Annotated in this window: 104 protein-coding genes (1 of these 104 only partly in view); 56 read left to right on the top strand and 48 right to left on the bottom strand. The window is 72.4% G+C overall.

Annotated features, from left to right (window positions below; genetic code table 11):
- The first annotated feature begins 328 nt into the window (after positions 1-328).
- Positions 329-754 carry a carboxymuconolactone decarboxylase family protein gene (locus ACIBST_RS43060; RefSeq protein WP_397179274.1) on the top strand — a complete coding sequence of 142 codons (426 nt, stop codon included), beginning with the start codon at positions 329-331 and terminating at the stop codon, positions 752-754.
- A 162-nt stretch (positions 755-916) separates the two neighbouring features.
- Positions 917-2,722, top strand: coding sequence for a serine/threonine-protein kinase (locus tag ACIBST_RS43065; protein ID WP_397179275.1), 1,806 nt, complete (start codon positions 917-919; stop codon positions 2,720-2,722).
- Between the two features lie 22 nt (positions 2,723-2,744).
- On the opposite strand, the gene ACIBST_RS43070 is transcribed toward ACIBST_RS43065, so the two are convergent.
- The 4 genes from ACIBST_RS43070 to ACIBST_RS43085 form a co-directional block, all read right to left on the bottom strand.
- Entirely contained in the window at positions 2,745-3,623 is an 879-nt protein-coding gene (locus ACIBST_RS43070) for a hypothetical protein (protein ID WP_397179276.1), read from the bottom strand.
- A 16-nt stretch (positions 3,624-3,639) separates the two neighbouring features.
- Entirely contained in the window at positions 3,640-6,312 is a 2,673-nt protein-coding gene (locus ACIBST_RS43075) for a hypothetical protein (protein WP_397179277.1), read from the bottom strand.
- Between the two features lie 145 nt (positions 6,313-6,457).
- The gene (locus ACIBST_RS43080; protein ID WP_397179278.1) at positions 6,458-7,174 is read right to left on the bottom strand and encodes a hypothetical protein; all 717 of its coding nucleotides are present in this window, start codon (positions 7,172-7,174) and stop codon (positions 6,458-6,460) included.
- 14 nt (positions 7,175-7,188) lie between these two features.
- Positions 7,189-7,743 (bottom strand): papain-like cysteine protease family protein, encoded by a 555-nt coding sequence (locus ACIBST_RS43085; RefSeq protein ID WP_397179279.1) that lies wholly within the window; start codon positions 7,741-7,743, stop codon positions 7,189-7,191.
- Positions 7,744-7,904: 161 nt separating this feature from the next.
- Between ACIBST_RS43085 and ACIBST_RS43090 the strand changes: the two genes are divergently transcribed.
- From ACIBST_RS43090 to ACIBST_RS43110, 5 genes are all read left to right on the top strand, one after another.
- A complete protein-coding gene (locus ACIBST_RS43090) occupies positions 7,905-8,813 on the top strand; it encodes a hypothetical protein (protein ID WP_397179280.1) in 909 nt (302 codons plus the stop codon).
- A gap of 78 nt (positions 8,814-8,891) precedes the next feature.
- Positions 8,892-9,800, top strand: a complete 909-nt coding sequence (locus tag ACIBST_RS43095; protein WP_397179281.1) for an NADP-dependent oxidoreductase — start codon at positions 8,892-8,894, stop codon at positions 9,798-9,800.
- A 154-nt stretch (positions 9,801-9,954) separates the two neighbouring features.
- Positions 9,955-10,107, top strand: coding sequence for a hypothetical protein (locus ACIBST_RS43100; RefSeq protein WP_397179282.1), 153 nt, complete (start codon positions 9,955-9,957; stop codon positions 10,105-10,107).
- Between the two features lie 230 nt (positions 10,108-10,337).
- Positions 10,338-14,291 carry a metallophosphoesterase gene (locus ACIBST_RS43105; protein ID WP_397179283.1) on the top strand — a complete coding sequence of 1,318 codons (3,954 nt, stop codon included), beginning with the start codon at positions 10,338-10,340 and terminating at the stop codon, positions 14,289-14,291.
- A 71-nt stretch (positions 14,292-14,362) separates the two neighbouring features.
- The gene (locus ACIBST_RS43110; RefSeq protein WP_397179284.1) at positions 14,363-15,490 is read left to right on the top strand and encodes a HupE/UreJ family protein; all 1,128 of its coding nucleotides are present in this window, start codon (positions 14,363-14,365) and stop codon (positions 15,488-15,490) included.
- Here the strand turns inward: ACIBST_RS43110 and ACIBST_RS43115 are convergent.
- Positions 15,447-16,421: a hypothetical protein gene (locus ACIBST_RS43115; protein ID WP_397179285.1), complete on the bottom strand. Its 975-nt coding sequence runs from the start codon at positions 16,419-16,421 to the stop codon at positions 15,447-15,449. The two genes, ACIBST_RS43110 and ACIBST_RS43115, sit on opposite strands and share 44 nt — an antisense overlap.
- A 90-nt stretch (positions 16,422-16,511) precedes the next feature.
- Here ACIBST_RS43115 and ACIBST_RS43120 point away from each other — a divergent pair, with 90 nt between their 5' ends.
- Entirely contained in the window at positions 16,512-16,964 is a 453-nt protein-coding gene (locus ACIBST_RS43120; protein ID WP_397179286.1) for a MarR family winged helix-turn-helix transcriptional regulator, read from the top strand.
- A complete protein-coding gene (locus tag ACIBST_RS43125; protein WP_397179287.1) occupies positions 16,961-17,710 on the top strand; it encodes an SDR family oxidoreductase in 750 nt (249 codons plus the stop codon). Before ACIBST_RS43120 ends, ACIBST_RS43125 begins: the two co-directional genes overlap by 4 nt.
- A 12-nt stretch (positions 17,711-17,722) precedes the next feature.
- Here the strand turns inward: ACIBST_RS43125 and ACIBST_RS43130 are convergent, their stop codons facing one another.
- Positions 17,723-18,187 carry an AAA family ATPase gene (locus tag ACIBST_RS43130; RefSeq protein WP_364336419.1) on the bottom strand — a complete coding sequence of 155 codons (465 nt, stop codon included), beginning with the start codon at positions 18,185-18,187 and terminating at the stop codon, positions 17,723-17,725.
- 84 nt (positions 18,188-18,271) lie between these two features.
- Here ACIBST_RS43130 and ACIBST_RS43135 point away from each other — a divergent pair, with 84 nt between their 5' ends.
- Positions 18,272-18,610: a hypothetical protein gene (locus tag ACIBST_RS43135; RefSeq protein WP_397179288.1), complete on the top strand. Its 339-nt coding sequence runs from the start codon at positions 18,272-18,274 to the stop codon at positions 18,608-18,610.
- Positions 18,603-19,127, top strand: a complete 525-nt coding sequence (locus tag ACIBST_RS43140) for a TetR/AcrR family transcriptional regulator (protein WP_397179289.1) — start codon at positions 18,603-18,605, stop codon at positions 19,125-19,127. The genes ACIBST_RS43135 and ACIBST_RS43140 overlap by 8 nt, the downstream gene beginning before the upstream one ends.
- 14 nt (positions 19,128-19,141) lie before the next feature.
- On the opposite strand, the gene ACIBST_RS43145 is transcribed toward ACIBST_RS43140, so the two are convergent.
- Entirely contained in the window at positions 19,142-19,687 is a 546-nt protein-coding gene (locus tag ACIBST_RS43145) for a TetR/AcrR family transcriptional regulator (protein WP_397179290.1), read from the bottom strand.
- Positions 19,688-19,780: 93 nt separating this feature from the next.
- On the opposite strand from ACIBST_RS43145, the gene ACIBST_RS43150 reads away from it, so the two are divergent.
- Positions 19,781-20,689, top strand: a complete 909-nt coding sequence (locus ACIBST_RS43150) for a TIGR03620 family F420-dependent LLM class oxidoreductase (RefSeq protein ID WP_397179291.1) — start codon at positions 19,781-19,783, stop codon at positions 20,687-20,689.
- 123 nt (positions 20,690-20,812) lie between these two features.
- Here ACIBST_RS43150 and ACIBST_RS43155 read toward each other — a convergent pair whose 3' ends face one another.
- Positions 20,813-21,373, bottom strand: a complete 561-nt coding sequence (locus tag ACIBST_RS43155; protein WP_397179292.1) for a DUF1707 domain-containing protein — start codon at positions 21,371-21,373, stop codon at positions 20,813-20,815.
- Positions 21,374-21,420: 47 nt separating this feature from the next.
- Positions 21,421-22,302 (bottom strand): DNA-3-methyladenine glycosylase family protein, encoded by an 882-nt coding sequence (locus ACIBST_RS43160; RefSeq protein ID WP_397179293.1) that lies wholly within the window; start codon positions 22,300-22,302, stop codon positions 21,421-21,423.
- A 99-nt stretch (positions 22,303-22,401) separates the two neighbouring features.
- On the opposite strand from ACIBST_RS43160, the gene ACIBST_RS43165 reads away from it, so the two are divergent.
- Positions 22,402-22,566: a DUF6203 family protein gene (locus tag ACIBST_RS43165; RefSeq protein WP_397179294.1), complete on the top strand. Its 165-nt coding sequence runs from the start codon at positions 22,402-22,404 to the stop codon at positions 22,564-22,566.
- Here ACIBST_RS43165 and ACIBST_RS43170 read toward each other — a convergent pair.
- Genes ACIBST_RS43170 through ACIBST_RS43180 form a run of 3 tightly spaced genes read right to left on the bottom strand, consistent with a single transcriptional unit; the run spans position 22,563 to position 25,532 of the window.
- Positions 22,563-23,261 (bottom strand): phosphatase PAP2 family protein, encoded by a 699-nt coding sequence (locus tag ACIBST_RS43170; RefSeq protein ID WP_397179295.1) that lies wholly within the window; start codon positions 23,259-23,261, stop codon positions 22,563-22,565. The two genes, ACIBST_RS43165 and ACIBST_RS43170, sit on opposite strands and share 4 nt — an antisense overlap.
- Positions 23,248-23,973, bottom strand: coding sequence for a phosphatase PAP2 family protein (locus tag ACIBST_RS43175; protein ID WP_397179296.1), 726 nt, complete (start codon positions 23,971-23,973; stop codon positions 23,248-23,250). Before ACIBST_RS43175 ends, ACIBST_RS43170 begins: the two co-directional genes overlap by 14 nt.
- Positions 23,973-25,532, bottom strand: a complete 1,560-nt coding sequence (locus ACIBST_RS43180; RefSeq protein ID WP_397179297.1) for a phospholipase D family protein — start codon at positions 25,530-25,532, stop codon at positions 23,973-23,975. Before ACIBST_RS43180 ends, ACIBST_RS43175 begins: the two co-directional genes overlap by 1 nt.
- 64 nt (positions 25,533-25,596) lie before the next feature.
- Here ACIBST_RS43180 and ACIBST_RS43185 point away from each other — a divergent pair, with 64 nt between their 5' ends.
- A complete protein-coding gene (locus tag ACIBST_RS43185) occupies positions 25,597-26,475 on the top strand; it encodes a diacylglycerol/lipid kinase family protein (protein WP_397179298.1) in 879 nt (292 codons plus the stop codon).
- On the opposite strand, the gene ACIBST_RS43190 is transcribed toward ACIBST_RS43185, so the two are convergent.
- Positions 26,472-27,800, bottom strand: coding sequence for an MFS transporter (locus ACIBST_RS43190; protein ID WP_397179299.1), 1,329 nt, complete (start codon positions 27,798-27,800; stop codon positions 26,472-26,474). The genes ACIBST_RS43185 and ACIBST_RS43190 overlap by 4 nt on opposite strands.
- Positions 27,801-27,935: 135 nt before the next feature.
- Between ACIBST_RS43190 and ACIBST_RS43195 the strand changes: the two genes are divergently transcribed.
- Positions 27,936-29,435, top strand: coding sequence for a cobyric acid synthase (locus ACIBST_RS43195; RefSeq protein ID WP_397179300.1), 1,500 nt, complete (start codon positions 27,936-27,938; stop codon positions 29,433-29,435).
- On the opposite strand, the gene ACIBST_RS43200 is transcribed toward ACIBST_RS43195, so the two are convergent.
- Positions 29,405-30,454: a 1-acyl-sn-glycerol-3-phosphate acyltransferase gene (locus tag ACIBST_RS43200; RefSeq protein WP_397179301.1), complete on the bottom strand. Its 1,050-nt coding sequence runs from the start codon at positions 30,452-30,454 to the stop codon at positions 29,405-29,407. The genes ACIBST_RS43195 and ACIBST_RS43200 overlap by 31 nt on opposite strands.
- Before the next feature lie 40 nt (positions 30,455-30,494).
- Entirely contained in the window at positions 30,495-31,307 is an 813-nt protein-coding gene (locus ACIBST_RS43205; RefSeq protein ID WP_397179302.1) for a patatin-like phospholipase family protein, read from the bottom strand.
- 136 nt (positions 31,308-31,443) lie between these two features.
- On the opposite strand from ACIBST_RS43205, the gene ACIBST_RS43210 reads away from it, so the two are divergent.
- The 3 genes from ACIBST_RS43210 to ACIBST_RS43220 are packed head-to-tail and all read left to right on the top strand — an operon-like array spanning position 31,444 to position 34,137.
- Positions 31,444-32,355: an ATP-binding cassette domain-containing protein gene (locus ACIBST_RS43210; RefSeq protein WP_397179303.1), complete on the top strand. Its 912-nt coding sequence runs from the start codon at positions 31,444-31,446 to the stop codon at positions 32,353-32,355.
- Positions 32,333-33,124: an ABC transporter permease subunit gene (locus tag ACIBST_RS43215; protein WP_397179304.1), complete on the top strand. Its 792-nt coding sequence runs from the start codon at positions 32,333-32,335 to the stop codon at positions 33,122-33,124. Before ACIBST_RS43210 ends, ACIBST_RS43215 begins: the two co-directional genes overlap by 23 nt.
- On the top strand, positions 33,124-34,137 hold the full coding sequence (locus ACIBST_RS43220; RefSeq protein ID WP_397179305.1) for a PucR family transcriptional regulator: 1,014 nt from the start codon (positions 33,124-33,126) through the stop codon (positions 34,135-34,137). The genes ACIBST_RS43215 and ACIBST_RS43220 overlap by 1 nt, the downstream gene beginning before the upstream one ends.
- Here ACIBST_RS43220 and ACIBST_RS43225 read toward each other — a convergent pair.
- The 4 genes from ACIBST_RS43225 to abc-f all read right to left on the bottom strand — a co-directional run bounded on the left by ACIBST_RS43225 (position 34,128) and on the right by abc-f (position 38,711).
- Positions 34,128-34,748 (bottom strand): LysE family translocator, encoded by a 621-nt coding sequence (locus ACIBST_RS43225; RefSeq protein WP_397179306.1) that lies wholly within the window; start codon positions 34,746-34,748, stop codon positions 34,128-34,130. The two genes, ACIBST_RS43220 and ACIBST_RS43225, sit on opposite strands and share 10 nt — an antisense overlap.
- Positions 34,749-34,765: 17 nt before the next feature.
- Positions 34,766-35,713 (bottom strand): quinone oxidoreductase family protein, encoded by a 948-nt coding sequence (locus ACIBST_RS43230; RefSeq protein WP_397179307.1) that lies wholly within the window; start codon positions 35,711-35,713, stop codon positions 34,766-34,768.
- Between the two features lie 467 nt (positions 35,714-36,180).
- Positions 36,181-37,110, bottom strand: a complete 930-nt coding sequence (locus ACIBST_RS43235; RefSeq protein ID WP_397179308.1) for a virginiamycin B lyase — start codon at positions 37,108-37,110, stop codon at positions 36,181-36,183.
- Positions 37,104-38,711 carry a ribosomal protection-like ABC-F family protein gene (gene abc-f / locus ACIBST_RS43240; protein WP_397179417.1) on the bottom strand — a complete coding sequence of 536 codons (1,608 nt, stop codon included), beginning with the start codon at positions 38,709-38,711 and terminating at the stop codon, positions 37,104-37,106. The genes ACIBST_RS43235 and abc-f overlap by 7 nt, the downstream gene beginning before the upstream one ends.
- Before the next feature lie 121 nt (positions 38,712-38,832).
- Between abc-f and ACIBST_RS43245 the strand changes: the two genes are divergently transcribed.
- The gene (locus ACIBST_RS43245; RefSeq protein WP_397179309.1) at positions 38,833-39,369 is read left to right on the top strand and encodes a TetR/AcrR family transcriptional regulator; all 537 of its coding nucleotides are present in this window, start codon (positions 38,833-38,835) and stop codon (positions 39,367-39,369) included.
- Between the two features lie 227 nt (positions 39,370-39,596).
- On the opposite strand, the gene ACIBST_RS43250 is transcribed toward ACIBST_RS43245, so the two are convergent.
- Genes ACIBST_RS43250 through ACIBST_RS43285 form a run of 8 tightly spaced genes read right to left on the bottom strand, consistent with a single transcriptional unit; the run spans position 39,597 to position 47,029 of the window.
- Complete coding sequence (locus ACIBST_RS43250; RefSeq protein ID WP_358294834.1) at positions 39,597-39,746, bottom strand: hypothetical protein; 150 nt, start codon at positions 39,744-39,746, stop codon at positions 39,597-39,599.
- Positions 39,747-39,792: 46 nt separating this feature from the next.
- Positions 39,793-41,460, bottom strand: coding sequence for a serine/threonine-protein kinase (locus ACIBST_RS43255; RefSeq protein ID WP_397179310.1), 1,668 nt, complete (start codon positions 41,458-41,460; stop codon positions 39,793-39,795).
- A gap of 24 nt (positions 41,461-41,484) precedes the next feature.
- Positions 41,485-42,435 carry a hypothetical protein gene (locus ACIBST_RS43260; RefSeq protein WP_397179311.1) on the bottom strand — a complete coding sequence of 317 codons (951 nt, stop codon included), beginning with the start codon at positions 42,433-42,435 and terminating at the stop codon, positions 41,485-41,487.
- 54 nt (positions 42,436-42,489) lie between these two features.
- Positions 42,490-43,152 (bottom strand): HAD family hydrolase, encoded by a 663-nt coding sequence (locus tag ACIBST_RS43265; RefSeq protein WP_397179312.1) that lies wholly within the window; start codon positions 43,150-43,152, stop codon positions 42,490-42,492.
- Positions 43,145-44,215 carry an ABC transporter ATP-binding protein gene (locus ACIBST_RS43270; protein ID WP_397179313.1) on the bottom strand — a complete coding sequence of 357 codons (1,071 nt, stop codon included), beginning with the start codon at positions 44,213-44,215 and terminating at the stop codon, positions 43,145-43,147. Before ACIBST_RS43270 ends, ACIBST_RS43265 begins: the two co-directional genes overlap by 8 nt.
- The gene (locus ACIBST_RS43275; RefSeq protein WP_397179314.1) at positions 44,212-45,066 is read right to left on the bottom strand and encodes an ABC transporter permease; all 855 of its coding nucleotides are present in this window, start codon (positions 45,064-45,066) and stop codon (positions 44,212-44,214) included. Before ACIBST_RS43275 ends, ACIBST_RS43270 begins: the two co-directional genes overlap by 4 nt.
- A complete protein-coding gene (locus ACIBST_RS43280; protein ID WP_397179315.1) occupies positions 45,054-45,878 on the bottom strand; it encodes an ABC transporter permease in 825 nt (274 codons plus the stop codon). The genes ACIBST_RS43275 and ACIBST_RS43280 overlap by 13 nt, the downstream gene beginning before the upstream one ends.
- Positions 45,875-47,029 carry an ABC transporter substrate-binding protein gene (locus ACIBST_RS43285; protein ID WP_397179316.1) on the bottom strand — a complete coding sequence of 385 codons (1,155 nt, stop codon included), beginning with the start codon at positions 47,027-47,029 and terminating at the stop codon, positions 45,875-45,877. Before ACIBST_RS43285 ends, ACIBST_RS43280 begins: the two co-directional genes overlap by 4 nt.
- Before the next feature lie 113 nt (positions 47,030-47,142).
- Between ACIBST_RS43285 and ACIBST_RS43290 the strand changes: the two genes are divergently transcribed.
- The 3 genes from ACIBST_RS43290 to ACIBST_RS43300 all read left to right on the top strand — a co-directional run bounded on the left by ACIBST_RS43290 (position 47,143) and on the right by ACIBST_RS43300 (position 51,876).
- Positions 47,143-47,889, top strand: a complete 747-nt coding sequence (locus ACIBST_RS43290) for a GntR family transcriptional regulator (RefSeq protein WP_397179317.1) — start codon at positions 47,143-47,145, stop codon at positions 47,887-47,889.
- Positions 47,890-47,968: 79 nt separating this feature from the next.
- Positions 47,969-48,235 carry a DUF6504 family protein gene (locus ACIBST_RS43295; protein WP_352323492.1) on the top strand — a complete coding sequence of 89 codons (267 nt, stop codon included), beginning with the start codon at positions 47,969-47,971 and terminating at the stop codon, positions 48,233-48,235.
- On the top strand, positions 48,235-51,876 hold the full coding sequence (locus ACIBST_RS43300) for a DNA polymerase III subunit alpha (protein WP_397179318.1): 3,642 nt from the start codon (positions 48,235-48,237) through the stop codon (positions 51,874-51,876). Before ACIBST_RS43295 ends, ACIBST_RS43300 begins: the two co-directional genes overlap by 1 nt.
- Positions 51,877-51,931: 55 nt before the next feature.
- Here the strand turns inward: ACIBST_RS43300 and ACIBST_RS43305 are convergent, their stop codons facing one another.
- Positions 51,932-52,603, bottom strand: coding sequence for a DUF4328 domain-containing protein (locus ACIBST_RS43305; protein ID WP_397179319.1), 672 nt, complete (start codon positions 52,601-52,603; stop codon positions 51,932-51,934).
- Between the two features lie 115 nt (positions 52,604-52,718).
- Positions 52,719-53,366: a response regulator transcription factor gene (locus tag ACIBST_RS43310; RefSeq protein WP_352323489.1), complete on the bottom strand. Its 648-nt coding sequence runs from the start codon at positions 53,364-53,366 to the stop codon at positions 52,719-52,721.
- A gap of 91 nt (positions 53,367-53,457) precedes the next feature.
- Between ACIBST_RS43310 and ACIBST_RS43315 the strand changes: the two genes are divergently transcribed.
- The gene (locus tag ACIBST_RS43315; protein WP_352323488.1) at positions 53,458-54,135 is read left to right on the top strand and encodes an ABC transporter ATP-binding protein; all 678 of its coding nucleotides are present in this window, start codon (positions 53,458-53,460) and stop codon (positions 54,133-54,135) included.
- A complete protein-coding gene (locus ACIBST_RS43320; protein ID WP_397179320.1) occupies positions 54,132-56,069 on the top strand; it encodes an FtsX-like permease family protein in 1,938 nt (645 codons plus the stop codon). The genes ACIBST_RS43315 and ACIBST_RS43320 overlap by 4 nt, the downstream gene beginning before the upstream one ends.
- Before the next feature lie 33 nt (positions 56,070-56,102).
- On the opposite strand, the gene ACIBST_RS43325 is transcribed toward ACIBST_RS43320, so the two are convergent.
- A complete protein-coding gene (locus ACIBST_RS43325) occupies positions 56,103-57,104 on the bottom strand; it encodes an LLM class F420-dependent oxidoreductase (RefSeq protein WP_397179321.1) in 1,002 nt (333 codons plus the stop codon).
- Positions 57,105-57,178: 74 nt separating this feature from the next.
- On the opposite strand from ACIBST_RS43325, the gene ACIBST_RS43330 reads away from it, so the two are divergent.
- The gene (locus ACIBST_RS43330; protein ID WP_397179322.1) at positions 57,179-58,609 is read left to right on the top strand and encodes a sulfatase; all 1,431 of its coding nucleotides are present in this window, start codon (positions 57,179-57,181) and stop codon (positions 58,607-58,609) included.
- On the opposite strand, the gene ACIBST_RS43335 is transcribed toward ACIBST_RS43330, so the two are convergent.
- Positions 58,603-59,283 carry a FadR/GntR family transcriptional regulator gene (locus tag ACIBST_RS43335; protein ID WP_397179323.1) on the bottom strand — a complete coding sequence of 227 codons (681 nt, stop codon included), beginning with the start codon at positions 59,281-59,283 and terminating at the stop codon, positions 58,603-58,605. The genes ACIBST_RS43330 and ACIBST_RS43335 overlap by 7 nt on opposite strands.
- Positions 59,284-59,367: 84 nt before the next feature.
- Between ACIBST_RS43335 and ACIBST_RS43340 the strand changes: the two genes are divergently transcribed.
- From ACIBST_RS43340 to ACIBST_RS43350, 3 genes are read left to right on the top strand one after another with little or no spacing between them, the layout of a single operon-like run.
- Entirely contained in the window at positions 59,368-60,099 is a 732-nt protein-coding gene (locus ACIBST_RS43340) for a (Fe-S)-binding protein (RefSeq protein WP_352322455.1), read from the top strand.
- Positions 60,096-61,493: a lactate utilization protein B gene (locus ACIBST_RS43345; protein WP_397179324.1), complete on the top strand. Its 1,398-nt coding sequence runs from the start codon at positions 60,096-60,098 to the stop codon at positions 61,491-61,493. The genes ACIBST_RS43340 and ACIBST_RS43345 overlap by 4 nt, the downstream gene beginning before the upstream one ends.
- Positions 61,480-62,067, top strand: a complete 588-nt coding sequence (locus tag ACIBST_RS43350; RefSeq protein WP_397179325.1) for a lactate utilization protein C — start codon at positions 61,480-61,482, stop codon at positions 62,065-62,067. Before ACIBST_RS43345 ends, ACIBST_RS43350 begins: the two co-directional genes overlap by 14 nt.
- A 24-nt stretch (positions 62,068-62,091) precedes the next feature.
- Here the strand turns inward: ACIBST_RS43350 and ACIBST_RS43355 are convergent, their stop codons facing one another.
- Complete coding sequence (locus tag ACIBST_RS43355) at positions 62,092-63,102, bottom strand: Vms1/Ankzf1 family peptidyl-tRNA hydrolase (protein ID WP_397179326.1); 1,011 nt, start codon at positions 63,100-63,102, stop codon at positions 62,092-62,094.
- Positions 63,103-63,105: 3 nt separating this feature from the next.
- Entirely contained in the window at positions 63,106-63,513 is a 408-nt protein-coding gene (locus ACIBST_RS43360) for a DUF2795 domain-containing protein (protein ID WP_397179327.1), read from the bottom strand.
- 76 nt (positions 63,514-63,589) lie between these two features.
- On the opposite strand from ACIBST_RS43360, the gene ACIBST_RS43365 reads away from it, so the two are divergent.
- The 10 genes from ACIBST_RS43365 to ACIBST_RS43410 all read left to right on the top strand — a co-directional run bounded on the left by ACIBST_RS43365 (position 63,590) and on the right by ACIBST_RS43410 (position 78,192).
- Entirely contained in the window at positions 63,590-64,678 is a 1,089-nt protein-coding gene (locus ACIBST_RS43365; RefSeq protein WP_397179328.1) for a GNAT family N-acetyltransferase, read from the top strand.
- An 81-nt stretch (positions 64,679-64,759) separates the two neighbouring features.
- Positions 64,760-65,935: a precorrin-6Y C5,15-methyltransferase (decarboxylating) subunit CbiT gene (locus ACIBST_RS43370; protein WP_397179329.1), complete on the top strand. Its 1,176-nt coding sequence runs from the start codon at positions 64,760-64,762 to the stop codon at positions 65,933-65,935.
- 67 nt (positions 65,936-66,002) lie between these two features.
- Entirely contained in the window at positions 66,003-66,848 is an 846-nt protein-coding gene (locus ACIBST_RS43375) for a sirohydrochlorin chelatase (RefSeq protein ID WP_397179330.1), read from the top strand.
- A 72-nt stretch (positions 66,849-66,920) separates the two neighbouring features.
- Positions 66,921-67,988, top strand: a complete 1,068-nt coding sequence (gene cobT, locus ACIBST_RS43380) for a nicotinate-nucleotide--dimethylbenzimidazole phosphoribosyltransferase (protein ID WP_397179331.1) — start codon at positions 66,921-66,923, stop codon at positions 67,986-67,988.
- A gap of 69 nt (positions 67,989-68,057) precedes the next feature.
- Positions 68,058-69,053: an agmatinase gene (gene speB / locus ACIBST_RS43385; RefSeq protein ID WP_397179332.1), complete on the top strand. Its 996-nt coding sequence runs from the start codon at positions 68,058-68,060 to the stop codon at positions 69,051-69,053.
- A gap of 79 nt (positions 69,054-69,132) precedes the next feature.
- The gene (gene cobA, locus ACIBST_RS43390) at positions 69,133-70,365 is read left to right on the top strand and encodes a uroporphyrinogen-III C-methyltransferase (RefSeq protein ID WP_397179333.1); all 1,233 of its coding nucleotides are present in this window, start codon (positions 69,133-69,135) and stop codon (positions 70,363-70,365) included.
- 842 nt (positions 70,366-71,207) lie between these two features.
- A complete protein-coding gene (locus tag ACIBST_RS43395) occupies positions 71,208-73,505 on the top strand; it encodes a dynamin family protein (protein WP_397179334.1) in 2,298 nt (765 codons plus the stop codon).
- The gene (locus tag ACIBST_RS43400) at positions 73,502-75,127 is read left to right on the top strand and encodes a YfjP family GTPase (protein ID WP_397179335.1); all 1,626 of its coding nucleotides are present in this window, start codon (positions 73,502-73,504) and stop codon (positions 75,125-75,127) included. Before ACIBST_RS43395 ends, ACIBST_RS43400 begins: the two co-directional genes overlap by 4 nt.
- A gap of 157 nt (positions 75,128-75,284) precedes the next feature.
- Positions 75,285-76,073, top strand: coding sequence for a single-stranded DNA-binding protein (locus tag ACIBST_RS43405; protein WP_397179336.1), 789 nt, complete (start codon positions 75,285-75,287; stop codon positions 76,071-76,073).
- A gap of 1,024 nt (positions 76,074-77,097) precedes the next feature.
- Positions 77,098-78,192 (top strand): GGDEF domain-containing protein, encoded by a 1,095-nt coding sequence (locus tag ACIBST_RS43410; protein ID WP_397179337.1) that lies wholly within the window; start codon positions 77,098-77,100, stop codon positions 78,190-78,192.
- Positions 78,193-78,281: 89 nt separating this feature from the next.
- On the opposite strand, the gene ACIBST_RS43415 is transcribed toward ACIBST_RS43410, so the two are convergent.
- Together ACIBST_RS43415 and ACIBST_RS43420 are read right to left on the bottom strand one after the other, a co-directional pair.
- A complete protein-coding gene (locus ACIBST_RS43415; RefSeq protein WP_397179338.1) occupies positions 78,282-78,494 on the bottom strand; it encodes a hypothetical protein in 213 nt (70 codons plus the stop codon).
- Positions 78,491-79,009, bottom strand: coding sequence for a carboxymuconolactone decarboxylase family protein (locus tag ACIBST_RS43420; protein WP_397179339.1), 519 nt, complete (start codon positions 79,007-79,009; stop codon positions 78,491-78,493). Before ACIBST_RS43420 ends, ACIBST_RS43415 begins: the two co-directional genes overlap by 4 nt.
- 90 nt (positions 79,010-79,099) lie before the next feature.
- Between ACIBST_RS43420 and ACIBST_RS43425 the strand changes: the two genes are divergently transcribed.
- Positions 79,100-79,681, top strand: coding sequence for a TetR/AcrR family transcriptional regulator (locus ACIBST_RS43425; protein WP_397179340.1), 582 nt, complete (start codon positions 79,100-79,102; stop codon positions 79,679-79,681).
- 805 nt (positions 79,682-80,486) lie between these two features.
- On the top strand, positions 80,487-82,151 hold the full coding sequence (ettA, locus tag ACIBST_RS43430; protein ID WP_397179341.1) for an energy-dependent translational throttle protein EttA: 1,665 nt from the start codon (positions 80,487-80,489) through the stop codon (positions 82,149-82,151).
- 477 nt (positions 82,152-82,628) lie between these two features.
- Here the strand turns inward: ettA and ACIBST_RS43435 are convergent, their stop codons facing one another.
- Positions 82,629-83,945, bottom strand: a complete 1,317-nt coding sequence (locus ACIBST_RS43435) for an MFS transporter (protein ID WP_397179342.1) — start codon at positions 83,943-83,945, stop codon at positions 82,629-82,631.
- A 167-nt stretch (positions 83,946-84,112) separates the two neighbouring features.
- Here ACIBST_RS43435 and ACIBST_RS43440 point away from each other — a divergent pair, with 167 nt between their 5' ends.
- The 5 genes from ACIBST_RS43440 (at position 84,113) to ACIBST_RS43460 (ending at position 87,270) form a co-directional block, all read left to right on the top strand.
- Positions 84,113-84,625 (top strand): VOC family protein, encoded by a 513-nt coding sequence (locus tag ACIBST_RS43440; RefSeq protein WP_397179343.1) that lies wholly within the window; start codon positions 84,113-84,115, stop codon positions 84,623-84,625.
- A 69-nt stretch (positions 84,626-84,694) separates the two neighbouring features.
- Complete coding sequence (locus tag ACIBST_RS43445) at positions 84,695-85,102, top strand: Zn-ribbon domain-containing OB-fold protein (RefSeq protein WP_397179344.1); 408 nt, start codon at positions 84,695-84,697, stop codon at positions 85,100-85,102.
- Positions 85,099-86,226 (top strand): thiolase C-terminal domain-containing protein, encoded by a 1,128-nt coding sequence (locus ACIBST_RS43450; protein WP_397179345.1) that lies wholly within the window; start codon positions 85,099-85,101, stop codon positions 86,224-86,226. Before ACIBST_RS43445 ends, ACIBST_RS43450 begins: the two co-directional genes overlap by 4 nt.
- A gap of 114 nt (positions 86,227-86,340) precedes the next feature.
- Positions 86,341-86,592 (top strand): SCO4226 family nickel-binding protein, encoded by a 252-nt coding sequence (locus ACIBST_RS43455; protein ID WP_358294765.1) that lies wholly within the window; start codon positions 86,341-86,343, stop codon positions 86,590-86,592.
- Between the two features lie 198 nt (positions 86,593-86,790).
- Positions 86,791-87,270: a hypothetical protein gene (locus ACIBST_RS43460; RefSeq protein ID WP_397179346.1), complete on the top strand. Its 480-nt coding sequence runs from the start codon at positions 86,791-86,793 to the stop codon at positions 87,268-87,270.
- A gap of 27 nt (positions 87,271-87,297) precedes the next feature.
- On the opposite strand, the gene ACIBST_RS43465 is transcribed toward ACIBST_RS43460, so the two are convergent.
- Both ACIBST_RS43465 and ACIBST_RS43470 read right to left on the bottom strand, forming a co-directional pair.
- A complete protein-coding gene (locus tag ACIBST_RS43465; protein WP_397179347.1) occupies positions 87,298-89,415 on the bottom strand; it encodes an acetate--CoA ligase family protein in 2,118 nt (705 codons plus the stop codon).
- 3 nt (positions 89,416-89,418) lie between these two features.
- Complete coding sequence (locus tag ACIBST_RS43470) at positions 89,419-90,600, bottom strand: acyl-CoA dehydrogenase family protein (RefSeq protein ID WP_397179348.1); 1,182 nt, start codon at positions 90,598-90,600, stop codon at positions 89,419-89,421.
- Between the two features lie 80 nt (positions 90,601-90,680).
- On the opposite strand from ACIBST_RS43470, the gene ACIBST_RS43475 reads away from it, so the two are divergent.
- Positions 90,681-91,292: a TetR/AcrR family transcriptional regulator gene (locus tag ACIBST_RS43475; protein ID WP_358294757.1), complete on the top strand. Its 612-nt coding sequence runs from the start codon at positions 90,681-90,683 to the stop codon at positions 91,290-91,292.
- Here the strand turns inward: ACIBST_RS43475 and ACIBST_RS43480 are convergent.
- Together ACIBST_RS43480 and ACIBST_RS43485 are read right to left on the bottom strand one after the other, a co-directional pair.
- On the bottom strand, positions 91,279-92,103 hold the full coding sequence (locus tag ACIBST_RS43480; protein WP_397179349.1) for a MaoC/PaaZ C-terminal domain-containing protein: 825 nt from the start codon (positions 92,101-92,103) through the stop codon (positions 91,279-91,281). The genes ACIBST_RS43475 and ACIBST_RS43480 overlap by 14 nt on opposite strands.
- A 1-nt stretch (position 92,104) precedes the next feature.
- Positions 92,105-93,004, bottom strand: a complete 900-nt coding sequence (locus ACIBST_RS43485) for an SDR family oxidoreductase (RefSeq protein WP_397179350.1) — start codon at positions 93,002-93,004, stop codon at positions 92,105-92,107.
- Positions 93,005-93,080: 76 nt separating this feature from the next.
- Here ACIBST_RS43485 and ACIBST_RS43490 point away from each other — a divergent pair, with 76 nt between their 5' ends.
- The 3 genes from ACIBST_RS43490 (at position 93,081) to ACIBST_RS43500 (ending at position 96,177) form a co-directional block, all read left to right on the top strand.
- Positions 93,081-94,511 carry an MFS transporter gene (locus ACIBST_RS43490; RefSeq protein ID WP_397179351.1) on the top strand — a complete coding sequence of 477 codons (1,431 nt, stop codon included), beginning with the start codon at positions 93,081-93,083 and terminating at the stop codon, positions 94,509-94,511.
- A 77-nt stretch (positions 94,512-94,588) separates the two neighbouring features.
- Entirely contained in the window at positions 94,589-94,972 is a 384-nt protein-coding gene (locus ACIBST_RS43495; protein ID WP_397179418.1) for an acyl-CoA thioesterase, read from the top strand.
- A 50-nt stretch (positions 94,973-95,022) separates the two neighbouring features.
- On the top strand, positions 95,023-96,177 hold the full coding sequence (locus ACIBST_RS43500; protein ID WP_397179352.1) for an MFS transporter: 1,155 nt from the start codon (positions 95,023-95,025) through the stop codon (positions 96,175-96,177).
- On the opposite strand, the gene ACIBST_RS43505 is transcribed toward ACIBST_RS43500, so the two are convergent.
- The 4 genes from ACIBST_RS43505 to ACIBST_RS43520 form a co-directional block, all read right to left on the bottom strand.
- Positions 96,172-97,680 carry a glycoside hydrolase family 13 protein gene (locus ACIBST_RS43505; RefSeq protein ID WP_397179353.1) on the bottom strand — a complete coding sequence of 503 codons (1,509 nt, stop codon included), beginning with the start codon at positions 97,678-97,680 and terminating at the stop codon, positions 96,172-96,174. The genes ACIBST_RS43500 and ACIBST_RS43505 overlap by 6 nt on opposite strands.
- 16 nt (positions 97,681-97,696) lie before the next feature.
- A complete protein-coding gene (locus ACIBST_RS43510) occupies positions 97,697-98,077 on the bottom strand; it encodes a globin (protein ID WP_397179354.1) in 381 nt (126 codons plus the stop codon).
- A 9-nt stretch (positions 98,078-98,086) separates the two neighbouring features.
- Positions 98,087-98,974, bottom strand: a complete 888-nt coding sequence (locus ACIBST_RS43515; RefSeq protein ID WP_397179355.1) for a mechanosensitive ion channel family protein — start codon at positions 98,972-98,974, stop codon at positions 98,087-98,089.
- Between the two features lie 544 nt (positions 98,975-99,518).
- Positions 99,519-99,803 (bottom strand): hypothetical protein, encoded by a 285-nt coding sequence (locus ACIBST_RS43520; protein WP_352360547.1) that lies wholly within the window; start codon positions 99,801-99,803, stop codon positions 99,519-99,521.
- Positions 99,804-100,075: 272 nt separating this feature from the next.
- On the opposite strand from ACIBST_RS43520, the gene ACIBST_RS43525 reads away from it, so the two are divergent.
- The 5 genes from ACIBST_RS43525 to ACIBST_RS43545 all read left to right on the top strand — a co-directional run bounded on the left by ACIBST_RS43525 (position 100,076) and on the right by ACIBST_RS43545 (position 106,213).
- Positions 100,076-101,632 (top strand): XRE family transcriptional regulator, encoded by a 1,557-nt coding sequence (locus ACIBST_RS43525; RefSeq protein WP_397179356.1) that lies wholly within the window; start codon positions 100,076-100,078, stop codon positions 101,630-101,632.
- Positions 101,629-102,117 (top strand): GNAT family N-acetyltransferase, encoded by a 489-nt coding sequence (locus ACIBST_RS43530; protein WP_397179357.1) that lies wholly within the window; start codon positions 101,629-101,631, stop codon positions 102,115-102,117. The genes ACIBST_RS43525 and ACIBST_RS43530 overlap by 4 nt, the downstream gene beginning before the upstream one ends.
- A gap of 400 nt (positions 102,118-102,517) precedes the next feature.
- On the top strand, positions 102,518-103,777 hold the full coding sequence (locus tag ACIBST_RS43535; protein WP_397179358.1) for a DMT family transporter: 1,260 nt from the start codon (positions 102,518-102,520) through the stop codon (positions 103,775-103,777).
- 196 nt (positions 103,778-103,973) lie between these two features.
- Positions 103,974-105,674 (top strand): tetratricopeptide repeat protein, encoded by a 1,701-nt coding sequence (locus ACIBST_RS43540; protein ID WP_397179359.1) that lies wholly within the window; start codon positions 103,974-103,976, stop codon positions 105,672-105,674.
- 86 nt (positions 105,675-105,760) lie between these two features.
- Positions 105,761-106,213 (top strand): hypothetical protein, encoded by a 453-nt coding sequence (locus ACIBST_RS43545; protein ID WP_397179360.1) that lies wholly within the window; start codon positions 105,761-105,763, stop codon positions 106,211-106,213.
- 14 nt (positions 106,214-106,227) lie between these two features.
- Here the strand turns inward: ACIBST_RS43545 and ACIBST_RS43550 are convergent, their stop codons facing one another.
- The 4 genes from ACIBST_RS43550 to ACIBST_RS43565 are packed head-to-tail and all read right to left on the bottom strand — an operon-like array spanning position 106,228 to position 110,049.
- The gene (locus ACIBST_RS43550; RefSeq protein WP_397179361.1) at positions 106,228-107,247 is read right to left on the bottom strand and encodes an ABC transporter ATP-binding protein; all 1,020 of its coding nucleotides are present in this window, start codon (positions 107,245-107,247) and stop codon (positions 106,228-106,230) included.
- Positions 107,244-108,068 (bottom strand): ABC transporter permease, encoded by an 825-nt coding sequence (locus ACIBST_RS43555; RefSeq protein ID WP_397179362.1) that lies wholly within the window; start codon positions 108,066-108,068, stop codon positions 107,244-107,246. Before ACIBST_RS43555 ends, ACIBST_RS43550 begins: the two co-directional genes overlap by 4 nt.
- Positions 108,065-108,967, bottom strand: coding sequence for an ABC transporter permease (locus ACIBST_RS43560; RefSeq protein WP_397179363.1), 903 nt, complete (start codon positions 108,965-108,967; stop codon positions 108,065-108,067). The genes ACIBST_RS43555 and ACIBST_RS43560 overlap by 4 nt, the downstream gene beginning before the upstream one ends.
- Positions 108,964-110,049 (bottom strand): extracellular solute-binding protein, encoded by a 1,086-nt coding sequence (locus ACIBST_RS43565; RefSeq protein WP_397179364.1) that lies wholly within the window; start codon positions 110,047-110,049, stop codon positions 108,964-108,966. Before ACIBST_RS43565 ends, ACIBST_RS43560 begins: the two co-directional genes overlap by 4 nt.
- Positions 110,050-110,279: 230 nt before the next feature.
- On the opposite strand from ACIBST_RS43565, the gene ACIBST_RS43570 reads away from it, so the two are divergent.
- On the top strand, positions 110,280-111,737 hold the full coding sequence (locus ACIBST_RS43570) for an aldehyde dehydrogenase family protein (RefSeq protein WP_397179365.1): 1,458 nt from the start codon (positions 110,280-110,282) through the stop codon (positions 111,735-111,737).
- Positions 111,722-112,074 carry the 5' portion of a CoA transferase subunit A gene (locus tag ACIBST_RS43575; protein ID WP_397179366.1) on the top strand. It continues 544 nt past the right edge of the window, so only the first 353 of its 897 coding nucleotides appear in the window; the start codon lies at positions 111,722-111,724; its stop codon lies beyond the right edge, outside the window. Before ACIBST_RS43570 ends, ACIBST_RS43575 begins: the two co-directional genes overlap by 16 nt.

Below are 112,074 nucleotides of genomic sequence, written 5' to 3' on the forward strand. Positions count from 1 at the left end.
GGCGGTTTCACACAGAGACTCACGCGATGGCCCCCTGTCGTTGAAGGCGACGCGCCGTACAAGGCCGGATCTACACCACCCGACGGGACGCAACCCTGCGCCCCACCGGGCTGCGCCAACGGGTAGCGCTCCCGTGCTGGGTATCTCGCGCTGCGCCCCCGTGCGCGCGCTCCTATGTCGCGTCTCCGCGCTGCGCCCTAGCGGGCCGCGTCCCTTGTGCTGCGCCCCCTCGCTGCCCCCGTCGTCGTGTCGGCCGCGGTGATCCCTCGGCCGTTGCCGCGTGGGGCGGTTTGCGTTTGAGCGCGCTCGAAGTTCTACGGTTTCGGACATGACGAACATTGCTGAAGGATTCGACCGTGAACAGCGCTACGAGCACGGCCTGGAGGTGCTGCGGAAGATCGACGGCGAGGCCGGGCAGCGGGTCGTGGACGCCCTTGCCGACGTCTCGCCCGAGCTGGCCCACCAGGTGGTCGCCTGGGCCTTCGGTGAGATGTACGACCGTCCCGGCCTTGCCCCCCGCGACCGCCAGTTGGTGACCCTGGGCGCGCTCACCGCGCTCGGCGGCTGCGAACCCCAGCTCGACGTGCACGTCAACGCCGCCCTGAACGTCGGCCTGACGCCCGATGAGATCACGGAGGCCCTGTTGCACTCGGCCGTCTACTGCGGCATGCCTCGCGCGCTCAACGCGACGTTCGCCGCCAAGAAGGTCTTCGCCGATCGCGGCCTGCTCCCCGCGCCGGACGGCACGGCCTGACCCAGACTGCCGCCCGCCCGATCCGGCCGACCATGACACCGGGTTGCTTCCTCGATCCGGCTCGGTCGGGACGAGACCTACGGGTCGCTCGCCTGGTCCGGCTCGATCCGGGTGTGGCTGGGGGCTGCCTGGGGGCCGGATGGTCTGTAATGATCGACTGGGATGAGCGTGCAGGCGTTACAGGCGACGGATCCACCCGAGATCGGCGGCCACCGGCTGCTCGGGCGTCTCGGCGCGGGCGGCATGGGCGTGGTGTACCTGGCCAGGAGCCGCCGCCTGGGGCTGGTGGCCGTCAAGGTCATCAAGCACGACCCGGCCGACCCCGAGGCCATGGAACGCTTCCGCCGCGAGGCGGCCACCCTGCGCGGCCTGCGCAGCCCTTACGTGGCGCCGCTGGTGGACGCCCGGGTGACGGCGCCGCCGTACTGGCTGGCGACGGCGTACGTGCGGGGGCCGACGCTGTTGCGGGCGGTGGCGGAACGGGGGCCGCTGCCGACGGGGCTGTGCCGTCGGCTGCTCGCCGGGCTGGCCGCCGCCCTGGCCGACGTGCACCGGCACGGCGTGCAGCACCGCGACCTCAAGCCGCACAACGTCATCCTGTCGCCGCAGGGCCCGCGGCTGATCGACTTCGGCATCGCGCGGGCCCCCGGCCAGAGCACGATCACGACGTCGGGGGAGATCGTCGGCACCCCCGGCTACATCGCTCCCGAGGCCGTACGTCAGGAGCCCGTCACGGCGGCGGCGGACGTCTTCGCGCTGGCCGGCACGATCGCCTACGCCGCCACCGGCCGTCCGCCGTTCGGGCGCGGCGAGCCGATGGCGGTGCTCTACAGCAGCCTGAACGCCGACATCGACGTGGACGGCGTCGAGCCCGCGCTCGCCGAGCTGATCCGCTCGTGCGCCGCGCGCGATGCGGCGGAGCGGATCACGTCCGACCGGGCGGCGGCGCTCGCCGGGAGCGCCGCGGGCCCGTTGTCGTGGGCCTCGGACGCGGAGTACCAGGCACTCGTCGCCGAGACCGGCCCCACCGAGGACAACCTCACCGAGGGCGACCCCGCCAAGGGCGGCCCCGGCGAGAGCAACCCCGCAGAGACCGACCCCGTCAAGGGCAAACCGGTCAAGGGCGGCCTCGGTAAGGGCGGCCTCGGCGAGGACAACCCCGCAGAGGGCGACCCTGCTGAGGACAAATCGGTCAGGGGTAATCCCGGCACGGGCAGTCCCGGCACGGGCAAACCAGCCAAGGACGACCTGGCCGGGGACGGTCCCACCGGGGCGGCGCGGCCCGGGCGGGCGTTCTGGTCCGGCCGGGCGTTGGCGGTTGGAGCCGTCCTGCTGGCTCTGGGGGCGACGGCCGCCGTCCTGTTCCCCCGGCTCACCACACCCACCACCGGCCCCACGACCACCCCCACGAAGGGCGGCCCGGCCGCCGTTCAGGCGACCATGGCGGACGATCCCGGAACCGCGGTGGTCACCCAGCCCCCACCCGACCCCACCCCCGCGGGCCCCGTCCGGTGGCAGGCCGTGCACGGCCCCCGGTGCACGGCCGAGTGGTTCTACGCCGACCCCGCCTGGCGTCCCGTCACCGGCGGGTGGAAGGGCGACGGCTGCGCGGGCGCGGCGCTGGCGCTGCGCGTCGGGGGCGTGCCGGCCCACTTCAACCAGGTGGTCAACTGGTACTTCGACACCCGCGGCGGCGCCCGCTGCACGATCGACGTGCACATCCCCGACGACCCCCGCTCGACCGGCCTGGCCTTCTACTACCTGGACGGCGACAGAACCGACCCGCCGCACCTCGGCCCGCCGGTGACCGTGGACCAGCGCGCCTTCCGGGGACGCTGGGCCCCGCTCGGCACCTGGCGGGTGCCCGCCCCGGGCCGGCTCACCGTCCTGGTCGGCAACCAGCCCGTCACAGCCGACGACACCCACGAGGTGACGGTCTCCGCCGCCCGCGCCCGTTGCCGCTGGTGACCCGGCGGCGCGGGCCGGCGGGTCAGCGCAGGGTTCTGCCCAGGGTGCCCTGCTCGGGGTAGGAGTACCGGACGCGCAGCACGAGCTTGGGCTTGCGCGGCTGGCTGCCGGCGTAGGCCAGCAGGCCGGAGAAGAAGTCGAGGCCGTCGGCGTTCACCCCGACCTCGACGCAGCCGTGGCTGTACCCCTTGTGCGAGTTGTGCAGGTAGAAGCCGCCACGTCCGTACATGTTCCCCTGGATCGGGGTGAGCCGGACGCGGAAGGTGCCCCAGTCGGGGAAGACCGGGCCGTTGCCGCCCACGGGCAGGAACTGGATGCCCTCCCCGGGGTTGGAGACGGCCTTGTCGCCCCGCTGATTCGCCGCCTCGACGGAGCTCTGCCGGGGGTCGACGTGGGTGAAGAACGTGTACAGGCCCTCCGGCAGCGGGCCGTGGTCCTTGCTGTTCTGCATGCTGCCGATCTGGTGTCCCACCAGGCCGGACGTGGCCGCGTACAGCAGCGTGCCGGAGCTCTGGAGGGAGGCGGGCATGGACCTGCGCCAGTACAGGAACCTGCCGGTGTAGACCAGGTCGGCCTGGTCGTCGGCGGCGTCGCGGACGTCGAGGTCGAACCGGCCGAGCGTGCGCAGGGCGCCGGTCCGGGGCACTTCGACGGCCTCGAACCGGCCCGATCCGGGCGTCCGGCCGGTCAGGGCGAACACCCGGTAGGAGCCCTGCGGGCCGTAGGAGGCCCGGGTCTCCTCCAGGAACACCAGCCCGGAGGTGTGGTGGAAGAGCACGGAGTGCACGCTGTCGCCGGGCTTCTCGCCCTTCCACATCAGCGGCCGGGTCTCCTCGCCGACGGTGAGGGAGATCCGGGAGACCCGGTCGTCCTGGCTCGCCTGGAAGCAGAAGTACGTCATCGGGCCGTCCGCCGCCCTACGAGATCGTCGCGAGGTTGGACGTGAGCGCGATGTCGGTGCCGGACGACGGCGTGTACTCGTGCCACTCGGCGATGAGCGCCCCCTTCTCACCCGGTTGCAGGATCGGCACGGGAGCCTGCGTGCCGCGGTGGGCGAAGCTCAGGCGCTCGACCGTGAGGTGGGTGGCGTCCGGGATGGCGACGACGAGCTGGGCCTCCTGGACGCGGCGGTCGTCCTCGGCGTCCAGCACGACCGGCAGCCCGACGACGAACGCCGAGCTGTTGCCGACCTTGATGTTCACCGGGTTCGGGCTCGGCGCCAGGTCCGACGAGGACGTGGTGAAGGCGGCGTCCTGGAGCCGGGCGGCCGCCCGTTCGGGGTTGGCGGGCGGGATGCCGGGATAGTTGCGGTCGTCGTAGGCCGCGATCTCCTGCGCGATCGTCAGGTACGGCGCCGGGACCGGCGCGCCGACCGCGCCCCCCTCGGCGAAGCGCATCCACTCCTCCTCCCAGCCCTTGCGCACGGTCAGCACGATCCGCGCGCTGCCGGCCCGCAGGAACGCCTGCCTGGTCGGGTCGGGGTGCCGCAACTGCCGGATGAACGGCCAGCTCGGCGGGACGTCCCAGAAGTAGGAGTAGAGGAACGTCACCACGTTCTCCCACTCGATCGCCTGGTTGATGAACCGCACCAGGTCCTCGTGCCGCCGCAGCAGCGTCCACTGCTCGGCGCTGAGCCCGAGGCCCGGCCCGTCGAAGCCGATGCCGTGCTGGAGGTCGACGTGCGCGGCCAGGAAGGCGGCCAGGACGTCGGCGGGCATGAAGTCGAAGTCGCTGCCGAGGACGAACCGCAGGACGCACTTCATGATCTCGTCGCTCTCCTCGCGCCGCAGCGTCAGGGTGTCGACGTTCGCCAGCTTGCCCTCGATGGCCGCGATGCGCGCGGCGATGTCCTCCTGCTCGGCGAAGTACCTGGTCTGGGCGGCGTTGTAGAGCGCGTTCCAGACGTCGGTGCGCCACTGCTCGACGGCCTCGTCGGTGAGGTCGAGCCGCACGCCGAGCCCGACGAACACCCGCTCGGAGTGGTGGAAGAAGAACGTGATCTTGTGGCGGCCGGTGAAGCCGCGCATGTAGGGCGTGGCGCCGTCGAAGGACATGATCCGGTGGTCGCGGATGACGAGCGCGTCCGACAGGTTGCGCCACGTCGGCTCCGAACGGGCGCCGATGACGTCGAAGTTCATCTTGTCGTCGGAGTCGTCCTTGCCGACCTGGGCGTCCAGCACGAGCTCCCGGATGTGCGTGCCGCCGGGCACGTCGAACTCCAGGTCCAGGAACCACCAGTTCCCGTCGGTGTTGACGTGCGAGCTGACGGTCAGCGGCGTCGGCTCCTCGGGGTGCGGCCGGACGGTCACGCCGTGCCGGTCGGCCAGCCACTGGTACTTCGGGACGCCGGTCGGTGACGGGTGGCCGTCCTGGTCGACCGGCTCCGTGGTGATGTCGGCGTGCTTGACCGGGAACTCGAAGGGGCCCTGCTGCGAGCGCAGCAGTTCCAGCTCCGCGTACGCCCGCCGCATCGACGCCCCCGGCTCGGGGACCGCGATGTCGTACGTCAGGCGCAGCCCGTACCGGTAGAGCCTGACCCGCCACTTGCGCATCAGGCTGAAGTAGTCGATCCGGACGGGGTCGTTGCCGGCGTTCTTCAGCACCCGGGTCGAGGTCTCCTCCGACCCCGTCACGGTGGTGGTGGAGATGGTCACCTTGTGCTCGCGGCGGGAGCGCGAGGACGCCTTCTGCGTGGTGGCGCGGGCGTGCTTGATGCTCTCGGCGGCCGAGGCCGACTCCGAGCCCTGCGCGGTGAACCCGGTGGTGCTGGAACCGGAGATGATCGGGATGCCGCCCTGGACCGTGCCGGTGATGTTGAACTGGTTCGAGTGCTGGCTCTGCGACGCCGTCGACTGCGACAGGTCGGTGTTGTCGGTCACGCCCGTCTCGCTGACCTCCTCCAGCGAGTCGGTGACGATGGTGGTGAACTCCTTCGAGGTGACCGACCACTCCTTGTGCGTGACCGCGGTCTCCTCGCCGGGCGCGAGCGGGATGGTCGAGACGAGCTCGCCGCGCTGGATCCCGACCGGCACCATCTCGATGCGTTCCAGGTTGAGCATGCCGATGGGCGGCGCGGCGGTGTTGACCGCCAGGCCGCGCAGGGCCACCGCGGCGGTGTTGAGCGCCTGCGCGGCCCGGCCGGCCGCCACCCGGGCGCCCGCGCCCTCCGCCTCGCGCAGGCGCTCGGCGCGCAGTTCGACGAGCGTCCCGGCGAACAGCGCCAGCTCGGCGGCCGGCACCCGCGCCAGCGCGGCGGGGTCGGGGCGCAGCGCCGCGACGGGCTGCTCCTCGAAGCGCCTGAGCAGGTCGAACGCCTCGCCGGAGACGCCTTCGGCGTCGTCCGCGGCCCGGAGGCGGTCACGGACCGCGTCGGTGTCGCCGGGGGCCAGCGCGAGCTGCCGGACCGCCCCCAGCTTGACGATGCCGCCGCCCGCGCCGCCGCCCGCGCCGCCGGGGGCGTCGTCGTGCGCACCGGGCACCCGCAGCGGAACGAGCGTGCCCTTCAGCACCTCCCGCGCCGAGTTGTCCAGCACCGGCGCGGCCGGCGGGGACGGCGGCCCGGCGGCCGCCGCGCTGTGGATGTCTGCCATGGTCGTCCCCCCTCGTGGATGAGCTGTGCCGCCATGGTGCGGGCGGGCGGCGGGGGAGGGCATGAGTAGCGGCTACTCAGAAAAAGGCGGCCCGCGCCTCCGCCGAGATGGCCGCCGGAGGCGCGGGCCGTGCAACCGGATCTCGTCAGGTGCGGCGCCCGCGCAGCAGGCGAATGGTGATCACCGCGCCGAGCAGGACCACGGCGCCCACGACCCAGGGCAAGGGGGTGCTCCCCGGGCCGGGGACGCCGTAGCCGCCCGCGTAGCCGTCCCTGGCGTAGGAGCTGCCGGGGAGCTTGGCGGCGTAGCGCTGTCGCACCAGCCGCCGGTAGTCGGCCACGGGGACGCCCGCCCGGCCCACCGACTGCGCGGCCTCGTCGTTGAGCGGCACGACCGTGCCGTCGCGCAGGGCGTACCAGGCGTTGAGCTGCGGCTCGCGGAACACGGTGCCGGTCTGGCCCGCGTACCGCTGTTCGTCGCCGCCGCTGGCGATGTTGCTGACCACCCACGACCCCCGGCGGTCGCGGGTGGTCCAGACGGAGGCGGTCTGCCCGTCCGGCGCGGTGGCCCCGGTGGCGAGGAAGGCGAAGCGGGCGATCTCCGCCGACCGTCCGGCCACGAAGTCCGGGTTGAGGTCGTTGACGGCGACCGTGGGGCCGTCCACCCGCGCGGCCACCGGCGCCAGGCTGGTCTGCCTGCCCTGGCCGGCGAAGAAGCGGCCGACCGTGTCGCCGGCGCCCGCGGCGGCGGCCCTGGCGGCCTCCACGTCGGCCTGGCTGGGCGCGCCGGGGTCGGCCAGCGCCGGGCTCGGGACCCACAGGAACAGCGCGGTCAGGGCCGCGACCGCTGCGAAGAGCTTCATGTCGATGGCCTCCTTCACGCGCCGATGTAGTCGAGCGAGTGGGTCCAGAAGAACGAGGAGTTGGAGACGTAGTAGTTGTAGGTGGACCAGTTGTAGCGGGTGCTGGACGGCCACGGGTTGCTCCAGTACACGTACGACGAGCTCTGGTCGTAGCCGTAGATGACCTCCATGTGGCCGCCGCCGCTGGTCCACTGGATGCGGGCCATGATCGGGCGGTCGGCGTCGATCTCCCGGACGATGGCGGCGTAGGTCAGGTAGTCGTAGACGTACACGCCGGGGTTGATGCCGATCTGGCGGAAGGCGGTCTGGTCGTTGCCGAGGGTGGCCTGGTTGTTCGGGCAGCTGGTGTTGACGCCGCGGTTGAAGGCCAGGTTGCAGAACTGGTTCTGGCTGTAGGAGTACCCGTAGTAGGCGGCGACGGAGTTGCCCGTCGCGGCCCAGCACCAGTTGGAGTACTGCTGCGACTGCTGGGTGAAGTTCAGCTTGTACCAGGACGCGGCCTCGGCCGGGGGGCTGCTCGCGATCCAGGTGGCCGCCGCTAGGGCGAGGGCCACGGCCAGGCGGAACATAGGCGCTCCTTCTGCTGGGGGGTGCTGCGAAGGATGTTCGACCTGCGGAGATGGCCGGACAAGAGGGAGCGGATTTCCCTGACATATCACTGTGGAAGGTGACATTTCATGACGTTCGTGAAGTGATGACGAATCTGTGGAAATCTGTGAACATTCACAACGTGGCGGATGAGCTCCAGGCCGCGCTGCGCGCCGGCCCCTTTCACGTCGCCCTGCGGGCCGCGGTCGGAGCGCGGGGGCTGACCCTCGAACGGCTGCGCCACCGGCTGGCCCAGCGCGGCCTCCACGTCGGGGTGAGCACGCTGAGCTACTGGCAGCAGGGCCTGCGCCGGCCGGAGCGCGAGGAGTCGTTGCGGGCCGTGGGGGCCCTGGAGGAGATCCTCGACCTGCCGCCGCGCTCGCTGATCGGGCTGCTCGGGCCGCCGAAGCCGCGCGGCCGCGCGCCCGGGGTGGCGTACTCGACCCTGTTCCGGCCCGCCCAGGTGGTCTCCGCCATGCTGGACGAGCTGGACGCGGTGGCCGACGACCGCCGCCTGCACATCGCCGTGATGTACGAGTCGCTGCGCATCGGCCCCGACCGCAGCCTCACCACCCGCGAGACCACGCAGGTGGTGCAGGCCCACGAGGAGGGCGCCGACCGCTACATCATGATCTACCGCGGCGACGCCGGCTGCGACGTGGACCGGGTCACCGTCGCCGCCCTGGAGGACTGCCGCGTCGGCCGCGTCACCAGGGACGGCGAGACCGCCACGGTGGTCGCCGAGCTGCTGTTCGACCGGTCGCTGCGGGTCGGCGACACCCACGTCCTGCGGTACGAGATCGCCGACCTCAGCGGCGCCGAGTCCTGCTTCTACGAGCGCGGCTTCCGCTTCCCGGCCGGCCAGTACGTGCTGCGCGTCGCCTTCGACCCGGTCGAGCTGCCGGTGCGCATCCACCGCTTCGCCCGCCGCGGACCCGGCGGCGGCGAGCTGACCGCCTCCGAGCTGACGCTGAACGCCCAGCACGCCGTCCACCTGATGGCCGCCGCCCTCCAGCCGGGCCTGGTCGGGATCCGGTGGGCCTGGCCCTGACCGGCGCGTCGCTGTCACACTTCGGGCCGCCGTCCCGTCCTGTCGCCGACAATGACGATGAACGGAGAGGCGATGACCATGAGAGCGATACGCGTGCACCGGCCCGGCGGCGACCTGGTCCTGGAGGACGTGCCCGTGCCGCGCCCGGCCACCGGCGACGTGGTGGTGCGCGTGCACGCGGCCGGTTTCGTCCCTGACGAGCTGGACTGGCCGGGCACCTGGACCGACCGGGCAGGGCGGGACCGCGCGCCGTCCGTGCCCGCCCACGAGGTGGCCGGCGTGGTGTCCGAGGTCGCCTACGGCACCACCGGCCTGTCCGTGGGCGACCGCGTCTTCGGCCTGACCGACTGGCACCGCGACGGCGGCGCGGCGGAGTACGTCGCGGTCGAGGCGCGTGATTTGGCCCCGATCCCCCCGAACGTCACCTTCACCGAGGCGGCCGCGCTGCCCCTCGCCGGGCTGACCGCCTGGCAGGGCCTGTTCACGCACGGCGGCCTGGAGGCGGGCCGGACGGTCGTCGTCCACGGCGCGGGCGGCGGCACGGGCACGCTGGCCGTCCAGCTCGCCCGCCGGGCCGGCGCGCACGTCATCGCCACCGGACGGGGGCGCGTCGCGGGCCTGGCGGTGGAGCTGGGGGCGCACGAGTTCGTCGACCTGGAGCGGCAGCCGTTCGAGGAGGCGGTCGAGCCGGTGGACCTGATCTTCGACACGATCGGCGGCGACCTGCTCGCCCGCTCGGCGGCCAAGGTCAAGCCGGGGGGAGCGCTGGTCTCGATCACCGCGCCGCCGCCGGTCGTGCCCGAGGGCGGGCGGGCGGTGTTCTTCATCGTCGAGCCCGACCGCGCCCAGCTCGCCGAGCTGGCCGCGCGGGCCGGGGCCGGGCTGCTGCGCGCCCACGTCGGCGCGGTGTACCCGCTGGCCGAGACCGGGCGGGCGTTCCGCGACAAGCGCGGCGGCGTGCCGGGGAAGGCCGTGATCGAGATCTGACGACGACGCCGGGCGATCGGCGTCACATGTATGGATATTTCGGGCTATTGAGGAAACCTTGACCGGCCTGCCGTATGACCGTCCGGGCCACGGGCACGCGCAGTTACGGAGCCAAGCGACCCGCTGACTCCGCGTACCGAAGGAAGGAACCGTCATGCCGCAGAGCAAGGCCCGCAAGACGAAGACGGGCGACAAGGACAAGGACAAGAGCCGGAGCTCCTCGACCCAGAGCCGCACCGGCACCGACAAGAAGTCCTCCGGCAACAAGTCCCAGGAAGGCAAGAACCTCCCGGGGCACCAGAGCTGAGCCTGAGCGGCACGACGGCGTGACACCCGGCCCGCGGGCCGCGGGTCACGCCGTCTCTCTTGTCGGGGTTGTTCCTGTCTGTGGACAGATGACCAGAATGAGGAGACAGTTCCCCGCCCCTTCAGTCTCTCCATGCACAACGTTCACCCGTGCGCTCCAACGTGTCCGCTCGAAGGGCACGCCGCCTCATCGGCTGCCCGTGAACGTCATGGAAGGACCCGATGCAGCCGATGGCAGCACGACAGTTATCAGGCGGTTCGAGGAGCGGGGGACGGCTCGTCGTCACCACCGCGCTCGCGGCGGTGCTGGTGGGCGGCCTCGTCACGGCGGCGTACGCCGACCCGGGGGAGCAGGGCCGCGGCCGGCCGACCCCCACCCCGACGAGCACCCCCGCCCCGCCCGCGCTCACCCCCGCCACCGGCTCCTACCTGGAGGGCACCGCGAAGGTCGCCGCCGTCCCGGTCACGGCCGGCGACAGCGTCACGAAGCTCGACCTCGACGGCGCCCCCGTCACCGCCACCGCGACGGTGGGCGTCTCCAAGCTGGCCTTCGACGTCGGCTCGAACTCCACCGAGGCGCAGTACCACAGCTACGTGCAGGTCAACGGCGGATACAAGGCCGAGATCGGCAACTTCGCCAATCAGCGGGCCACCATCGAGATCCCGAACGAGCACCTGGTCAAGGGCGAGAACACGGTCGAGATCGTGGTCGGCACGATCCAGTCGTCCTGCGGCCAGAACCACGACGACTTCGTGCTCTCGGACGTGGGCCTCGAACTGCTCGGGGAGGTGGCCGACGGCGAGGACAACCCGTACACGCTCAACTTCGGCGACGGCAACTGCGGCAGCAACACCACGCTGCTCAAGCGCGCCACCCTCAAGTTCTTCACCCAGTCCGACCCGCGGGGCACGACCGGCCTCGCCGCCGAGCTGGACACCACCGGGCTGGCCAACGGCGAGCACGTCCTCAGCGCCGCCACCGCGGCGGGCGCGACCGTCCGCAACACCGTGACGGTGAACAACGCCCCGGCCGGCGCGCCGCGGCTGATGCCCACCGACGGCACCCTCGTGGCCGGCGTCAGGACGGTGAACGCGACCGTCCCGGCGGCCGGCGCGGGCGGCGTCGAGTCGCTGACCGTGGACGGCGGCAAGCCGGTCACCAGGGCCACGCTCGGCAACGGCGCCGCCATGCTCGCCTTCGACGTCGGCGCGGACTCGATCGACGACAAGTACGACGACTTCCTGCTGGTCAACGGCAAGCGCATCGACCTGGGCGGCACCTGGGCGAGCCGGCGGGTGACCGTCGCGGTCCCGGCCAGGTTCCTGACGCCGGGCGAGAACACGGTCAAGGTCGTCACCGGCGACTACAAGGACGCCTGCGGCGTCAACCGCGACGACTTCACGATCGCGAACCTCGCCCTGACCCTCGACGGCGCCACGGTGACCGGGAAGGACGTCAAGCCCTCGTACGCGCTGGGCGACGGCGACTGCGGCAGCGACCAGGCCCTGCCGCGCGAGGCCGAGCTGCGCTACACGATCGACGCCCCGGCCGTGCACGTCACCGAGACGCTCGGCGCGGGCCAGGCGACGCTCGGCTTCACGGTGGGCAGCAACTCGATCGAGGCCCGCTACCAGAACTTCGTGCTGGTCAACGGCCAGAAGGTGGTGCTCGACGGCGACTTCGTGAGCCGCCGGGTGGACCTGCCGATCCCGAACGAGTACCTCGTGCCCGGCTGGAACACGATCGACTTCGTGGCCGGCACGTACCCGACGTCCTGCGGCGCCAACCGGGACGACTTCGCGATCTCCAACATCGTCCTCACCCCGGCGCAGGGTACCGCGGCCGGCCAGATGATCAAGCCGTCGTACGCCATGGGCGACGGCAACTGCGGCGACACGGCGAACCCGCTGACCGAGATCGACCTGGAGTTCCTGGTGGACGCCCCGGCTCGCGGCCTGCGCGCCGACCTCGACACCACCGCGATCAAGGACGGCCGGCACACCCTGGCGGCCAGGTCCACCTCCGGCCAGACCGCCGAACGCGTCCTGATCACCGACAACTCCGCGCCGAAGGTCGCGCGCAGCGTCCCCGCCGCGGACGAGAAGATCACCGCGACGGTCGTCCTGGACGTCAAGCTCGAAGACGCCTCCGGCGTCGTGTCCGGGCCGGACGTCAAGCTCGACGGCCAGGCCGTGGAGCTGGGCGCCCGGATCGGCCCCGGGCTGAAGGCGGGCCGGCACACGCTGTCGGTCACCGGCGCCGACGGGCTCGGCAACACCGCGGCCCGGGAGATCGTCTTCGAGTCGGCCGGCATCCCGGACGCCCCCGCCGAGCTCACCCCGGCCTCCGGGACGGCCGACGTGACCGGCCCCGTCACGCTGTCGGCCAAGGTCGGCGAGCCCGGCGGCGGCCCGGTGACGGCCACCTTCTCCGAGGCCAGGATCCTCACCCCGGACGAGGCGTACCAGGGCACGGCCACGACGCTGCCCACGACGCTCAAGGTGCCGGGCGAGCAGCGGATCACGGCCGACGGGCTGGAGCCCGGCGACGGCCGCACGCTCGACGCCCCCACCGGCCGCGACCTCGTCTACCAGCGCTTCGACGTCAAGGTGCAGGGCCACGTGGACGCGCCCGTGCTGCGCTGGGAGGGCGTCGTCGACCCCGAGCGCCTGGCCTCGCTGCGGGCCTGGAACACCGAGGCCAAGGCGTGGGACCTGCTGACCAGCGCCCGCGGCGGGGCCGACGGCAGGACCGTCCTGACCGCCGTCGTCGGCCCCGAGTACGTGGACCGGCAGCGGGTGCACGTCATGGTGACCGGCGAGGACCCGTTCGCCGACGACATCGACCCCGGCGACCCGAACGGCTTCGCCGACCCCGCCACCTACGACTTCTCGATCGTGCACTTCACCGACACCCAGTACATCTCCGAGGGCGCGGTGGAGCAGGAGACCCCGCAGGAGCGCGCGGTGTGGGAGTCGGCCTACGCCGGCATCGTCAACTGGATCACCGCCAACAAGGACCAGCGCAAGATCTCCTACGTCGCCCACACCGGCGACATCATCGAGAACAACATCCGCAAGCCCGCCGACGAGGCCACCCAGCGCGAGGTCGTCGGCGAGTTCGAGGTGTCGTCGAAGCAGCAGCGCGTGCTCGACCAGGCGAACATCCCGAACGGCGTCATCGCCGGCAACCACGACAACCAGTCGGGCACCGAGGACGGCCCCGGCGCGATCTACAACAGGTACTACGGCCCGTCCCGCTACCAGGACGCCTCCCAGGGCTGGCGGCACGCCAAGTACGGCGGCCCGTGGAAGGAGGGCGACAACCAGAACCACTACGACCTGTTCTCCGCGGGCGGCCTGGACTTCGTGGTCGTCGGCCTGTCGTACGGCGTGACCAGGGAGGAGGCCGAGTGGGCCGACTCGGTCTTCAAGAAGTTCCCCGACCGCAACGGCATCCTGCTCTCGCACGACTACCTCGTGCCGAGCACCAGCCCCGACGGCCGCGGCGCCGCCTTCTCCGCCCCCGACGGCTCGATGCTCTACAAGACGGTGGTGGAGAAGAACCCGAACGTCTTCCTCATCCTGGCCGGTCACGAGCACGGCGTGGGCACCAACGTGAAGCCGAGGGTCGGCCAGGTCGGCAACGGCGTGGTCGAGCTGCTGGCCGACTACCAGTTCTACACGGTCTCGGCCGACCGGCTCGGGCTCACCGAGGTCGGCGGCTACAAGCCGGAGGACCAGCTCCAGTTCGGGGCCAGCTACTTCCGGCTGCTGCAGTTCGACGTCAAGCGGGCCGAGCTGAGCGTGGACACCTACTCGCCGCTGCTCGGCGACTTCGGCGCCGGCGAGTTCGACCCGCTGCGCCGCTACGACGGGCGCGAGGACAACATGGTCCTGCCCGTCGACCTCACCACCCGGACGACGAGCTTCAGGACCGACTCCCTGGCGCTCTACAAGCCGACGAAGATCATCGGCAGGAGCACCGCGGCCTCGGGCCAGGTCGCCTCGGTGACCTGGCAGCACCTCAAGGACGACACGGCCTACGCCTGGTTCGTCACGGCCCGTTCCGCGGGCGGCGGCGTCACCGCGTCCGAGCCGAGCGTCTTCGTCACCAAGGACGAGCACGGACGTCCCGGCAAGTGGGACAACGACTCGCCCATGTACCGCTGGTTCACCCGCTGATCCGCCCCCCTCGCCGCCCCGGGCCCGCGCCCGGGGCGGCGCCCTTCCCCCTGATCCTGGAGACACGAGACATGCCTCGCAGGCGCTGGCCGTACGCCGTCGTCCTGGCCGTCATCCTGTGCGCGGCGCTGGCCGACCTGCTGCATCCCGCCCCCGCGGCGGCGCACGACGCGACCACGAAGGCCCACGCCGAGGTGACCGGCACGGCCACCGACGTCAGGGTCGTGCTGGACCTGGAGTACGACCTGCTGATGAAGTCCGCCTGGCTCTACGCCGAGGCGTACGAGGCCGAGGAGCGCGCCGAGCAGCTCCGGCAGCTCGCGGTCAACCGCGACGCCGTGTTCGGCTACGTCACCCGGCGCTTCGCCGTCGCCCGCGCCGACCGGCCGTGCGTCCCCCGGCAGGTGGGCGGGGCGGACGTGCACCCGCGCGGCAAGGCCGCCTTCGCGACGCTGACCCTCGCCTACGCCTGCCCGGCGGTGGACGGGGGCGAGCACACGATCTCCAGCGCCCTGTTCCCCGACGCCGAGACGTTCGTCCACAGCACCCAGACGCTCCTGCGCTACGACCTGGCCGGCGAGCGGGGCTCGGCCGTCCTGACCGCCGCGAGCCCGACCCTGCGCCTGGCCGAACGGGCGGCGGCCGGGCAGATCGGGGAGTTCTTCCTGCTCGGCGTCGAGCACCTCGCCCTCGGGCTGGACCACGTCTTCTTCCTGCTCACCCTGATCATCGGCGCCCGCGGCGCGCGTGACGTCGTGGTCACCGCCTCCGCCTTCACGGTCGCCCACAGCATCACGTTCCTGCTGGCCGCGATGGGCGTGGTGGCCGTGCCGGCGGCGGTGGTCGAGCCGGTGATCGCCGCCTCGATCGTCGTCGTCGCGGTCGCGAACCTGCTGGGCCGCGACCGGCCGGGCGCCTGGCGGCTGCCCGTCGTCTTCGCCTTCGGCCTGATGCACGGGCTGGGCTTCGCGGGCGCGCTCGACATCCGCGAGAGCGGGTCGTGGGAGCTGCTGCTGTCGCTGCTGAGCTTCAACGTCGGGATCGAGGTGACCCAGCTCGCGATCATCGCCGTGCTCTTCCCGCTGCTGGTGCTGCTGCGGCGGACGGCCGCGGCCCGCTGGACGGTGGCCGCGGTGTCGCTGTCCATCGTGGCGGTCAGCCTGTACTGGTTCCTCGACCGGGTCCCGCTCCCGCTCTGAGCGCCCACAGGCGGCCGGCTCCCCAGGCGAGCAGGGCCAGCACGCCGACCAGCAGGTATTCGATGGCCGGGATCCTGATCGCCTCGTTCGTGCCGGCGAGGTCGCCGCGCAGGGCGTACACGGCGATCAGGGCCGCCCCGTAGCAGCCGGTCAGCGCCCAGCGGGCGGCGCGGGACAGGCCCAGGCCGTGCATCTGGGTGATCACGAAGACGCCGAGGAAGCCGAACAGGAACATCGGCCACAATCCGTCCGGGCCCGAGGTCATGACGGCCACCAGGGTGCCGTGGACCACGACGGCCAGCTCCAGCGTCACCGTCCAGTAGCGGTTGGTGTGCGCCCTGGTGAGGAAGAGGCTGCCCTGGAGCAGCAGCAGGAACATGTAGAAGAAGCCGATCAGGTGGCCGGGCGTGGACTCGGCCGGGTGGTACCAGAAGGTGTAGACCGCCGCCCAGCTGAACAGGTAGCCGTGGTACCGGCGGGCGAAGTCGACGATCTCCCGCCTGATGGGCGCGGGCCGGCCGAGGAACAGGCCGCGCCGCCGGTTCTCCATGATCAGGACGACGACCAGCAGGAGGACGACCGAGCCCTGGGAGCTGTAGATCGACACGTCCTGGGCCAGGCCGTCATAGAACAGGTGGGTCTGCACGGTGTGCAGGGCGACGAACCCGGCGTTCACCGCCAGCGCGACCGCGTTGACCGGGTGGAGACCGGCGGAGTAGCGGCGGACCCGGGTCTGGGCGTGGTGGATGAGCCACCAGAACACGAGCTGGTGGGCGGCGTAACCGGCCCAGGCCGACAGCCTGGTCCACACGGTGGGCTCGGGCAGCTTCCAGTAGTACCAGGACGCGCCCTGGTCGGGCAGCAGCACGACGTCGTCCAGCCACCGGCCCAGGAACCAGATCAGGCCGGTCAGGACGGCGCTCGCGACCACCCCCGCGACGAGTACCGTCTCAGGGCGGATCGCGGCTAACGTTTTCTTTCTACGATGGAATACTTCCACGATAGAAATATAAGGGGTGACATGACGGCCTACGACCTGATGGTCCTCATCCGCCGGCTCAACGTGGAGAGCGACCGGTTCGTGGAGGGCTTCGCGGTCGGGCACCGGCTGCACAGGACCGACATGAACGCCCTGGTGGTCATCCTCGACGCCCACCTCGCCGGCCGGCCGCTCTCGCCCGGCGGGCTGGGGGCCGCGCTGAACCTCTCGGCCCCCGCCACCACCGCCCTCCTCGGCCGGCTGGAGCAGGCCGGGCACGTCGTGCGGCGGCGCGACGAGGGCGACCGCCGCAAGGTCGAGGTCGTCATGAACGAGCAGGCCGTCGAGCTGGCGGGCGCCTTCTTCGCGCCGCTCGTCCGGCGGCTGACCGCGGCGATCGACGCGTTCACCCCGGCCGAGCGCGAGGTCGTCGGCCGGTTTCTCGCGGACGCGATCGAGGCGACCGTGGCGGCCAGGAAGGAGCACGAGGCGTGAGCGCGTCCCGTTCGATCGTGATCACCGGCGGCACCCGCGGCCTCGGCTTCGGCCTCGCCCGCTCGCTGACCGCCCTCGGCCACCGGGTCACCGTGTGCGGCGCCGACCCGGACCGCGTGGCCGCGGCGGGGGCCGAGCTCGGCGTGCCGGCCGTGGTGGCCGACGTCGCCGACCGCGCCCGCCTCCAGGACCTCTGGGACGAGGCCGTACGGCGGCACGGCCGGGTGGACATCTGGGTCAACAACGCCGGGATCTCCCACGACCGCCTCCCGCTGTGGCGGCTGCCCGCCGACGAGGCCCGCGCGGTGACCGAGGTCAACCTGCTGGGCACGGTCAACGGCTGCGCGGTGGCGGTGGCCGGCATGGCGGCGCAGGACGGCGGCGGCCACGTCTGGAACATGGAGGGGCTGGGCGGCGACGGCCGGACGGTGCCCGGACTCGCCGTCTACGGCGCCACCAAGCGGGCCGTGACGTACCTGACCAGGGCGCTGGCCAAGGAGGCCCCCGACGGGGTGACGGCGGGCCTGCTCAGCCCCGGCATGGTGATGACCGACCTGCTGACGCACGGCTACTCGGCGGCCGAGCGGGAACGGTCGGCCCGCATCTTCGCCATCCTCGCCGACCCGGTGGAGACGGTGGCGCCGTGGCTGGCCGAACGGGTGGTCAGCCGGGCGCGGAACGGCGCCCACGTCCGCTGGCTGACCCCCGCCAAGATCGCCTACCGCTTCGCCACCCGCCGCCCCTGACCGGGCGCCGGTTCAGCCGTCCTGCCTGCGGACGAGGAAGCCGCCGCGGCCGTCGAACTCCACCGCGTACACCGCGTCGAAGCCGTCGGAGGCGCGCGGCCGGCGCAGCCGTCTGAGCGTGGCGAAGACGCCCACCTCGGGGACCCGGGCCCGGCCCGTCCGCTCGGCGTTGCGCTGGAGCGAGCCCTTGACGTTGGGCGGGAACCAGTAGGCCACCACCCGCGCGCCGTGCTCGCGGCCGGCCACGATGAGCGGCTGCCACTCCTCGGGCGAGGCGTTGGTGTTGTCCACGGCCACGTTCCGGTCCTCCTCCAGCGCCTCGCGGATCAGCCGGAGCTGGCGGTGCTGACGGCGGCGCGCGTTGGGGAAGTCGTCCTTGCTCACGTGCGCGTGCGTGGTGGCCAGGCAGCGCCGGTAGAAGGTGGACTTGCCGGAGGCCTGCAGGCCGATGAGCACGGCCACCTCCCGATCGATCATGGTTCCACCCTATTTGGTCCTGGACAGGCTAACGTCGTTAGCCTAGAGTTCCGGCTAACAGCGTTAGCTCCTAAGGAGGGCGTCATGACCGCGGTGACCGTCAGGCGGGTGGCCGGCCGTTCCGGGTGGGCGGCGCTCGCCGCCTTCTGCCTGGCGTTCCTCGTCTTCGAGGTGGTCAAGCACGGAGGCGCCACGCCGGTCAGCTCGGCGTTGTTCGTGCTGGCGCCGTACGCGACCAGGTTCGGCGGGCCGGCGGTGGCGCACGACCTCGCCCACCGTCCGTGGATCCCGCTGGCCGTGCTGGTCGGCTACTCGGTCTCGCCGCTGGGCTGGGTGCCGGTCTTCACGGCGGGGCTGGCCTGGATGACGTACGTCGCCGTCGCCCGTCTCCTCGGCCACGGCCCGCGGAGCGCGCGTGGCTGAGCTGTCGCCGCGGGCGGGGCAGATCGTCGCGGCGGCGCGGGAGCTGGTCGAGGCGGGCGGGTCGGACGCGCTGACCATGCGCGCGCTGGCCGCCCGGCTGGGGATCCGCGCGCCCTCGCTCTACAAGCACTTTCCCGACAAGTCGGCGGTGGAGGCCGGACTCATCGCCGTCGCCCTCGCCGAACTGGCCGCCGCCCTGGAAGGCGCCGAGCGGGACGGCCGTGGCGGGCTGGCGGTGCTCGGGCGGGCCTACCGGGCGTACGCGCTGGCCCATCCGCATCTGTACCGGCTGATGAGCGCGGGGCCGCTGCCGCGCGACCTGCTGCCCGCCGGGGTGGAGGAGCGGGCGGCGCTGCCGCTGGTCCGGATCGTGCGGGGCGAGGCCGCCGCCCGCGCGGTCTGGGGGCTGGCCCACGGCCTGGTCATGCTCGAACTCGACGGCCGCTTCCCGCCCGGCGCCGACATCGAGGCCGCCTGGGCCGCCGGGATGTCCGCGTTCGCGACGGCGGCCCGCTGAGGGGTCGTACGGGGTCAGGGGCGGGGGTGGAGGCCGTCCAGGGTGAGGGTGAGGAGGCGGTCGGCGCGGGCCGGGTCGGAGGTGGCCTGGGCGATGCCCGCCGCCAGCTCGACCAGGTCGGCGACCTCGACGTCCGCGCGCACGGCCCCCGCCTCCCGGGCGGGCAGCAGCAGCCGGGTGGCGGCGGCGCGCAACATCGCCCAGCAGTCGACGCCCGCGCCGTCCTGGGTGAGCATCATCCGGGCACCGAGCCCCCGGTCGGTCATGGCGTGCGCGACCAGCGACCGCAGCCAGGCCACCAGCGCCTCGCCGGGCGGCAGCGCCCGGCCCGCCTCCTCCGCCCGCGCGCACAACCGGGTCAGCCGCCCCTCGAACACGGCCGCGAGCAGCGCCTCGCGGGTGGGGAAGTGCCGGTAGAGCGTGCCCGCCCCGACGCCGGCGCGTCTGGCGATCTCGTTGAGCGAGGCGTCCGGCCCCTCCTCGGCGACCACGGCGATGGCCGCCGCCACCAGTTGCTCGTAGTTGCGGCGCGCGTCGGCGCGCATGGCCCGTGCCGGCACTGGACACTCCCGCGGGTTGAAATCGGAGAACGCCTCCGATTATAGTCCCGGACGTAACCGGAGAAGTACTCCGCATAGACGGGACGGTGACCCATGACCGACGACGGACCCCGCCTGGGCAAGGTGGGCCTGTGGACGTTCGCCCTCGACGCCCGCCCCGCCGGAGAGGCGCAGGAGGCCGCGGCCGAGATCGAGGAGCTGGGGTACGGCGCCCTGTGGTTCGGCGAGGGGTTCGGCCGCGACTCGGTGAGCCAGTCGTGGCTGCTGCTCTCGGCGACCAGGCGGATCACGGTGGCCGCCGGCATCGCCAACATCGCCCTGCGCGACCCGATCTCCATGGCCGCCGCCGAACGGGCGCTCAACGAGGCCCACCCCGGCCGGTACGTCCTCGGCCTCGGCGGCCACCGCATCAGCGACGAGCCGATCCAGATGGACGGCTACAAGATCCCCAGCCTGGGCCGGGCGGTGACCACGATGGGCGGCTACCTCGACGCCATGGACGCCGTCCCGCTGGAATCGGCGGCCCCGGCGCACGCGCCGCGCCGCATGCTGGCCGCGCTCGGCCCGAAGATGCTGGGCCTGGCGGCCCGGCGTACGCTCGGCGCCCACACGTACTTCGTGCCCGTCGAGCACACCGCGCGGGCCAGGGAGGCGATGGGCCCCGGGGCGTTGCTGGCCGTCGAGCAGGCCGTCGTGCTGCACCACGACCCGGCCAGGGCCCGCGAGGTGGCCGCGGAGCACGTCTCCTTCTACCGGACGGGGGCGCCCCACCAGGCCGCCAGCCTGCGCAGGCTCGGCTTCGGCGAGGACGAGATCGAGCACGGCAGCGACAGGCTGGTGGACGCGATCGTGGCCCACGGCGACGCGGCGGCGATCGAGAAGCGCGTACGGGCCCACCTCGACGCGGGCGCCGACCACGTGTGCCTCCAGGTCCTCACCGACCGCCCCGGCGACGTGCCCCTCCCCGAATGGCGCGAACTCGCCGCTTTGACGGCCCTGTGACGACCATGCCCCCGGCCCGGACGGCGGGAGAGCCTGTTCGGACGGGGGCGGACCGTGAGGTGATCAACGCGAGATGATCAGATGATCGAGAGCGAAGTGGTCAGGTGCCTGTATGAGAAGACGTCAGGCCATGGAGGATCGGTAGCGGATCCAGATGTCGCCTCGGCTGTGGCCGGAGAGGCGGAGGACCACCGCGTCGGCGGCGGGCGGTTCGACCGGTTTGTTGTGGACCCGGCCGAGCCCGGGGGAGACCACCTCGTCGGCGCGCACCCGCCAGCCGTGCGGCACCTTCAGGTGCAGGTCGCCGAACCATGAGGTGATCGTCACCTGCACCAGCACCTCGGGATGGGGGCACTCGGCGGCGAGGAAGTCGAGCGTCGCGGTGCCCCAGACGCCCAGCCGGACGTCGATGCGCGGCGGCACCACCCACCGCCCGGCCCGGCTCACCCGCCAGTGCTCGGTGTGCATCCGCAGCACGTCGGAGGAGGCGGGAGCCGGGGAGAGGGCCGGCAGGTCGGCGACGAGGGCGCCGAGCTCGCCGACCGTCCTGGCGGCGTAGGCGCGGTCGATGCGTTCGCGTAACTCGTCGAGGCTGATGCGGCCTTCGGCGACCGCCTGCCGCAGCCTGTCGGCCACCTGGTCGCGGTCGTGGTCGCCGGCCCGGATGTCGGCGTCGTCGGTCATGGCGACCACTCTAAGGATCATCGGGCTCGCGGGCCATGCGCGCGGGTTCAGTCGCTCGCGGTCCGGTAGCCGGCGGCGCGGAACAGGAACGACGCCCACGACCGGTAGGGCCGCCACGCCTCGGCGAGCCTGCGGTAGGCGCCCGCGGGGGCGTCCTCGGGCAGCCCGTACGCCTCGCGCAGGATGCCGAACAGCCGGGGTTCGTCGCCGGGGAACGCGTCGGGCGCGCCGGCTCCGCGGATCAGGATCAGCCCGGCCGAGAACGGCCCCACGCCGGGCAGCGCGCGCAGTTCGGCCAGGGCGTCTTCAGGGGTGAGCGAGCGCAGGTGCTCGGTGGTGAGCACGCCGTCGAGCGCCGCCCGGGCCAGGCCGCGCAGCCACTCCTCCTTCTGCGCGGGCAGGCCGAGACCGCCCGCGTCCACCAGGCTCACGGGCGGCGGGAACGCCTGGTACGCCTGCCCGTCGACGGTGACGGCGGCGCCGTAGCGGTCGGCGATGCGCTGCTTGACGCGCGCGGCGACGAGCATCGACGAGCGCTGCACGATCACCGCCCAGCAGGCCGCCTCCCACGGGCTCCAGAAGCACACCGGCCGCAGCCCCGGGCGGTCCCGCTGCACGTCGCCGAGCACCGGGTCGGCCGCGCCGAGTTCGGCGAAGCCGGTGGCGTCCACGTCGAGGGAGAGGATGCGCGCGATCTCGCCGCGGATCGCGGGGCCGGGTGCCCGGGTGGTGGTGACGGCGACGCCGCCGGGGGCGGCGGTGACGCTCACCCCGATCGGCAGCCAGTCGGACTCGGCGCAGTAGGCGAAGCGCAGCGTCCGGCCGTCGGAGGGGAGCGCGCTGGTGGCCGGCCAGTCCTCGACGAAGCGCAGCGCGGCGCCGAAGTCGAACGGGCCCTTCGCGGTGAGCGTGAATCCGTGCGTGGTCATGGGCCGTATGGTAGGCGCCGCGGCGGCATGGTCCCTGGTGGGGCCGGGCCTTCGCATCACGGGGCCCGATGGGGGCAGCGGGCGGGGATGAAGAAGTTCATGAAGATCTTCGTGGCGCGCTGGCTGGCCCGTACCCCCTGGGGGCTGGCGATCCTGGCCGCCGCCTACCTGCTCGGACGGCGGAGGAGGCAGGCCGGGCGGCCCGCCGGACGGCCGACCGGCCGCCGGCGGGCGCGCCGCGAGCCCGTCCACCACCGCCGCTAGTCCCGGACGGGGGCGGGACGCCGGCGGTCGCCCACCGCGGCCGCCGGCCGTCTGTCCCAGGTGCGGTAGAGGACGGACCGGGCGGCCACCACCACGCAGAACACGCCGAGCAGCAGCCCCCACGTCACGTCCGAGAAGAAGTGCATGCCGCGGTAGAGCCGGGAGAAGGCGACGATCAGCGGGGCGGCGATCCCGATCGTCCAGATCACCACCTGCAGGGCCCGGTTGCGCACGTGCGTCGTCAGCACCAGCGCCAGCCCGCAGTAGAACGCGACGGCGGCGCTGACGTGCCCCGAGGGGAAGCTGGAGGTGGGCGGCGCGGGGTCGAGGTGGGGCACCGGCGGACGGCTGCGGCCGACGGGCTCGGTGGTGGCCAGGAAGACCAGCGACTGGCCCCAGACCGCCGCGATCATGAAGATCGACTCCCGCCAGCGCTTGTAGACCAGCCGGAACAGGACCACCGCCACCGCCGTGAACGCCACGACGTAGGGCGTGTCCGACAGGCTGGTGCCGTAGTCGGTGAGCGTGTTCCACAGCGACGTGCGGATGGAGGCGAAGCCCTTGCTCACGGCCACGTCGCCGGGCTGGGGGACGCCGACGATGAGCAGCCCCATGCCGTACGTGACGGCGCCCATCAGCACCAGAGGTAACACCAGCGTCAACGCGTAGTACCGGACATGCTCAGCTTTGCTCATCGGGCACCTTCACCGGTTCGGGTTCCATACCTTCGGTCAGCGGCGCGGTGGGCCGTCGGCCCGTGTCGCGCCGCCACGTCTCGAACGCCGCCGCGGTCGCGGCGATCACCGCAACGCCCAGCACGACCCCCGCCACGACGTCGCTCACCCAGTGCACGCCGAGGGCGATCCTGGTGAAGCCCACCGAGACCACCACGAAACAGGCCAGCACCCAGGCCAGCCGGCGCCCCCAGCGGGGCAGCATCGGCAGCAGGAGCAGGGTGACGACCCCGGCCCCGAGCGTCACGTTGACCGCGTGGCCGGAGGGGAAGGAGTCGCCGGGCGCGAGCGCCACGGGGTCGGGCAGGTGCGGGCGCACCCGTGCGACGAGGATCTTGAGGCCGAGCCCGATCAGGCCGCCCGCGGTCACGGTCGTGATCGCCCACAGGGCCAGCCTTCGCCTGCCGTGCGCCAGCAGCCAGATCGTGAACGCCGCCACCGCGACGCGCCACGGCCACGGCCCGAACAGGTCGGTCCAGACGATGAGCACCCTGGTCACGCCGGGATGGGCGAGCGCGTACTCGTGCAGTTCGTGGGCCACCCCGGCGTCCAGCCGGTTGAGCGGCATCTTGGCCACGACGAGCAGCAGGGAGAACGGGATCATGATGAGCGCGACGGCGAACGCCGCGACCGTCATCCGCGGTCCCAGCCGGTCGAGCAGGAATGTCTTCATCAGAACCTCCGCGATCTCCGCAGCTCCGGCGGCCGGCCGTCGGGGTCGACGGCGAACCGGTAGAGCGGCATGGCCATCGCCCTGCGCACCCGGGACAGCGTGGGGGCCGGGTGGGGGCGTAACCGGCCGGACGGGCGCGGGCCCCGGCAGCCGCCCGAGTGCCACGCCTCCAGCCGGGCCGCCGACTCGGCGAACGCGTCGAAGGCGGCGACCGGGTCGCACAGCTCGTCCCGGCCGGACTCCGACTCCTCGTCCAGGTGCTCGGCCATGAGCGTCAGCCGCAGGTCGCGGGCGAAGCGCAGGGCGCCGTGCGGCGGCCTCGGGTCCTCCCGCTCGTCCAGGACGGCGCAGCTCAGCTCCGAGTCGTAGGTCCACGAGCGCAGGTTGACGTTGTCCGACCCGACCGAGGCCCACACGTCGTCCACCACGCACACCTTGGCGTGCACGTAGACGGGGGTGCCCTGGTGGTTCTCCAGGTCGTAGATCGCGACCCGGTCGCCGCCGGCCCGCATCAGCCGGTCCAGCGCCTCGACCCGGCCGATCAGGCTCGCCGGGCCGGCCAGCCAGCCGTCCTGGTCGGGGTGGCGCGGCACCACGATGATCATGCGCAGCTCCGGCTCGCGCTCCAGCGCCCGGGCGAACGGCTCGATCACGTCCGTGGACCACAGGTACTGGTCCTCCAGGTACACCAGCGACCGGGCCCTGCCGAGCACCTTGTGGTAGGCGTGCGCGATGCTGCGCTCGCCGTCCGGCGCGAACGGGTACGCGCTGTGCCGGGCGGGGTAGGTGCGCAGGAGCTGCACGTGGTGGGTGCCCGCCCGCGGGGGCGGCGGTCCCGGCTCGGGCAGCGGGGGAGCGTCGTCCAGCTTGCTGAAGTGGTCGCGCAGGCGGCGCAGCGGGTCCCTGGTCTCGGGGGCCGGGTCCTCCCAGCGCTCGCAGAAGGTCTTCTCCACCTCGGCGACCGCCGGGCCGTGGATGGCGAGCTGGATGTCGTGCCAGGGCGGGCGGGGGCCGTACACGTCGGGCATCGGGCAGGACTGCGGGTCGCCCAGGTGCTCGGCGTCGTCGCGGCGGCTGTGGCACAGGTCGATGCCGCCGACGAAGGCCACGTCCGCCGTGGGGTCGCCGTCGTGGCGGATGATGACGAACTTCTGGTGGTGCGAGCCGCCCGGCTTGGTCCGGGTGTCCAGCAGCGCCTGCCCGTGCGCGTTCTCGATCTTCTCGCCCAGGTGCCGGTTCTCGGCCGCGCTGAACCGCAGGCGGTCCAGGTGCGAGCGCCAGATGAGGCCCCTGACGACGGCGCCGCGCTCGGCCGCGGCCCCGAGGGCGGCGCTCACCGTGGGGCCGTCGTCGGTCAGCCGCTCGTCGGGATCGCCCCGCCAGTCGGCGAACAGCAGCAGGTCGTCCTTGCGCAGCGCTTCCAGACAGGTCTTCAGCTCCGCGAAGTACGTGGCGCCGTGGATCAGCGGCCGTACGTCGTTGCCGCTGGACCACGCGTCGAGGCCGGTCGCCCGGTTGTCGCGTTCCTCCTCGGTGAGGAACCAGTCCTGGATGCGCATTCGGCCACCGCTACCCGTACGAAACCCATTAATAACCCGGTAAAGGCCGGGTAGTGAGGGAGGAGTGTCCCCCACTATCGCGGTTGTCGCACATCAGAAGAAGATCCTCGGCGCCGGGCTGGACCGGCTGCGCGTGCTGCTCACCGAGCGGGACGTCGGCGAGCTGATCTGGCACGAGGTGCCCAAGAGCAAGAAGGCGCCCAAGAAGGTGCGCAAGGCGCTCAAGGCGGGCGCGGACCTGGTGTTCGTCTGGGGCGGTGACGGCATGGTGCAGCGCTGCGCCGACGCCATGGCCGGCTCCGGCGTGCCGATGGCGATCCTGCCCGCCGGGACGGCCAACCTGTTCGCCGGCAACCTGGGCATCCCGACCGACCTGGAGGAGTCCGTACGGATCGGCTTCGAGGGCCGCCGTGCCGAGCTGGACCTCGGGGTGCTCAACGGCGAGCACTTCGCCGTCATGGCCGGGGCCGGGTTCGAGGCCGAGATGATCGCCGAGGCCGACGGCAAGGCCAAGCGGAAGTTCGGCAAGCTGAGCTACGTCAAGGCCGCCGTCCGGCACGTCGGCGGGCCCCTGGTGCCGATGACGGTCAAGGTCGACGGGGCCACCTGGTTCGAGGGGGAGGCGAGCTGCCTGCTGCTCGGCAACGTGGGCACGATCGCCGGCGGGGTCGAGGCGTTCGACGACGCCCGGCCCGACGACGGCTGGCTGGAGGTCGGGCTGTCCACGGCCAAGGGGCCGATCCAGTGGGCCCGGGTGATGGGCAAGATGGCCGCCGGACGGTCGGAGGACTCGCCGTTCGTGCGCATCACCCGGGCGCGCAAGGTGACGGCCCGGTTCGGGTCGCCGATGACGTACGAGCTGGACGGCGGCGACCGCGAGGCCACCACCAAGATCAAGGCGAAGGTGGTCCCGGGCGCGCTGACCGTCTGCCTGCCGTCCTAGCCGGCGCGGGCGGCGTCCATGACCCGCCCGGCGTCGCGCTCGAAGGAGGCGCGGGCGCCGAGCGTCAGGAGGCCGCCCACGATCATGGGGACGACCAGCAGGTACATGCCGCCGATCAGCGAGCCGAACCGGTCGGAGGCGATGCCGACGACGAGCGAGCCGAACGCCCCGGCCGCCGTGATGAGCAGTTGCAGGACGGCGAAGCCGAGACCGCGCGCGGCGGCCGGGACGACGTCGGCCACGCAGGCCGTCATGTTCGGGATCGCGATCGACATCAGCGAGCAGGCCAGCAGGACCAGCGCGGTCATCAGGCCGATCGAGTCCATGGCCAGCGCCCCGGCCAGGACGGCCGCGCCCGCCGTGATGCCGCCGCCGCCGGCCAGCAGCCTGCCGCCCTTGCGGGTGCCGTGCCACCTGCGGCCCAGCCAGGAGCCGACCAGGGTGCCGGCCAGCGTCCCGGCGATGGTGATCAGGCCGCTCAGCGAGCCGGCGGCGCCGACGCCGACGCCGTACTCGCGGACCATGAGCGTGGGCAGCCAGTAGAAGATCCCGGCCAGGCCGAGGGTGAGCAGGCCCAGCCCGACGCAGACGAACAGCAGCGTCGGGATGCGGATGACCTGCCCGAACTGCTGCCAGAAGGGCGCCTTGGGCGGGGTGGCCCGCTCGGCCGGCTCCGCGGTTTCGGCGGGGGCTCCGGCGACCATCCGGTCCAGGTCGCCGCGGCCCGGCTCGCGCAGGAACCAGACGAGCACCGCCGTGAGCACGCCGGGCACCACCATCACCAGGAACGCGGTCCGCCAGGAGAACACCTCGGCCAGCACGCCGCCCAGCAGCGTGCCGATGCCGCCGAGGTAGGTCGTGACGCGGGTCAGCCCGTACGCCTTGGCCCGGCTGACCGGCGGGTAGTAGTCGGCGAGCAGGCTGCCGGCGGCCGGGTTGTCGATGTTCTCGGCCGCCGCGAGCAGCACCCGCATCAGGTAGAACATCACGAAGCCGGTGGCCAGGCCCGAGCCGAGCGTGGCGACGGCCCACAGCAGGACGACCACCGCGATGATCCGCGTCCGGCTGAACCGGTCGGCCATGAAGCCCGCGGGCAGGGAGACGATCGCGGCGGCCAGCGCCGCGGCGGTCGGGATGGAGCCCGCGGCGGTGTCGCTGAAGCCCCATTCCTTCTGGACGAGCGGCAGCACCCCCGACAGCAGGTTGTACTCCATGCGGTCCACGAGCCCGACGACGAAGAGCACGACCAGCGGCGCCCAGCCGAACGGCGCCCTGGTCCCCGCGTCGATGACGCCGGCACGCGGCGAACCCAACGTCCTGACCATGCTCACCCTTCCCGTAGGAAAATCTAGAATTCTGTTCTAGGCGAACGTTCTAGCCAGAGTGGCAGAAGTCACACGATTCGTAAATGGGCGGTTTCTGGGAAATTTCGCAGTTTGGGGCTCATGTACGGTGATCGCATGAATGCTGGGCAGGTCACGGGCGCCATGCTGGTCGCCGGCACCACCTCCGACGCGGGCAAGAGCGTGGTGACCGCCGGGATCTGCCGCTGGCTGGCCCGCCAGGGCGTGCGCGTGGCGCCCTTCAAGGCCCAGAACATGTCGCTCAACTCCTACGTCACCGCCGGCGGCGCCGAGATCGGCCGCGCCCAGGCCATGCAGGCCCAGGCCGCCGGGCTGGAACCGGTCGCCGACATGAACCCCGTCCTGCTCAAGCCGGGCAGCGACCGCCGCAGCCAGGTCGTGCTCCTGGGCGAGCCCGTCGCCGACGTGGACGCCATGGAGTACGGCGCGCTGAAGGACCTCCTGCGGGCCACCGCCCTGGCGTCCCTGGACCGGCTGCGCGCCCAGTACGACGTGGTGATCTGCGAGGGCGCCGGCAGCCCCGCGGAGATCAACCTGCGCCGCGGCGACATCGCGAACATGGGCCTGGCCAGGGCCGCCGGGCTGCCCGTCGTCGTGGTCGGCGACATCGACAGGGGCGGCGTGTTCGCCGCCTTCCACGGCACGGTCGCCCTGCTGGACGCGGCCGACCAGGCCCTCGTGTCGGGGTTCGTGGTGAACAAGTTCCGGGGCGCCCGCGAGCTGCTCGAACCCGGCCTCGACATGCTCAGGAAGCTCACCGGCCGGTCGGTGTACGGCGTGCTGCCCTGGCTCGACGGCCTCTGGCTGGACGTCGAGGACTCCCTCGCGCTGGACAACCGCCGGGTCGCGACCGGCCGGCCGCTGGGCAGGCAGACGTTGCGCGTGGCGGTCGTCCGGCTGCCCCGGATCTCCAACTTCACCGACCTGGACGCCCTGGCCGCCGAGCCCGGCGTGGTCGTGCGCTTCGTGACCGACCCGGTCGAGCTGGACGACGCCGACCTGGTGGTGCTGCCGGGCTCGCGGGCCACGGTCGAGGACCTGGCCTGGCTGCGGCGCACCGGCCTGGCCGACGCCCTGCTCGCGCGGCGCGGGCCCGTCCTCGGGATCTGCGGCGGGTTCCAGATGCTCGGCCGGGAGATCGTGGACGAGGTCGAGTCGCGGGCGGGCCGGGTGGACGGGCTCGGGCTGCTGCCGGTGCGCGTCGAGTTCGCGCCCGACAAGCGGCTCGCCCGGCCGGTCGGGCACGCCTACGGGCAGCCGGTCAGCGCGTACGAGATCCATCACGGGCGCGCGACGGTCGAGGGCGGCGAGCCCTTCCTGGACGGCTGCCGCGCCGGCGACGTGTGGGGCACCACCTGGCACGGCGCCCTGGAGAACGACGCCTTCCGCCGGGCCTTCCTGGCCGACGTGGCCGAACGCGCCGGGCGCGCCTTCGTCCCCGACCCTGACACCGACTTCGGCCGCCTGCGCGAGGCCCGCCTCGACGCCCTCGGCGACCTGGTCGAGCAGCACCTGGACACCGACGCCCTGCTCGGCCTGCTGCGCGACGGCCCCGCCCCCGTGCCCTACCTGCCGCCGGGCGCTCCCTCGGCCTGATCGCGCCGGGCACGCTCGCCCTGGGCGGTGATCCAGGCGTCGATCTCCTCCCAGTGGGAGTACAGCCAGCGGACCTGGCTCTCCCGGTCGTCCCTGGGCACCTCGGCCGCCGGCACCCGCCACCACCTGGCCGTGATCCGCGCCGCGTACGGCAGCCTGCGCCACACGTCGCCGATCGTGACCAGGTCGTCCAGGCCGGTGTGCGCGACGAAGACCACGTCGGCCTCCGGGCAGGCGGTGATCGCGGCGATGGCCCCGTTCGGCCGGGGCGGCAGCAGGTGCGTCATGCCGCGCGCCCGCTCCGCCTCCTCGGCCAGCCCCTTGTCCTCCAGCCGGCGGATCGCCAGCCGCCGCCGGCGCGGGGTGAAGTTGCCGCCCTCGGGGAAGATCACCAGCGCGTCGCGGTCGTCCATGGTCGCCGACAGCCGCCGGATCTCCTCGATCACCCGCTCGCGGCCGGACCGCCGCGGCACGAAGGCGTTCGGCAGGCGGTTGACCACGACGTCGAGCGACGGGTCGTACTGGAGGGCGGCCTTCATGACGATCCGCGGGTGCCGCCCGTACACCGCCAGCAGGTGGTAGATCAGCAGGAAGGAGTCGCCGGGCCCGGCGTGCCGGGAGAGCACCACGACCGGGCGGCTCAGCCGGGCGGCGCGCTCCTGCGGGGTCGGCGCGGGCTCCTCGACGTCCACGGTCAGCCGGAAGATGCGCACCGCCGCGGCGTACACCTTGGCCAGGAACCAGCGGATCAGCGCGTAGTGCCGCTCCTGGCGCCGGGCCCGCCCGAACGCCCCCGACAGCCACAGCCCGAGGCACGCGATGAGCACCGCCGACTCCAGCGTCAGCCAGGCCGCGGCGAACCAGACGAACCGCAACCCCCTGCGCTGCGGCGGCGGCAGCCGCAAGGACGCCCCGAACGTGACCAGCAGCCACAACGGCAACGTCACCAGCACCACCACGGTGACCGCGATGACGAGCGGAGCCAGCACGATCCGGCGCACGATACGCGGTGGGATCAACGGCGCCTCCCTGAGGTCGGCCTTCCCCGAGGTCCTACCTTCATCCTCCTCTTGTCCGCAGGTAGCGGGAAGAAGCCTGGTACGCCCGCTCGATGTAGGTGGAGATCTGGGACAGGTCGCGGTAGCGCAGGGTGGACAGCGGCGCGGCGACCCCGGCGGGCAGCACGTGCACCTCCACCCCCGGCGGCAACGTGGCCATCTCCTCGGCGAACCGGTAGCGGCGGGCGATCTCGAACGCCACCATCCCCACCTCCCAGAACCGCCGGGGCGCGGTCAGCGGGCGCTCGATCCGGCCGACGTGCAGCACGTAGACCCGCCTGGCCCCGAGCTGCACGGCCCGGCCGACGGGGATGCTGTGCACCAGCCCGCCGTCGAAGAAGTGCTCCCCGCCGATCTTCACGGGCGGCAGCAGCCCCGGCACCGCGCACGACGCGAGCACCGCGTCCACCAGCGGCCCGCTGGCGAACCAGTGGGCCGCGGCCCGCTCGACCGAGGCCGCCACGCACTGGAACGGCACCGCCAGCTCCTCGATCAGCTCCGTGCGCACCGTCCCGGCCAGCACCTCCCGCAGGGGACCGTTGGGATGCAGGTGGGTGCCGGTCCTGGCGAGGGTGGACAGCCGCGTCACCCACGACCCGGCGAACGCCGTGCGCACGACGTCGGAGCGCCACAACGAGGTCAGCCGGTCGACCGCCCGCGCGGGGTCGGCGGCGATGAGCGCGCCGTTGAGCGCGCCCACCGACGTGCCGACGACCACGTCGGGCCGGATGCCGAAGTCGTCGAGCGCCTGGAGCATGCCCACCTCGTGAGCCCCCAGCACGCCACCGCCACCGAGCACGAACGCCGTCTCCACGTTCCTCACCCTGCCCAATTCAGGCTGCCCATCGCACGCGGCCCATTCTCGTTGCCGTGTCCCGGAAGGGAACCGGCCGGGACGCTGCCGACTTCGGCCAGTGACCCCGGCGCCGCCCCGGCGGGACGATTCCGGCATGACAGCAGTGGTACAGGCCGAAGGGCTGACCAAGTACTACGGCGGGCGGCGCGGGCTCGAAGACCTCACGCTGGAGATCCGGCCCGGCGAGATCTTCGGCTACCTCGGGCCCAACGGCGCCGGCAAGACCACCACGATCAGGTTGCTCCTCGACGTGATCAGGCCCACCCGCGGCACGGTCCGCGTGCTCGGCCACGACCCGCGCGCCGCCGCCACCCGCGCCCGCATCGGCTACCTGCCCGGCGAGCTGGCGCTCGAAGGCCGCGACCGGGCCCGCGATTACCTGGGCTTCCTCGGCCGCGTGCGCGGCGGGGTGCCGGGCAGCCGCATCGAGGAACTGGCCGAGCGGTTCGACGCCGACCTGTCGGTGCCGATGCGCAAGCTCTCCAAGGGCAACAAGCAGAAGGTCGGGCTGATCCAGGCGTTCATGCACGAGCCGGAGTTCCTCATCCTCGACGAGCCGACCAGCGGGCTCGACCCGCTCGTCCAGCAGGAGTTCCTGGCCATGGTCCGGGAGGTGCGGGCGTCCGGCCGGACCGTGCTGATGTCCTCGCACGTGCTGGCCGAGGTGGAGAGCGTCTCCGACCGGGTCGGCATCGTCCGCGCGGGCCGCCTGGTGACCGTGGAGAACGTGGCCGCGCTGCGCGAGAAGGCCGTACGCCGGATGGAGCTGCACTTCGACGCCCCGGTGCCGGCGTCGGCGTTCGAGGGCCTGCCGGGGGTGCGCGACCTGCGCGTGGAGGGCGCCAGCGTCCGGTGCACGATCGACGGCCGCCCGGACGCCCTGGTCAAGGCCGCCGCCCGGTTCACCGTCGTGCACCTGGTCAGCGCGGAGCCCGACCTGGAAGAGATCTTCCTGACCTACTACAGCGAGGAGGACCGGCACCATGATCACCAAGAGTCTGCGTGACCACCGCCGGGCCCTGATCTGGTGGACCGTCGGCATCAGCGCGTTCATGGCCCTCTACATCAGCATCTTCCGCAGCGTCAGCCAGGACCCGGAGACGTTCAACCAGCAGGCCCTGGCCAAATACCCCGGTCCGCTCAGGGACCTCATGGGCGGCATGCCCGACCTGGCCCTCGGCGTCAACTTCCTGCAGACGGTCGTCTACCAGCTCTTCGTCCCGATGCTGTTCGTCGTGCTCGCCACCATGCTGGCCAACCGGGCGATCGCCCAGCCGGAGGAGGCCGGGACGCTGGAGCTCGTCGTCACGCTGCCGGTGGACCGCAAGCGGCTGGTGCTCCAGCGGTTCTGCGCGCTGGCGCTGGCTCTGCTGGCGGTGTTCGCCGTGACGCTGGCCGTGGCCTGGACGGCCGCGTCCGGGGCGGAGCTGGGGGTGCCGTTCGACCGCGTCCTGGCCGCGCACGCCGGGGTGCTGCTGCTCGCGCTGTTCTTCGGGACCGTGGCCCTGACCGTGGGCGCGGTGACCGGCCGCAGGATGATCGCCTCGGCCGTGGTCGGCGTGTGGGTGGCGGCCGGGTACATCGTCGTCACACTCGGCCGCGGCGTGGCGGCCATCGCCTGGCTGAAGTGGCTGTCGCCGTTCCACTACTACGCCGAGGGCCGGCCGCTCTATGAGGGCCTGCCGGTCGGGGACTACCTTGTGCTGGCGGGAGCGACGGCAGTGCTCGCGCTCACCGCGATCCTGTCCTTCGACAGGCGTGACGTAGGAGTGTGATGGTGCTCTCCAGGATGCCCGCCGACCTGCTCGGCGGGCATCGCCAGGTGCTGGCCGGGGCGGCCGCCGGGCGTCCGCCCTCGCGGGCGGCGCTCGACGCCTGCCGCGCCGACGGCACGCGCGCCGCCGAGCAGGGCGTCCCGCTGCGGGCGCTGGTCGACGGCGCGCTCGCCGCCGCCGAGGGGCTGCCGGACGTGCTGCCTGCGCTGCGCAGGGCCGTCTCGGCGCTCATGGAGGGGTACGAGCTGGCCCAGCTCGCCGCCCTCAGGGGCGAGGAGACGGCCCGCAGGGAGTTCGTGGACGACCTGCTCCAGGGACGGGCCGAGCGGCTGGCCGAACGGGCCGAGCACTTCGGACTGCGGCTGGCCGAGTCGTACGTGGTGGCCGCCGCCCGCGGGCTGCGCGACGGGGACCAGGACCGCATCGAGCGCGATCTGATCGCGCGGTTCGGCTCGCACAACGTGCTGGTGGCGGTGCGCGAGGGGCTGCTGGTGTGCGTCGTGCCCGCCACGCTGCCCGCCGCCGTGGGGGAGTTCACCCATCACGTACGCGCTCGCTTCCCGGCCGGGTGGCGGGTCGGCGTGGGACGGCCGCACCGCGGGCCGGGCGGCGTCGTCACCTCCTTCAGGGAGGCGGCCGGGGCGCTGGAGCTGGCCGACGCGCTGCGGCTCACGCTCGACGTGGTCAAGGCCGCCGACCTGCTGGTCTTCCCCGTGCTGCTGCGCGACCGCGGCGCGATCGAGGACCTGGTGACCAGCGTGCTGAGCCCGCTGCTGCACGCCAGGGGCGGCCACGAGCCGCTGGTCGAGACGCTGGAGGCGGTCTTCGCCGCGCACGGCAACCAGGCGGCGGCCGCCCGCAGGCTGCGGATCAGCCCGCGGGCGGTGACGTACCGGCTGGAACGCATCCGCCGGCTGACCGGCTTCTCGCCCGACGACCCCACCCAGCGCTTCACCCTGGAGACCGCGGTCCTGGGCGCGCGGCTGCTGGACTGGCCGTGGGATCAGTCGTGAAGGGCGAGCCGCAGCCCGAACCCGACGATGACCACGCCGGTCACCCGGTCGAGGATCCGCCGTACGCGGGCCGACCGCAGGACGTCGCTCATCAGCGAGGCGAAGCCGATCAGCACCGCGCTCCACGCCAGCCCCTCGGCCGCGTGCACCCCGGCCAGCAGCAGCCCCATCGCCGCGTGCGGCGCGCCGGCCGGGATGAAGTGCGGCAACATCGCCACGTAGAACGCGCCCACCTTGGGGTTGAGCAGGTTCGTGAGCAGGCCGCGCCGGAACCCCTTGCCGAACCCGAACGCCCGCTGCCCGTCCTCCTCCTCGCCGGCCCGCGCCCTGGCGAGGAGCATGCGCACCCCCATCCACACCAGGTACGCCGCCCCCGCCCAGCGCAGGACGTCGTAGGCGAACCGCGAGGCCGCCAGCAGCGCCGACAGCCCCGCCGCGGTGAGCACGCCCCAGACCAGCGTGCCGAGCTGGATGCCCAGCACCACCCCCCAGGCCGCCCGCCTGCCGGTGAGCAGCGACGTGCGCAGGGTGAGAGCCGTGTCGAGCCCCGGCGTGATCGTCAGGAGCGCGACGACGGCAGCGAACGACCAGACTGCCGCATTGATGTCCACAAGGGGCGAGCGTAGCGCTAAGGAATCAACAGCAATTTTCCGGTCGTACGGCGGGCGGCGAGGTCCTCGTGGGCCCGTCGCGCCTCGGCCAGCGGGTAGCGCTCGGACACGTTGATCCTGAGCTGCCCCGAGGAGATCCAGCCGAACAGGTCGGCGGCCCGCCAGAGCAGCTCCTCGCGCTCGGCGACGTAATGGACGAGCGTGGGCCTGGTCAGGAAGAGCGAGCCGGCGCGGTTGAGCGCCTGCGGGTCGATCGGCGGGACCGGGCCGCTGGCCGCGCCGTAGAGCGCCATGAGGCCGCGCGGGCGCAGCGCCTCCAGGCCGCCGTCGAACGTCGTCTTCCCGACGCCGTCGTAGACGACGTGGATCCGGCCGCGCAACGCGTCGGCGAACTCGTCGTAGCCCAGCACCTCGTCGGCCCCGGCCGCGCGGGCCAGCTTCTCCTTCTCCGGCGTGGAGACCGTGCTGTAGACCTTGGCGCCGCGCAGCTTGGCGACCTGGATCAGCAGCTGGCCCATGCCGCCCGCGCCGGCGTGCACCAGCACCTGGTCGCCCTCCTTGACGTCGTACGTCGAGTGGGTGAGGTAGTGGGCGGTCATGCCCTGGAGCATCGCCGCCGCCGCCAGCTCGGCGGACACGCCGTCGGGCACCGGCACCAGCCGGTCGGCCGGCACCACCGCCTTCTCCGCGTAACTCCCCAGCACGCCGGCCCAGGCGACGGTGTCGCCGACGGCCGGCCCATCGACCCCCGGGCCGACGGCCGAGACCACGCCGGCCCCCTCGGACCCGATCGGGGTCGGCAGCGAGAGCGGGTAGGCGCCGGAACGGTGGTAGATGTCGATGAAGTTGACGCCGCTGGCCGCGACGTCGACCACGACCTCCCCGTCACCCGGCGCCGGATCGGGACGCTCGACGTATTCGAGAACCTCTGGACCGCCCTGGGCGGAGACGATGATGGCATGCATCCCCCCAGTCAACTCCGCCCGAGCCGACCCCCGCCACCCCACCCCACCACCGAGGAGCCTCAGTGAGGCCGTAGTGCGGGCCGCTCAGCACCCGCCCCTGGCCGCCCTGGCCGGAGACGATGTCGGCCCGCACTCCCTCGGTCAACTCGGCCCCGGCGGCCCATCGCCGCCCTGCCCCCACCGCGCCGCCGGAGGCTCTGGCGGATCGGCAGCACCTGCCGCGGTCGCGAGGGGCGCACCGCCCGCAGCTCACCGGCGGTAGGCGGCCCGCGGCTCACCGGGGCGGGCGTGGCCGTCACCGGATGCGGCCGTCACTGCCCGGAAGCGGCCGTCACTGCCCGGATGCCGCCGTCACTGCCCGGATGCGGCCGTCACTGCCCGGATGCCGCCGTTACTGCCCGGAAGCGGCCGTCACTGGCGGGGTGTGGCTGTCGCTGGGGCCGGCCGTTACTGGGCGGGTGTGGCTGTCACCGGATGGGGGCGTCGCTGGTCGGGGTAGGGAGGAGGCGGGCCAGGGCGCCGGCTTCCAGGGCCACCCAGATTGCTCCGTCGGCCCCGACCGTCAGCCCGTGCGGCTCATTGCTTCCGGCGGGGCCCGGCTCGCCCTGCCCGGCGGGTGCGGACGGCGGCGCCGGCACCGAGGGCAGCGGGTGCTCCTCGATCGTGCCCTCGACCGTGATGCGGCCCAGACGCCCGGCGGCCCACTCGGTGAACCAGAGCGCGCCGTCGGGACCGGCCACGATGGCGTGCGGACGGCAGGCCCGATCGGGCAGCGGGAACTCGGTGATCTTCCCGGCCGGATCGATCCGGCCGACCTGCCCCGCGCCGATCTCCACGAACCACACCGCCCCGTCGGGCCCGAGCGTGATGCCCACGGGGGCGGCGCCCTCGGTGGGCAGCGGATGCACGGTGACCTCCCCGGACAGCGAGATCCGGCCGACGGCGTGGCCCTGGTTGATCGAGAACCACAGCGCGTCGTCGCCGCCCACCGTGATGAAGGCGGGCATGCCGCCCTCCACCGGCACGTCGAAGTCGGACCGCTCGCCGTCGGCGCCGATGCGGCCGATGCGCCCGCTGCCCATCTGGGTGAACCACATCGCCCCGTCGGGCCCGGCCACGATCCCGTACGGCGAGTCGGCCGAGTACGCGGTGACCTGGCCGTCATCGGTGATGCGGCAGACCCGGCCGCCCTTGCCCTCGGTGAACCACATCGCGCCGTCGTGGCCGGGCACGATCACGCCGGGCTGCCCGTCGGCCGGGTCGAGCTGGTGGATCACCGGCTCGTGCCCCGGCACCAGCCTGCCGACCCGGCCCTGGTGGACGAGCGTGAACCAGAGCGCGCCGTCGGCGGCGGTGGCCACGCCGTAGGGCGAGCCCGCGGAAATCATGGTCAACATATGTGTCCCCCTGTCAGTCGGATCTCGGTGCCGGTGAAACGGCGCCTCAGCGCCCGGTCGTGCGTGACCATGACCACCGCCCCCTGGTAGGCGGCGAGCGCGTGGTCGAGCTCGTCGGCCAGGACGGGCGACAGATGGTTGGTCGGCTCGTCGAGCAGCAGCAGGTCGTGCTCGCCGATGAGCAGCCTGGCCAGCGACAGCCGGCGCCGCTGGCCGACCGAGAGCTCGCCCACCCGCCGGTCGAGCGCGTGCTCGGGGAAGAGGCCGGTGTCCAGCAGGGCCGCGCGCCGCTCGTCGGCGTAGCCGTCGTGCCCGAACGCGGCGAGCACGGCCAGGCCGGGGTCGAGGTCGTCGTCCTGGGCGAGGTGGCCGGCCCGGCGCCCGGCGCGCTCGGCCAGGACCCGCAGCAGCGTGGACTTGCCCGCCCCGTTGGGCCCGCTCACCAGCACCCGCTCGCCCGGCCGGACGGTCAGCGACCCGACGTGGAGCCGGTCGCCGACGTGCACGTCACGCAGCTCCACCAGCGGCGCGGGCGCGGCCGGACCGTCGGCCGCCGGAGCGGGGGCGGGAGCGCGGAAGGCGGCTCGGAAGCGCAGCGGCGTCGGCGGGCGGGGGACCGGGTCGTCCTCCAAGCGGCGCAGCCGCTCGTGGGCGTTGCGCACGCGGGTGGCCACCGAGCTCTGGACCCGGCCCGCGTTGCGGTCGTAGGCCATCTTGTTGTTGTCCCTCATGGCCCGCCCGGCCGCCACGCGGTGGGCGGTGGTGGCGGCGTGCTCGCGCACCTGCCGCACCTCCTCGCGCCAGGCCGCGTACGCCTGCTCCCAGCGCGCCCGCGCCGCCGCCTTGGCGGCCAGGTAGCCGCTGTACCCGCCGCCGAACCGGGTGACGGCGCCCTCCTCGACCTCCAGGACGGCGGTGGCCACCCGGTCGAGGAAGACCCGGTCGTGGGAGACCACGACCACCTGCCCCCGGTGGCCGCGCAGCCGCTCTTCGAGCCAGGTCAGCGCGGCCTCGTCGAGGTGGTTGGTCGGCTCGTCGAGCAGCAGCGTGGCGGGGTCGGCGGCCAGCACGCAGGCCAGGCCCAGCCGGGCGCGCTCGCCGCCCGACAGGCTCGACAGCACCCGGTCGCGGGCTACGTGCGCCAGGCCGAGGCCGTGGAGGGCCTTGTCGACGCGCGCGTCGGCCGTGTAGCCGCCGCGGGCCTCGTAGGCGGTCAGCAGCTCGCCGTATTCGCCCATGACGTCGTCGGTGAGCGCCGACTCCAGCTCGCGCAGCCTTCGCTCCATGGCCCGCAGGTCGGCGAGCGCGTGGTCGATCGCCTGCTGGACGGTGTGACCGGGCGGCAGGCCGAGCGTCTGGCCGAGGTGGCCGACATCGCCGGCGACACCGGTGACACCGGTGACACCGGTGACGCCGGTGATGGTGATGTCGCCGTCGTCGGGCTGTTCGACGCCGGCCAGCAGCCGGAGCAGGGTGGACTTGCCGGAGCCGTTCTCGCCGACGACGGCCAGGCGCTCGCCGGGGCCAACGGACAGGGACACATCGGTGAGCACAACGCGGTCGCCGTACGACTTGCTGAGCCTGCGGACGTTGATCAGGATGGAACTCCAATCGCAACTGTTGTAGCTTTAGTTTGGCACAGGCGAAGCGCAAACGCAACTGGAGTAGATTTTGGAACCGAGCAGACGTCCGGGAGGGCGCAGTGCGCGAGTTCGCGACGCCGTGCGCCAGGCGACCCTGGCCGAGCTGGCGGCCCATGGCTTCCGCGGCCTGACGGTCGAGAACGTGGCGGAGCGGTCGGGCGTGCACAAGACCACCGTCTACCGGCGGTGGGGCAACGTGGAGGGCCTCATCTCCGACGCCCTGGAGCTGGCCAAGGACGAGCCGTGGCCGATCCCCGACACCGGCAGCGTCGAGGGCGACCTGCGGGCGATCGTCCAGCTCGTCCGCGGCGGGTTCGCCGACCCGGAGCTGGGGCCGGTGTCGTCGGCGTTCGTGGCGGCGGCCGTCCAGAGCCCGGAGGCGGCGCGGGCCCTGCACGAGTTCTTCACCGCCCGGCACGACCAGTCGGCCGAGGTGGTGCGGCGCGCGATCGCCCGCGGCGAGCTGCCCGACGTCGTCGACGTTCAGGAGGTGATCAGGGTGGCCGTCGCCCCGGTCTACTACCGGCTGTTCGTCGCGCACGAGCCGGTGAGCGAGCGCGACGCCGACCGCGCCGCCGACGCCGCCCTGGCCGCCGCCCGCGCCGGGATCCTCTGACAACCCCGATCAGACCGGCGTCCGCAGGAAACGACCGGCGTCCGCAGGAAACGACCGGCGTCCGCAGGAAACGACCGGCGTCCGCAGGAAACGACCGGCGTCCACAAGAAGCGACCGGCGTCCACAAGAAGCGACCGACGCGAGCGACCGCGAAGAGGCGGCCGTGAACAGGCAGCCGCGAGGCAGTCGCCACAAGCGGCCGCCCCGGGGAGGCGGCCGCGGGGTGGTCAGTGGCGTCGGGGGCGGAGCCGGTCGAGGAAGCGCCGGGCCTTCTCCTGGTTCTGCGGGTCTCGGGCCATGCGCTTGGCCTTCTCGACGGTCTGCCTGCCTTCAGGGCTGCGCAGGTACGCGCGCACCCGGTCCATGAGCTTCGCCATCCTCACCCCCTACCCCGATGGCCGCCGGGAACGCGGGCCCGCCGGTCTAGGGCTCCTTCTGCCCCCGCAGCTCGAAGTCGTCGAACGTCATCTTCAACGCCGACTGGCTGTCCTTGGGCGTACGCGCGAACAGTCCCACGTACCCGTTGCCGAGCCCGTTGGGGTCGTCGGCCTGCTGCACCCGCTTGTCGTTCACCCACATCGTCAGCCGCACCGCCGAGCCGCGCTGCTCGCACGAGGCCACGATGCGCAACCGGCCCTCCGGCTTGGCCACCTTGGCGGGCTGGGTCAGCGTGCCGCCCGCGCCGTCGTACACGCGGCGGATCCGCGCGTTCCCCTCGGTGTCGAGGCCGAACTCGTAGTAGGTGTCGTCGTCGTCGGAGTTGTGGCAGTAAACGCCGTACTCGCCGCTGCCCGTGTACTCCCGGATCTCGGCGGTGACGCCGACGACCACCGACGACGGCAACATCGGCGTGGGCGTGGGCGTGGCCGAGGGGTCGGGGGTGTTCGTGGGCGTGGCGACGAGGAAGGGGATGGGGGCCTTCGCCCACTGCTCCTCGCGGCCGTCTCCCACGTCGAGCCCGTACGTGCCGTCCGTGCGGTAGCCCCTGCTGCCCGTGGTGTCGGGGTCGTAGGTGCCGAGCCAGCCGCCGGAGGTCTGCGTGAAGTCCTCGCGGTACAGGACGCCCAGGTCGTCGGGCGGCCCGCTCGGGGTGAGCACCGCCCAGGCCGTCGCCGCGGCGGCCACCAGCACCGCCGCGGCGGCCGCGCCGATTCCGAGCAGCCTGCCGCGCCGCTTCGCCGCCGTGTTGGCCGCCGTGTTGGCCGCCGTGTCGGCCGCCGTGGGCGCGGCCTCGGTGAACGGGGTGGTGGCGTGCTGCCAGGCCACCTGCACGGTGTGCGCCGCCTGCTCGGGCGCGGCCGAGCGGCCCACGAGGTGGTCGAGGAGCTGCTGCGCGGTGGGCCGCGCGGCCGGGTCCTTGCGCAGCGCGGCCCCGACCAGCTCGCGCAGGCCGGGATCGACGTCGTCGAGGCGGGGCTCGGTGTTGAGCACCTGGTAGACGATGGAGGGCAGCGTGTCGCCGCCGAACGGCGCCCGTCCGCTCGCCGCGTACGCGATCAGGCAGCCCCACGAGAACACGTCGCAGGCGGGCGAGACCGGCTCGCCGCGCAGCACCTCGGGGGCCATGTACCGGGGCGTGCCGACCAGCTCGCCGGTGCCGGTGACGCCGCCCAGCGTGTCGAGCGCCCGCGCGATGCCGAAGTCGATCACGCGCGGCCCGACGGGGGACAGCAGCACGTTCGACGGCTTGAGGTCGCGGTGGACCACCCCGGCGCCGTGGATCGCGGTCAGCGCGGTGGCCACGCTGACGGCCAGCGCGTCGAGGCTGGAGCCGCGCAGCGGCCCAGACTGGCGTACGGCCTCCTCCAGATTGGGGCCGGGCACGTACTCGGTGACCACGTAGAGCAGGTCGCCGTCGAGCGCGGCCTCGATCACCGCGGCGGTGCAGAACCTGCGGACGCGGCGAGCGGCGTCGGCCTCCCGGCGGAAGCGCATCCGGAACTGCTCGTGCTGGCTGAGCTCCGGATTGATCACCTTGATGGCGACCCGCTGCCCGGCGGGATCCTCGGCGAGGTGGACCGTGCCCATGCCGCCCCGCCCGAGCACGCTCAGCAGCCGGTAGTGCCCGATCTGGGATATATCACCGCTCACGGCGGCCCAGCTTACCGATCGCGGCTATCCGCCGCAGGACGCGCACGCGATGCGCGTACGCCGCGCGTACGACCAGGCCGCCACGGCCATCCCGGCGCCCCACACCACGTACCCGGGCACGGCCACCCAGAAGAACGCCTCGGGCAGATCGCCCCCGGAGAACGGCACGCCCCCGCTGAGCCGTTCGGCGACCATCTGCCCCAGCGCCACCCCGAAGTAGGCCAGCAGCCCGCCGGACACCCCGACCCCCGGCCACAGCACCAGCCGGCGCGGCACCGGACGCCCGGCCAGCCACGGCACCCATCCCGGCCACACCCGCCCGAACCGGTGGACGAGCGCCAGCGGCAGCAGCGTCCCGGCGAGCAGGAACTCGATCTCGAACGCCACCGCCCCGGCACGGTAGGGCACGACGTCGAACCCCACGGCCGCCTGCGCCGCGATCCGCGCCAGACAGCCGGCCACGGAGACGTAGGCCGCGGCGAAGGCCCACCCCGGCGTACGCGCCAGCACCCGGGACGAACGCCGCCCGCACGCCGCGCACGCCCCCGCGGCCCGCCGCCGGTAGGCCGCGGCGGACCGCCAGAGCAGCGCCCCCGAGCCCACGCAGGCCGCCTTGCTGAGCGCCCCCGCCCACGAGAACGGCATGCCGAGCCCCGGGACGACCGCGGACACCACGTCGAGCAGCAGCAGCGCCCCCGACACGATGAGCGCGCCGCCCACCGCCCACGCCAGCGCCGGCGGCGCCCACCCCAGCGGCCCGTCCGGGCGCGCGGCCATCAGGACGACCAGCGCCGCCGCGGCCGCCGCGCACAGGCCCACCGCGGCCCAGCCGGTGAACACGATCAGGTCGGGCCCGATCGGCGACATCCGCTCCGGCATGTGGCCGAGCTCCCAGTAGACGCGCACGCCGCCGTAGAGGACGACCAGCGCGAGCGCGACGGCGGGCGTCCTGAGAAATCTCACGTCGGGGCTCATGCACGAGATCCTGCCGACGCCGGCGGGCCCGTCCCTCCCCTGCGGGAGGCGGGCTCATCCCCCGTGCGGGGGAGAGCCGCGCAGTCCGGCCCGCACCTGGGCCAGCCCGCGTGCGGGGTCCACCACCAGCACGCGGCAGCCCGCGGCGGTGGCCGCGGCCACGCCCGCCGGGCTGTCCTCGACGGCCACGCACCGCGCCGGGGACACCCGCAGCCTGCGGGCCGCCTCCAGGTACGGGTCCGGGTGCGGCTTGCCCCGGGCGGTGTCCTCGTCGGCGATCACCAGGTCGAACGCGTGCCCGAGCCGGGGCAGCACCAGCTCCACGATGCCGCGGGGGGAGGCGGTCACCAGCGCGGTCGGGACGTCCGCCGCGGCCAGCTCGGCAAGCAGCTCAGGCGCCCCCGGCACGACTGTCAGCCCGGTCCTTACGCGCTCGGCGAACGCCTCGGCGAGCGCGCCCGCCACCCTTTCCACGCTCATCCCGCCGCTCGTCCCGCCGGTCCCGGCCACCAGGTACGCGGCCGTGTCGCCCACCGTGCGGCCCGTCACGTGCGGCGCGTCGGCGGCCGTCAGCGCGCGGCCGAGCGACCGGGCCACCGACGCCGCGGCCTGCCACCAGAGCCCTTCGGTGTCCACCAAGGTGCCGTCCATGTCGAACAGCACCGCGTCGAACAGCACCGCGTCGGGCGGGATCGGGTCGGGCGGCTTCTCAGGCATCGGCCGACAACACCGGCGCGGGCGCCGTCACCGTGCGGGCGGCCACCAGCACCGGGCGCTCCACCAGCCGGACCGTGACGCGGGCTCCCGCCCCCAGCCGGGCCGCCTCGTGCCCCGGCACGTCGGCCAGCACCTCGCCGCCCTCCAGCGACAGCCGCAGCCGCACCGAGGCCCCCCGGAAGGACGCGGCCAGCACCTCGGCGCGGCCGTCCGGGTCGGGCGTGACCCGGACGGCCTCGGGCCGGATCAGCACGTCCACGTCGGGCTCGGCGGGCGCCGGGCCGTCCACGGGGAGGAGCTGGCCGAGCACGGTGACGCCGTCCCCGGACAGCCGCCCGGCCAGATGGTTCATGGCCCCGACGAACTCCGCGACGAACGGCGTGGCCGGCCGGTCGTAGACCTCGGCGGGCGGCCCGCACTGCTCCAGCCGTCCCTCGCGCAGCACCGCGACCCGGTCGGCGATCGACAGGGCCTCCTCCTGGTCGTGGGTGACGAAGACGGTGGTGATGCCGAGGTCGAGCTGCAACCGGCGGATCTCCTCGCGCAACGTCACCCGCACCTTGGCGTCCAGCGCCGACAGCGGCTCGTCCAGCAGCAGCACGCGCGGTTCCAGCGCGAGCGCGCGGGCCAGGGCGACGCGCTGCTGCTGGCCGCCGGAGAGCTGGTGCGGGAACCGGTCGGCGTGCGTGGGGAGGCCGACGAGTTCGAGCAGCTCGGCGGCCCTGGCGTGCCGGACGGCCGCGGGCGCCTTGCGGACGCGCAGGCCGAAGGCCACGTTGTCGCGGGCGTTGAGGTTGGGGAAGAGCGAGTAGGACTGGAAGACCATCCCGGCGTCGCGCTTGTTGGCGGGCACGTTCGTGATGTCCTTGCCGTCCAGCAGCACCGCGCCGGAGTCGGGCCGCTCGAACCCGGCCACGCAGCGCAGCGCCGTCGTCTTGCCGCAGCCCGACGGTCCCAGCAGGGCGACGAACTCGCCGGGGGCGATGGTCAGGTCGAACCCGTCGAGCGCGACCGTCCTGCCGAACACCCGGCGCAGCCCGCGGAACTCCACCGCAGCGGTCATGATTTCTTCCTTCCACTGAAGACGGTGGAGACGGCGAGCAGCAGCGCCCAGATGAGCAGCAGGCTGAGGATGGAGACCGCGACGGACAGCTGGCCCTTGGAGCCGGAGACGGTCACGATCCAGACCGCGAACGGCTCGTAGCCGAGCAGGCTGGCCACCGTGTACTCGCCCAGCACCAGCGCGAGCGTCAGGAACGACGCGCTGGCCAGGGCCGAGCGCAGGTTCGGCACCACGACCCGCAGCAGCACGTGCGGCCAGGACGCGCCCAGGTTCCGGGCGGCCTCGACCAGCGTGCGCACGTCCATGGTGCGCAGCCCGGCGTCCAGCGAGCGGTAGACGAACGGCAGCACCAGCACGACGTAGGCGAGCACGAGCACGACGGGGAACCCCGGGTCCTGGATCGCGATCAGCGTGCCCCAGAACGGCGTCGGCGCCAGGATGTCGGCCCCGTCACGCAACGACGTCGTCAGCCCGGCCACGAACGTGATCGGCGGCACCACCAGCGGCAGCGTGCACAACACCTCCATCACCGGCCGCAGCCGCGGCGCGAACAGCCGTACGGCCAGCATCGCCGGCAGCGCCAGCAGCAGGACCAGCACGATCGTCGCGGCGGCCAGCGACAGCGACATCAGCAGCGAGCGGGCGAAGCCCTCGGCCGTCAGCAGCTCGCCGTAGGCGGAGAACGACACCCCGGTGGCCGGGTTGTGGATCGTGTACCAGAGCGAGGCCCCGAGCGGGATCAGGAAGTAGGCCGCGGCCAGGGCGAACACCAGGCCGCGCCACCAGCGGGGCCGGGCGGGCGGTTTCGCCGCCGCCGCGGCGACGGGCTCCAGCCCGGTCAGCGCAGCCATCGGGAGCTCCTCCTCTGCAGCGGCAGGTAGATCGCCATCACCAGCCCGGCCACCACGATCATGTCGAGGCTGAGCGCCAGCGCGATGTTCTCGTAGCCGACCAGCACGTCACCGGTCAGCGCGCTGGCGATCTTCAGGGTGACCAGCGGCACGACGGTGCCCACCATGGCGTTCGCGGTCGCGTACGCCGAGAACGCCGACCCGAACAGCAGCACCACCCCGCCCAGCATCGCGGGCGCGAGCACCGGCAGTGCGACCAGGCGCCAGTAGTGCCAGGCGGTCGCGCCGCTGTTGGCGGCGGCCTCGCGCCACTGGGGCCTCAGCCCGTCCAGCGCGGGCGCCATGACCAGCACCATCAGCGGGATCGCGAAGTACAGGTAGACGATCGCCAGCCCCCAGAACGTGTACAACGACCCCGAGGGCAGCCCCACCAGGCCGCTGATCACGCCCGAGTTGCCCAGCGTGGCGATCCAGAAGAACGCCAGCGGCACCCCGCCGAAGTTGGCCAGCACGCCCGAGGCGGTCAGCACGGCCTCGCGCAGCAGCGTGAAGCGCGAGGTCACCACGGCGTAGGCGAGGAACGTGCCGAGGACGGCCCCGGCCAGCGCCACCACGGCCGACAGCTTGACGCTCCCGGCCATGGCGACGAGGTAGCCGCCCTGGAGGCTCTGCGCGAGGTTGGCCAGGCTCGGCCGTCCCTGGACGGTGAAGGCCCCCGCGACCAGCGCGACCGCCGGGACGCCGAAGACGAGGGCGAAGAAGGCCAGCAGGGGCAGGGCGCCGGCCCAGCCCCTGGAACGCGGGCGGGTCATCCCGAGATCGCGGCGTCCCAGCCGCTGGCCAGCTTGGCCTTGGCCGCGTCGACCTGCTCGGGCGTGGGGAACTCGGGCGTGCCATCGACCTGGGGCAGCTTCGCGGCCAGCGCCTTGTCCACCGTGCCGTCGGAGGTCATGGACGGCAGCAGCACCGGACGGGCGAAGCCCTTGAGGTAGAGGTTCTGGCCCTCGGCGCTGTAGAGGTACTCCTGCCACAGCCTGGCCGCCGCCGGGTGCGGGGCGTCCTTGTTGACGGCCTGGGCGTACATCTGGAAGTACTTGCCGTCGGTCGGCACGTTCACCTTCCAGTCGAGGCCCTTGGCGGCCATCTGGGGGGCGTAGGCGGCGTTGTTGTAGTCCCAGTCGATGCTGATCTGGGTCTCGCCCTTCTCGATGGTCGCCGGGGTCGTCTCGACCGGGTTGTAGTTGCCGGCGTCCTTGAGCTTCTTGAAGAAGTCGATGCCGGGCTGGATGTCGTCGAAGGAGCCGCCGTTGGCGATCGCGGCGGCGTACACGCCGGCGAAGGCCGAGCCGGACTTGGTCGGGTTGCCGTTCATCGCGACCTTGCCCTTGTACTCGGGCTTGAGCAGGTCGGCGTAGCTGGTCGGGCAGTTGGCGATCTTCTTGGCGTCGCAGCCGATCGAGACGTAGCCGCCGTAGTCGTTGGTCCAGAGCCCGGTCGGCTCCTTCTGACCCTCGGGGATCTTGTCGAACGACTGCACCTTGTACGGCGCGAACAGCCCTTCCTTGGCGCCGCTGATCGCGAACGACTGGCCGAGGTCGAGCACGTCGGGGGCGCGGTCCTGGCCCTTGCGGGTCTTGACGGCGTTGATCTCGTCCGCGCTGGCCGCGTCGGGCGTCTCGCTCTCGATCTTGATGCCGTACTTGGCCTCGAACGACTTGATGATCTCGCCGTAGTTGGCCCAGTCGGGCGGGAGCGCGATGACGTGGAGGTTGCCCTCCTTCTTGGCGGCCTCGACGAGCTTGTCGAAGCCGCCGAAGTCGGCGGCGGAGGCGGCGGTCGCCGCGTTCGCCCCGCCTTCGGCCGTCTTGGTGGTCTGCTGGCTGCTCGGGGCGGCGCCACACGCCGCGGTGACAACGGTAAGGGCCGCGATGACGCCGGCCGCACGGGCGCGAGGTGTGAACACGTCGCCTCCACTCTCCGGGGGGGTGTGGAAAGAACCTAAGGGAACTTGTACAAACAAGCGAGCACCAGTAAGTCGCATAAACATTGCTCTTTCGTGAATGGAGAAGGTCGCGAATGGTTGCGCGCTATGAACGGATAGCCGCTGAGCTGCGTGATGACATCCTGGCGGGCGCGTACCCGGTCGGCTCCCAGCTCCCGAGCGAGGCCGAGCTGGCCACCCGGCACCGGGCGGCGCGCGGGACCGTGCGGCAGGCGGTGGCCGTGCTGGTCGCCGAGGGGCTGGTGGGGTCGAGGCAGGGCGCCAGGCGCATCGTGCTCGGCAACGCGCGCAGCCAGAGCTTCGCCGAGCTGCACAGCTTCGCCCAGTGGGCCAGGGCCAACGGCTACCGCATCGGCGGCCAGGTGATCTCCCAGCGCCGCCGGGCCGCCACCGCGCCGGAGTCCGCCAGGTTCGGCGGGGGCGAGGTGCTGGAGGTGCTGCGCCTGCGCTCGCTGGAGAGCGAGCCCGTCCTGGTCGAGCGGACCGTCTACGCCGAGTGGGTGGCCCCCGCCGTCGAGGCGCTGGCCGCCGACTGCGCGTCCGTCACCGAGGCCCTGTACGAGTCCGTCGGCCTGATCTTCGCCTACGGCGAGCACCTCATCGACGCCGTGCCCGCCGGCGCCGGGGACGCCCGGCTGCTGGGCGTGCGGCGCGGCAGCCCGCTCCTGCGCCAGCGCCGCGTCACCACCACGCACGAGGGCCGCCCGGTGGAGTCCTCCGACGACCGCTACCGGGCCGGCAGCGTCACCTTCAGCATCCGCAACTCGATCGGCGCCAACCCCCTGACGCGGCGCGCGGGCGACTTGCGCTTCGGGCCGTAAGAACATATGTTCGATACATAAGCGCCCGTCTTCCCCCGGGTGGCTCAGCAAAGGAACCAGAGCCGCGGGGAGAAGCGTCTTGAGCAGACTCTATGGCGATCCGATAGAGGTGTGGACCAGAGACGGCGAGCCGACCCAGTTCGTCTGGCGCGACCGGCTCTACCTCGTCCGCAACGTGCTCGACCACTGGGTCGTGGCGCGCGAGTGGTGGAAGACCGGCGAGGGCGATCCCGGCGAGCGCCGCTTCTGGCGGGTGGAGGCGAGCCCGGGGCGCGAGGTCGGCTCGTACGAGCTGCGCTACGACACCGCCGGCGACGGCTGGCTGCTGCTGCGGGCGTGGGACTGATGGCGCCCCCGTTCCCGCACCTCGACGTGGCCTCGGCCTACTCCATGAGGTACGGCACCGCCTTCCCGCACGCCCTGGTGGAACGGGCCGCCGAACACGGCATGGACATCCTCGCGCTGACCGACCGCGACGGGCTCTACGGCGCGGTCAAGCACGTCCAGGCGTGCGCGGACGCCGGGATCGCCCCCGTGGTCGGCGTGAACCTGGCGCTCGACGTCCCGGCCGTCCCGGCGGCGCCCGGCATGCGCGCGCCGCGGCCCAGGACCGGGCCGGACGCCGAGGACCGGGTCACCGTGCTGGCCCGCTCCGGCGGCTGGTCGCGGCTGTGCCGCCTGGTCACCGCCGCGCACGCCGCCGGCGAGCGCGGCGCGCCCAAGGTGACCCGCGAGCTGGTCGGCGCCTGGGCCGGGCCGGCGGGCGGCGACCACGGGTTCGGCGCCGAGGACGGGCTCGTGGTGCTGCTCGGGCCGCGCTCCGACGTCGGCCGGGCGATCGCCGAACGCCGCGACGAGCAGGCCAGGACGCTGCTCGGCCGGTGGCGCGCGGCCGTCCCCGGCGTGGTGATCGAACTGGTCGACCAGTACGGCTTCCGCGACGCCACCACGGCCGTCCGGATGCTCGGCCTGGCCGAGTCCGCCGGCGTGCCGGCCGTGCTGACCAACGCCGTCCGCTACCTCGACCCGGCCGACCACCAGGTCGGCGACGTGCTCGACGCGGCCCGCCGGCTCGTCCCGCTGCACCCCCGGCACCTGGAGAGCACCACCTCGCACGCCTATCTCAAGAGCACCAAGGAGATGTGGCAGGTGGCGGCCAAGGTCTGCGGCGCCGACCGGGAGCGGGTGGCCCGGCTGCTGTCCACCACCAGGCGCCTGGCCGAGGCGTGCTCGATGGACCCGCTGCGGCTGCTCGCGCTCAGGAACGACCCGCCCGACCTCAACCTGCCCGAGGTCGGCCGCGACCCGGTGCCGCTGCTGCGCAACCGCGTCGAGGACGGCCTGGTCAGGCGCGGCCTCGACCGCTCGGCGCAGGCCAGGGAACGCCTGCGGGCCGAGCTGGACGTCATCGAGCGCAAGCGCCTGTCGGGGTACTTCATCGCCGTGGCCGGCATCACCGACATGATCCGCGGCATGGACATCCGCTGCGCCATCCGCGGCTCGGGCGCCGGCAGCCTGGTCAACTACCTCATCGGCATCGGCGAGGTGAACCCGCTCGAACACGGCCTGCTCATGGAGCGATTCCTGTCGGAGGGCCGCGTCGGCCTGCCCGACATCGACGTGGACGTGGAGTCGGCCCGCCGCCTCGACTGCTACAAGGCCATCTTCGAACGCTACGGCGAGGCCCGCGTGGCCTGCGTGTCCATGATGGAGACCTACCGCGCGCGCAGCGCCATCAGGGACGTCGCCGGCGCGATGGGCCTGCCGCCGCACGAGATCGACGCCATCGCCAAGGCGTTCCCCCACATCAGGGCCAGGCAGATCACCGCGTCCCTGGCCGACCTGCCCGAGCTGCGCGAGAGCCGGCTCGGCGAGGCCGGGCTCGACCGGGTGTTCCGGCTGGCCGAGAAGCTCGACGGCCTGCCCAGGCACATCGCGCTGCACCCGTGCGGCGTGCTGGTCGGCAACTCGGGCCTGCGCGACAGGACGCCGGTGGAACGCAGCCTGCTGGAGTTCCCGATGTCCCAGTTCGACAAGGACGACGTGGAGGAGGCCGGCCTGCTCAAGCTGGACGTGCTGGGCGTGCGGATGCAGTCGGCCATGGCGTACACGCTGAGCGAGATCAAACGCGTGGACGACATCGAGGTCAGGCTGGACGAGCAGGCCGGCGACGACCCCGGCGTCGAGTACGTCCCGCACGACGACCAGGAGACCTACGACATGATCTGCGCCAGCCGCACGCTCGGCTGCTTCCAGATCGAGTCGCCGGGCCAGCGGGAGCTGGTGGCCAAGCTGGAGCCGCGCCGGATGCACGACCTGATCGTGGACATCTCCCTGTTCCGGCCGGGGCCGGTCAACTCCGACATGGTCACCCCCTACCTGGAGGCCAGGCACGGGTGGCGGCAGCCGTACTACCCGCACGCCCGGCTGCGCGAGGCGCTGAAGGAGACGCACGGCGTGGTCGTCTTCCACGAGCAGGTACTGAAGATCATCTCGGTGATGACGGGACGCGACCTGTCCTTCGCCGAGACCCTGCGGCGCACCCTCGGCACGGCGGAGGGCCGGGAGCGGGTGCGCAAGGCGTTCGTGCCGCTGGCCAGGGCCAACGGGTTCGGCGACGCGGCGGTGGAGCGGGCCTGGAAGGTGCTCGACGCGTTCGGCGCCTTCGGGTTCTGCAAGGCGCACGCGGCGGCGTTCGCGCTGCCCACCTACCAGTCGGCCTGGCTCAAGCGGCACCACGCGGCGGCGTTCTTCGCCGGGGTGCTCACCCACGAGCCCGGCATGTACCCGCCGCGCGTCATCATCGACGAGGCCCGGCAGTGCGGGGTCGAGATCCTGCCGCTCGACGTCAACGGGTCCGGCAGGGACTGGCGGGTGGAACGGCTCGGCCCGCGCCCGCCGCTGCGGCTGCGGGTGAGCCCGTCGGAGCTGGGGGAGGAGCGGCGTCCGGTGCGGCAGGAGTTCAGGATCGGGGAGATCGGCCGCGGTTACGCGCTGCGGGTGCCGTTCTCGGCGATCAAGGGGGTGAGCGAGGCCGAGGTCGAGCGCATGGTGGCCGGGCAGCCGTACACGTCGCTGGCCGACTTCTGGGACCGGGCCAGGCCCTCGCGCCCGACCATCGAGCGCATCGTCCAGGTCGGCGGCCTCGACGCGCTGCACGGGCTGCGTCCCGGCGGCCCCCGGTGGCGTCCGGGCGAGCTGACCCGGCGCGACCTGATCGCCCAGGTGGGGGCGCTGGAGCGGGCGTCGTCGATCGGGGTGCGCTCGGCCGCGCCCCGGTCCAGGCGTTACACCGCGGCGCCGCCGCGTCCCCGGGCCGAGCCGCCGTCCACGCAGTTGCCGCTCGGCTTCGGCGAGCACCTGCCGCCCGGCGAGCTGCCCGAGATGACGGAGACGGAGATGGTCGAGGCCGAGCTGGAGATCCTCGGCATCGACGTCAGCCGGCACGTCATCAGCTTCCACGACGAGCTGCTCGACGCGCTCGGGGTGGTGCGCTCCAAGGACCTGCTCGCCCAGCGCAACGGCGCGGAGGTGCTGGTCGCGGGGGTGAAGGTGGCCACCCAGACGCCCGCCGTGCGCTCGGGGCAGCGGGTCATCTTCACCACCCTCGACGACTCGACCGGGCCGGTCGACCTGACCTTCTTCGAGTCGGTGCAGGGCAGGTGCGCGGCGACGGTGTTCGGCTCGTGGCTCATGCTGGCCAGGGGCGTGGTGCGCCGTACGGGGGCCCGCGCGGTCTCCATGCGCGCCGTCGACTGCTGGAACCTGACCGACCTGGACGCGCTGTGGCGGGCGGAGGGCGTCGAGGCCGTCCGCGCCCTGCTCGACCGGGCCCCCGACGAGCGGCCCGGCGTCGGCGGACGCAGGATCGAGTACGCCAACGGCTTCCGGCTCTCGCCCTACTCCGACCTCGGCCCCGCCATCGCCGCCCCGCCCCGGCAGCTCTGGCACGCCAGCCCCGGCAGCTCCGGCCCGACGGCGGCCTGACCCGCTGCCCGGCGCCCCGGGGGCCTGAACCTGTGCCCGGGGCCTCGGGCGGTCGTCAGCCGGTGTGGCCGAACGGGGCCGAGCCCTGGGCGGGCCGGGTGGTCAGCCGGGTCACGACCTCGGGGCCGGGCGCGGAGTCGGCGACCGCCGCGCGCAGCCGTCCGGCCACGTCGAGCCGCTGGACGCGGGTGACCTCGCGGACGGTGGCGGCGCACAGCAGGGCCGCCACCACCGCGCCGCTCAGCTCCAGCACCCCCACCCCGGTCAGCCCGTCGGAGGAGGACTCCAGCGGGAGGCGGACCGTCACCAGCGTCAGCATGCCCAGCCAGCTCAGCCACCACGCCGTCAGCAGCACGAGCCACCGCCCGCGCCGCCCGGACGGCGGCTTGGCCCGCCGCCAGATGTCGTCGACCAGCAGCGCGGGCGCGACCAGGTTGACGACGGGGATCAGCCAGGCGGCCGCGACCGGCCCGGTGGGGCTGGAACGGTCCTTCACCTGACGGGCGCGCACCAGCCAGGTCACGTAGGCGGCCCCGGCGGCGACGGAGGTGCCCGCGACCAGCATCATCAGCACCGCGAACATCGTCACCGCCCCCACGACCGCCTCCGCCTGCGCCCCGTGGGGACGGCCGCCGAACGCGGCGAGCTGGACGGCGAGATGACGGCCGCGGGACCGCTCGAAGACCACGAGGGCGCCCAGGGAGAGGACCTGCGCGGCAAGCGTCACATATACGGCGGAAGCAGCTTTGGTTGGCGGTGCCTGGGCGTAGCGCACGATGTTCTCCCCCCGGGCCATGCGCTGAGGTTCTGACTCACTTGTATCCCGTGAGCACCGCTGTTAATCAGCTCACCACGCCGGATTCCCACGCCCAAGCCGCGATTCCCACCCGATTGCGGACACCGAGTTTCGCCTGGATGCTGCCCAGGTGCGTCTTCACCGTCGACAGCGACACGAACAGCTCGGCGGCCACCTCCTGGTTGGTGCGTCCCCTGGCCACCAGGCGCACGACGTCGAGCTCGCGGTCGGTCAGCGGGCCGTTCGGCGGCTCGGCCGCCCGCCTGGGCTGGGTCAGGTGCTGGAGCAGCCGCACGGTGACCGAGGGCGACACCAGCGCGTCGCCACCGGCGGCGGCCCTGACCGCCTCGATGAGCAGCGTGGGGCCGCTGTCCTTGAGCAGGAAGCCGGTGGCCCCGGCGCGCAGCGCGCCGTAGACGTACTCGTCGAGGTCGAAGGTGGTGACGATGACCACCCGCATCGGGTTCTCCACGCCCGGCCCGGCCAGCACGCGGGTCACCTCCAGCCCGTCGAGCTTGGGCATCCTGATGTCGAGCAGGCACACGTCCGGACGAAGCCGCCTGGCCTCGGCCACGGCCTCGGCGCCGTCGGCCACGGCGGCCACGACCTCCATGTCCGGTTGAGCGTCCAAGATCATTTGGAAGCCGGTGCGCACCAGCTGCTGGTCGTCGGCGATGAGAACCCGAATAGTCACGGCTCAACTCTAAGGATCAGCCGTTCGGCCGAGGCCGAAATGGACGCACGGCCGATCCGCCGGCACCCCCTGTCCCGCAAGGCTGGAGCCCATGAACGACGTGCTTGTTGGACGAGCCCTGGCCAAGCGGTTCGGGCAGACGGTCGCCCTGGGCGGCGTGGACATCACGGTACGGGCGGGAGAGGCCGTGGCCATCATGGGCCCGAGCGGTTCCGGCAAGTCGACCCTCCTCCACTGCCTGGCCGGGATCATGAAGCCGGACGACGGCGAGGTCCACCTGCTGGGCCAGCGCATCGACGCCATGGGCGAGCGCCAGCGCAGCGCCCTGCGCCGCACCCGCTTCGGCTTCGTCTTCCAGTTCGGCCAGCTCCTGCCGGAGCTGCCCGCCGAGGAGAACGTGGCGCTCCCGCTCATGCTGGGGGGCGTGCCGCGCGCCCAGGCCGTACGGCAGGCCCGCGAGTGGTTCCCGCTGCTCGGCCTGCACCAGATGGAGACCCGGCGGCCCGGCGAGCTGTCCGGCGGCCAGGCCCAGCGCGTGGCCATCGCCAGGGCGCTGGTGAGCAAGCCGGCCGTGGTCTTCGCCGACGAGCCGACCGGCGCGCTCGACCAGCAGACCGGCCAGGACACCATGCGCCTGCTCACCGAGGCGACCAGGCACAACGGGGCCTGCCTGATCGTCGTCACGCACGACCCCAACGTGGCCGCCTGGTGCGACCGCACGGTCGAGGTCCGCGACGGCCGCCTGCTCGCCCACGGGGTGACCGCGTGAACCTCGACCTGACCTGGCGGCTGCTCAAGGGCGGCGGACGCAGGGGCATGCTGGGCACCTGGCTCACCTTCGGCGCGGTCGCGGTGGCCACGGCGCTGCTGCTGTTCGCCGTCGCCGCGAACGTCGCCTTCGGCGCCAGGGCCGACCGCAGCGCCTGGCGCAACCCCGTGGCGGCGGCCCAGAAGGACGCGGTGGCCGTCGAGGCCACCCGCTTCGACTACGTGGGCGACCAGGCGATCACCGTCGTCGACCTGGCCGCGCTCAAGCCGGGGGCGCCCGCCCCGCCCGGCATGCCGCGCTTCCCGGCCCCCGGCGAGGTGTGGCTGTCGCCCGCGCTGTCCGAGCTGGCCGCGAAACTGCCCGCCGATCGGCTGGCCAAGCGCTATCCGGCGGTGAAGGGCGTGCTGGGCGAGGAGGCGCTGGTCCAGCCCGAGGAGCTGGTCGCGGTGGTCGGCCACGCGCCGGACGCGCCCGCGATGACCGCCGAGCGCAGCGACGACTGGATCCTCGGCAAGCCGCCGGTCAAGGTCGCGACCCTGGCGGGCACGCCCAGCGAGGACGCCGAGGCGTACCAGGTGCTGGCGCTGATCGCCAGCGTGCTCATGGTGGTGCCGCTGCTGGTGTTCGGCGGCGCGGCGGCCAGGCTCACCGTCGCCCGGCGTGACCAGCGGCTGGCCGCGCTCAGGCTGGTCGGCGCGACGCCGGGCCAGGTGGTCGGCATGACGGTGGCCGAGGCCGTGCTGGTCGCCTTCGCCGGGGCCCTGGCCGGGGCCGTCGCGTTCGGGGCGGCCGTGCCGCTGCTGGCGCGCATCCCGATCCAGGGCGGCACCTGGTTCGTCGCCGACCTGTTCCCGAACCTGCTGATCCTGGCCGGCGTGCTGGTCGCGGTGCCGCTGCTGGTGGGGCTGTCGGCGGTGGTCGGGCTGCGCCGGGTCGTGGTCAGCCCGCTCGGCGTGGCCAGGCGGGAGACGCCGCCCGGCATGCGGTTCGTCCGCGTGCTCGCGCTGCTCGCGGTGCTGGCCGCGTTCCCGCTGCTCACCAGGGGGACCAGCGTGGCGATCGTGGCCGTGGCGCTCGGGCTGGCGTTCCTGTGCCTGAACCTGGCCGGACCGTGGGTGGTCGGCCTCATCGGCAAGGTCGCCGCCAGGACCGCGCGCCGGCCCGCGCGGCTGCTGGCGGCCCGCAGGCTGGTGGACGATCCGCGCTCGGCCTGGCGGACCGTCAGCGGCGTGGCCCTGACCGGCTTCGTGGCCGGGTTCCTCGGCCTGCTCAGCCCCGGCGCGTTCGGCGGGGACGCCGGGCCCGCCCAGCTCAGCGTCGTGGCGCCGATGGGGGAGACGGCGAAGGTGGCCGACCAGGCCCGCGACCGGCTCGCGCGGGCGGGCGTCACGGCCACGGTGAAGACCGTCAAGCACACCGTGGTCGCGGCGCTCGGCAGCGGCGCCGACGACGTCGTGGTCGACCGGGCGCGCACCGCGCTGAGCGACCTCGTGCCGGGGCGCACCCCGACGACGAAGACCGACGACCAGCGCTTCGGCCTGCAGATCCTGGCCGACGTGCGGGTGGGCACGATCGTGGTGCTGTCGGTGTCGTTCCTGGTGGCGATCGCCAGCGCGGGCATCACCGCGGCGTCCTCGGTGCTGGACCGGCGGCAGACGTACGCGCTGCTGCGGCTGGCGGGCACGCCCCTGGAGGTCCTGGACCGGGCCCGGCGGGCCGAGACGCTGATCCCGATGGCGGTGATGGGCGGCGGCGCGATCCTGGTGGGCGCGTTCTGCGCGTTGCCGTTCATGATCGGCGGAGTGAGCACGAGCGGCGTGGTCACGCTGCTGGTCTGCGTGGGCGCCGGATTCGCGGGCGTGATCGGCGCGGGCGCGCTGAGCAGGCCGCTGCTGCGCTCGGTGACCGACGACCCGGCGCCCCGGCCGGACTAGCCGCCCGGCCGGGGCCGTTCCGATCCGGCACTGTCAGCCGAGCACGAGGTCGCGGACCGTGCGCAGCGACTGCTCGTCGCGCGGTCCCATCACCAGCAGGCTGGTGACCGGGCTCTTGTGCCACAGTTCGAGCCGCTCCTTGATCCGGCCGGGCGGGCCGACGAGCGAGATGCCGTCGGCCAGCTCGTCGGGGATCGCCCGGAACGCCTCGTCCTTGCGGCCGGCCAGGTAGAGCGCCTGGATGTGCTCGGCCGCCGCGGCGAAGCCCATGCGGCCGATGATGTCGGCGTGGAAGTTGCGCTGCTTGGCGCCCATGCCGCCGATGTAGAGCGTGAGCATCATCTTGACGCCGTCGAGGGCGGCCCTGACATCGTCGGAGATGACGACCATCACCATGGCGGCGATCTCGAAGCCGGGGTCGCGGGCCGCCAGGGCGTCGCCGTACATCTCCTCGATCTTGCCGGGGAAGGCGAACAGCGGCAGCCAGCCCTGCGCGATCTCGGCGGCCAGGGCGACGTTCTTCGGGCCCTCCGCGCCGAGGTAGACGGGGATGTCGCGGCGCAGCGGGTGGGTGATGAGCTTGAGCGGCTTGCCCAGGCCGCCCGCCAGGGGCAGCGGGTAGTGGTCGCCGTCGCTGGTCACGGGCTCCTCGCGGCGCCACACGCGGCGCATGATCTCGACGTACTCGCGGGTCCTGGCCAGGGGCCTGGCGAACGGCTGCCCGTACCAGCCCTCCACGACCTGCGGGCCGGAGGCGCCGATGCCGAGCAGCAGCCGGCCGCCGGTCAGATGGTCGAGCGTCATCGCGGTCATCGCGGTCGTGACCGGCGGGCGGGCCGAGATCTGCGCCACCGACGTGCCCAGCTTGATCCGGCTCGTCCGCGCGCCGTACCAGGCCAGCGGGGTGAACACGTCGCTGCCGTACGCCTCGGCGGTCCACACCGAGTCGTAGCCGAGACGTTCGGCGGCGAGGACGGTCTCCGTGGCGTCGTCGGCGTCGCGCTGCCAGTAACCGAGGTTCAGGCCGAGCTTCATACGCACCTCCGGAATAAAGTTCCATTACCGAGGCCGCAGTGTCAATGCGTGATCTCCCGGGGAGATCAGACATTGTGCTCAAGAGTCTCTGCCGTCTCTTCTGCCTGCTGCTCCTGCTGTCGCCGGCGACCGAGCCGACGATGGCCGTGAGCGCCTCGCGGCCGAACATCGTGTTCGTGATGGCCGACGACCTGGAGAGCGGCACGCTGCCCTACTTCCCGGCCATCAACGCGGAGCTGGTGGCGAAGGGCACCTCCTTCAGCCGCTTCTTCGTGACGAACTCCTGGTGCTGCCCCTCGCGCACGTCGATCCTGCGCTCCCAGTACGTCCACAGCCACGGCGTCCTGACCAACACCGCCCCCGAAGGGGGGTTCGACCGCTTCCACTCCCTCGATCTGGAACGTTCCACGATCGGCACCTGGATGCAGCAGGCCGGCTACCGCACCGCGCTGATGGGCAAGTTCCTCAACCACTATCCCGGCGCCACCGCCGACGCCGCCTACGTGCCGCCCGGCTGGGACGAATGGGACGTCCCGGTCCGCAAGCTCTACGAGGAGTACGGCTACCGCCTCAACGAGAACGGCGACCTGTACGACTACGGCTGGTCGGAGGAGGACTACCTGTCCGACGTGCTGGCCGGCAAGGCCCGCGACTTCATCACCGGCGCCGACGAGCCGTTCTTCCTCTACCTGACGCCCATCGGCCCGCACAACCCGGCCAACCCGGCGGTCCGGCACGTCGCCGACCTCCCCGAGGTCACCGCGCCGCGCACGCCGTCGTTCAACCAGGCCGACGTGAGCAAGGAGCCGCTGTGGCTGCGCTCCCTGCCCTCGCTGACGCAGGAGGACATCGACCGGGTCGACGAGCGCCACCGCAGGCGGCTGCGCTCGATGCTGGGGGTCGACGACCTGGTCCGCTCGGTGATCGAGGCGCTGCAGGCGTCCGGCAAGCTCGACAACACCTACATCATCTTCACCTCCGACAACGGCTTCCATCTCGGCACCCACCGGCTTCCCCAGGGCAAGACGACGCCGTTCGAGGAGGCGATCAAGGTTCCGTTCGTGGTGCGCGGGCCGGGGATCCGGGCGGGAGCCACGATCGGGCAGCTCGGCGCGACCGTCGACATCGCGCCGACGATCGCCGCGCTGGGCGGCGCCACCGTGCCGGCGTTCAGCGAGGGGCGCTCGCTGGTGCCGCTGCTGCGCGGCAGCCCGCCGGCCCAGTGGCGCAAGAACGTGCTGGTCGAGTTCAACAGGCCGGTCAACCGGTCGTCGGCGGCCCAGACCCCGGTGCCCTCCTACCAGGCGCTGCGCACCGAGCGTTACACCTACGTCAGGTACGACACGGGGGAGCGGCAGCTCTACGACCTGGCCGCCGACCCGTACCAGCTCGACAACCTCGCGGCCACCGCCGACCCGGCGCTGCTGGCCGGCCTCGACGCCCGGCTCCAGGCGATGCGGGCCTGCTCGGGGGCGGCGTGCCTGGAGGCCGACGCGCGTCAGTGACCGGGGAACAGGGCGGGGTAGGCGTGCGCCAGGTGGTCGGTCACCGCCTGCTGGGCCTCCTCCGGGTCGCCCGCCGCGATGGCCGCGCGGATGCGCTCGTGGTCGGCGCGCAGCACGGACGGGTCGCCGAGGCGTTCGACCGCTTCGATGGCGTTCCTGCGCATCGCGTCCCGGAGTGAGCGCATGATGGCGGCGATGAGCCGGTTGCCGGAGGCGTCCGCGATGGCGCAGTGGAAGGCGGTGTCGTGCTCCACGAACTCCTCGGCGGTGGCCGCCCGGTCCATGCCCTCGATCGCGGCGGCCAGCTCCGCGACGCCGGCTCCGGTCGCCGCCGCCTGCGCGGCCGACCAGCGTTCGATCATCAGCCGGGCGTCGACGACCTCGCGCTGCTCCAGGGTGGCCAGGCCCAGGTTGAGCCGGAGCAGGTCGGTGAGCGCCGTGTCGGGCCGCGAGGTCAGTACGGCTCCCGCGTCCGGACCGCGTCCCACCTGCGAGGACACCACGCCCAGGGTCTCCAGGACGCGCAGCGCCTCCCGTACCGACGAGCGGCCGACGCCCAGTTGCTCGGCGAGCTGGCGTTCGCCGGGCAGCCGGTCGCCCACGGTCAGGCCGTCCTCGGCGATGCGCCGTTCGATCTGGGCGAGCACGTCCTCGAACGCCCGTGTGCGTTTCACCGATGCCTCCCCGGTGCTGGCCCGGAACAGTGTGGTTAGGTATGGTCTGACCATACAGTGGTCGGACCATTCGTTGGGAGAGTCGTGCGAGTCGCCCTGTTCATCACGTGCGTGAACGACACGCTCTTCCCGGGCACCGGCAAGGCCGTCGTGTCGCTGCTGCGCAGGCTGGGCTGCGACGTGGACTTCCCCGTCGCCCAGACGTGCTGCGGGCAGATGCACGTCAACACCGGTTACCGGGCGGAGGGCGTGCGGCTGGCCAGGAAGTTCACCGAGGTGTTCGCCGGGTACGACGCCGTCGTGGCGCCGTCCGGGTCGTGCGCGGCCATGGTGCGCGAGCAGTACCCGAAGCTGGTGCGGCCGGGCAGCAGGGGCGCGGCGGCCGTGGCCGAGGTCGTGCCCAAGGTGTACGAGCTGAGCGAGTTCCTGCTGGACGTCCTGAAAGTCGACGACGTTGGCGCATATTTCCCGCACCGGGTGACATATCACCCGACGTGCCATTCGCTGCGCGGGCTGCACCTGGGCGACCGGCCCACCCGGCTGCTGCGGAAGGTCCGAGGTCTGGAGCTCGTGCCGCTGCCCGGCGCGGAGGAGTGCTGCGGCTTCGGCGGCACGTTCGCGGTCAAGAACCCGGCGGTGTCGGCCGCCATGGGGGCCGACAAGGTGCGCGGCATCCTCGACACGGGCGCCGAGGTCATCTGCGCGGCCGACAACTCGTGCCTGATGCACATCGGCGGCACCCTGAGCCGCCAGAAGACGGGGGTCAGGACGATGCACCTCGCGGAGATCCTCGCAGCCACGGAGGAGACCCGATGAGCGCGACATTCCTCGGCATGCCCGGAAATTTCCCGAAAAATGCGGCGAAAGCCGTGGAGGACTCGCAACTGCGGTTCAACCTCCGGAAAGCCACGCACACCATTCGCGGCAAGCGCGCCGGCGTCGTCGGCGAGCTGCCCGACTGGGCCGAGCTGCGCGCGGCCGGCAAGGCCGTCAAGGATCACACGCTCCGCCACCTCGACCGCTACCTCCTCCAGCTGGAGGAGGCCGTCCGGCGGGCGGGCGGCACCGTCCACTGGGCCAGGGACGCCGAGGAGGCCAACCGCATCGTCGGCGACCTGGTCGCGGCCACCGGCGAGACCGAGGTGGTCAAGGTCAAGTCGATGGCCACCCAGGAGATCGGGCTCAACGAGGCGCTGGCCCGGCGCGGCATCACCGCGTACGAGACGGACCTGGCCGAGCTGATCGTGCAGCTCGGGGACGACTTCCCCAGCCACATCCTGGTCCCCGCGATCCACCGCAACCGGTCGGAGATCCGCGAGATCTTCCTCGACCGCATGCCCGGCGTGCCCGACGGCCTCACCGACGAGCCGCCCGCCCTGGCCGAGGCCGCCCGGCTCCACCTGCGCGAACGCTTCCTCCGGAGCAAGGTCGCCGTCTCCGGGGCGAACTTCATGATCGCCGAGACCGGCACGCTGGTCGTGCTGGAGTCGGAGGGCAACGGCCGCATGTGCCTGACCCTCCCCGAGACGCTCATCAGCGTCGTCGGCATCGAGAAGCTCCTGCCGACCTGGCGGGATCTGGAGGTCTTCCTCCAGCTTCTTCCGCGCAGCTCCACAGGTGAGCGGATGAATCCGTACACCAGCACGTGGACCGGCGCCACCGAGGGCCAGGACTTCCACCTGGTGCTGCTCGACAACGGCCGCACCGACGTGCTCGCCGACGAGGTCGGCCGCCAGGCGCTGCGCTGCATCCGCTGCTCGGCCTGCCTGAACGTGTGCCCGGTCTACGAACGCGCGGGCGGCCACGCGTACGGCTCGGTCTATCCCGGGCCGATCGGCGCCATCCTCACCCCGCAGCTCAGGGGCATGTCCTCGGACCTGGATGCCTCGCTGCCGTTCGCCTCCAGCCTGTGCGGGGCCTGCCTGGAGGTCTGCCCGGTGGCCATCGACATCCCCGAGGTGCTGGTGGACCTGCGGGCCAAGGCGCCGCACGCGGCGGCCGAGCGCGCGGGCATGAAGGCCGCCGGCTGGGTGCTGGCCGACCAGGCCCGGCTGGCCAGGGCGCAGCGGCTGGCCGGCCGGCTGCGCAGGCTGGTGCCCAGACGGCGGCTGCCCGGCCCGCTGGCGGCCTGGACCGACACCCGGGACGTGCCGGAGATCCCGGAAGAATCCTTCAGAGACTGGTGGGAGCGCAACGATGGGCGCGCGTGAGGAGATCCTGGCCAAGGTCAGGAAGGCGGTCGCGGACGCGCCCGAGCCGGAGGTCGCCCGGCACTACCGCACCCGCCCGGACGTGGACGACGTGGTGGGCCTGTTCGCCGAGCGGGTGCGCGACTACCGGGCCGTCGTGCACGTGCTGCCCGACGCGGACGTGCCCGGCAAGCTGGCCGAGCTGGCCGCCGGCCGCCGCATGATCGTCCCGGACGGCTTCGCCTGGGCCGCCCCGAGCAGCCCGGAGGCCGGGACCGACCGGCGCTGGGACACGCTCGACGCCGCCGACGGGGTGATCACCGCCTGCGCGGTGGCCGTCGCCGAGACCGGGACCATCGTCCTCGACCACGGGCCCGGCCAGGGCGCCAGGGCGCAGACGCTGATCCCCGACCACCACGTGTGCGTGGTGCGCGCCGACCAGATCGTGGCAGGCGTGCCCGAGGCGGTGGCCAGGCTCGACCCGGCCCGTCCGCTCACCTGGATCAGCGGGCCGTCGGCGACCAGCGACATCGAGCTGAACCGGGTCGAGGGCGTGCACGGCCCCCGGACCCTCGAAGTGATCATCAGCACCTGAGCAGGGCCGCCACGTCCAGGGTCGTCAGTACCTGAGGACGGCCGCCACGTCCTGCACGTCGTCGGTGAACCACAGTTCGGCGTCGGTCATGGCGGCGGCCCTGACCACGGCCGAGTCCGCGCGCTCCTCGACGGGCTGCTCGACGCCCCAGCGCCGCAGCTCGCCCCGGTCGGTGGAGAGCTGGGTGCCGCCCTCGCCGGTCCACACGGTCCGGTCGAGCTGGGCCGGCATGAGCACCGCGTGCACCCGGCCCTCGCGCAGGGCGTGCGCGACCTGCGACAGGCCGGCCGGGCCCGAGGACTCGCGATGGCGGTCGAGCAGCTCGGCGCGGCGGCGTTCGAGCCAGTCGTCCAGCGCGCGCTCGACGTCGGCCTCGAACTGGCCGTGGTCGGAGCGGCTGCCGTGCTCGACCATCATCACCCGGTCGGCGGACTTGGTGCTGAGATGTTGCAGCAGGTAGGAACGCGACTTCGGCTCGCCGGCCACGATGATCAGCTCGGCGCCGATCCTGCGCACCTGCTCGTCGATCTCGCGGGCGACGGCGACCGCGTTCTTCTCCCACGTCTCCTCGGCGCCCCGCTCGTACCGCTTCTGCGACCAGCCGCCCTGGGCGGTCTTCTGCAGCGGCCAGTCGGCCGCCTCCACGGTGGTCGTGCGCGGCGCGCCGCCGCCGAACACCGACAGCTCGGCCCCGGCGTGGTCCACGATGACCCGCAGGTGCGGCACGTTCTCGCCGCGCTGCCTCAGCATCGGCGTGACGTGCGGCAGCGGCGACACGGTCGCCAGCTCGTACGGCGCCCGCGCCAGCGGCTCGGCCAGCACCACCGCGCCGTGCGTGGCGAACAGCGCCTGGCCGGGCGCCGGCCGGTTGGCGGCCACCTCCAGGGCGTCGATGGTCTCGGGGTCGGTCCCGTCGAGCTGGTCACGCACGCTGTGCCAGTGCGTCTCCCGCTGCGGCTCGGTGAGCGCGCCGAGATAGACCGAGGCGTACGGGCCCCGCCGCTCGTACAGCGGCCTGATGAAGTCGAGACGCACAGGTCACCACCTCCGATCTTCGATGCCGAGGCCGAGCGCCTTGGCCACGTCGGCGATGTTCACAAAACGGCGGTCGGGAAGTGATCGCACCATGTCGGCCACCTGGTCGGGGGCGTCCACGTCCTCGGCGTGCTGGAGCAGGTCGTCCTTGGAGGCGGGCCAAGGGGTGTCGCTGAGCCATTTGGCCAGGTCGCTGCGGATGTCGACGCCGCGCTGGGTGATGCCATGGGGGGTGCCGGGCTCGTGTCCTGGGGGGTACGACTGCGATGACTCCTCGCCGGGCGCGGGCATGGACTCGGTCTCCTTCCACTCCTCGGCGTGCGTGCTGCCGCCGCCGCGGACCATGCCCTCGGTCTCGTGCTTCTGCTGATCGTCCAGGCGCGGACCGTGCTTGTCGCTCCCACGTTCCATAGTTCCCTCACTCCTCTCGAATCGGCCCCTACCCCCGCTTTCGTGGGCAAACATCGTGAGTGTGTAGGGTGCGCACGTGTTCGATCCCGATGCGCGCATCGCCGCCGGACGGCTCGTGCTGCGGCCGTTCGGCCCCCATGACGCAGCCCGCGTCCGGTCGGTGGTGGAGACGGCGGAACCCGGCGACCGCTTCCTCCCGCCGGGCGCGCCCGTCCACCCCTCCGGCGTCGGCCAGTGGCTCGCGCACGGCGTGCACGAGCTGTACCGGTCGCAGCAGGGCCTGCACCTGGCCATGACCGAGGCCGACGACCGCATCGTGGGCGCCATCAGCCTGTTCAGGACGTCGTGGACGGCCGGCACCACCGAGGTCGGCTACGGCGTCCACCCGGCGTACCGGGGCCGCGGCTACGCCACCGAGGCCGTCCGCGCCCTGACCGCCTGGGTGTTCGCCACCACCGCCCTGCGCAGGGTGGACCTCACCGCGAACCTGGACAACCCGGCCTCTCTGCGCGTCGCGCTGAAAGCGGGCTTCACCTGGGAAGGCGTGCTGCGTGACGCCGTGCTGGAGGAGGACGGCCCGCACGACCTGGTCGTCCTCGGCCTGCTGCGCGAGGACTCCGGCGAGCCCGCGCCCGTCCTGCCGAAGACCGAGCTGCGCACGCCCCGGCTGCTGCTGCGGCAGCCCGTCCTCGCCGACGTGCCCGGCCTGGCCGCCACCGGCGCCGACCCGCTCACCCAGGCCAGGACCGGCGTCCCCCGCGGCTACACCGAGGAGCACGCCCGCGCGTTCGTCGACATCTGCGAACGGATGCGGATGAGGGGCGCGGGCATCGCGTTCGCCGTGGAGGAGTTCACCACCACCCGTTTCGTGGCCAACGTGGACCTCAGGGACCTCGACTGGCGCAACCGTACGGCCGAGGTCGGCTACATGACCGCGCCCTGGGCCCGCGGCCGGGGCTACGCGGGCGAGGCCGTGACGGCGATCGCCCGCTGGCTGTTCGAGCGGCACGGCTTCCGCCGGCTGCAACTGCGGGCCGCGGTGTCGAACCCGGCCTCGCAACGCGTGGCGGAGAAGGCCGGCTTCACCCGCGAGGGCGTGGCCCGCGCCGCGCTCGACGGCGAGGACCTGGTCGTCTACAGCCTGGTCCCGTCCGACCTGGCCTGAGGGCACAGCGGACTGGCCTCGCCGGGCCATGGTGAAACCCGGCGGGAACCGTCACCCTGGGGATGAGGACGGTGAGGCTGAATGATCACGGTTGTCGGCTGGGACGGGGTCGAGCTGCCGGCCGGGGCCGCGGGCAGGCTGCGTGAGGCGGAGCTCGTCGTGGGCCCCGCCGCCATTCTCGGCCGGCTCGGGCTCGACGGACGCGCCGCGGACGACGGTGACATGCTCCAGGCCCTCGACGGCCATCTCGGGCAGGACCGGGGCCCGGCCGTCGTGGTCGCCGAGGGCGATCCCGGCTTCTTCGGAGTCGTCCGCACATTACGGGCGCACGGCCTGCGGCCGGACGTCCTGCCGGCCACCTCGCTGATCAGCCGCGCCTTCGCCTGCGCCGGGCTCAACTGGGAGGACGCCCTCGTCGTCGCCCCCTCCGGCCCCGGCCGGCTCGCCCGCGTGGTGAACGCCTGCCGCGCCCATCCCAAGGTCGCGCTGCTCGTCGCGCCCGGCGTCGGCCCCGCCGAGATCGCCAGGGAGCTGGCGCCGACCACGCCGCGCGCCCTGATCGTCTGCGAGGACCTCGGCGGCCCGGGACAGCGCGTCACGCACAGCCGCATGGGCGAGGCCACCACCCGGCCGTGGAAGGACCCCGACGTGGTCCTCGTCATCGACCCGCTGCACCGGCCGGGGCAGCCGGGCTGGGTGGCCGGGGCGCAACCCGGCCCGGCGGAGTGGGCGCTGCCGTGGGAGAGCGGGCTGCCCGCCGAGGTGCGGGCGTTCGTCCTGGCCAAGCTGGGTCCCCGGCTCGGCGACCTGGTCTGGGACGTCGGCGCGGGCGAGGGCGGGATCGCCGTCGAGTGCGCCAGGCTGGGCGCGGCCGTCGTGGCGGTCGAACGCGACCAGTCCGCCTGCGCGCGGCTGCGCGCCAACGTGCTGGCCCACGGCGTCAAGGTCGCCCTGACCAGGGGGCAGGCGCCCGCCGCGCTCGAACCGCTGCCCGACCCCGACGCCGTCTTCGTCGGCGGGGGCGGTGACGACGTGGTCGCGGCGTGCGCCGCCCGCGGCCCCCGCGCGCTGGTGTGCGCGCTCGGCACGGCCGAGCGGGCGGCGGCCGTGCTGGAGCTGCTGCGCGAGCTCGGTTACCGTGGCGAGGGCACGCGGATCCAGGCGTCCGCGCTGACGCCCGGCGCCGGTGGTTCCCACCGTCTGACCGCGGCGGATGCCGTCTTCGTCGTGCACGCCAGGCCCGCGCACGCAGCGTGACCTGTCCCCCACGGGCACGTATCGGTTATCCTCGCGTGACTTTTGTCTACGCACCGGAGATCCCTCAATGAAGCCGCCGCTCCTGCTGATCGGGCAGGGCTCGAACGATGACGCCTACGCCGCGGAGTTCGGCAGGTTCGTCCACCGGCTGCGCTGCCGCCTCGACCACACGGCCGTCGACGTCTCCGGCGGCTACCTGGAACGCGCCACGCCGCGCCTGAGCGACTCCGTGGCGTCCCTGATGGCGCGCGGCCACCACCGTCTGGTCGCGCTGCCGCTCAGCCTCAGCAGGGCGGATGCGGACTTCCCCGCCGCGATGGCGCTCGAACAGCAGCGCCACCCCACCCTCATGTACGACTACGGCCGCCCCCTCGGCCCCGACCCGCGCGTGCTGGCGCTGCTGGCCGACCGGCTCGGCGAGGCCGCCGCCGAGATGTCCAGGCCGCGCCCCCTTGAGCTGGTCGGCGCCCGGCCCCGGCTGCGCGCCGTCGACACCCCGGCCCTCGACGACGTCCCCGGCCAGGTCGAGCCGGGCGAGACGGCGGTCGTGCTGGTCGGCGAGGGCTCGACCGACGCGGCCGCCAACGCCGAGATCCACCGGGTGTCGCGGCTGTTCTGGGAGACGCACGCCTACGACTACATGACCGTCGAGACCGCGTTCGTCTCGGTGACGCCGCCCGGCGTGCCCGGCGGGCTCGAACGCTGCCGCCGGCTGGGCGCCAAGCGGGTGATCGTGGTGCCGTACCTGCTGTTCGCGGGCGGCCTGCTGGAGCGCGTGTGGGCGCAGGCCCTGGCGTACGGCGCGGGCCACCCCGACCTCGACATCCGCTGCGCCGAGGTGATCGGCGACTGCGAGACGCTGGCCGACGTCGTGATCGACCGGTACGAGGAAGCGCTCCAGCTCGTCCACTGACCCTTCAGCTCGTCCAGCAAAGCTCCAGCTCGTTGACTAACGCTCCAGTTCGTCCACCAAGTGGAGGTGTCCGTGCTCGCCGAGACCCTGGCGGCCATCCGTCCCGCCGACCCCGAGGCGCTCGCCGAGGCCCGCGCCCATCAGGACCGGCTCACCAAGCCGCGCGGCGCGCTCGGGGCTCTGGAGGAGGTGGCCGTGCGCCTGGCGGGCGCTGCGGGCGTCTGCCCGCCGCCCATGCCCGAGCCGGCCGCCCTGGCCATCTTCGCGGCCGACCACGGCGTGCACGCGCAGGGCGTCAGCCCGTGGCCGCAGGAGGTCACGACCCAGATGGTCGCCAACTTCCTGGCCGGCGGCGCGGTCGCCAACGCCTTCGCCGCCCAGGTGGGCGCGTCCGTGACGGTGGTGGACGTCGGTGTCGCCACCGACCTGCCCGACGCCCCCGACCTGGTCAAGCGGAAGGTCGCGTACGGCACCGCCGACCTGTCGCGCGGCCCGGCCATGAGCGTCGACCAGGCCGTCAGGGCGCTGGAGGCGGGCATCGCCGTGGCGCAGGAGCTGATCGACAAGGGCGCCCGCTGCCTGATCACCGGCGACATGGGCATCGCCAACACCACCGCCTCGGCCGCGCTGATCTCCGTGTTCACCGGCAAGGACCCGGCCGAGGTGACCGGCAGGGGCACCGGGATCGACGACGCGACCTACGACCACAAGGTGGAGGTCGTCCGCGAGGCGCTGCGGGTGAACGGCCTGCCCCGCGGCGCCGGGCCGAGCGACGCCCTGCGCGCGCTGGCCGCCGTGGGCGGCTTCGAGCACGCGGCCATCGCGGGCTTCGTGCTGTGCGGCGCGGCGAACCGGGTGCCGGTGATCCTCGACGGCGTCATCGCCGGCTCGGCCGCCCTGGTCGCCGCCGCCCTCGACCCCCAGGTCAGCGGCCACTGCGTGGCCGGCCACCGCTCGGCCGAGCCCGGCCACGCCGCCGCGCTCGACCACCTCGGGCTGCGCCCGCTGGTGGACCTGGAGCTGCGGCTCGGCGAGGGCACCGGCGGCCTGCTCGCGCACCCGCTGGTGTGCGCGGCCGTACGGGTGATGCACGACGTGGCGACGTTCGACTCGGCGGGGGTCACGGAAAAGCCCGTGTGATGAGGCCCGTGTGATGATGGGGGACACTCGAAACAGCACGTGAGGTGAGCAGTGTCCCGGTACGGTCCCATGTTCGGCCCTGACATCACGTTCCTCGGCGTGGACCGCTGCGACGTCGCCGACCCGGCCAGCTACGCCGGCGCCGACGTGGTGATCATCGGTGCGCCCTTCGACGGGGGCACCTCCAACCGGCCGGGCGCCAGGTTCGGGCCGATGGCGCTGCGCCAGACCTGCTACCTGCCGCACAACGGGTCCCGTCCGAGCCTCGCCCTGCGCGTCGACGCCCTGCGCGACCTGCGGGTGCTCGACGCGGGCGACGTCGAGTGCTACTCCGGCGACGTCGAGGGCTCGCTGGCCGCCATCGAGGACGCGGTCCACCGGATCGCCTCCTCCGGGGCCGTGCCGGTGGTGCTCGGCGGCGACCACACCGTCGCGCTGCCGGACGCGCGGGGCACCGCCAGGGCGTACCGGCCGGGCCGCACCTCGATGATCCACTTCGACGCGCACGCCGACACCGGCGACATCGAGTTCGGCCACCTGCACGGGCACGGCCAGCCGATGCGGCGGCTCATCGAGTCCGGTGCCATCCGGGGCGACCGGTTCCTGCAGATCGGGCTGCGCGGCTACTGGCCCGAGCCCGAGACGCTCGACTGGATGGCGGCGCAGCGCATGCGCTCGTACGAGATGACCGAGATCGTGACGCGCGGGCTGGAGGAGTGCCTGACGGAGTCGTTCGGGATCGCGCTCGACGAGTGCGACCAGGTCTTCCTGTCGGTGGACATCGACGTCTGCGACCCCGGGCACGCCCCCGGCACCGGCACGCCCGAGCCCGGCGGCCTGTCGGCCAGGCAGCTCCTCGACGCCGTGCGCCGGATCTGCTACGAACTGCCCGTGGCCGGGATGGAGGTGGTCGAGGTCTCGCCGCCGTACGACCACGCCGACATCACCGCGTTCCTCGGGAACCGCGTTATTCTTGAGGCACTCTCGGCCATGGCCAGACGCCGCAAAGACGCTCAGGGCGGGCCACGCTGGGACCCGTCGCAGCCTCTTCTTGACGGCCGTTGAGCCATGCGCAGCGAACGACGCACGGTGAGCCGGTAGGTTTACCTCCGAACACAACCTTCGCGAACGGGAGATTCCCCCCATGGGTCCCTACCTCCTCGGCCTGCGGCTTTCCGGCCGCCGCGTGCTCGTCGTGGGTGGCGGCCGTGTCGCGCAGCGGCGTGTCCCCGCGCTGATCGAGGCCGGTGCGGAGGTCACCGTGGTGTCCCCGTCCGTCACCCCGGCCCTCGACGACCTGATCGCGACGGGCCGGGTCACCTGGCACGCGCGGCCGTACGAGGTGGGCGACTGCGACGGCGCCTGGCTCGTGCAGGCCTGCACCGACGTCAGGTCCGTCAACGCCGCCGTGGCCGCCGAGGCCGAGGCCAAGCGGGTGTGGTGCGTGCGCGCCGACGACCGCGACGCCTCCGCCGCCTGGACCCCGGCCTCCGGCCGGGTCGACGAGATCAGCGTGGCCGTCACCGCGGGCGGCGACCCGCGCCGGGCCGCGGGCATCCGCGACGCGGTCGTCGGCGCGCTGCGCGACGGCACGGTCGACGCCCGCCGCAACCGCACCAAGCCCGTCGGCGTGGCCCTGGTCGGCGGCGGCCCCGGCGACCCCGGCCTGATCACCGTGCGCGGGCGGCAGCTCCTCGCCCAGGCCGACGTCGTGGTCGCCGACCGGCTCGCGCCCCGGGCGCTGCTCGACGAGCTCGCCCCCGACGTCGAGCTCATCGACGCCGCCAAGGTGCCCTACGGCAGGTCGCTGTCCCAGGAGAAGATCAACGAGCTGCTGGTCGACCGGGCCAGGCAGGGCAAGTTCGTCGTCCGGCTCAAGGGCGGCGACCCGTTCGTGTTCGGGCGCGGCGGCGAGGAGATGATCGCCTGCGCCCAGGCCGGCATCCCCGTGCTCGTCGTCCCCGGCATCACCAGCGCCGTCGCCGTCCCGGCCGCGGCCGGGGTGCCGGTGACGCATCGGGGCGTGAGCCAGGAGTTCCACGTCGTCTCCGTGCACGTCGCGCCCGACCACCCGGCCTCCACCGTCGACTGGCCCGCCCTGGCCCGGTCCCAGGGCACGCTGGTGCTCATGATGGCCGTCGAACGGCTGCCGAAGGTGGCCGAGGCGCTGCTTCGAGACGGACGTGCGCCGGAGACTCCCGTAATGGTGGTACAGGACGGTACCCTTCCGACCCAGCGGGCGGTAATCGCACCGCTTTCCACCGTGGCCGACCGCGTGTCCGCGGCTGGGATACGGCCTCCGGCGATCGTCATCGTCGGCGACGTCGTGCGGGTCGGCCAGGAGGTCGAGATGGTTCGAGCGGAGCGCTTGCCGTGAACACCGCCATGGATGACGGGCGGCACGAGTCGCTGGGGGAGCAGACGTTGAGCTTCCGCCCGGTGACGGACGACGACCTGCCCGACTCCCGAACCACCCCGCCCCCGCCGTCCGCCGCCCCCTCCGGCCCGCCATCTGCCGCGCCCTCCGGCCCGCCGTCCGCGGCTCCCGCGGGCTCGTCGTCTGGGGCGTCCTCGGGCCCGCCGCCTGCGGCTTCTTCGGGCTCGTCGCCTGAGGCTCCCGGTGGTCCGTCGTCCTCGGGGGAGGCGCCGGCCTCCGCTGCCCGGCCATCGCTCTTCGAGCCGTCGGCGCGTGCCGACAAGCCCGTCCTCCCTCGGCGGCCCGCCGCTCAACGGCTCCCAGCCGCTTCGCAGGAGCCCTCCGCCGGTACGGACGAGTCCGGCCCGTCCACGGGGCCCAGCCTGTTCACGCCGTCCCGTCCGGCCGACCGTCCGAGCCTCTTCACCCCGGCCCGCGCCGCCGAGCCGCGTGAGGGCAACGAGACGCGTCCGAGGCCCGCTGCCTTCTGGGAACGAGCCCCCCAGGATCCGGACACCGCCTCGCCCCCGGAGACCGAGCCGACGCCCGCGTCCCCGGACGCCACCGCCGCCGACAGCGAAGAGACGCCTTCGGGCGTCGAGCACGCGCCACCCCCGGCGGACGCCGCCCCTGACGACGACGCGACCGCTCCCTCCGCTGACGAGAACGCCGACGCCGAGAACCGTGCTCAAGCCGACTCCGACTCGCAGAGCGACGACACTCCCCGGCCCCCCAGCGAGGCGACGGACGCTGACGACAACCCCGCCGTCGCCGACGCCGACCCCAGCGATACCTCCATCTCCGTGGCCGCCGAAGACACCACCGGCTTCGACGCCTTCTCTCCGGCCTCCGACGTCCCCAGCGACGCCGACTACCCCACCGACCCAGGAGACCTGGCGGAGGAGGACTTCGACTCCGAGGCCGACGACGTCGCATCCACCGTAGAGACCGACGACACCGAAGCGGACTCCGCCCCTGTAGACGACAGCGGCGAGACCGTCCCGACCACCGAAGCAGACGCCGACACGGGCGCCACCACCCAGACCGACGCCGACCCCGACGACCCGACCGACGCCGAATCCGACGACCACTCCGATGCGGAAACCGACGCCGAGGTGGACGCCGACGCGGACATCCACCCCGACGCGGATGCCGTCGTCCTAGCGAACTCCGACGCTGACGCCGACACCGACGACCCCGCTGACACCGACGACCCCGCCGGCCCCGCTCAGGACGCCGACGCCGGGGATGCCGTCGTCCAGGCGAACGCTGACGTCGACGCTGAAATCGACGACCGCTCCGACGCGGAAACCAACGCCGAGGGGGACACCGGCGGCGACGCGGACAGCAACAGCGACACGGACAGCGGCGTTGAGGACGGCGTGGAGACCAGCGTCGTGCCGGAGTCGGAAGGCGCGCCGGAGGAAGGCGCGCCGGAAGAAGGGCCGCGGGTCGAGGAGTTGCCGGCTGAGGTCGTCGAGGCGATGACGTCGGCGCTGAGCGCGTTGCGCGAAAGCGTGTCCGACCTGCGCTTCAGCCTCGACCTGCCCGGAGCCGAGGAGGCCAGGCAGGCGCGGGCCGACCTGCTGGCCCAGCTGGAGAACTACGTCCTGCCCAGGGTGCGCACCAACACGGCCCCCGCGCTGATCGTGATCGCCGGCTCCACCGGCGCGGGCAAGTCCACCCTGGTCAACTCCCTGGCCGAGCGGAACATCTCGCGCACCGGAGTGCGCCGCCCGACCACCGGCACGCCCATCCTGGCCTGCCACCCCGACGACAGGAAGTGGTTCGCGGAGGGCGAGCTGCTCAGCGGCCTCGAACGGCTGGACCGGCCCTCGCCCGACAGCGAGACGAGCGGCCTGGTCGTCGTGACGACCGAGAAGCTTCCGCAGGGCGTCGCGCTGCTGGACACCCCCGACATCGACTCGGTCGTCGAGGAGCACCACGAGATCGCCCACCGCATGCTCGACGCCGCCGACCTGTGGATCTTCGTCACCACCGCCGCCCGCTACGCCGACGCGCCCGCCTGGAGCCTCCTGCGCCTGGCCAAGGAGCGCGGCGCCCGCCTGGCCATCGTGTTGTCGCGGGTGCAACCCCGGTCGGCCGACGTCGTGCTCAAGCATTTCGTCCGCATGCTGACCGAATACGGCCTGGGTGACATCGACCGGTTCGTGATCCACGAGGCGGCGGTGACCGACGGCAGGCTGCCCGACAGCGAGGTCACCGACCTGCGCATGTGGCTGGCCGAGCTCTCGGTCGACGAGGCGCGCCGGGCGCAGGCCGTCCAGGAGACCCTGAACGGGGTGCTCAACAGCTTCCGCACCCGCGTGCCCGCGCTGGCCAGGCACCTGGAGGGCCAGGCGGCGTTCCGCGCCGAGCTGCGCGGCGACGTCGAGGCCGCCTACCTGGGCGCGCTGGCCGAGATCGACAAGGCGTCCAAGAACGGCTCGCTGCTGCACGGCGAGGTGCTGGCCCGCTGGCAGGACTTCGCGGGCTCCGGCGATCTCATGCGCTCGCTGCAGTTCGGCAAGAGCGGCAAGGCGGGCAGGCAGACGCCCGAGCGGGTGACGGCGTTCAAGGCGGCGATCCGGGCCGGGCTGGAGTCGGTGATCGTCGCCGCGGCCAACCGCGCCGCCGAGGAGGTGGTCGCGCGCTGGCGGCACCGTTCGGAGCTGGGGGTCAAGCTCGCCGAGGGGCTCGACCGTCCGTCGGACAACCTGCTGCGGCACGCCGGGCGCGCCATCGCGTCCTGGCAGGACCACCTGAACGAGCTCGTACGCACCGAGGGCGTGACCAAGCGCTCGGTGTCCAAGCTCGTCTCGTTCGATCCCGACGCGCTCTCCCTGATCTTCACGGTCGCCATGTTCAGCGGCGGCGACGGGTCGGGCGTGCCGCACCGGCTCGTCAACGCGCTGCTCGGCGCGGAGTCGCTGCGCGGCATCGGCGCCAAGGCGCTCAGTGACCTGCGAGCCAGGATCGGCATGCTGTTCGACGAGGAATCCATGCGTTACGTACACGCTCTCGACTCGGCGGGCATCCCGGACGAGTCCGTCGCGACCCGCCTCTACCAGGCGACCTACAACCTTGAGGTCGCCCGATGACGACGACCACGCCCCCGAGGGCGGGCCTCGCGCCGAGGTTGTCCGCGCTCAACAAGGTGGTGGAGCTGGGTCCTGGACGGCTCGACCAGAAGCTGCTCACCGAGGCCGGCGCGCTGCTGACGCGGGCCGGCGACCGGCTCAAGCTGTCGTCCGAGCACACCGTGGTCGCCCTCGCGGGCGGCACCGGCAGCGGCAAGTCGTCCCTGTTCAACGCCATTTCGGGGCTTGAGCTGTCGCCCACGGGCGTACGCCGTCCGACGACGGCCCGTACCCACGCCTGCGTGTGGGGGCTGGAGGGCTCGGCGCCGCTGCTCGACTGGCTGCAGATCCAGCCGCGCCACCGCTTCTCCCGTACCAGCGCGCTCGACAAGGGCGACAGCCAGCTCCATGGCCTGATCCTGCTCGACCTGCCCGACCACGACTCGATCCGGGCGCTCACCGACAACGAGGCCGACCGGCTCATCGGGCTGGCTGACCTGGTGGTGTGGGTGCTCGATCCGCAGAAGTACGCCGACGCCTCCACCCACCGGCGCTACGTGACCGAGCTGGCCGGGCACGACGCGGTCACCGTGTTCGCGCTCAACCAGGCCGACAAGCTGTCCGCGGCGGAGCTGGCCGAGCTGGTCATCGACCTCAACGACCTGCTGCGCCGGGAAGGCGTCGAGCATCCCAGCGTCGTACCCACCTCGGCCGTCACCGGGCGCGGCGTCGAGAGCCTCAAGAGCGTGATCGCGACCGCCGTCGGCCGCCGCCGCGCCGCCATCCAGAAGCTGGAGGCCGACCTCCAGCGGATGGAGCAGCGGCTCGGCGAGGCCATGCCGCTCGGCGACGCGCTGCTCGTGCCGTCGTCGGTCGACGAGGCGCGCAGGATGGGGCTCACCGATGCGCTCTGCGACGCGATCGGCGTCCCCGCCGTCGGCGAGGCGATGGAGAACGTCTACGCCGAGCGTTCCAGCCAGTGGGTCGGCTGGCCGTATCCGCGGTGGTTCGCCAAGTTCCGTCCCGATCCGTTGAAGAGCCTGCGTCTCGAAGACGTCGGCGACGAGATCCGCGGCATCACGACCGGCTCGGTGAGCGCCCATTCCGCCGAGGTGGCCAACGCCGTGCAGGCGCTCACCGACGGGCTGTCGTCCGGTATGGACCCGGTGTGGCGGACCGCGGTGCAACAGGCCGCGCGCTCGCACGCGTCCCGGCTGCCGAAGGCGCTGACCGAGGAGCTCACGGAGGTGGCGCCGCGCCTCGACCGGGTGCCCGGCTGGTGGCGGCTGCTCAAGGTCTGGCAGTACCTGCTGGTGGTGGCGTTCGTGGCCGGGGTGGTGTGGCTGGTGGCCGGGCTGACCGTGCCCGCGCAACTGCCCGCGACCCTGCAACTGGTCGGCGACGGCGCGGCGCTGCCGTGGGTGGCGCTCATGATGGCCTCCGTCCTGGGGCTGGGCGCGTTGTCGGGCATCGCCTCGCGCAACTTCGTGGAGCTGGGGGCCTCGCGGGAGCGGGAACGTCTGGAGCGGGAGATGCGCCGCAGGGTCTCGACGGTGTCGGCGAAGATGGTGGTGGAGCCGGTCGAACGCGAGCTCGGCCGCCACCACGCCTTCTACACGGCCCTGCGCGACCTCTCGGGCTGACCCCTCTCTTCTCGTACGCGTCCCGTGTTCATCCACAGCCGTCCTTCCTCTCCGTCCCCTCATCCACAGAACGGCGTTCGCCCCCACCCCACCCGACCCTCTTCAGGCACCGTGTTCCCAGGTCGCGGGCAGTCCGCCCGCCGCATGGGAGGCACGGATGAACGACATCTACATCACGCTCACCGGAAACGTCGCAGCAGAGCCACGGCAGTACAGCTTCGACGACGGCACGAGGGTCACGTCGCTGAAGGTGTTCACCTCGCACCGCTACTTCGACAGGAAGACAGGGCAATGGACCGACGGTGAGCGCGTCTGCTTCACGGTCCGGTGCTGGCGTGCGCTGGGCGACAACGTCGCCGACTGCGTACGGGCGGGGCAACCGGTCGTCGTGTCCGGCAAGCTCCGCATCCGCGAGTTCGGCGCGGAAGGCGACCGCCGGTTCATGCCGGAGATCGAGGCCAGCGCGGTCGGGCACGACCTGCGCTGGGGCACCGGCGTCTTCACCAAGCCGGAGCGCGGGGGCGGCCTGGGCTCGATGACCAAGGAGATGCGCGAACGCCTCGACGAGGAGACCCAGGACTGGGCGATGGGCACCAAGCCCGTCCGCCCGTCTTCCCTCCACCCGGCCGCCGACGCGTCGGTCCCCGCGACCGCCGACGCCCCCCGAAGCGCATTCGCGCAGCCTCACGACGACGACGCCAGGCCGGACGCCGACGACACGGCGCTGGCCATCGCGGCCACCGACCCCGACGCCGGCACCCCGCACCCGAGCGCACGTCCCGAGGCCCAGCCCGACCCCGCCGTGGAGGACGACACCACTCCCGGCGCGGCCACGCGAGAGCATGCGGGCCGCGGTTCGTCGGCCAAGGCCGCCACGGTCCGCGTCCTGGGTGCGTCCGGCAAGCCCCGGACGAAGACCCAGACCCCGGAGAAGGCCGCCGCCTGACCCCATCGTCACCTGACGGCTGAGCACCTACACCGGTGGATGCTCCCGTCGTGACGGAGAGGTGGCCGCTCCCCACGAAGGCGGGTGTCTTCATGCCCCCCACACAATCCGCCATGAAGACACCCGCTTGCCTCGACGCCCTCGACCAGCCCCAGCGAGGGCGTCCACATCGTGGAGGCAGAATGCGCGCTGTACGGGTTGCACGCGGAGGCGCAGTGGCCCCGGTTCGCCTCACGGTGGTTCTTTGCAGGGGTGACTGCACCCGGAGGCCGTGCTGCGCGGTCGAGAGCCGGGCGGGTGCCCAAGCGCCTGCTGAGCCGCCTGGTGGCAGACGTCAGACAGAGACCCCACGCGCACGCGGGCAAGCGCCGACGTGACGGCAGTCGTCTTTGGGATGCACTCCTTGATCGGCGTAGGCCCGGACGCGCTGGTCATCGAGTTCCTCGACGGACCTGATGAAGGAGTGGTACGACCGATGGTTCGTCGGCCATCGGTCCAGGGGGAAAGCGATCGGGGCGGAGGGCAGCAGCCGATGGGTCGGCGCCCCGCGCAGGGGACGGCCAAGAGGAGGGGGAGGGGAGGGGCAGGGGCATCGGCTGATGGCCCCGATGTCACCCCGAAGGGGGGGCCGATGGGGTGTTTGTCCGCGTCAGATACCTAGAGCATGGGTCATGTCCATGTCACGCCCCGCACCATGGTTGCTCCTTTCCGGCACTGCCCGCTCGCGGAGTGAGCGGGCGTGGTCGTTTCAACGTAGCGGTTCCCATCGCATAACGCACACTCCGCAATTATTGTGTTACACATCGTTAGTCAGGGAGGAGACGAGATGGCGGCGACCAGTCACGCCACGATCAAGTCTCGCGACGGTGTGTCAAGACTGGCCGGTCGTTGGCCATTGCTCGGGCAACGGCGCCCGCTTGTGGCGTATCTGTGCGCCATTGTCGCCCTCGATGCCGTCGCGATTACCTTGTTCACGAGATCTACCGAGTTCCACTGGCCGGATTTTCTGACCTTTGCCGCTCTCATGGCGTGCGGCGCGGTCTGCATCGAGGCCAGCAGGCGTCTGGGCATGCCCGCCGGAGTCTCGCGTGACCTGTTGTCGGCCTGGTGGCTGCCGGTCGCCCTGCTCCTGCCGCCGGTCTACGCCCTCTTTGCGCCGATCGTGCTGCAGATCCTTCTCCAGGTGCGCGTGCGCGCCACAGTTCTCTACCGTCGGGTGTTCAGCTCGGCGGCCATCGGCCTGGCCGGCTGCACGGCGTCGGTCGCCTTCCACTGGGTCGTCCCTGATCCCTGGGTGCTGACGCGGGGGAGTGGGCCGCCGATCGCCTACGCGGTCGCGGCCGCCGTCCTGTTCTCGCTGCTCAACATCGGTCTCATCGCGGTCGCGGCGCACACGTCCGATCCTGAGGGGTCGTGGCAGGAGGTGTTGTGGAACCGGGAGAGCGTCCTGCTGGACGTCGTCGAGCTGTGCCTCGGCGTCACGGTCTCGATCGGGTGCGGGCTCAACCTGGCTCTGCTGGTGCTCGCGTTGCCGCCGGTCGTCCTGCTGCAACGAAGTCTGTTGCATGCGCAGTTGCAGGCCGCCGCCCGTACCGACTCGAAGACCGGGCTGCTCAACGCGGCCGCCTGGCAGCGGGAGGCCGACACCGAGATCCTGCGGGCGCGTCGCAGCGGTGACACGCTGGCGCTGCTGATCATCGACATCGACCACTTCAAGCGGGTGAACGACGCCCACGGACATCTGGTCGGCGACGAGGTGCTGGCCGGGGTGGCGGCCATGTTGCGCAGGGAGCTGCGGGAGTCCGACGTGGTGGGGCGGTTCGGGGGCGAGGAGTTCGTCGTCCTGCTGCCCGGGGCGGACGTCGACGAGGCGCGTCAGGTCGCCGAGCGACTTCGTACGCACATCGGGCACATGGCCATCCCGGTGGACGACACTCTGATCCGGATCACGATCTCGGTCGGGGTCGCGTTGATGTGCGTGCACGGCGACGATCTGATCGACTTGCTGGCCGCCGCCGACCTGGCTCTCTACCGGGCCAAGGAGCTGGGCCGGGACCGTGTCTGCATCCCCGTCGTCCAGCCGCCACAACCGCCGTCCCCCGAAGAGCAAGCTGTGTGACATCGATGTGTGCAGGGGATGCGGGCAGGCGCCTGAGGGGGGATGCGTCAGGGGCCTGCCCTCGGGTTGTGGCCGGTGCGCCTTCGGCGTCAGGACGTGGAGACGCTGTCGCAGGTGACGAGGCGGACGGCGGGAGCCGAGACGATCTGGATATGGGGCACCCCGGGGACCTCGACGTTGAGATACCCGCCCTCGATGGCGAACCGCACTCCTGCCACGGTCGGCACCCGGCGGCCCTCGGAGTTCGTCAGCGTGTAGCCGTCGAGGAGTTCGACGGTGCCGTTTCTCCAGGTGGGGTTCATGCCTGCACCTCCGGGAAGTCCAGCTCGGGCTGGGCGAGGTGGTTGAAGTAGTTGGACAAGGTGTTCAGGGCGATGTGGCCCACGATCTCGGCGAGCTCCGCGTCCGAGACGCCGGCGGCCCGTGCGGCGTCGAGGTCCGCGTCGCTCACCGCGCCGCCCGTGTGCATGATCGCCTGAGTGATCGCCAGGACGGCGGCCGCGTGCGGTTCGTCGTCCGCGCCCTGGCGGGTCTTGAGAAGCTCCTCGTCGGACATGCCCATACGGCGTCCGCGCATGGTGTGGGCGCTCACGCAGTACGTGCAGTGGTTCTCCTGGGCGACCAGCAGGGCGATCTGCTCCCTCAGTCTCGGGGTGAGGACGCCCGAGCTGAGGTGTTCGCGCATCGCGAGGTAGCCGGCCAGGGCCGCTGGGCCGTTGCCGAGGGCGGCGTACAGGTTGGGGACCTTGCCGAGCTGGCGGCGGGTCTGGTCGAGCAAACCGTCGTTGTCTTCTGTCAGTTGTGGAAGGCGGGGCATGAGGTCTCCAAAACGGTACTGATCGGTTCCATCTGGGCAAGACGATACCGAACGGTTCCGTTTTAGGGAAGTTCGGGATAGCTTGGCGATATGCCCACACGTGCACGTGAACGATTGCTCGACGCCGCCGAGGACCTCTTCTACGCGGAGGGGATCAGGGCGGTGGGGGTCGAGCGGATCCTGAGCGTCTCGGGGGTGGGCCGCGCCTCCTTCTACCGGCATTTCCCGAGCAAGGACGACCTGGTCGTGGCCGTACTGCGGCGGCGGGACGAGCGGTGGCGGGCCTGGCTGGCCGAACGCGTGGAGGCTCTGGGCGGCCATCCGCTGGACGTCTTCGACGCCCTGGCCGAACGGTTCGCGCGGGCCGATTTCCGTGGCTGCGCCTTCATCAACACCATGATCGAGACGGCGGATCCGGACAGTGCGGCACACCGGGTGGCGGCCGAGCACAAGGAGCGGGTGCGGGCGTACGTCTCGGGGCTGATCGAGCGGGACGGCCGGGCCGATGCCACCGAACTGGCGCACCTGTTCGTCCTGCTGGTGGACGGGGCCATCGTCACGGCAGTACGTGAACGCTCGACCCACCCGGCACTACGAGCACGAGCCGCAGCCACCGCCCTCCTCGCAACGACAGGCACCACCACGGAGACCATCGCAGGTGCCGCGACGTAGGGGGCCGCGACCTGGGAGGCCGTGGTGAAGGTGAACGTGCTGAAGGAGCCATGGCGAAGGGGAACCGTGGCATGGAGGCCGCGACCAAGGGGGCCAAGAGGCCAAGGGGCCGCGAATCAGGAAACCGTGGTGAAGGAAAACGTGCTGAAGGGGGCCGTGGCAAGGAGGAACCGCGGCAAGGGAGGCCGCGGCCAAGGGGACAAGGAGACCGTGACCAAGGAGCCAATGGGCCAAGGAGGCTGACGGAGGTCGCGGCCGGCTGAGAGCGGTGGTGCGAGCCGCCGCCCATCGTGGCCCTGTAGCGGCACAGGGCATGGGCCGTCATGGGAACTCTCCGTCGCGGGTGGGCGTCAAGGGGTGCGGCGCGCGGCCATCGCCCTGCTCGCCACCACGGGGACCGCCACCACGGGGACCGCCACCACGGGGACCGCCACCACGGGGACCGCCGTGGGGACCATCGCGGAGATCGCCGCAGAGGCCGCCGCGACGAAGGCGATTGCGACGAAGGAGGCCGTGGCGACGAGGGGTCGTGGCGTTCAGGGAGGTCCTGAGTAAGGGGCCGAGGGGCGTGACGGGGATTTCCTCGGCTGAGGTCGGGGGTGGGGACAGCGTCCGGACCCAAGGCGGGGCGGGGGCGTGAGCTGTCAGGGGCGGTTCAGGGGGCGAGGGGGCGGTTTCCGGGGCGGCAGGGTGTTCGGGGGAGGTGGGGGTGGAGGGGTGGGGGTGCGGGGGAGAGGGGGGAAGGGCGGAGGTGAAAGGGGCTGGGCGGCGGAAGCCTGCGTGTGCAGCCTCTAAGCTAGGGAGCATGCCGGAGTACATCTACACGCTGCAGCGCGTGCGCAAGGCGCACGGCGACAAGGTTGTCCTTGACGACGTCACGCTGTCGTTCCTGCCCGGAGCCAAGATCGGTGTCCTGGGGCCGAACGGCACCGGGAAGTCGACGCTGCTCCGGATGATGGCCGGCCTGGAGCAGCCGTCCAATGGCGACGCCAAGCTCATGCCGGGCTTCACGGTCGGCATGCTCCAGCAGGAGCCGCCGCTCAACGAGGAAAAGACCGTTCTGGGCAACGTGCAGGAGGGTGTCGCCGAGACGATGGCGATGCTCGAGCGCTACAACCAGATCGCCGAGCAGATGGCCACCGACTACAGCGACGAGCTGCTGGAGGAGATGGGCAAGCTCCAGGACCAGTTGGAGCACCGCAACGCGTGGGACCTCGACAGCCAGCTGGAGCAGGCGATGGACGCCCTGCGCTGCCCGCCGCCCGACGCCGAGGTGAGCAAGCTGTCCGGTGGTGAGCGCCGCCGCGTGGCGCTGTGCAAGCTGCTGCTTGAGGCCCCTGACCTGCTGCTGCTCGACGAGCCCACCAACCACCTCGACGCCGAGAGCGTGCAGTGGCTGGAGTCGCACCTGGAGAAGTACGCGGGCACGGTGCTGGCCGTCACCCACGACCGGTACTTCCTGGACAACGTGGCCAACTGGATCCTGGAGCTCGACCGCGGTCGTTGCTACCCGTACGAGGGCAACTACTCCACCTACCTCGACATGAAGGCCCAGCGTCTCAAGGTCGAGGGCCAGAAGGACGCCAAGCGCAAGAAGCGCCTGGAGGACGAGCTGGAGTGGGTGCGCTCCAACCCCAAGGCGCGCCAGACCAAGAGCAAGGCCCGTCTCCAGCGGTACGAGGAGATGGCCGCCGAGGCCGACAAGTTCCGGAAGCTGGACTTCGAGGAGATCCAGATCCCGCCGGGCCCGCGTCTGGGCACCACGGTGATCAGGGCGGACCAGCTCACCAAGGGCTTCGGCGACCGGCTGCTGATGGAGAGCCTGTCGTTCGACCTGCCGCGTAACGGCATCGTCGGCGTCATCGGCCCCAACGGCGTCGGCAAGACCACGCTGTTCCGCATGATCACGGGTGGGGAGACGCCGGACACGGGGTCGATCACGGTCGGCGACACCGTGAAGATCTCTTACGCCGACCAGAGCCGGGGCGGCATCGACCCGAACAAGAACGTCTGGGAGGTCGTCTCCGACGGGCTCGACCACATCAAGGTCGGCAACGTCGAGATGCCGTCGCGGGCCTACATCGCGGCGTTCGGCTTCAAGGGGCCCGACCAGCAGAAGAAGGCGGGGGTGCTGTCGGGCGGCGAGCGTAACCGGCTCAACCTGGCGCTCACCCTCAAGCAGGGCGGCAACGTGCTGCTGCTCGACGAGCCGACCAACGACCTCGACACCGAGACGCTGTCGTCGCTGGAGAACGCGCTGCTCGACTTCCCGGGCTGCGCCGTGATCACCTCGCACGACCGGTGGTTCCTCGACCGCATCGCCACCCACATCCTTGCGTGGGAGGAAGGGTCGAACTGGTTCTGGTTCGAGGGCAACTTCGCCGACTACGAGAAGAACAAGATCGAGCGTCTGGGCGCCGACGCGGCCCGTCCCCACCGGGTGACGTACCGCAAGCTGCACCGGGACTGACGGACACGTCTCGACCTGGCACCGGGTTTGAGGGGTACGCCTCGTCCCGGTACCGCGGCTGACGGGTACGTCTCATGCCTGCGACGAGCGGCGGGCCCCTACGGGGGCGCGCCGCTTTTCGCGTGTTCCGGCAGGGCCGATGGGCGTGCGGCCTCGGTCAGACGGATCGACGTGCGGCCTGGTCAGGGACGTGCGGCCTCGGTAGGGACGGTTCACCGTGTGGCCTCGGTGAGGACGGATCGGTGTGCGGCCTCGATGAGGCGGTTCGGCGTGCGGTCTCGGTCAGGGCCGATCGGTGTGCGGTCTCGGTCAGGGCCGATCGGTGTGCGGCCTCCGTGAGGACGGTTTGGCGTGCGCCCTCGGTGAGGACGGTTCGGTGCGGCCTCGGTCGGGATCGTTCGGCGTATGGGCTGGTCAGGGACGTTCGGTGGGTGGCCTCGGTAAGACGGTTCGGTGGGTGGCTCTGGTGAGGGTGGGTCAGCCTTCGGCTTCCGTTAGGGCTATCTGTACGGGGGTGGGGGTGGTGCGGCGCCATGGTCCGTTGAAGAGCAGGATCGCGGGGATGAACAGCACGAGGCAGCCCAGCGCCACGAACAGCCAGGTCTGCCAGCTCGTCGCCGCCACCACATGCGGGATCACCAGCAGCCCGACCACCGCGATCGCCTTGCTCAGGAAGCCGAACAGCCCCCAGGCGGTGCCCTGCAGGCGCGGGTCGGCGTCCTCGGCGTCCTCGGAGTAGTTGGCCATCCAGGGGGCGTACGCGACGCCGAGTGAGCCGCCGAGCAGGGCGCCGACCACCATGAGCGTGCCGGTGGAGACGCCTTCCTGGCCGAGCGCGACGGCGAGGTAGGCGGTGACCAGCACAGCGGCGATCGTCCCGGCGAGCGAGAACGGCTTGCGCAGTTGCAGGCGGTCCGACAGGCGGCCGGTGACGATCAGCGTGACGAGGTTGAGGCTCCAGAACGCGGCCATGATCGTGGACGCCTGCGCGCTGCTGATGCCGAGCGCGCCCACCAGCATCGTCTGGCCGAACAGCGACAGCGTGATGTAGAGGACCAGCCAGAGCGAGATGCCGACGACGTGGGCCCAGATGTTGCGCCGGGCGAACAACGACCGGACGGTGGGCGGGCGCTCCAGGTCGACGACCTCCTCGGCGGCCCGTTCGGTGTGCTGGATCCTGGCCCGCAACTCGGGGGACAGGTCGGCGATGTTGAACGCGATCACCGCGGAGATCACCAGCGAGAAGCAGCCCATGATGACGAACTGCGACCGCCACGACTCGTCGAAGATCGGCAGCGTCCAGCCGGCGACGGCGGCGGCCAGGAAGTTCGCGCCCACCGGGCCCCACGTCCAGAACCCGAAGGCCTGCGCCCGGCCGAGCCGCGGGGAGAAGTCGCGGATCAGCGGCGCGGTGGAGGCCATGGCGACGCCGTCCACGAAGGCCAGCAGGATGCGGGCGATCAGCAGGTCGCGTGGGCTGTGCACGAGCGTCATGGCGAAGCAGCAGACGGCGGTGAGGGCCATGAGCGGGATGAGCAGGCGGACCCGGCCGACCCGGTCGGTGAGCCGGCCGCCCAGGATGGAGGCCACGGCCCCGGCCACCGCCGCCGCCCCCGACACCGCCCCGTACGTGGCCAGGGACATGTTCAGGTCTTTGAGCAGCAGGGGTACGACGGGCGCGATCTGCCCTTCGTAGGAGCCGATGAGGATGGCCAGGACGGCCATGGTGAGGATCTTCATCCGGCGGGCGCCGGTCGGGTACTCGTCGAGCTCGCGAACGTAGGACAGCCTCATGACACGCCTTTCTGTCGAGCCTAGGCCCCCGTCATGAGTTCTAGAAGCTAGCTCTAGAATCCATTTCTGAGATGCTGCTCCTCGCATCGGCCCGCGTCAAGAGTGCGTACCCGGGATCAGATGATTAGAATCAAATTCTAGGATTCGTACGTAGTGAGGAGCCGGGCGTGGACCTGGAACTTGACGGCCTCGACGTGACCTTCGACCACACGGCCGTGGCCGCTCCCCGGATCAGGGACCTGCTGCCGATCTACCGCGACCTGCTCGGAGGCCGCCACCTGGGAGGCGGCGGGGACAACCGGGTCAGCGGGTACCGCACGCTGCAGCTCACGTACTCCAACGGGAGCAAGGTCGAGCTGATGGAACCGCTGACCGGGTCCACGTTCTTCGACAGCTTCTTCGAGCTGACGCGGGGGCGGGGCGGCGTCCATCATCTGAACTTCCACGTCGCGGACATGGACGCGGCCGTCGCCCGGCTCACCGGGCGCGGCTACCGGCTGCACGGGCTCAACCGGGCCGACGCGCGCTGGCAGGAGGTGTTCCTGCACCCCAAGGAGGCGCACGGCGTGCTGATCCAGCTCGCCTGCCCGGGGTTCCGTGACCCGGCCGAGGCCCGCCCGGCGCTGGAGGAGGTGCTGGCTGGACGCGGCCGCAACGGCGACGGCATCCCGAGCCCCTGAGCCGCGGAGGCTTCCCCGCAACCGAACCTGGCTCTAGAGTGCGATTCTAGAACTAGAGTGGGGAGGCCCATGAAACCGGCACCGAAGCCAACACCCGAGACCCAGCCGTTCTGGGACGGCACGGCCGCGGGAGAGCTCAGGATCCAGCGCTGCCAGACGTGCGCGCGGCACTACTTCTACCCCCGGCCGAGCTGCCCCCACTGCGGCGGCGGCGACGTGGAGTGGGTGCGCGCGACGGGCCGCGCGACCCTGTACTCGTACGTGATCAACCATCGCCCCGCGCCCGGCTTCGAGGCCGGCGGGCCCTACGCCATCGCCGTCGTGGAGCTGGAGGAGGGCGTGCGGATGATGACCAACATCGTCGGCGTGCCCAACACCCCCGAGGACCTGCCGCTGGACATGGAGCTGCGGGTGGTGTTCGAGCGGCGCGGCGACGTGCACGTGCCGCTCTTCGAGCCCGCGGAGGGCGGCCGATGAACATCGTGATCGCCGGGGCGGCCGAGACCGACGAGATCGGCCGCCTGCCGGACCGCTCCACCTTCCAGCTCCACCTGGAGGCCGCGCGCAACGCCCTCGCCGACGCGGGCATGACGAAACACGACATCGACGGCATCGCCACGGTCGGCACGCCCGGCCCGATCCAGGTCGCGCACGCCCTCGGCATCACGCCCTCCTGGCTCGACGGCACGGGCGTGGGCGGGTCGTCGTTTTTGTTCCACGTGCGCCACGCCGCCGCCGCCATCAGGGCCGGGCTGTGCCGTACCGTGCTGATCACGCACGGCGAGTCGGGACGGTCGCGGGTCGGCGCCGGCCGGTGGGGGCTGGGCGCGGACTCGCTGCTCGGGCAGTTCGAGCTGCCGTACGGGGTGGTCGGGCCGCCGACGTCGTTCACCGTCACGGCGCTGCGCTACATGAAGGAGACCGGCCTCACCCACGAGCAACTGGCCGAGGTGGCGGTCGCGCAGCGCCGCTGGGCGGCCCGGAACCCGCGGGCCATGTACCGCGAGCTCGTCACGGTCGCGGACGTGCTTGCGTCGAAGCTCGTCGCCTACCCCTTCCACCTGCTGGAATGCTGCCTGGTGACGGACGGCGGCGGCGCGCTGGTGGTCACCTCCGAGGAGCTGTCGCGCCGCTCGCCGGTGTACCTGCTCGGCTCCGGCGAGGCCATGGACGCGCCGATGGTCTCGCAGATGGAGGACTTCACCACCTCCAAGGGCTTCCGCCTGTCCGGCCGGGCCGCCTTCGCCGAGGCCGGGATCGCCCACGACGACGTCGACCACCTGATGGTGTACGACGCCTTCGCCCACGTGCCCCTCTACGGCCTGGAGGACCTGGGCTTCGTCGGCCGGGGCGAGGCCGGGGCGTTCGTCGCCGAGGGGCACACCTCGCCCGGCGGCCGGCTGCCGATGAACACCAACGGCGGCGGCCTGTCCTACACGCACACCGGCATGTACGGCATGTTCGCCATCCAGGAGTCGGTGCGGCAGCTCAGGGGCGAGGCCGCGGCCCAGGTGCCGGACGTGGAGGTGAGCGTGGTGCTGGGCAACGGCGGCATGTTCGCCTCCGCCGCGACCCTCGTCCTGGCCTCCCGGTTGCCCTAGGTTCCGCGCACGGCCCTCCGGGCAGGCGAGCCCGGACGGGCCGATGGAACGGGATGGAACGGAATGGAACGCCTCTCCATCGGAAGCGGAAGATCCTGAGAAGAGGAGACGGCGATGCCGAAGTTCATGGACGTGCACAGTGGTTTCGTCGGCGTCACCGAGGAGCAGTTGCGCGAGGCCCACGAGCGGGACCTGGCGGTCGAGGGGGCCGAGGGCGTGCACTTCGAGCGGGCCTGGCTCGACCCGGACTCGGGCAAGGTGTTCTGCCTGTCGTCGGGGCCGTCGAAGGAGGCGGTGATGCGGGTGCACGAGAAGGCCGGCCACCCCACGACGGAGATTTACGAGCTGCCCATCGAGGTCGAGTAGCGACGACTCGGCCACCGGACCGGTGACGGCCGCCCGCGCTGCTGCGGACGCGGGCGGCCGCCACCGAGACGCCCCGAGCCACGAGGTCCAGGCGGGCGGGGGCGCGCGAAGCCGTACGGGCAGGCGGGGGCGTCAAAGGTTGCCAGGCGGGCGCGTCGGGCGCCCGGCCGCGCATGCGGGCCGTACTAGATTCGTCGGGTGAGCACGGGGGCCGCGCGCGGGGTGGGGCGGTTCGTCAACGGCGAGTCGGTCTACGGGACCATCCTGACGGCCGGCGTCGTCTCCGGGCTCTCGCACTGGATCGCCGACCCGGCCGAGCTGCTGGCCACCGCGATCGGCACGGTCATCGTGTTCTGGATCGCGCACGCGTTCGCGGAGATCGTCGGCGACCGCTCGCCGGACGTGCGCAAGGCGGTGAGGGGCGCGGTGACGCGGTCCACGGGCATGTTGTGGGGGCTGGTCCCGCTCACGGTGATCCTGTGCGTGGCGATGACCGGCGTGATGTCCGTGGACGCGTCGGTGTACCTGGAGATCGGCGTGTCGGTCGTCCTGCTGACCGTGCTCGGCTTCTTCGCGGCGGCGCCCAAGACCGACCGGCTCTGGGTCCGGCTGCTCTGCGGAGCCGGCTCGGGCGCCCTGGGGGCCGTGATGATCCTGCTGAAGAGCCTTGGGCATTGAGCGCGGCGCCCGAGCCGCCGGGGCAGGTCAGGAGGGCGGCGGGCGCCAGGTGATGAGGGCGTCCAGGGCCTCGACGCGGGAGCCGGTGACCAGGAGCGGGTTGATCTCCAAGGACTCCAGGTCGTCGCCCAGGCTCTCGGCGAACGCGGCGATCCCGGCCACCACGTCGGCCACCGCGTCCAGGTCGGCGGGCTCGGTGCCTCTGGCGCCGTCCAGCAGGGCCGCGCCGCGCAGCTCGGACAGGGCCCGGCGTACCTCGGCGGCGTCCACCGGCAGCACGCGCAGGGCCGCGTCTCGCAGCACCTCCACCCAGACGCCGCCGAGCCCGACCGCCAGGGTGAGCCCCCAGGCCGGGTCGCGCACCACGCCCGCCAGCAGCTCGATCCCGCCGCCGCGCTGCGGCTGGACCAGGACGCCCGCGTCGGGGGCGTGCGCCCGCGCCGCGGCCACCACCTCCCGGTACGCCTGCCGCACCTCCTCAGGTCCGGACAGCCCGAGCCGCACCCCGCCGATGTCGCTCTTGTGCCCGAGCCCTTCGGCGGCGGCCTTGAGCACCACCGGGTAGCCGAACCGCTCGGCCGCGGCCACCGCCGCCGCCTCGTCCGCCGCGGTCTCGGACGGCACGACGGGCAGCCCCGCGGCGGCCAGCAGGGCGGCGGCCCGGTGCTCGGCCCACACGCCGTGCGCGCCCTCCGGCGCGCCCCTGGATGCGCCGGCGACCGTCCGCCCGGCCGGGCCGCCGCCGGTCAGGGCCCTGCGGTGGGCCTCCGACCAGCGCACCGCCGCGCCGAGCGCGGTCAGGCCGTGCTCGATCCCGCCCATGACGTACGGGAACCCGGTCTCCCGCTGCACCTGCCGGCCGAACTCCGTGACGTCGGTCAGCACGTTGCTCACCACCACGACCGGCACCGGCGACTCGGCGATGCGCCGCGCGCTGGCCTCGTACATGGCCAGGACGGGCGCGGGGTCCGCGGGGGCGATCCTGGGCGGTTCGGACAGCAGCATGACCAGGTCGATGCCGGGGTCGGCGGTCACCGTCTCCAGGGCCCGGCCGAGCAGGGTGCGGTCGACGAGGACGTAGCCGGTGACGTCGAGCGGGTTCTGCACCGTGCCGAACGACGGCACGATCCCGGCCAGGCGCTCGACCGTCGCCGCGGAGAAGGGCGGCAGCTCCAGCCCCTCGTCCTCGGCCCGGTCCGCGATGATCTCGGACGCGCCGCCGGACGGGGTGACCACGCCCACCCGGCGGCCGGGCAGCGGGCCGGTGGCGGCCAGCAGCCCTGAGGTGATGATGAGGTCCTCCAGCGAGCGCACCCTGATCACGCCGAGCTGGCGCATCGCGGCGTCGATGACGTCGTCGTCGCCCACGAGCGCGCCCGTGTGGGCCTGCGCGGTGTGCGAGGCGAGGCGGCTGCGGCCGATCTTCAGCGCCACGATCGGCTTGCCCGCCGCCAGGGCCCGGCGGGCGACCCGGGAGAACTCGGCCGGGTTCCTGATCGTCTCCAGGAACAGGGCGATGACCCGGGTCGCCGGGTCGTCCACCAGGTAGTCGACGACGTCGGTGACCGTGACGACCGACTCGTTGCCCATCGAGGTCAGCAGGCTGATGCCGACGTTGCGGGCCTGGGCGAAGCCGAGCACCGAGCTGGCCAGCGCGCCGCTCTGCAGCACCACGCCGACCGACCCGCGCAGCAGCGGCTCGGGGATGGGCAGCCCGTACGGGGTCACGTCGGCGGCGGCGTTGATGTAGCCGTTGCCGTTCGGCCCGAGGATCGTCAGGCCGTTCTCGCGGGCGAACCCGGCGATCTCCGCCTCCATCCGCGCGCCCTCCGCGCCGGCCTCCCCGAACCCCGCCGTGAGGACGACGTAACAGCCGATGCCCAGCTTGGCGCCCTCCTTGAGCACGCCGAGCACGGCGGCCGTCGGCACCATGACGTAGGCCAGGTCGACGGGGGAGGGGATCTCGGTCAGGCTGCGGAAGGCCGGCGACCCGTGCACCACCCCGCCCCTGGGATTGACCAGGTGGACGGGCCCGGAGAAGCCGTGGGTGCGCAGGTTCAGCAGCGTGCTGACCGACCAGCCCGACTTGTCCGTGGCCCCCACCAGGGCGATCGAGCGCGGGTTGAACAGTGCCTCGACCGACATGGGCTACTCTCCGATCAGGCCGAGCCTGGCGTGGCCCTTGATGAGGTTGCGGGCGATCGTGCGGCGCTGGATCTCGTCGGTGCCCTCGAAGATGCGCAGCAGGCGCAGCTCCCGGTACCACCGCTCGACCGGCAGCTCCTTGGTGTATCCCATGCCGCCGTGGATCTGCAGCACCCGGTCCACGACCTGGTTGGCCATCACGGCGCCGTTGAGCTTGGCGATGGAGGAGGCGTGCCGGGCGTCCATGCCCTGCTGCACCTGCCAGGCGGCATGGAGGGTGAGCCACTTGGCCGCCTCGATCTCCACCTGGGAGTCGGCGATCATCCACTGGATGGCCTGGTACTCCGAGATGGTCTGTCCCATCGACTTGCGGATCTTGGCGTAGTCGATGGCCATCTGGAGCATGCGCTCGGCGGAGCCGATGGCACGGGCCGGGATCATGTACCGTCCTTGCCCGATCCACTGCATGGCAAGCTCGAAGCCCTTGCCGAGCTCGCCCAGGATGTTCTCCTCGGGCACCCGCACGTCCTGGAACACCAGCGCCGCCGGCCCCCACTCGCCCATGGTCGGGATGGGCTCGGACGTCCAGCCCATGTCCCGGTCGACCAGGAAGCACGTCACGCCGTGGCCCTCGGCCACCGCGAACACCATGACGAAGTCGGCCTCGCTGCCGCCGGTGATGAACGTCTTCTCGCCGTTGATCACCCACTCGGCGCCGTCGCGGGTGGCGCGGGTGCGGATGTTGCGGGCGTCGGAGCCGGCGCCCGGCTCGGTGATCGCGAAGCAGGACCGCCGCTCGCCCTCGATGGTGGGGACGAGGTAGCGCTGCCTCTGCTCGTCGGTGCCGGCGTAGAGGATGTTGTCGGCGCTGCCGCCGAAGGAGAAGGGCACGAACGTGCGGCCCATCTCCATGGCGATGATCGCGGACATGATCGGGCCGAGCGCCGCGCCGCCGTACTCCTCGGGGGTGTTGATGCCCCAGAAGCCCGACTTCCTGGCCTTGGCGCGCAGGTCGCGCACGACCTCGGGGTCGAGCCCCGGCCGCCCTTCGCGCTCGTTGCGCAGGACCTCCGGCTCCAGCGGCATGATCTCTTTCTCGATGAAGGCACGCACGGTGTCGCGGATCTGCCGTTCCTCCGGGCTGAGCGAGAAGTCCACGGCCGCCTCCTGAATTTCTAGAATCATTCTCTAGTACGCGATTCTAACCCGCCCGCGGCACTGGTCAAGAATCAGATTCTAGAATTCGGCGGGATAGAATGCCTGGCATGGCACGCAAGTCCTCGTGGGAGTGGAGCCGTACGGCTCAGACGCGCAAGAGCATGTTGCAGGCGGCCCGTGAGGTCTTCAGCGAGCACGGCTTCGCCGACGCCAACGTCTCGGAGGTCGTGGCCCGCGCCGGCTCCAGCGTCGGCAGCCTCTACCACCACTTCGGCGGCAAGACCGAGCTGTTCCTCGCCCTCTACGAGGACCACCAGGCGGCCCACGAGCAGGCGTCGGCCGCCAGCGTCGCCAAGGCCAAGAAGGAGGGCGTCAGCGACCCCGTCGAGCTGCTGATCGCCGGGGCCCGCGCCTACCTCGACGGCGCCTGGGACCGGCGCGACCTGGTCAGGCTCTTCATCGACGGCGACGGCCCGCCCGGCTTCGAGCTGATCCGCCGCACCCGCGGGCGCGAGTGGGTGCGCCAGAACGCCGTCCTGCTCGGCGCCGGGGGAGACCCCCTCGACCGGTTCACGGTCGCGGTGCTGACCAGCATCATCGGCGAGGCCGCCCGCGAGGTGGCCACCTCCGACACCGAGGAGGAGGCCAGGGAGATCATCGAGGCGGCGATGAAGCTCATCCACCGCCTCGATCCCCTCAGGGGGCTCAGCGACGACTGATCGTCGCCCGGCCGCGGTCGATCACCACCGTCCCGTCGTCCTTGGCGGTGCGGAACAGCACGTCCTCGCCGTCGGCCCAGATGGAGACGGCCAGCGGCTCGCCGGGGAACACCGGGCTGCTGAACCGGCCCGACATCGCCCTGAAGCGCGACGGGTCCGACCCGGCGAGCGTGTGCAGCAGCGCCCGCCCGGTCACTCCGTACGTGCACAACCCGTGCAGGATCGGCCGGTCGAACCCGGCCCTGGCGGCGAACTCCGGATCGCTGTGCAGCGGGTTGCGGTCGCCGGACAGCCGGTAGAGCAGCGCCTGGTCCGGCCGGGTCGGGTAGGTCACCTCGTGGTCGGGCGCCCGGTCCGGCGCCGCCCACTCGTCGCGGGGCCCCCGGTCGCCGCCGAAGCCGCCCTCGCCACGGATGAACACCGAGCTGCGCGAGGCGATCACCAGCTCGCCGGTCTCCAGGTCCACGGCCCTGGCCTCGGTGGTCACCAGCGCGCCCGAGCCCTTGTCGTAGATGCCGGTCACCTTCGACGTCGTCCGCACGCCGCCCGCGGGCGGCAGCTCGCGGTGCAGCTCGAAGCCCTGCTCGGCGTGGACCAGCAGGGCCGGGTCGAAGTCGCCCAGCCGCCGCCCCGGCGCCTGCGCCGCCAGCACCGCGAACGTCGGCAGCACCCGCTGCCCCTTCTCGGTGGCGAACTCCAGCTCCTCCAGGCCCGAGCCGACGCCGAGCGCGTACAGCATGGTGTCCTCGGCGGTCCAGGTGCGCTCGTGGGCCGGGCCCTCGACGCCGATCAGCGAGTGGTCGAGCGGCATGTCAGTCCTCCCGTCCGGGGACGCGGCCGTTGGTCAGGGCGTTGGGGGCGGCCTTGTCCACCAGGGCGGGGATGACCGCGCCCAGCTCGGCCGGGTCCCAGCGGCCGCCCTTGTCCACCCCGGGGCCGGCGTGCCAGCCCTCGGCCACGCTGATCATGCCGCCGCGCACGTTGAACACCCGCCCGGTCACGCCGCGCGCCTCGGCGCTGGCCAGCCAGACCACCAGCGGCGCGATGTCGTCGGGGTCGGCGCCGGTGGCCCCGGCCGGGATCAGGTTCTCCGTCATGCGGGTGAGCGCGGCGGGGGCGATGGCGTTGACGGTCACGCCGTAGCGCTCCAGCTCCCTGGCGGCGATCACGGTCAGCCCGGCGATGCCCGCCTTGGCCGCGCCGTAGTTGCCCTGGCCCGGGTTGCCGTAGATGCCGGAGGACGACGTCGTGTTGATGATCCGGGCGTCCGGCCGCTCGCCGGACTTGGCCCTGGCCCGCCAGTAGGCGGCGGCGTGCCGCAGGGGCGCGAACGTGCCGCGCAGGTGCACCCTGATCACCGCGTCCCACTCCTCGGCGGTCATGTTGACCAGCATGCGGTCGCGCAGGATCCCGGCGTTGTTGACCAGCACGTGCAGGTCGCCGAAATGCTCGACGGCCGATCTGATCAGGCGCTCGGCGCCGTCGAAGTCGGAGACGTCCTCGCCGTTGACGATCGCCTGGCCGCCCATGGCCTCGATCTCGGCCACCACCTCGGCGGCGGCCCCGGACGAGCCGGTGCCGTCCACCTCCGCGCCCAGGTCGTTGACCACCACCTTCGCGCCCTGCCTGGCGAACTCCAGGGCGTGCCCGCGCCCGATGCCCCTGGCCGCACCCGTGACGATCACCACGCGACCTTCGACGATCCCGCTCATCCGACACCTCGATCCTTGACCGGCCGACGATTTGAACTGGATTCTAGTATCAAAATCTAGAAAGGACAGGCCCTTGGTGACGACGACCACCGCTCCCGTCGGCCACGCCTGGCGCACGCTGTCGGTCGTGAGCCTGGCCAGCGTGCTGATCGGGCTGGGCGGCAGCGCGATCAACGTGGCGCTGCCCGAGATCGCCCGGCACACCGGGGCCGACGCCACGGCCGCGGGCTGGATCCTGCTGGGCTTCCAGTTGACCACGACCGTCCTCATGGTGGTATTCGGCCGCTTAGCCGACATGTTCGGCAGGCGCAGGATGTACCTGATCGGGCTGGCCGTCTACACCGGGGCCGCCCTGCTCGCCGGGCTGGCGCCCGGCGCGTGGGTGATCGTGGCCATGCGGGTCGTGCAGGCGGCCGGCGCCGCGATGCTGCTCACCAACAGCGCCGCCCTGGTCAGCGACGCCTTCCCGCGCGAGCGGCTGGGCGAGGGCATGGGCGTCTACGTGGCCTCCTTCTCCATCGCCGGGCTGATCGGCCCGACGCTCGGCGGCCTGCTCGCCTCGAACCTGGGCTGGCGCTGGGTGTTCTGGTTCAACGTGCCCATCGGGGTGATCTGCCTGGTGTGGGGCGCGCTCACGCTGCGGCGGGTCGAACCGGCCGGCCGCGAGCGCGGGCTCGACCTGCCGGGCAGCGTGCTCGTGCTGGTCACGCTGGGCGGGCTGCTGCTGGCGCTGTCGGAGTTCGGCCGGCTGGGGTGGGGGCATCCGGTGGTGGCCGCCGGGCTCGCCGCGTTCGCCGTGGGCCTGCCGCTGTTCGCGGCCAGGGAGCGGCGGGCCGCCCATCCCGTGGTGGACCTGCGGCTGTTCCGCGACCGGGCCTTCGCCTTCGGCACGCTCGCCTCCTTCCTCAACGCCGTCGCTCGGATGGGCATGGTGTTCCTCGTCGCGCTCTACTTCCAGGCCGTACGGGGGGACGATCCCGTACAGGCCGGGCTGAAGGTGCTGCCGCTGGCGGTGGCGGCCATGGTCGCGTCGGTGACGTCGGGCTTCCTCCAGCGGCTGACCAGCGCGCGCACCCTCGCCGCGGCCGGGGCCGCCACCACGACCTGCGGCCTGCTGGCGCTGCTCGGCACGATGTCGGCGAGCACGCCGTACCCGGCGGTGGCCGCCGGGCTGGTGCTCATCGGCCTCGGCTCGGGCGTCTTCCTGCCCTCCAACACCACCGCCATCCTGGACGGCCTGCCCTCAGAACGCCTCGGCATCGTCAACGCCATGCGCCTCATGCTCCAGAACACCGGCAACGTGGTCGGCACCGGCCTGGTGCTGTCGATCATCACCGCGCCGCTGCCCGCCGCGCTGCACCGGCGGGTCTTCGCCGGGACCCTGTCGCAGCTCTCCGGCGACGCGGTCGGCCTGCTCGTGACCGGTTACCGCTGGGCGCTCACCTGCATGGCCGCGATCTCGGTGCTGACCGTGCTGGCCTGCCTGGCCCGCCGCAAGGCCCGGTGACCGGCGGGCCGGACGGTACGGGTACCGTGGCGGACGTGGCAGAACCCTCCCCGGCGCACCGGCACGTCTTCCTCCGCATGGTCAGATTCGCCGACATCGACTCCCAAGGGCATGTGAACAACGTGCGCTTCCTCGACTACCTGGAGGACGCCCGCTTCGGCATGTTCGCGATCGATCCGGTCAGGGCGGGCGAGGCGCCCTTCGGAGGGCTCGTGGTCACCCGCCACGAGATCGATTACCGCCGCCCGCTGGGCCTGCGTCCCGAGCCGGTCAGGGTCGAGACCTGGGTCACCCAGATCAGGCCGGTCCGCTTCACCCTGGCCTACGAGATCCGCGACGACGACGAGGTCTACGCGACCGCCACCTCGGTGATCGTGGCCTACGACGTCGAGCGGGCCGCGCCGCGCCGGCTCGGTGAGGACGAGCTCGTCCTGCTCAAGCGCTACTCGGCCGAGGGCTGACCGCCCTGGAACCGCAGCCGCCCTCCGGGACGGGCAGGAAGCGCTGGCTGATGCTCGCGCTGGGCGTCAACGCGCATGCGAGCGTCACCTTAGGACTGTTCGGCCTGCCTCTCGTCATGCCGGAAATTGAGCGACATTTCGGTGTTCCGCTGGCAGTGGCCGGAGTCATTGGAAATGCCCCGGGAATCGGCGTTCTGGTGGCGCTCGTCGCCTGGGGCGCGCTGGCCGACCGGCACGGCGAGCGCCTGGTGCTCGGCATCGGCGTGAGCGTGGCGGCCGTGCTGCTCGCCGCCGTCGCCTTCGCCGGGCCCGCCTGGGCCGTGATCGCGCTGCTCGCGCTGGCGGGGGCGGCCGGCTCGGCGGCCATGGTCGGCGGCGGCCGGATCGTCCTGCGCTGGTTCCAGCCGCCCGAGCGAGGGGTCGCCATGGGCCTGCGCCAGGTGTCCTACACCCTCGGCATGGCCGTCGCGGCGTTCGTGCTGCCGCCGGTCGCGCGGGCGCACGGGCTGCCCGGCGTGCTGCTCGTCTGCTCCGCCGTGAGCCTGCTGGCCGCCGTCCTGGCCGCGCTGTTCCTGGCCGAGCCGCCGCGCTCGATCGCCGGGGGGAGCGCGGGGCCGGCGCGGTCGCCGTACCGGCAGCCGGCGCTGTGGCGGGTGCACGCGACCAGCGGGCTGCACGCGGTGCCGCAGATCGTGGTCAGCACGTACGGCGTCACCTGCCTGGTCGGCCTGTACGGCTGGGACGCCGTGGCCGCCGGCCAGCTCTTCGGCCTGTCGGCCGTCGCCGGGGCCGTGGTCCGCGTGGCCGTCGGCCGCTGGTCGGACCGGGTCGGCCTGCGGATGCGTCCCCTGCTGCTGCTCACCTGCGCCTGCCTGGCCGTGCTCGCCCTGCTGGTCGTGGGCACGGCGACGGACAGCCTGCTCGGCCCGGTGGCGCTGGCCACGGCCTCGGTGCTCACCGTGTCCGGCAACGGGCTGGCCTACCTGCGGGCGGGCGAGCTGGCCGGCCCCGCCTGGGCGGGCAGGGTGCTCGGCACCCACAACACCGTCCAGAACGTCGTCGCCCTCGGGGTGACGCCGCTGGCCGGGGCGCTGATCACCGGGACGGGGTACTGGGCGGCGTACGCGGCCGGCCTGGCCTGCGCGCTGGTGTCGCTGCCCGTCATCCCCGTCCGCGGCGAGCAGCGGGCCGGCCCTCGGTCATGAGGCCCTGCGCAGCCACACGGCGGTGTCCGGCGGCAGCGTCCCGGCCTGGACCGGGCCGCTGGACAGCAGCATCGCGTCGTGCGGCGGCAGCCGTACGGCCTCCATCCCGCAGTTGATCGCGCAGATCAGCGGGCCCCTGGAGAAGAAAAGCGCTCCCTCGGGGGAGTCCAGCCACTCCAGGGTGTAGGGAATCACACCCGCCAGCTCGCGGCGGCAGGCCAGGGCCCGGCGGTAGAACTCCAGCGTCGAGTCCGCGTCGCCCTCCTGCTTCTCGGCCGTCAGCTCGGCGAAGGCGGCCGGCTGCGGCAGCCAGGGCCGCACGCCGGGCGGCGAGAACCCGTAGGAGGGCGACTCCGCCGACCAGGGCAGCGGCACCCGGCAGCCGTCGCGGCCCGGCAGCTTGCCCTCCGACTGGAAGAACACCGGGTCCTGCCTGGCCTCGGCCGGCAGGTCGGTCACCTCCGGCAGGCCCAGCTCCTCGCCCTGGTAGAGGTAGGCGGAGCCGGGCAGCGCCAGCATCGTGAGCAGCGCCGCCCTGGCCCGCGCCAGGCCCGTGCCGGGATCGGCGGTCTCGTAGCGGGTGCGATGGCGTACGACGTCGTGGTTGGACAGCACCCAGGTGGCGTACGGGACCGAGGCCAGGGTGTCGTCGATCACCTTCTTGAACGCGGTCGGCGACCACGGCGCCTGCAGCCAGGCGAAGTTGAAGCTCTGGTGCAGCTCGTCCGGGCGCACGTAGAGGGCCAGGTCCTCGGCGCTGTCGGTCCAGACCTCGCCGACGGCCATCCGCTGGCCGGGGTAGCTGTCCAGCACCTTGCGCCAGTCGCGGTAGACGCCGTGCACCTCCGGCTGCCCCCAGACCGGCGAGACCGACGTGAACGACTGGTCGCCGACGTCGGGCAGCCCATCGGCCTTGTACAGGCCCATCGCGACGTCGATGCGGAACCCGTCCACGCCCTTGTCCAGCCAGAAGCGCAGGACGTCGAGGAACTCCGCGTGCACCTCGGGGTTGCGCCAGTTGAAGTCGGGCTGGCCGGGGGCGAACAGGTGCAGGTACCACTGCCCGTCGGGGACCTGGGTCCAGGCCGGCCCGCCGAACGTGGACTGCCAGTTGTTGGTCGTGTCGCGGAAGACGTACCGGTCGCGCTTCTCGCCCCGCAGCGCGGCCTGGAACCAGGGGTGCTCGGCGGAGCTGTGGTTGGGGACGATGTCCACCAGCACCTTCAGCCCGTGCTCGTGGGCCTCGGCCACCAGCGCGTCGAAGTCGGCCAGCGTGCCGAACAGCGGGTCGACGCCGCGGTAGTCCGCCACGTCGTAACCGCCGTCGGCCATCGGAGAGGGGTAGAACGGCGTCAGCCAGATGGCGTCGACCCCCAGCCTCCTCAGGTACGGGATCCGCTCCCGCACCCCGGCCAGGTCGCCGACGCCGTCTCCGGAGGCGTCGGCGAAGCTGCGAACGTAGATCTCGTAGACGACGGCATCACGCCACCAGGGGATATCCATGTGGGCGTCATGCCCGTTATGTCGGCGAGTTCACCAAGCTGTGGGCCGCATAGACCAGATAGTCCCAGAGCCGGGTCGCCTGATCCTCGGGCAGGCCGAGCGAGTCGACCGCGTCACGCATGTGACGCAGCCAGGCGTCGCGCTCGGCCTCCCCGATCACGAACGGCACGTGCCGCATGCGCAGCCGGGGATGGCCGCGCTCCTGGCTGTAGGTGTTGGGGCCGCCCCAGTACTGGATCAGGAATCCGCGCAGCCGGTCCTCGGCGCCCGTCAGGTCGGGCTCGGGGTAGAGCGGCCGCAGCAGGGGGTCTTCCGCGACACCTTCGTAGAAACGGTGGACGAGGCGGCGGAAGGTCTCCTCGCCGCCTACGGCGTCGTAGAAGGAGGTCTCTGTCACGTTCTCACCTTATGCAATGGCGACCATGGGGATTCCGGCGGAGTCCAGGGCGGCCTTCACCCTGAGCCGGATCTCCCGGGCGACCTCGGCCTGGCGGGAGGGCAGCGTCTTGGCGGTGATGCGGAACACCAGCGCGCTGTCGGAGAGCTGCTCCACGCCGTACACCTGGGGCTCCTCCACGATCACGCTCTCGCGGAACTCGGGGTCGGCCCAGATCTCCTCGGCCACGATCTCCAGCGCCGCCCGCACGGCGGTGATGTCGGCGTCGTAGGCCACCGGTACGTCGAAGTAGGCCCGCGACCAGCCCTGCGACTCGTTGCCGACGCGGGTGATCGTGCCGTTGCGCACGTACCAGACGCGGCCGTCGGCGTCGCGCAGCCGGGTGACCCGCAGGGTGACCGCCTCGACGGTGCCGACGGCGGCGCCCGCGTCGATCACGTCGCCCACGCCGTACTGGTCCTCCAGCAGCATGAACATGCCGGCGATGAAGTCCTTGACCAGCTCCTGCGCGCCGAAGCCGATCGCCACGCCCAGGATGCCGACGCTGGTCAGCAGCGGGGCGATGGGGATCGTCAGCCGGTCGAGCACGGTCAGGATGGCGGTGCCGAGGACGACGATGGAGGCGATGTGCTTGAGCACCGACCCCATGGTCTCGGCCCGCTGCTTGCGGCGCTCGTGCAGCAGCGCGTCGATGCCGTCGGTGGCCGCGTTGCGGCGGAACCTGTTGGTGAGCGAGCCGCCGGTGGCCGCCCGGTTCACCACCTTGGTGATCACCCGGTGTGAGATGTTCCGCACGACGAATCCGAGCACCAGGATCAGGACGATGGTGATGAAACTCGCCAGCAAGGGCGCCCACGCGGCGTTGTCGAGCCAGTCGACCAGGGGACCACAGAACACCGTGTCACCTTGACAGGCTTGCGCCATCTGCGAGCTCACTTTGTCCAAGTCCTGCACGAGCGACGAATCTGCCGGCGTGGGTGTAGGCGATGGCCCTGATGTCACCAACAGGAACACTGGGTGGATTCCCCCTCAGGAAGCGGTTCGGTCAGCGGCAAATCAGTCCAATTGGATCTAAAAATACCGCTGACCGAACCGGCCGCCGTCACATCACGCCGGGGAAGACGGGGTCGCCAGGTCTCTGGGCCGCGGAGGGAGAGACCGGACGCTCCGATGACGGTCGGCTCGGACGGGCCACACACCCGGAAGCATGGCCCGTACCGGTTCCAAGGGGGGAGGTGATCCCCCCGGCACCCGGCGGGCGCACCCGCCGGGCTGATCTGCGCGCACGGGCGTCGCGCCCGCGCGAAGGGCCGGAACCGGCGGGACGATCAGGGGCCCGGGGATCCGGACGCCCTCCGCACCGATCGTCCCGCCGGCCCCGCGGGGCCGCCGTGGGGGCGGTGACCCGTGGTGGCTGCGCTCCACCCGGATCACCGCGTCGTCACTCTCCCACCGCGGCGAGCACGCGTGCGACCTTGGTCGCGGCACCGGCCGGGTCGTCGGCCGTGTGCATGGGTTCGCCCCAGGACCAGCAGTACCACCAGTCGGGAAGGTCCGAGGCGTTCGCCGGCCGGCAGGTGACGTTCTCGGACAGGCTCGTCGCCTTCGGGTTGATGACGCGTACGAACTGCCGGCCGCTCTGGGTCTGGACCACTCGTGCGAGCAGACCGCGAGCGCCGAGTTCGGATACGAGGCGCTGCAGATGTCCGATCTTGTCGTCCGTCACCTTCTCGTCCTCCTTGGGAATCGTTGCTGGTGGGCCAAACATGGCTCAAGTCAACAGCACACGCAACGCCGTCCTGCTGATCACAGGGAGTGGCTATTCCCTCATGGGTTGTAAGAAACAGTCCCTCGGAGGACGATCCTTAACCGTAGGCTTGATGAGCACGTTTCCAAACGGTCCTCACTGCCTCATAGTCATCTCTAGGCGAAGAGCTACTTGAGGGCTACGCTGAGTCACCAGTCTTGACGGGTCGAGACATCGGGAGAGGGGCCGGGATGTCCGGCAGGCAGCACAGGGAAACGGAGATCGCCCGGCGGATCAGGGCCAAGGGCCTTGCCACCGGGCGCACCTCCGCCCAGATAGCTGAAGAGATCCACGAGGCGTGCTCGCCGCAGTTCAGCACGACCCGCATCAAAGCGCACCGCCTGTCCTACGGCATCGCGCTCGCGGACGTGATCGAGCAGGTGCGCGCGTTGTTCGAGCGCGACGCCAAGGCGCCGCCGGGCATCGGCGAGACGTTGCTGTCGGCGTACGAGAGCGGGCTCAAGCGGCCGGGCCCCGAATACCTCCACTACCTGTGCTCGGTCTACCGGGTCGAGCCCATCGAGCTCGGCTTCGACGGGCCCTGCATCTGCGGCCACGGCCACCGGATGCCCGGCGTGCTCGGCGAGCCCGCCAACCGCGTGCCCGGGTCGGCGTCGCTCCCGCGCGACCTGGTGATCCATCCGATGACCGTCGAGGCCGACGCCCAGGAGGACGAGAACATCCTCCGGCGCACGTTGTTAAATCTGCTCGACACCGACGTGTCGTTCAAGCAGCAGTTCGACGGGCCGGTGCTGGGGGCGTGCGAGGGCATCCGGCGGCGGATGGACGAGACGCTGGTCTCGGCCACCGTGTCGGGCGGCATGCTCGACCAGTGGGAGGAGGCGACGCTGGCCTTCGGCCGCCAGTACACCACGACGCCCCCGCTGCGGTTGCTGTGCGACGTGCTGCTGGAGCTGAGCGCGGTCCGCACGGCGTTGTCCCGGCGCCAGCCGATCGACCTCCAGGACCGGCTGTGCCGCATGGCCGCGCAGCTCGCCGGCCTGAGCGGCATGGTGATGATCAACCTGGGCGACCACCGGCTGGCCCGGTCGTTCTTCCGCACCGGCCGCATCGCCGCCGACGAGACCGGCGACCGCGCGCTGCGGGCCTGGATCACGGCCAGGGAGTCGCTCGTCCCCCTCTACTACGGCGACGCCCGCGAGGCGCTCAACCTGGCCAAGAAGAGCCGCGACCTGGCGGGCGCCGTGCCGTGCGTGGCCCAGGCCATGGCGCCGGTCGTCGAGGCGCGGGCGCTGGCCATGCTCTCGGGCACCGACAGCAAGAAGGAGGTCGTCGACCAGGCCAAGCGCGCGCTGGCCCGGGCCAGGAGCGCCTTCGCGCACATGAAGAGCGAGGAGCAGGAGGACATGGCCTTCGGCTACACCGAGAAGCAGCTCTACTTCTACCAGGGCGATGTGCTCACCAAGCTCGGCCAGACCATCGAGGCCGAGGTGGTGCTCGACCAGGCCCTCGGCCAGTACGAGGACCACGTTCTCGACCAGACCCTGATCAGGCTCGACCAGGCCCAGTGCCGCCTCCTGGAGGGTGACATCGACGAAGCCCTGCACATTGGGACGAACGCCTTGCGCAATCTGGGGGATGAATACCTTACGGACCTCATCATCCGCCCAGCGCTCGCGCTGGAGCAGGCGATCATGAAGAAGGACGACAAACATCAGATGCTGGCTGAATTCAGCGCCCAGCTGCGGCGTCGGAAATTGGCCCAGAAGGAAGGGAGCGGTGGATGACGTTGAAGATCCGGCGGTACCGCTGGTCCGATCTCGACACCATCCTCGCGCTGCACCGGATCTGCCTGGCCGAGGTGGGTCTCCAACCCGGCGACGGCGTCTACTACGACGACGACTTCCCCCGCATCCAGGAGATCTACCTGGCCTGCGGAGGTGACTTCATCGTCGGCGAGACCGGCTCGCGGGTGGTCGCCATGGGCGGCCTGAAGCCCGTCGACCGGGAGACCGCCGAGGTGTGCAGGCTCCGGGTCCATCCCGACTTCCAGCGGCGCGGCTACGGCGGCGCCATGCTCTCGGCCCTCGAAGACCGCGCCCTGGAGCTCGGCTTCAGCAGCCTGCGCGGCGACACCACGCTCAACCAGGGCGCGGCCCTGGCGCTGTACGCCCGTCAGGGCTGGCGTGAGCTGTCGCGCCGCCAGGTGGGCGACCTCGTCGTCATCTACGGCGAGAAACGGCTGGCGCCCGCGCCGGCCATGGAGCTCTAGCTCCGACGACGACGCCGCGGTCCGACGCTTCCGGATCCGGCGGTCTCCCGCCCCATCCCCTCCTGGGGCCCTGGCTGGTTCTCCCTTTCCGCCCCCGCGGCGCTCCTGCGACCTCTACGCTCAGGCGTGACCACACCGCCTCGCGATGATCGCGGAGAGTGACGATCTCCGGGGCGAGGCGTCGGCCCGTTCGCACGGTACGCGCACGCGTCCGTACACAGTGCGAATGTGGAGAGCTCGGCCGTACCAGGCAGTAACCGCAGGAAAGAGCAGTTTTCGCCGCCGCCGGTATGGATGTTTCGGGCCTGGAGTGAGGGTCTTAACTCCAAGTGGAACAGTAACCTCACCGGCTTCGCCGCGTGCTCTGGTGAATGCATTTAGTAGTGGCATGCTCTGCTCCATGGCAGGCGTGCCCGCTCCCCGACCCCTCCTGGGAGCCGTGCTTCTGTTGTTCGTCAGCGCCGCTTGGGGGTCGGCGTTCCCGCTGATGAAGGATCTCATTCTCCGGTTACCGGTCGAGGACCTGCTGGCCGAGCGGTATCTCATCGCCGCGGTGACGCTGGTCGTCATCCGGCCGCGCTCGCTGCGGCGGCTGCCGCGCCGGACGTGGGTCAACGGGCTCGTGCTGGGGCTGCTGTTCGGCGTCGGGCAGACCGCCCAGGCGTTCGCGCTGCACAGCCTGCCCTCGGCGGTGTCGGGGTTCGCCGTCGGGTGCAGCGTGGTGATCACTCCGGTCCTGGCCCTGGTGATGTTCAGGAGCCGGGCGCCGCGGCGGGTGTGGGCCGGGGTGGTGCTCGCCATGGCGGGGATGACCGTGTTCACGCTGCTGCGCGGGGTCGAGGACCACGAGGTCTCGCTGCTCGCGCTCGGCGTCACGCTCACGGCCGCGGCGCTCTACTCGGCCCACACGCTCATGCTCGCCGAGCTGTCCAAGAAGGGCGAACGCTTCCACGCGTACGCGCTGACCACGATCCAGCTCTTCACGATCGGCATCCTCACCGGGGGCTTCGCGCTGCGCGGCGGGATCACGCTGCCGTCCAGCCTGCCCGACTGGGCGATCCTGGCGCACCTGGCCGTGGTGTCGTGCGCGCTGGGGTTCCTGGCCCGCTCGTACGGGCAGAAGCACGTGCCGGCCGTGCCCAGCGCGATCATGATGTCCTCTCAGCCCCTCTGGGTGGCCGCCATCGCGGTGATCTGGTTCCACGAGCAGGTGGGCTGGAGCATGGTGATGGGCGGCGGGCTGATGGCCGCGGCGATGCTGCTCGCCCTGCCCGAGCGGGCGGCCGGGGGAAAAGAGAGCCGGCCTGGCAGGAGCGACCTGCTGGAGGTCTCCCGCCGCGCCGCGTCGGTGCTGGCCGACCTGCGGATCAAGCGTGAGGACCGGCTGCGGTTCGAGCCGGGGCCGGCGCCGTTCATCGCCAAGAGCGCGTGCAAGGACGTCGAGGCGTGCCCGTGGAACGCCCACGCGCTCAAGGGCGGCGGGGAGCCGAGCCTGGAGCGCCTGATCGAGCGGGCGACCGCGATCGTGCGCGCCAAGAAGCTGCCGGGGCCCGGCTGCTGCCAGTCCGTCACGCTGGTCGGGCGGTGCCTGTGCACGTTGATGGAGGAATCGGAACAGGCGCGGGTCGCGGCGGTCGATCATTGGTTTCGGTCTCAATAGGCTGCGGGACGCGCACAAATGCCAGGTAGTTCTTATTCGCTAAACCGCCACTTACTCACCATAAATCTTGATATCCGGTTGGGTGTCCGAATAATGGATAGTCACACCCATCGGAGAGGCACGTCATGAAGCGCATCGTCGTCCGTAAGCCAGGCACCGCGAGGCTCGCAGGGACCGCAGGCGTCATCCACAAGGGGTGACCGAGCGCAGGTCCCACCTCAGCGTCCAGGGCGGCCCGCCCGCCCGATGGGGGGCCGTGCGGCTGCTGATGCCGGTCATCGACGCGCATCGCCGGCCGCGCGGCCCCTACACCGTGGGCGCCGCGCTGCTGCGGCGCCTGGTGCCGGACGCCCCGCGCGAGCTGCTCGCGGCCTACGACATCGAGATCCGGGCGGTCGCGCCCGAGCTGGCCGGGCAGGTGCCCGTCCGGCGGACGACCATCGACGCCGGGCTGCCGGACGAGGAGCGCATCCTGGTGCCGGCGCCCCGCCGTACGCTGAGGCTGGCCAACGGGATCGCCGAGTTCGTCCGGGCGGCCGTGCGGCCGGGCGCGACGCTCGCGGTGTGCAACGGCGCGCACGCCGACCCCACCGACACCGAGCTGCTCGACGTCCTGACCCGGCGGGTCCCGGCCGGCACGCTGGCCGTCGCGGTCTACGCCGAGGGCCCCGAGCCGCCGCCCGACGAGCGTGGCGCCGACGAGCTGTGGCTTCTGGTGGACCGTTGCATGCGCGAGGGCTTCCTGCACGCCGCGGCCGAGCTGGGGGAGCTCGGCCTGGCCCGGACCGAACCGGGGCAGGCCCCCTGGTGGCGCTTCGCCCAGCGCACCGCCACCGCGCTCGGCGGGCTCGGCCGCGTCCAGGAGGCGCGGACGCTGTGGGACCGGGCCCGCGCGGCCAGCCAGGACCCGGTCGTGCACGCCGCCGCCGCGTACGGGACGGCCATGCTCGACGCCCGCCACCCCGACCCGGCGCAGCGCGACCTGGGCAGGGCCCGCCGCTGGCTCAACGCGGCCATCGCCATCTCCAGCCTGCTGCCCGACTCCTTCGAACGGGCCTTCAAACTCGGCTTCGACCGCAACGGCCTGGCCCTGGTCGAGCTGCGGCACGGACGGCTGGAAGCCGCGCTGTCGCTGGTGGAGTCGGCCGTCGAGCTGGCCGGCGAGCTGGGCGACCGGCACCCGCTGCACCGGATGGTGCTGCTGACCAACCGCGCCCAGCTCCTCGGCGCGCTCGGCCACGCCAAGGAGGCCCTGGAGGACTACACCGCCGCCATCGCCCTGGACCCCGGCTTCCCCGACACCTACCTGGAACGCGGCAACCTGCTGTTCCGGCTGGGGGAGTCCGAGGAGGCGCTGGCCGACTACGAACGGGCCATGCGGGCCGGGCCGCCGCTGCCGGAGGCGTACTACAACCGGGCGGAGCTGCGTACCGTGCGGGGTGACGTGGAGGGAGCGCTCGCCGACCTCGGCACGGTGATCGAGCTGGACCCCGGCTACCTCGACGCCTACGTCAACCGCGCCGGGCTGCTGGCGGCGGCGGAGCGGGACGAGGAGGCCAGGGCCGACGTCACGGCCGGGCTCGCCCGCGCGCCGCGGAACCCGCACCTGCTCACCGTGCTCGGCCAGCTGGAGACGGCGGCGGGCCGCTTCGACGAGGCCGCGGCGGCCCTCGACCTGGCTCTGGAGCACGCCCCCGAGCTGGCCGCCGCCTGGGGCAACCGGGGCGTGCTGCGCTACGCCACGGGCGACGCCGAAGGCGCGCTGGCCGACCTGACCCGGGCCGTCGAGCTGGACCGGCAGCCCGACCTGTACGCCAACCGCGCCGTCGCCCTGCGCGCCCTGGGCAGGACCGCCGAGGCGGAGGCCGACGAGCTCCGCGCGGCCGCCTCCTCCTGACAGCCGTCTCCTGCTGACGGCGGCCTCCTGCTGACAGTGGCCTCCTGCTGACGGCGGCCTCCTCCTGGCAGTGGGACGATTACTGCATGACGGGGCGTATAGGGCGAGCCGCGGGGGTGTGCGGGGCACTGGGGGTGTTGTGGTGGGCCACCGCCCGGCTGACCTGGGCGGGCGTCGGCTGCGCCGACTGGGACTGCCTGGCCCCGGCACTCGGCGCCCTCCTGGCGATCAGCCTGGTCATGCTCGCCGGAGCCGCGTACGTGCTGGAGCGCGTGGACGTGCGGCCCGCGCGGCGCGCCGCCCTGGTGGCCGCCGGGGCGGCGGTGGCGTTCTGGGCGGCCGGGAAGCTGCTGCCGTCGCTGCCGTACACCGCCGCGCAGGCCGTGGGCGCCGCGGTCGTGTTCGCCGGGGCGGGGGCCGTCGCGGCGTTCGTGACCGGGCCGGGGCTCGCGTTGCGGTGGCGGGTGCTGATCGCGCTGGCGCTGGCCGGCGTGCCGTGCGGGGTGTTCGCCGTGCTCTGGTTCGGGCTCGGCGGCTGACCGCGGGGAACAGCTCAGGCGGGGAACACCTGGACGTGGTCGGGGGCGACCCGCAGGCGCACCTCGTCTCCTGGCGACAGGCCGGCGGCGGCCCTGGACGGCACGTCGGCGAAGATCACCGAGGGGCCCGCCTGGGCGTACACGCGGGTGGTGGCGCCCAGGAACACCGTCACGTCGACGACCGCCCGCGCGCCGGGGCCGTCCGGGGCCACCTCGACGTCCTCGGGGCGGAACATGCACAGGACGCGCGGCGCGGGCGCCTCGACGTCGAACGCGCCGCCCGCGGTGACCCGGCCGCCCACCGCGTCGAGTTCGAGGGTGTTGCGGTTGCCGACGAAGCCGGCGGCGAAGCGGGTGGAGGGCGCGGTGTAGATCTCCGCGGGCGGCCCGCACTGCTCGATGTCGCCGGCGTTCATCACCGCGACCCGGTCGGAGATGGCCAGGGCCTCGGCCTGGTCGTGGGTGACGAAGACGGTGGTGATGCCGACCTGGTGCTGGATGCGGCGCACCTCGTCGCGCAGGCGGTGGCGTACCTGGGCGTCCAGGGCGGACAGGGGCTCGTCCAGCAGCAGCACCTCGGGGCGGGGGCAGAGCGCGCGGGCCAGCGCGACGCGCTGCTGCTGGCCGCCGGAGAGCTGGTTCGGCAGGCGGTCGGCGAGGTGGTCGAGGCCGACGAGGTCGAGCATCTCGGCCACGCGCTCCCTGACCTCCTCCTTCGGCCGCTTCCTGACGGTCAGGGGGAAGGCGACGTTGCCGCCCACGGTGAGGTTGGGGAACAGCGCGTAGGACTGGAAGACCATGCCGATGGGCCGCTTGCGCACCGGCACGCCGGCCATGTCGGCGCCGCCGATCGTCAGCCGCCCGCCGTCGAACCCGGTCAGGCCCGCGATGCAGCGCAGCAGCGTGGTCTTGCCGCAGCCCGACGGGCCGAGCAGGGCCAGCAGCTCACCCTGCTCGACGCTGACGCTCACGCCGTTCAGCGCGGTGTGCCCGGCGTAGCGCTTGGTGATGCGGTCGAGTACGACGTGGCTCATGGAGTGGTGCCCTTCTGGACCGGAGCGGTGGCCATGGACGCGCTCACCCGTCCGCGGCCGAGCCAGACGACCAGTGCGGACAGCGCGAACAGCAGGCCGAAGGTGAAGATGGTGACGACGGCCAGCGCGTTGGGGTCGCCGAGCGTCCGGGAGACGAACTGGCGGGCCGACCAGAGCGGCAGCGTCTCGTAGCTGACGCCGGTGAGGATCTTGGCGAGCGCGAACTCGTTCATGGCGGTCGCGATGACCAGCAGCGCGCCGGAGACGACGCCGCCACGGATCGCCGGGAGGATCACGCTGACCAGCGTGCGGGCGGGCCCGGCGCCGCACGTGGCGGCGGCCTCGCTGAGCTGGACGGCCCCCGCCGCCAGCAGCGAGCTCTCCACCGCCCGGTACATGAACGGGAACGAGATCGCCGCGGTGGCCGCGGCCAGCAGCCAGAACGTGCCGAACAGCTCGGGCGCGACCGACTTGGTGACGAGCTGGAGCCCCGCCCCGACGACCACCCACGGGACGGCGAACGGGATCACCGCGATCGTCTGGACGATCGACCCGATGCGCGGGTTGTGCACGACCGACCAGTACGCGGCCGGCACCACCAGCACGATCTCGATCACCACGACGACCGCCGAGAGCGCGAGCGAGCGGCCGAGCGCGGCCATGACGTCCGGCTCGGCGAACACGCCGGCCCAGTGGGCCAGGGTGTAGCCGTCGGGCAGCGGCGTGTCGGTCCAGCGGGTGGCCACCGAGTACAGCAGGGCGGCCAGCAGCGGCAGCCCGAAGTAGACCGCCAGCAGGCCGAGGAAGAGGCGCCGTCTCACAGCCACCTCGCAGCGCGCCTGAGCGAGAGCCGGTAGAGCAGCGTCGCCCCGATGGCCAGGATCATCAGCAGCACCGACAGCACGGCGGCCCGGCCGAGGCCGAACACCGAGGACTCCAGCGTGCTGCCGATCTGCAGGGTGATGAGCTTGGTCGCGCTGGGGGAGGAGCCGATGGCGTACGCGACGGCGTAGACGCCGATCGTCCAGGTGAAGACCAGCAGCCAGCCCGCGATGACGAACGGCGCGAGCACCGGCAGGCCGACGTACCGCCAGAACTGCCATCGGGTGGCGTGGCAGACCGCGGCGGCCTCCTGCCAGTCGTCCTTGAGCACGCTGAGCGCGGGCAGCGTGAGCAGCACGAACATCGGGACGTTGAAGTAGAGGTAGACGACGTTCATGCCGTTGAAGGAGCCGAGCGAGGGGAACGGGTTGTCCTCGATCCCGAACAGGCCCTTGAGCACGAGCGTCAGCATGCCGGTCGAGCCGATCAGCGCGACGAAGCCGAAGGCCAGGCCGATGCCGGCGAAGTTCGACGCGACGTTCATCAGCGACAGCCAGAAGGCCCGGCCGCCGAGGCGCATCCGGGTGATCAGCCAGGCGGCGGGCGCGCCGAGCGCGGTGGCCAGCGTGGCCTGGGTCAGGCCGAGCGCGAGCGAGCCGCCGATCGCCTGGCGGTCCACCGGGTTCCGCGCCACCTTGACGATGTGGTCGAGGCCGTAGCCGCCGCCCGGCAGCGCGAAGGTGTCGTGCAGCAGCCGCAGCGCCGGCAGCACCAGCGTGGCCAGCGTGAACGCCAGCAGCGGCAGGGCCGGGCCCCAGGCGGTGAACAGCCTGCCCGGGGCCCTGCGGCGCGCGGCGGCCGGGGGAGCCGCCACGGACTCCGTGATGTGGGACGTCACGCGAGGACCTTCGCCTCCCAGTCGGCGACGATCTGCTCGGGATTGACCTTCGTGATCTCGATCTCCTTGACCGGCGCGTACGACTCCTCGGGCAGCCAGTTGGCCTTGGCGTCGGCCGGGAGCCGCAGGTCGCCGTTGAGCGCGCGGACGGGCCGGGCGCCGAACTTGGCGAACAGCGTCTGGGCCTCGTCGGAGAGCACGTAGTCGAGCAGGCCCTTGAGGAAGTCGCCCTTGGCCGTGTTGTACTTGTTGATCATCATTCCGGACGGCGACCAGACCGAGCCGTCGGAGGGGATGATCACCTCCACGTTGACGCTCTTGGCCTTCAGCGCCGCCTTCTGGGCCAGGCCGTTGAAGTCGTAGTTGATCTGGATGGGGGCCTCGCCCTTCTCCAGGGTCTCCTCGCTCATCTTGACGTCGCTGAGGTTGCCGGCGTCCTTGAGCTTCTTGAAGTAGGTGTAGGCGGGGGTCAGGTCGTCCACCGAGCCGCCGTTCGCCACCGCGGCGGCGACGACCATGGCCTGGCCGGTGCCGGAGGAGGCCGGGTTCTTGATGGCGATCTGGCCCTTGTACTCGGGCTTGAGCAGGTCCTGCCAGCTCTTGGGCGGGTTGCTCACCTTGTCGGTGTTGACCACGAAGGCGGGCGCGCCCACGAACGTGGCGACCCAGCCGCCCTTGCCCTTCTGCCAGTCCTTCAGCTTGCCCGCCGACGGCGGCAGGTACGCCGGCACCACGCCCTTGGCCTCGGCCACCGGCCCCCACATGAGGCCGATGTCGCTGGCCGTGCCGATCGGGTTGTCCTTCTCGGCGTCGAACTTGACGATCTCCTCCGAGGAGGACATGTCGGTGTCCTTGTGGGCGCAGGTGCCCTGGTACTTGGCGCAGAACGTCTTGACGACCTCGCCGTAGTTGGCCCAGTCGGGGGCCAGGCCGTAGGTCGGCAGGTCCTTGCCCTGGGCGGCGATCTTGCTGGTGTCCGGGGCGGCGGACCAGTCGTATTCACCGGCGCCGGCCGAACTGCCGCACGCGGTGAGGGCGAAAAGGGATGAGGCGGCAATTACCGCCCATGTGCGATGCTTCATATGGACCCTCGGTTAATTCCGGGTGAATTCGACAAGTGCCGTGAGCAGGTCTTTTCCCCGGCATGTCTAGTGCAGCGGAACGGTCCGGCCAATGCGTGATTTGCCTATCGCCGCTATAGGCGGAGCCATATAACGGCTGCCTATCGGGGGCATCGGTCTAATCCCCCTTGTCCGGAACATCCCAGGCCGTGAGGCTTTGCCGTATCAGAAGTTGACCGGAAAGGAACCCGATGGCGACGATCCCGAGTCGCTACCTGCTCAACCACATCGGCGGCGAATGGCGTGCCCCCGAGAGCGGGCAGACCCGGCCGAACATCAACCCCGGCGACCTCTCCGACCACATCGGGGACTTCGCCGAGTCCGGTGGCGCGGACGTCGAGCTGGCCGTGGAGGCCGCCGCGGCGGCGATGCCGGAGTGGAAGGGACTCGGGCCGATCAAGCGCGCCGAGTACCTGCGCGCCGCCGAGCGCCTGATCGAGGAGCGGGCCGAGGACTTCGCCCAGGCGATCACGCGTGAGCAGGGCAAACTCATCAAGGAGGCGCGCGGCGAGGTCCGGCGGGCCCTGGCCATCCTCGACTTCACCGCGGGCGAGGGGCGCAGGCTGAAGGGCGAGACGCTGCCCGCCGAGGAGCCGCGCACGTTCTCCTATACCTTCCGCGCGCCCATCGGCGTGGTCGGCCTGGTGACGCCGTGGAACTTCCCGCTCGCCATCCCCATGTGGAAGGTCGCCCCGGCGCTGCTGGCCGGGTGCGGGGCGGTGCTCAAGCCGTCGCCGTTCACGCCGCTGACCTCCGCGCTGCTGGTGGAGGCGTTCGTGGACGCGGGCGTCCCGGCCGGGGTGCTCAACCTCGTGCAGGGCGACATCGCGGCGGGCGAGGCGCTGGTGACGCATCCCCGCGTGGCCGGGATCAGCTTCACCGGCTCGCTGCCCGTCGGCCTGGCCATCCACCAGGCCGGCGCGCCGCGGCTGCTGCGCACCCAGCTCGAACTGGGCGGCAAGAACGCGGTCCTGGTGCTCGCGGACGCCGACCTGGACAAGGCGGTCAAGGCCACCGTGTTCGGCGCGTTCGGGCAGTCGGGGCAGCGGTGCAGCGCCACCTCGCGGGTGATCGTCGACCGGGCCGTCAAGGAGGAGTTCCTGTCACGGCTGGTCGCCGAGGTGGCCCGGCTCAAGGTCGGGCCGGGCCTGTCGGAGGAGGCCACGATCGGCCCGGTCGTGAACGAGACCCGCATGCGCGCCTGCCTGGACGCGGTCAAGGCCGCGCAGGAGGCCGGGGCGAAGGTCGCCGTCGGCGGCGAGCGGCACACCGAGGGCGTGCCCGAGGGCTGCTACGTGCAGCCGACCGTGCTGCGCGACGTGCCCTGGGACAGCGAGATCGCCCAGGAGGAGATCTTCGGCCCGGTGTTGTCCGTGGTGGACTGCGACGGCTTCGACGACGCCATGCGCATCTCCAACTCGGTCAGGTACGGCATGAGCGGCACGATCTTCACCCAGGACCCGGCGACCATCTTCGAGGCCCTGGACCGCTTCGAGGCGGGCATGCTGCACGTCAACCGGCCCGGCGTCGGCGCGTACGCGCACCTGCCGCACATGGGCGCCAAGCTGTCGCAGTTCGGCCCGCCCGAGTGCTCGCCGCAGGTCTGGGACTTCTACACCGAGTGGCGGTCGGCGTGCATAAGTTACTGACGGCCGCCGAGGCCGTCGCCCGGCACGTCCCCGCCGGGGCCGTCGTCGGGATGGGCGGCCAGAACATCAACCGGTGCCCGATGGCGCTGGTGCACGAGGTGATCAGGCAGGGGATCGGCGGGCTGACCGTGGTCGGCTGCAACCTGTCGCTGCCGCTCGACATGCTGGTGGCCGCGGGCCTGGTGGTCCGCACCGAGCAGGGCACCGGCAACCTGGAACGTTACGGCACGCTGTTCGCCTGGCGCCGGGCCGTCGAGCGCGGCGAGGTCGGCGTCGGCGACCACTCGCACCTGGCGATGGCCACCCGCTTCGCGGCGGGCGCCGTCGGGGTGCCCTT

Origin of the sequence: Nonomuraea sp. NPDC049684 (assembly GCF_044465345.1) — a bacterium.
Classification (GTDB): domain Bacteria; phylum Actinomycetota; class Actinomycetes; order Streptosporangiales; family Streptosporangiaceae; genus Nonomuraea.

What these genes read in the sequence shown, in the direction of transcription:
- ACIBST_RS43060 (WP_397179274.1), top strand. Translation starts at nt 329, where the DNA reads ATGACGAACATTGCTGAAGGATTCGACCGTGAACAGCGCTACGAGCAC.
- ACIBST_RS43065 (WP_397179275.1), top strand. Translation starts at nt 917, where the DNA reads ATGAGCGTGCAGGCGTTACAGGCGACGGATCCACCCGAGATCGGCGGC.
- ACIBST_RS43070 (WP_397179276.1), bottom strand. Translation starts at nt 3,623, where the DNA reads ATGACGTACTTCTGCTTCCAGGCGAGCCAGGACGACCGGGTCTCCCGG.
- ACIBST_RS43075 (WP_397179277.1), bottom strand. Translation starts at nt 6,312, where the DNA reads ATGGCAGACATCCACAGCGCGGCGGCCGCCGGGCCGCCGTCCCCGCCG.
- ACIBST_RS43080 (WP_397179278.1), bottom strand. Translation starts at nt 7,174, where the DNA reads ATGAAGCTCTTCGCAGCGGTCGCGGCCCTGACCGCGCTGTTCCTGTGG.
- ACIBST_RS43085 (WP_397179279.1), bottom strand. Translation starts at nt 7,743, where the DNA reads ATGTTCCGCCTGGCCGTGGCCCTCGCCCTAGCGGCGGCCACCTGGATC.
- ACIBST_RS43095 (WP_397179281.1), top strand. Translation starts at nt 8,892, where the DNA reads ATGAGAGCGATACGCGTGCACCGGCCCGGCGGCGACCTGGTCCTGGAG.
- ACIBST_RS43100 (WP_397179282.1), top strand. Translation starts at nt 9,955, where the DNA reads ATGCCGCAGAGCAAGGCCCGCAAGACGAAGACGGGCGACAAGGACAAG.
- ACIBST_RS43105 (WP_397179283.1), top strand. Translation starts at nt 10,338, where the DNA reads ATGGCAGCACGACAGTTATCAGGCGGTTCGAGGAGCGGGGGACGGCTC.
- ACIBST_RS43110 (WP_397179284.1), top strand. Translation starts at nt 14,363, where the DNA reads ATGCCTCGCAGGCGCTGGCCGTACGCCGTCGTCCTGGCCGTCATCCTG.
- ACIBST_RS43120 (WP_397179286.1), top strand. Translation starts at nt 16,512, where the DNA reads ATGACGGCCTACGACCTGATGGTCCTCATCCGCCGGCTCAACGTGGAG.
- ACIBST_RS43130 (WP_364336419.1), bottom strand. Translation starts at nt 18,187, where the DNA reads ATGATCGATCGGGAGGTGGCCGTGCTCATCGGCCTGCAGGCCTCCGGC.
- ACIBST_RS43135 (WP_397179288.1), top strand. Translation starts at nt 18,272, where the DNA reads ATGACCGCGGTGACCGTCAGGCGGGTGGCCGGCCGTTCCGGGTGGGCG.
- ACIBST_RS43150 (WP_397179291.1), top strand. Translation starts at nt 19,781, where the DNA reads ATGACCGACGACGGACCCCGCCTGGGCAAGGTGGGCCTGTGGACGTTC.
- ACIBST_RS43155 (WP_397179292.1), bottom strand. Translation starts at nt 21,373, where the DNA reads ATGACCGACGACGCCGACATCCGGGCCGGCGACCACGACCGCGACCAG.
- ACIBST_RS43160 (WP_397179293.1), bottom strand. Translation starts at nt 22,302, where the DNA reads ATGACCACGCACGGATTCACGCTCACCGCGAAGGGCCCGTTCGACTTC.
- ACIBST_RS43165 (WP_397179294.1), top strand. Translation starts at nt 22,402, where the DNA reads ATGAAGATCTTCGTGGCGCGCTGGCTGGCCCGTACCCCCTGGGGGCTG.
- ACIBST_RS43170 (WP_397179295.1), bottom strand. Translation starts at nt 23,261, where the DNA reads ATGAGCAAAGCTGAGCATGTCCGGTACTACGCGTTGACGCTGGTGTTA.
- ACIBST_RS43175 (WP_397179296.1), bottom strand. Translation starts at nt 23,973, where the DNA reads ATGAAGACATTCCTGCTCGACCGGCTGGGACCGCGGATGACGGTCGCG.
- ACIBST_RS43180 (WP_397179297.1), bottom strand. Translation starts at nt 25,532, where the DNA reads ATGCGCATCCAGGACTGGTTCCTCACCGAGGAGGAACGCGACAACCGG.
- ACIBST_RS43190 (WP_397179299.1), bottom strand. Translation starts at nt 27,800, where the DNA reads ATGGTCAGGACGTTGGGTTCGCCGCGTGCCGGCGTCATCGACGCGGGG.
- ACIBST_RS43195 (WP_397179300.1), top strand. Translation starts at nt 27,936, where the DNA reads ATGAATGCTGGGCAGGTCACGGGCGCCATGCTGGTCGCCGGCACCACC.
- ACIBST_RS43210 (WP_397179303.1), top strand. Translation starts at nt 31,444, where the DNA reads ATGACAGCAGTGGTACAGGCCGAAGGGCTGACCAAGTACTACGGCGGG.
- ACIBST_RS43215 (WP_397179304.1), top strand. Translation starts at nt 32,333, where the DNA reads ATGATCACCAAGAGTCTGCGTGACCACCGCCGGGCCCTGATCTGGTGG.
- ACIBST_RS43220 (WP_397179305.1), top strand. Translation starts at nt 33,124, where the DNA reads ATGGTGCTCTCCAGGATGCCCGCCGACCTGCTCGGCGGGCATCGCCAG.
- ACIBST_RS43230 (WP_397179307.1), bottom strand. Translation starts at nt 35,713, where the DNA reads ATGCATGCCATCATCGTCTCCGCCCAGGGCGGTCCAGAGGTTCTCGAA.
- ACIBST_RS43235 (WP_397179308.1), bottom strand. Translation starts at nt 37,110, where the DNA reads ATGTTGACCATGATTTCCGCGGGCTCGCCCTACGGCGTGGCCACCGCC.
- ACIBST_RS43250 (WP_358294834.1), bottom strand. Translation starts at nt 39,746, where the DNA reads ATGGCGAAGCTCATGGACCGGGTGCGCGCGTACCTGCGCAGCCCTGAA.
- ACIBST_RS43260 (WP_397179311.1), bottom strand. Translation starts at nt 42,435, where the DNA reads ATGAGCCCCGACGTGAGATTTCTCAGGACGCCCGCCGTCGCGCTCGCG.
- ACIBST_RS43265 (WP_397179312.1), bottom strand. Translation starts at nt 43,152, where the DNA reads ATGCCTGAGAAGCCGCCCGACCCGATCCCGCCCGACGCGGTGCTGTTC.
- ACIBST_RS43270 (WP_397179313.1), bottom strand. Translation starts at nt 44,215, where the DNA reads ATGACCGCTGCGGTGGAGTTCCGCGGGCTGCGCCGGGTGTTCGGCAGG.
- ACIBST_RS43275 (WP_397179314.1), bottom strand. Translation starts at nt 45,066, where the DNA reads ATGGCTGCGCTGACCGGGCTGGAGCCCGTCGCCGCGGCGGCGGCGAAA.
- ACIBST_RS43280 (WP_397179315.1), bottom strand. Translation starts at nt 45,878, where the DNA reads ATGACCCGCCCGCGTTCCAGGGGCTGGGCCGGCGCCCTGCCCCTGCTG.
- ACIBST_RS43290 (WP_397179317.1), top strand. Translation starts at nt 47,143, where the DNA reads ATGGTTGCGCGCTATGAACGGATAGCCGCTGAGCTGCGTGATGACATC.
- ACIBST_RS43300 (WP_397179318.1), top strand. Translation starts at nt 48,235, where the DNA reads ATGGCGCCCCCGTTCCCGCACCTCGACGTGGCCTCGGCCTACTCCATG.
- ACIBST_RS43315 (WP_352323488.1), top strand. Translation starts at nt 53,458, where the DNA reads ATGAACGACGTGCTTGTTGGACGAGCCCTGGCCAAGCGGTTCGGGCAG.
- ACIBST_RS43325 (WP_397179321.1), bottom strand. Translation starts at nt 57,104, where the DNA reads ATGAAGCTCGGCCTGAACCTCGGTTACTGGCAGCGCGACGCCGACGAC.
- ACIBST_RS43345 (WP_397179324.1), top strand. Translation starts at nt 60,096, where the DNA reads ATGAGCGCGACATTCCTCGGCATGCCCGGAAATTTCCCGAAAAATGCG.
- ACIBST_RS43350 (WP_397179325.1), top strand. Translation starts at nt 61,480, where the DNA reads ATGGGCGCGCGTGAGGAGATCCTGGCCAAGGTCAGGAAGGCGGTCGCG.
- ACIBST_RS43360 (WP_397179327.1), bottom strand. Translation starts at nt 63,513, where the DNA reads ATGGAACGTGGGAGCGACAAGCACGGTCCGCGCCTGGACGATCAGCAG.
- ACIBST_RS43370 (WP_397179329.1), top strand. Translation starts at nt 64,760, where the DNA reads ATGATCACGGTTGTCGGCTGGGACGGGGTCGAGCTGCCGGCCGGGGCC.
- ACIBST_RS43375 (WP_397179330.1), top strand. Translation starts at nt 66,003, where the DNA reads ATGAAGCCGCCGCTCCTGCTGATCGGGCAGGGCTCGAACGATGACGCC.
- speB (WP_397179332.1), top strand. Translation starts at nt 68,058, where the DNA reads ATGTTCGGCCCTGACATCACGTTCCTCGGCGTGGACCGCTGCGACGTC.
- cobA (WP_397179333.1), top strand. Translation starts at nt 69,133, where the DNA reads ATGGGTCCCTACCTCCTCGGCCTGCGGCTTTCCGGCCGCCGCGTGCTC.
- ACIBST_RS43400 (WP_397179335.1), top strand. Translation starts at nt 73,502, where the DNA reads ATGACGACGACCACGCCCCCGAGGGCGGGCCTCGCGCCGAGGTTGTCC.
- ACIBST_RS43405 (WP_397179336.1), top strand. Translation starts at nt 75,285, where the DNA reads ATGAACGACATCTACATCACGCTCACCGGAAACGTCGCAGCAGAGCCA.
- ACIBST_RS43410 (WP_397179337.1), top strand. Translation starts at nt 77,098, where the DNA reads ATGGCGTGCGGCGCGGTCTGCATCGAGGCCAGCAGGCGTCTGGGCATG.
- ACIBST_RS43415 (WP_397179338.1), bottom strand. Translation starts at nt 78,494, where the DNA reads ATGAACCCCACCTGGAGAAACGGCACCGTCGAACTCCTCGACGGCTAC.
- ACIBST_RS43420 (WP_397179339.1), bottom strand. Translation starts at nt 79,009, where the DNA reads ATGCCCCGCCTTCCACAACTGACAGAAGACAACGACGGTTTGCTCGAC.
- ACIBST_RS43425 (WP_397179340.1), top strand. Translation starts at nt 79,100, where the DNA reads ATGCCCACACGTGCACGTGAACGATTGCTCGACGCCGCCGAGGACCTC.
- ettA (WP_397179341.1), top strand. Translation starts at nt 80,487, where the DNA reads ATGCCGGAGTACATCTACACGCTGCAGCGCGTGCGCAAGGCGCACGGC.
- ACIBST_RS43435 (WP_397179342.1), bottom strand. Translation starts at nt 83,945, where the DNA reads ATGAGGCTGTCCTACGTTCGCGAGCTCGACGAGTACCCGACCGGCGCC.
- ACIBST_RS43445 (WP_397179344.1), top strand. Translation starts at nt 84,695, where the DNA reads ATGAAACCGGCACCGAAGCCAACACCCGAGACCCAGCCGTTCTGGGAC.
- ACIBST_RS43450 (WP_397179345.1), top strand. Translation starts at nt 85,099, where the DNA reads ATGAACATCGTGATCGCCGGGGCGGCCGAGACCGACGAGATCGGCCGC.
- ACIBST_RS43455 (WP_358294765.1), top strand. Translation starts at nt 86,341, where the DNA reads ATGCCGAAGTTCATGGACGTGCACAGTGGTTTCGTCGGCGTCACCGAG.
- ACIBST_RS43465 (WP_397179347.1), bottom strand. Translation starts at nt 89,415, where the DNA reads ATGTCGGTCGAGGCACTGTTCAACCCGCGCTCGATCGCCCTGGTGGGG.
- ACIBST_RS43470 (WP_397179348.1), bottom strand. Translation starts at nt 90,600, where the DNA reads ATGATTCTAGAAATTCAGGAGGCGGCCGTGGACTTCTCGCTCAGCCCG.
- ACIBST_RS43475 (WP_358294757.1), top strand. Translation starts at nt 90,681, where the DNA reads ATGGCACGCAAGTCCTCGTGGGAGTGGAGCCGTACGGCTCAGACGCGC.
- ACIBST_RS43480 (WP_397179349.1), bottom strand. Translation starts at nt 92,103, where the DNA reads ATGCCGCTCGACCACTCGCTGATCGGCGTCGAGGGCCCGGCCCACGAG.
- ACIBST_RS43485 (WP_397179350.1), bottom strand. Translation starts at nt 93,004, where the DNA reads ATGAGCGGGATCGTCGAAGGTCGCGTGGTGATCGTCACGGGTGCGGCC.
- ACIBST_RS43495 (WP_397179418.1), top strand. Translation starts at nt 94,589, where the DNA reads ATGGTCAGATTCGCCGACATCGACTCCCAAGGGCATGTGAACAACGTG.
- ACIBST_RS43500 (WP_397179352.1), top strand. Translation starts at nt 95,023, where the DNA reads ATGCTCGCGCTGGGCGTCAACGCGCATGCGAGCGTCACCTTAGGACTG.
- ACIBST_RS43505 (WP_397179353.1), bottom strand. Translation starts at nt 97,680, where the DNA reads ATGGATATCCCCTGGTGGCGTGATGCCGTCGTCTACGAGATCTACGTT.
- ACIBST_RS43525 (WP_397179356.1), top strand. Translation starts at nt 100,076, where the DNA reads ATGTCCGGCAGGCAGCACAGGGAAACGGAGATCGCCCGGCGGATCAGG.
- ACIBST_RS43530 (WP_397179357.1), top strand. Translation starts at nt 101,629, where the DNA reads ATGACGTTGAAGATCCGGCGGTACCGCTGGTCCGATCTCGACACCATC.
- ACIBST_RS43535 (WP_397179358.1), top strand. Translation starts at nt 102,518, where the DNA reads ATGGCAGGCGTGCCCGCTCCCCGACCCCTCCTGGGAGCCGTGCTTCTG.
- ACIBST_RS43545 (WP_397179360.1), top strand. Translation starts at nt 105,761, where the DNA reads ATGACGGGGCGTATAGGGCGAGCCGCGGGGGTGTGCGGGGCACTGGGG.
- ACIBST_RS43550 (WP_397179361.1), bottom strand. Translation starts at nt 107,247, where the DNA reads ATGAGCCACGTCGTACTCGACCGCATCACCAAGCGCTACGCCGGGCAC.
- ACIBST_RS43565 (WP_397179364.1), bottom strand. Translation starts at nt 110,049, where the DNA reads ATGAAGCATCGCACATGGGCGGTAATTGCCGCCTCATCCCTTTTCGCC.
- ACIBST_RS43570 (WP_397179365.1), top strand. Translation starts at nt 110,280, where the DNA reads ATGGCGACGATCCCGAGTCGCTACCTGCTCAACCACATCGGCGGCGAA.